The following is a 114786-nucleotide window of genomic DNA, read 5'->3' on the forward strand; positions in this document are numbered from 1 at the left end:
GGCGGCGCCGGGATCGGCGGTGTTGTAGACGGCCGAGCCGGCGACGAAACAATCGATGCCCGCCGCGGCGGCCTGTTCGATGGTGTCGGTATTGATGCCGCCGTCGATTTCCACGACGAGCCGCAACTCGCCCGCGTCGACGAGATTACGGACGATCCGCGCCTTCTCCAGCACGCTCGGGATGAACGACTGCCCGCCGAAGCCGGGTTCCACGCTCATCACGAGCAAGGTGTCGAATTCCTTCAGGATTTCCAGGTACGGCTCGATCGGGGTGTTCGGCTTCACCGAGAGCCCGGCCTTGGCGCCGGCGGCACGGATATCGCGGGCCACCGCGATCGGATCGTCGGTCGCCTCGGCGTGGAAGGTGACGTTGTAGGCGCCCGCCTCGGCGTAGCCCGGCGCCCAGCGACCCGGGTCGTCGATCATCAGGTGGCAGTCGAACGGGATGTCGGTCGCCTTGAGCAGGCTCTGCACGACCGGCAGGCCGAGTGTGAGGTTCGGCACGAAATGGCCGTCCATCACGTCGACGTGGAGCCAGTCGGATCCTTCGACAGCGGCGGCCTCGGCGGCCAAATTCGCGAAGTCCGCAGACAGGATGGACGGGGCGATCATCGGCACGGCCGGGCGGGTGAACGTCGGTGTGGACACAGCGCGCAAGTGTAGCGACCAAATGGTGATTGCCCTGCCGGGATGTGGGTAGCCTCCATAGGGTGACCAATTTTTCGGCGGAACAAGGGCTGTTCAGCGCCCCGGTGGAGATTCGCGTAGCAGCATCGCTGACCCAGCTGCCGATCCTGCGCGGGCTGGCCGAAACCCTGGTCCTACTCAGCGATTTCACCCTCGACGAGGTCGCCGACGTGCGCCTGGCCGTGGACGAGGTCTGCTCGACCCTCATCGCGATCGCCGCGCCCGATTCGGCGCTCACCTGCGAATTCGTCGTCGGTGACACCGAACTGCTGGTGCGCGTCGACGGTGTGGCCGCGGCCGAGGGCATGCCCGACCAGCGCAGTTTCGGCTGGCACGTGCTGCGCACGCTCAGCGACGAGGTGAGCGCCGACCAGCAGGGCTTCGACGCGGCCGTGTCCGGCTATCCGACGACGGTCCGATTCCGTCGGGTCCGGGGGAAGGCGTAGTGCACGGCGAGGACACCACCGAAGACCACAAGCCCGACCAGGAAACCCGCGCCGACACCACCACCGAACCGGAGAACCCCGCCGAGGACACCGTCGACGACACCGAGACCGAGGAGCCGGTCTCGGGCTACGACGACGTCAGCGCCCTGTTCGAGCGGCTCGCGGCGACCGCGCCCGGCAGCGTCGAGCACGCCGTGGCGCGCGACGCGCTGATCAACCGCTGCATCCCGCTGGCCGATCACATCGCCAGGAAGTTCAGCGGCCGCGGCGAACCGTTCGACGATCTGTCGCAGGTGGCGCGCGTCGGCCTGGTGCACGCGGTGGACCGGTTCGACCTGAGCCGTGGCTCGAACTTCCTGTCGTTCGCGGTGCCGACGATCATGGGCGAGGTCCGGCGCTACTTCCGCGACAACACCTGGGCGATGCGAGTTCCGCGGCGGGTCAAGGAGACTCACCTACGCATCGGGGCCGCGGTCGACCAGCTCTCGCAACGGCTGGGCCGCTCCCCCACCGCGAAGGAGATCGCGGCCGAGCTCGACGTCGACCCCGACGAGGTCACCCAGGCCGTCATCGCGGGCAACGCGTATCAGCCCACCTCGATCGATGCCGCCTCGGTCGGTCGCGACAGCGACGCGTCCCTGCTCGACACCCTGGGCGAGGAGGAGTCGCAGTTCGACCGGGTCGAGGAGTACATCGCGGTGCGCCCGCTGCTGGCGGGGCTGCCCGAACGCGAACGCCGCATTCTGACGATGCGCTTCTTCGAATCGATGACCCAGACCCAGATCGCCGCCCAGCTGGGGATCTCCCAGATGCACGTCTCGCGCATCCTCGCGAAAACCCTTGCCCGCCTGCGCGAACTGTCCGAACGGGACTGAGTTCCCCGTCGCGCCGGGACAACGACGTCCCCTACGCGCCCTGTCGCTCGCGCCGCATCCGGGCCGGCGCCCGCCACCACCAGGCACTGTCGATGAGTTCGGCGAGCTGTTCGGGGTCGACCGCCGTGAGGTCGATCAGGATGAACGGATGCCCGTCGTAGTGCGGTGTCGTGTAGAACACCGGGTCACCGGAGGCCAGCAGCGCTTCCTTCTCGGCCGGTTCGCACAGCAGCGCCAGGCCGCCCTCGGCTTCGACCCGCAGGCGCGCGAAGCCCTTGCCGCCGACTTTCAGTCCCGGAGTGCGCCACCAGGTGCCTTCCTCCACACCCGGTAGCTCCGTCGCCACCGCCACCACTTGTTCCCACGTCATCGCCATGCACCGATTCTGCGCCCGATGCGGGGCGCGACGATTGGACGAATGTCGCGTGTCGTCGACGGCCGAACTCGGACACGGGAACCAACGCGTGGCCGGCGTCGTTGTCGCCGGCCACGGATGGGTCAGTCGAGCGGCTTGCGCAGGGCCGCCAGGAACATGGCGTCGGTGCCGTGGCGGTGCGGCCAGAGCTGTGCCGACGGTCCGTCGCCGAGATCGGTGACGCCGGGCAGGTACGCGCGGGTGTCCAGTTGCTCGGCACCGGAGCGGCGCACGAAATCGCCCACGACGCCGACGGTTTCGGACAGGTGCGGCGAGCAGGTGGAGTACACGACCACACCGCCGGGACGCAGCAGGTCCCAGGCGGCGGCGAGCAATTCGCGCTGCAGGGTCACCAGTTCCGGCACGTCGGCCGGGGTGCGCCGCCAGCGGGCCTCCGGGCGGCGGCGCAGCGCGCCGAGACCGGTGCACGGCGCGTCGACGAGGATGCGGTCGTACCCGGGGGTCAGACCGCTGTCGCGACCGTCGGCCACGTGCACCGTGACCGGCAGGCCGCGGGTCGACTTGCGGACCAGTTCGGCCCGGTGCTCGGCCGGTTCGACGGCGTCGACGGTGAACAGGTCGATCGCGGCCAGCGCGCCGAGCAGGGCCGCCTTGCCCCCCGGGCCCGCGCACAGGTCGAGCCAGCGCCCCTGATCGGGGCCGTCCAGCGGTGCCCTGGTCAGGGCGAGGGCGACCAGCTGACTGCCCTCGTCCTGCACGGCTGCGATGCCGTCGCGGACCGGTTCCAGCTGACCGGGGTCGCCGCCGTCGAGGTACACCGCGTACGGCGACCAGCGACCCTCCTCGCCGCCGGTGACCAGCGCGAGCTCCTCGGCGGTGATTTCCCCCGGCCGCGCGACCAGGTGCACGACCGGGCGCTCGTCGTCGGCGGCCAGCAGCGCGGCCAGCTCGCCCGCCTGCGCGCCGAGCGCGTCGGCGAAGGACTGGGCGATCCAGGTGGGATGGGCGTATTCGAAGGCGAGTCCGCCGACCGGATCGGCGGGCGCCAGCTCGGCCACCCACTCCTCGGCCGTCTTCTCCCCCGCCCGGCGCAGCACCGCGTTGACGAAACCGGCACGGCCCTGGCCGAATTCGGCACGGGCCAGGTCGACGGAGGTGTCGACGGCGGCATGCGCGCCCGTGCGGGTGCGCAGCAGCTGGTAGACGCCGAGGCGCAGGATGTCGAGGATCGGTCCGTCGATCTCGGCGACCGGACGGCCCGCGCACGCCGCGATCACCGCGTCGAGCTGCCCCTGCGACCGGCTCGCGCCATAGGTGAGTTCGGTCGCGAACGCGGCATCGCGTCCGCTGATCTTGCGCTCGCGCAGCAGCTTCGGCAGCACGAGGTTGGCGTAGGCGTCGCGATCGCGCACCGCCCGCAGCACATCGAGGGCCACTTCGCGCGCCGGATCGACGGGTTCGCCGCGCCGCTTGCGCGGGCTCGGCACACTGGGATCCGGCCGATCCTCGCGCCTACGCTCCCCACCGCGCCCGGCCTGGCTACCACCGCGCTCACTCGCCGGCCGTTTGCCACCGCGGCCGGAATCGCCCGACCGCGAACCACCGTCGCGCCCCGCTCCACCACGCGAATCTCCCGAGCCACCACGTGAGTCTCCGACGCGGGCACCACGATCCGCGGCAGCTCGGCCACCGGCCGCACCACCCCGACTCTGCGGACCGCCCGACCGCTCGTCACGCCCGCGCCGATCGCCGGCAGTGCCACCACCGGCCCGCGCACCCGAGCCACCACGCTCACCAGCGTCGGTGCGCCGGTCGTCGCCACGACTCCGACCGCCGAAGCCACCACCACGCGAATCGCTCGGCCCACGACCACGGTCGTCCCGCCGCCAGTCGCTCGCGCCACCACCCGCACGCCGGTCACCGGTGGTGCCGCGGTCGTCCGACCAGCTCGAACCGCCCGCACGCTGCGTGCTGGCGCCGCCGGCGCGGACGGTGCCGCCGCCCTTGGCCGCGCGGGCCGCCCAGCCGCCGTCGACGTCCTTGCCCGTGACCTTCTTCTCGTCACGTGGCGTCGTGCCGCGTGCGTCGGCTTCGCGGCGACGCCGGCGATCGGAGGCGCTCATCCGATCACCTGGCCCGGTGCCAGGCGCGCGCCGCGGGCCCAGTCGAGCGCGTTCATCATCTTCTTGCCGGGTGGCTGGACCTGACCGAGCCGGACCGCTGTGGTCGACGTGCCGACGAAGACGCCGGACTTGCGCACCTCGATCTCGCTCTCGGGCAAGGTTTCCTCCACCATCTCGACCGGGCCGAGCTTGAGGCGCAGTCCGTTCATCTCGGTCCACGCGCCGGGCGCCGGGGTGACGGCGCGAATCCGGCGGTGGATGGCCAGTGCGGGCTCGTCGAACCGGATCCGGCCCGCCTCCACGGTCACCTTCGGGGCGTACGACACGCCGTCGGCGGATTGCGGAATCGCTTGCAGCGTCCCGTCTTCCACGCCGTCCATGGTCTTCTCCAGCAGGACGGCACCCGCCTCGGCGAGCCGGCCGAGCAGTTCGCCCGCGGTGTCGGTGACGTTGATCTTCTCGGTCATCACGCCGTACACCGGGCCGGTGTCGAGTCCGGCCTCGATGAGGAAGGTCGACGCGCCGGTCATGTCGTCACCGGCGTCGATCGCCGCCTGCACCGGCGCGGCTCCACGCCAGGCGGGCAGCAGCGAGAAGTGCAGGTTGATCCAGCCGTGCGCGGGAATGTCGAGCACCTGCTGGGGCAGCAGCGCACCGTAGGCGACCACCGGGCAGCAGTCCGGCGCGAGCTCGGTCAGCGCCGCGACGAACTCCGGCTCGGACGGCTTGCGGGGTGTGAGGACCGGGATGCCGTGCTCGTCGGCGAGCTGACCCACCGGCGAGCGCAGCAGCTTGCGGCCGCGACCGGCGACGGCGTCGGGCCGGGTGACCACGGCGACCACCTCGTGCCGTTCGCTCTCGATCAGCCGCCGCAGCGACGGCACGGCGGGTTCGGGGGTGCCGGCGAAGACGACGCGCATCAGCGGCCACCGCCGACACCGCTGGACTCGCGCACGGTCACCCCGTTGCGGAACCAGTCGGACTCGCGGATGGTGCGCATCGCGTCCTTGCGGTCGGCGGGCTCGAGCTTGCTGACGAACAGCACGCCGTCGAGATGGTCGGTCTCGTGCTGCACGCAGCGCGCGAGCAGTCCCTCGGCCTCGAATTCCACCGGCGCACCGCCACTGTCGACACCGGTGACCGCGACCCGCAGGGCCCGGCGCACGTCGTAGCGCACGCCGGGAATCGACAGGCAGCCCTCCGGCCCGACCTGCTCGTCGTCGCCGATCGCCGACCACACCGGGTTCACCACGTGGCCAGCGGCGTCGCCGGTGTCGTAGACGAACACCCGCAGCCCGACGCCGATCTGCGGCGCTGCCATCCCGACCCCGCCGTCGTCGTGCATGGTCTCGGTGAGATCGGCGATGAGCTGACCGAGTTCGGCACCGAACTCGGTGACCGCATCCGCACGGGAACGCAGAATCGGATCGCCGAACAGGCGAACGGGCTGAATGGTCACGCGGCGGCTCCCGGCTGGACGAAGTGCGGTCGTCCTATTCTAGTGACCGCCGCCGGTGCTCCCGTCCGGCGTGGTCGTCAGGAGTTCCCGGCGATGATCACCTGCGGGATGCCGGTGCCGAACGCGACCGGAGCGCACACCGGAGCCGGCGCGTGCGCCGGATCGAGCACCTGGAGCAGCAGTTGCTGCACGAACGGGTCGTAGACCATGTGGAAGTGACCGGTCAGGTCGTCGGCGCACAGATCCTGCAGGACGAGATTCTCCGCGCCCGCGCCGTGCAGCGCGATGTTGTCGAAGGGCTGGATCATCTCGTCCACGCGGCTGCCGACGGTGACGTAGCGGACCCCGGGCACGGTGTCGCCGCCCGCGTTGAGCTCGACCATGAGCGGTTCGCCCTGCGCCTGCTGGACCGCCGCCGTCGAGGTGACCTTGGCGAAGACGTCCATCATGCCGGGCACTGCCTGTCCCACCGGGACCAGGCCGTACATCACGCCGCCGTAGCTGGGTGAGGCGAGGCCAACCCAGGTGCCGACCTTCGCCGCGCCACCGAGCTTGTTGACGTAGAAGCGGCTGACCGTGGCGCCCTGGGAGAAGCCGACCAGGTCGACCTTCGTCGCCCCGGTCGCGGCCAGCACGTCGTCGACGAACGCCCCCACCTGCGCGAAGCTGACCCGCATGTCCTCGGTGCCGTAGGTGTCGGCGCCCGGAGCGCCGCCGTAGTTCAGGGCGAACACGCACATGCCCGCGTCGACGAGCTGCGGACCGATACCCGCCCAATCGGAGTACGCGCTCGAGTCGGTACCGTGCACGAGGACCACCGGACGCGGATGCCCGGCGGTCGGCTTACAGCCGAAGTCGTTGAGCCCCTGCGGAACAGCGGACGGATGGTCGTCGATGTAACGTGCGGCGGCGAGGTGATCGCTCTGCCGTGGACCCGGTTCGGTCGGGACGACGGCGGGCCGGTAGCCCGCGGGCTCCGCGGCGGCGAGCGGCGCCGCGTATCCGCTCAGCGCGGCCGCCAGGACCAAGCCGAGCGCGCCCGCGCGTCGCTTTTGTGCAGTTCCCCAAACCCACAACCGATTCCGCTGTTCCATATCCCAAACAAGTACTCCACTCGTTCGGGTTTCGCATCCTCAAAACCGGGTAATCTTTGCCCCTAATTTTTGGGGACACCACGGCGTCACTTCTCGTCGGTTACGTCGCCCGCGGGCGCGATGTCGTCCTCGGCGAGGATTCGGTACAGCGCCCGCCGGGTCTCGGTGAGCACCTCGGCCGCCTTGGCCGCCTGCTCCGCCGTCCCGACCTGGGCGACCTGACCGACCGCGCCCATGACCTGGCCGACCAGGCCGCGCAGATCCAGCGCCTGGGCGCCGACATCCTGCTTGACCTCGGCCCACGGGTCACCGAGTTCCTCGGTGTTGGCCTCGACGTAGGCCTTGCCCTCGTCGGTGAGCTGGGCGGTCTTGCGACCGGCCACCTTCTCGATGAGCACCAGTCCCTCGTCCTCGAGCTGGGCCAGGGCCGGGTAGATGGACCCCGGGCTCGGACGCCAGATGTCGTCGCTGCGCTCGCGGATCTGCTGGATCAGCTCGTAGCCGTGCATGGGCCGCTCGGCGAGCAGCAGCAGCACCGCGGCACGCACGTCACCGCGCCTGCCCCGGCCGCCGCGGCCGCGTCCACGACCGAAGCCGGGTCCGAAACCCGGGCCGAACCCGGGACCGAAGCCCGGTCCGAAATCGGGACCGTGCCCGTGTCGCCCACCCCGGCGGAACTGCCGCCGATCGGGACCGAATTCCGCATGGCCGGGTCCACGACCGCGACCGAAGTGTCCGAATTCTCGATTCTCTGCGTTGTGCATGACAGCCTCCTCAGGCTCTCTCGTTGTTCTTGACACTATCGACGATATATCGACAATGCATCGAACGCAAGGGGTATTCTGAATTCACCATGACGGAGCCGCGCCGGCCGATGCGCCTGGCCGAACTGGTCGCCTCGCTGTCGCTGGCCACCGATCTCGGCTTGGGCCAGCCACAGGAGCACGTCCTGCGTCAGACCGTGCTGGCCACCCGGCTCGCGGCGGCCGCGGGCCTGTCCGACGCCGATCGCGCTGCCGCGTACTACATTTCGCTGCTGGCCTGGGTCGGCTGCGTCGCCGACTCCCCCGAGATGGCGCGCTGGTTCGGCGACGACCTGCGGATCAGGGCCGACAGCTACCAGATCGACAAGACCGGGCTGCCGATGCTCACCTTCCTGCTCGGCCACCTCGCCACGACCGGCTCCCCGCTCCACCGGATCTCGGTGACCAGCCGGTTCCTCGCCGGCGGCGTGCGCGACAGCATGGACTCCCTGCTCACCCACTGCCGGACCGCCGCCGACATCGCCGAGCGCCTGGACCTGCCCGCCGCGGTCCGCACCGCGCTGCCGCAGGCCTTCGAACGCTGGGACGGCCACGGCGTGCCCGCCGGCCTGCGCGGCGACGGGATCATCCCGGTGATGCGGGTGGTCCACATCGCCGACGACGCCGAGGTGCACGCGCGGATGGGCGGCGTCGAGGCCGCCGTGCGGATGTTGCGCTCGCGCAGCGGCACCGAGTTCGATCCGGAGCTGGTCGAGCTGTGCGTTCGCGACGACGGCGCGCTGCTCGACGGACTGGACCGGGTCGACGCCTGGCAGCACGTCATCGACGGCTGCGCCGCGCTCGACCGCCCCGTTCCCGAGGCCGAACTCACCGAGGTGCTCACGGTGTTCGCCGACTACGCCGACGCGAAAGCCACCTGGTTCCTCGGCCATTCCCGCGCCGTGGCCGAGCTGGCCGAGGCGGCGGCCCGCGAATACGGCCTGCCCGCCGAGCAGGCGACGACGCTGCGCCGGGCCGGGCTGGTGTGCCGGCTCGGCACCATCGGCGTCTCCACCGGCATCTGGAACAAGCCGGGCCCACTGACCCCGAGCGAACGCGAACGCGTGCGGATGGTGCCCTACCTCACCGAACGCATCCTGGCCCGCAGCCCGCACCTCGCGCAGCTCGCGGGACCGGCATCGATGGTCTACGAGCGGATGGACGGTTCCGGCTATCCGCGCGGGCTCACCGGCTCGATGCTGCCGCCGGCCGCGCGCCTGCTGGCCGCCGCGCAGATGGCGCGTGCCCTCGCCGAGGACCGCCCGCATCGCCCGGCCGCCGACCCCGACGACCGGGCGCGCGTCCTGCGCGCCGAGGTGACCGCGGGCCGGCTCGACGGCGACGCCGTGGCGGCGGTGCTGGCCGCCGCCGACGGTCGCAGGCCGCGCAAGCGCGCCCAGGTCGCCGGGCTCACCGCGCGCGAACTCGATGTGCTCGCGCTGCTGGTGCGCGGCCGGTCCACCCGCGAGATCGCGCAGGCCCTCGGCATCAGCCCGCGCACCGCGGGCAGCCACGTCGAGCACATCTACACCAAGATCGGGGTGCACAGCCGGGGGTCGGCGGCGGTGTTCGCGATGCGCCACGGTCTGCTGCCGGACGAGGATCAGCCCGCGAAGATCGGGTGATCACCCGATGTCCGGCCGCCGCGCACGGGGCGACACTTCCGGTATGACTACCTCCACCACTCCCCGGCAGACGACCGACTCCCCGGTCGCCGACACATTTCTCGCCGCGCTCATCCGGCGCGACTTCACCGCCATGACCGCCTGCCTCGCCCCCGAGGTGCGCCTGCGCGGGCTCATCCCACCCGGCCCGTTCGACGCGGTGGGCGCGGGCCCGACCATGGACCGGTTCCGCGGCTGGTTCGGCGGCCCGGACGATTTCACCGTCGTCGACGCCGGTCACGAACGGCGTGGCGACAAGCTCGCGCTGCACTGGCTGGTCCGGATGCGACCCACGCACGATCCCGGCGCGGCCCGGATCGCCGAGCAACGCGTCTTCCTGACGACCGAGCGGGACCGGATCACCACGATCGATCTGCTGTGTTCGGGGTGGCAGCCCGCCGGGTGAGCTCAGCCCTGCCCGGCCAGCTCGTCGATCCAGCGGGTCAGCCGCGCGCCCTCGGTGACCATCAGTTCGGGGTCGCGGAAGGTGTTGGCGAGCAGGGAGATTCCCTGATAGGACGCGACGAAGGCAATAGCGAGTTCGGCGGCATCGGACCGGCCCAGTTCGGTGAACTGGGCCCGCGCCCAGTCGATGAGCAGGCTCATCAGCCGCGCCGGTTCGCCACCGAAGGCGTCGGGCCGCTTGTCGAGTTCGGCGGCCAGCGAACCGGTCGGGCAGCCGTAGCGCGCGGCGAGGTCGCGCTGGTCCACCCAGCTCGCGACCATCGCCTTCAACCGTTCGGCGGGCCCGGGCAGCGGCTCGATCCCGGCGACGATCTCGGCCAGCACGCTCGCGTGGGTGTCGATCACGGCGTGGACGAACTGATCCTTGGTCTTGAAGTAGTAGTAGACGTTGCCGACCGGCACGTCGGCCGCGGCGGCGATGTCGGCGATGGTCGTCTTCTCGACACCCTGCTCGTAGAAGACTCGCGCGGCCGCCTCGACGAGCCGCTCCCGCTTGCCGATCTTCGGCCGCGCTCCCGCCACTGAGTCAGTCATGCAACTAACTATAGACAACCCCACCGAGCGTTGCTACGGTGAGTTAGTCAGCCAACTAACTCAGGAGTTTTCATGATCGTCGTCACCGGAGCCACCGGCAATATCGGCCGCCAGCTCGTCGGACTGCTCGCCGAGGCGGGCGAGCGGGTCAGGGCCGTCTCCCGCGGCGCCACCCCGGTCGACCTGCCCGCGGGCGTGGAACACGTCGTCGCCGACCTGGGCGACCTCGACAGCCTCTCCCCCGCACTCCAGGGCGCGGACGCCCTGTTCCTGCTGATCACCGGCGAGCAGCTGATGACCGGCCCCGAACCGGCCGACCTGCTGAAGGCCGCGGCCGCCGCCGGTATCCGCCGGGTGGTGTTCGTGTCCTCGCAGGGCGCGGTGACCCGGCCCGACTCCGCGGGATACGCCCGGACCATCGCGTTCGAACGGGCGCTGGCCGAGTCCGACCTGGCCTGGACCGCACTGCGCCCGGGCGCCTTCTTCTCCAACACCTACGCCTGGATCGAGCCGGTGCGCACCGCACGGACCGTCGCCGCGCCGTTCGGGAATGTCGGTCTGCCCGCGGTCGACCCCGGGGACATCGCGGCGGTCGCGGCCGTGGCCCTGCGCGAAGACGGGCACGCCGGGCGCGCCTACACCCTCACCGGCCCGGCCGTGGTGACTCCGCGCGACCAGGCGGCCGCGCTCGCCGTGGCCATCGACGATCCGATCGGCTTCGTCGAACTCACCGCCGAGCAGGCGAAGGAGAACATGCTGCGGTTCATGCCGGCGGCGGTCGCCGACCACACGCTGACCATCCTCGGCACGCCGACCGCGGCGGAGCAGCAGGTCAGCGGTGATATCGAGCGGGTGCTCGGCCGTCCGGCGACCGCCTACGCGGAGTGGGCGCTGGGGCAGCGGGCGATGTTCCGCTGAGCGGAGTCCGCTTCCGACCGCGGCCCGGCTCAGGTCTGGTCGGCCAGACGATCCAGTACCACCGGCAGACCGGGGCCCGCGAGCGCGTCAGCACCGGTGGCGCGGCCCGCCATCACCATGACCAGCGCGATCGTCGGACCGCTGACCAGCGGACCGGTGCCCGTGGCGAAGGGCCCGTCGGTGGCTTCCAGGCGCAGGCCCGCGATGGTGGTCTTGCTGGGCACGGTGAAATCGCGGCTCGCGTAGAAGTCGGCGACGGCCGTGGCGGCCGCCGTCGACGGGGTAGTGGACAGCCCGAGTGGTCGCCGGATGTCCTGGCCGTGCACGACGACCTCGCCGAGCCAGGCGGCGGTGTGCCCGGACGCCGCCGTCGTGCTGGTGACGACCGCCCGGAACCGGGCGAGGGTTTCGGCGGGGGTGGCTCCGCGATGCTCGGCGAGCCGCCGGGCATTGTGCAGATCGAAGTCGAAGCGGGCCCCGAGCACGCTGGCCAGCCAGCGCAGTCGCCCGATACTCGCCGCCGCGGTGAGGTGGGCGACGACCTGCTCGACCGTCCAGTCCCCGCACAGCGATGGCCTGGCCCACTGGTCGTCGTCCAAGAGCGCGAGGTCATCGGCGAGGGCCGCGCGTTCGGTGTGGGTCATCGCCCACAGTTCGTCGCGAGAGGGGGTTGTCGCCACGGGACCTCCAGGGCGCGGTTCGGGGGACGCGCGGGCGCGCGCCGTCGTCAGTGCAGACGACGGCGACCGCGCGAATTCATCGGGCCCGGTGTCAGCCCTCGGCGGTCGCCGGCATCGGTTCGCCACGGTGGGCTGGGATCGACCGGCGCCGGTCGTTGGCCACGGCGGTGATCACGCAGGTGCCGAGCGGGCCTTCGCGGTCGTACATGGTGGCGGTGCTCACCGCGACACCGGCGTTCCCGACGTGGTCGAGGGCCTGCATGCCGAGTTCCGGGCCCACCGGCAGCCGGGACAGGGTGAGGGTCATGTCGGCGTTGATGTAGCCGACGCCGCGCGAACCCCAGTGGCAGACCAGGTTGGTGAGGTCACCGGTGGCGGCGGCCCGCTGGAACGGGGTGAACGGTTGCCCGGCCACCAGCGGGGGCAGGTTCTGCCAGGTGACCTTGCGCTCGGCGTCGCGCGCCGCGCCGAAGTCGGCGATCCAGTCGGCGTCACCGGACTTGAACAGCGGCAGGGCACCCTGCGGATCGTCGCGGCGTTCCGCGGGGGCGGGCAGGGTCCGGGGCGGCTGCCAGACCGTTCCCGGCGGATCCTCGGTGGCGGCCAGGAAGGTCACCGTCGCCCTGGCCCGCGTCTGGTCCCGCTGGACGAGCCAGGAATCGACGACCTTGATGCGGTTACCGGCCCGCACCACCGCGCTGTGCAGTGTGATCGGGTCCCGGGTGACCTGCTGGAACAGGTCGACCGAGAGCCGCGCGGGGACGAAACCCGCACCCGGGCTGTGTTTCTCGGCCTCCAGCGCGAGCAGGCCGCACACCGCGACACCGTGCAGCTGGTTCGGCGACCAGCGGCTGACCGCCAGATCGTTCGCCACGTACGTCCCGTCGCGCGTCGTGAAGAATTCCACCACGATCCTCTCTGCTCGCCCGAGGTCATGGTAGGGCAGGGCGCGGCGGCGTCTGATCCGACAGGTGTCCGCACCGTGTCCGACCGGTCGCGCCCGGCGATCCGGGCGCGCCGATCAGCCGATGTCGACCGGGTCGACCTGGACCCGCAGGGGGTCGTCGGACCGATGGGAGCTGCGGACCGCCTGCGCGGCGGTCAGGGCGCGGGCCAGGGGCGCGCCCGCGGATCGGCCGACCCGCAGCAGCATGCGCTCGACCTCGGCGGGCGAGTCGCCGCCGGAGAACGGCTTGCGCGCGGTCGGCGGCAGCGGGACCGGACCGAGCACCTCGGTGCCGTCGGGCAGCGCCGCCGCGTCGAGGAACTCCGCGATCGAGGCGGACGTGCCGTCGACGGCGGCCAGCCGCACGGCGGGCGGGAACCCCACCTCGGCGCGCGCCTCGAGTTCGGCCGCGGCGTGGTGCACCGGATCCCAGCGGACCAGCGCCTGGACGGTGGGCAGGGCCGGTTCGGCCATCACGATGACCTGCCCGCGCGGGCGGACCAGGGCGGCGGCGCCCATCCACCGCCGCAGCGTGTCCTCGCTCGCGCGCAGGTCGGCCCGGCCGAGCAGGGCCCAGCCGTCGAGCAGCAGCGCCACCCCGTAGCCGCCGCGCACCAGCGGTTCGGCACCGACCGTGGCGACGACCACCTGGGCGCCGGGCTCGACGGTATCGATTACCTCCCCGCCGCCCGAGCCCCGGATCGGCACGCCGGGAAAGGCCCGGCCGAGTTCCTCGGCGGTGCGCGCCGCACCGATCACCATCGCCCGCAGTGCCCGCGCGCCACAGGCCTGACAGCGGAAGGCCGCCTCGGTGATCCCACACCACTTGCACTGCGGGCTCGCCGCCTGACCGTCGGTCGAGTGCGGCAGGGACAGCGGCCCGTTGCAGTGCCGACAGCGGGCGGGCGTCCGGCATTTCGCACAGGCCAGCGAGGGGACGTAGCCGCGCCGGGGCACCTGGACCAGGACCGCGGCGTTCTCCTTGATCGCCGCGCGGGCGGCAGCGAAGGCGACGCCGGGCATCCGGACCGCTCGCGCCAGCGCGTCGCGTTCGAGGGCGAAATCGGTGTCGCCGGGCGCGCTGATCCGCGGCATCACCTCGCGGAGCACCTGACGTTCGGCGAGCAGGTCACGGGCCCAGCCGGATTCGACAACGGCCTGGATCTCGGCGGTGCGGGCGAACCCGGCGGCGACGAATGCCGCGCCGGTCTCGTGGGCCCGCAGCATCGCCACTTCCCGCGCATGCGGGTACGGGGCTCGCGGCTCGGCGTAGGTGTCGTCGCCGTCGTCCCAGATCGCGATCAGCCCGAGGTCGCGCGCGGGCGCGAACACCGCAGCGCGGGTGCCGACCACGATGCGCGCCTGCCCACGCAGCACCGCCAGCCACCGCCGGTACCGCGCCGCCGGCCCCAGCCCCGCCGACAACCCGACCGCCGAATCCCCTACCAGCCGAACACATTCGGCGAGCAACCGATCCAGGTCACGCTGATCGGGCACCATCAGCACCGCGCTGCGCCCACTCGCCACCACCGTCGCGGCGAGTTCGGCCAGCCGCGCCGCCCAGTCCTCCCCGGGCAGCGCCTGCCACGCGGCCCGCGCACCCCGGCGCTGCCGCAACGCCCCGACGAACGCCTCGCCGTGCACATAGCGGCCCCACGCCGAGGTATCGACGCTCGGTTCAGGCACCGCGTCGGTATCTCCACCGTCGGGACCGATCGTGGTCCGCCGCCCCACGGAATCGGCCGCGGCCGTTCGCTGCACGGCCTCAGCCTGCGCACCGAGCGCTGCACCCTCGGAACCGGCCACAGTCGGCCGCCGCACCGCCTCGGCCTGCGCACCAGACGCGACATCCGCGGAATCAACCACGGCCGTCCGCTGCACCGCCTCAGCCTGCGCGCCGAGCGCTGCACCCTCCGAATCGGCCACAGCCGTCCGCTGCACCGCCTCGGCCTGCGCGCCGGACGCTGCATCCTCGGAACGGATCACCGTCGGCCGCTGTATCGCCTCGGCCTGCGCGGCCGCAGCGACATCGCCGGACGCGGGCGCGGCGTCCGCGGGTTCTGTTGCGGCGGTGGACTTCTTGGTTCCGCCGGACTCGGTGCGGGCGTGGCGGGGCGGGATGGCCAGGCGCAGGACGTCGGCGCGGGTGCCCGCGTAGCGGGCGGCGACGGCGGTGGCCAGGCGCAGCACGTCCGGGGTGAGGACGCGCTCCGGGGAGACGACGCGTTCGAGCTTCACCATCTTGCCGGTGTGCTCGCTCCGCGGAAGACGTTCGAGCAGGTATCCGTCGACGAGCCGCCCCGCGAAGCGGACCCGCACCCGCACGCCCGGCTGCGCGATCTCATCCAGTTCCGGGGGGACCAGATAGTCGAAGTCACGGTCCAGGTGCGCAGGCGACAGCAGCGGGAGCACCCGAGCGATCGGGTGTCCCGCTGCTGTCGTCGTCTCGTCCGCTGCCACGCGGGCGGTGGGTCTTACAGGCCGACGGCCGCGCGCAGCTTGTCGGCGCGGTCCGTGTGCTCCCAGGGCAGATCGACATCGGTGCGGCCGAAGTGTCCGTAGGCCGCGGTCGGCGCGTAGATCGGGCGCAGCAGGTCCAGATCGCGGATGATCGCGCCCGGACGCAGGTCGAAGACCTCGGAGATGGCCGCCGAGATGCGGGCCGGGTCGACCTTCTCGGTGCCGAAGGTCTCGACGAACAGGCCGACCGGGGCCGACTTGCCGATCGCGTACGCGACCTGCACCTCGACGCGCTCGGCGAGCTCGGCGGCCACGACGTTCTTGGCGACCCAGCGCATGGCGTAGGCGGCCGAACGGTCGACCTTCGACGGGTCCTTGCCGGAGAACGCGCCGCCACCGTGGCGGGCCATGCCGCCGTAGGTGTCGACGATGATCTTGCGGCCGGTCAGGCCCGCGTCGCCCATCGGGCCACCGAGCACGAACTTGCCGGTCGGGTTGACCAGCAGGCGGATGTCGGAGGTGTCCAGGGTCGGCAGGTTCAGATCGCCGATGACGGCGTCGACGACCTTCGTCCGGATATCGGGGGCCAGCAGGTTGTCCAGGTCGATATCGGCCGCGTGCTGGGTCGAGATGACCACGGTGTCGAGCCGGACCGGCTTGTCACCGTCGTATTCGATGGTGACCTGGGTCTTGCCGTCGGGACGCAGGTACGGCAGCACGCCGGACTTGCGGACCTCGGTGAGCTTGCGCGAGAGCCGGTGCGCGAGCGCGATCGGCAGCGGCATCAGCTCGGGGGTGTCGGTGGTGGCGTAGCCGAACATCAGGCCCTGGTCACCGGCGCCCTGACGCTCGATCTCGTCGTCGGACCCGTCGACGCGCGCCTCGTGCGAGGTGTCGACACCCTGCGCGATATCGGGCGACTGGGCACCGATCGCGATGTTCACACCGCAGGAGTTGCCGTCGAAACCCTTTGCGGAGGAGTCGTATCCGATCTCGAGGACCTTTTCCCGGACGATCCGCGGGATGTCGGCGTAGGCGGAGGTGGTGACCTCGCCCGCGACATGGACCTGACCAGTGGTCACCAGAGTCTCCACCGCGACCCGGCTGCGCGGGTCAGCCGCGAGCAGCGCGTCGAGGATGGAATCGCTGATCGCGTCACAGATCTTGTCCGGATGCCCCTCCGTCACGGACTCACTGGTGAATAGCCGACTACCTGTCGTACGCACAGTTATTCCCTCTCCCTCAACGGGTTACTCGTGTCGGCTTGTGACGGTAACTTCTCGGTGCTACCGCACAACCCTTCTTCTCAGACTATTCCAAACCACCGACGAGGTGGCGCAGTGCACACAGACTGTCCCGGACTGTTCACCGAAGCGGCGAAGGCGCCCACGGACGGTGTCCGTACGCAGTACACTGCGCGACGATCATTGCAGCGCAACAGATCTCGCGAAGCTTTCGGCGACCGTACCCGGTCAGCGCAGCAGCGGGACGAGCGCGTCGAGCACCCGGCTGGCCAGCAGCGCCTTGGAGCCGTGATCGAGGGCCTGTTCGGTGCCGTCGGCACCGAGCAACCAGCCGTCGTTGGTGTCGACCTCGAACGCCTTGCCCTCCCCGACCGCGTTGACCACGAGCAGATCGCAGCCCTTCCTGGCCAGTTTGGCGCGCGCGTGGGTGAGCACGTCACCGTTGTCGTCGCCGGTCTCGGCGGCGAAGCCGACGATCGCGGTGCCGGCGAGCCTGCCGTCGGTGCGGGCGTCGACCAAGCCGGCGAGGATGTCCTCGTTCTTGGTCAGCGGGATCACGTCGGGCTCGTCAGCGCCCTTCTTGATCTTCGCAGCGGCGACATGGGTCGGACGGAAATCGGCCACCGCGGCCGCCATGATCACCGCGTCCGCGCCGAGCGCGTGCTTGTCGACCGCGGTCTTGAGCTGGTCGGCGGTGGTGATGTGGACCAGGTCCACGGCGGCGGGCGGCGCGAGCTCGATGGTGTTGCCCGCGATCAGCGTCACCTGGGCACCGCGCTGGGCGGCGACCCTGGCCAGGGCGTAGCCCTGCTTGCCCGAGCTGCGGTTGCCGAGGAAACGCACCGGATCGAGCGGTTCCCTGGTGCCACCGGCGGTGATCACCACGCGGCGACCGGTGAGGTCGCGGGGCAGCGCGTCGGGACGTTCGAGCAGCAGCGAGGCCAGACCGAAGATCTCTTCCGGCTCGGGCAGCCTCCCCGGACCGGTGTCGGTGCCGGTGAGCCGGCCCGACGCGGGTTCCATGACATTGGCGCCGTGCGCTCGCAGCGTCGCGACATTGGCCACCGTCGCCGGATGCTCCCACATCTCGGTGTGCATCGCGGGCGCGAACAGCACCGGACATCGAGCCGTCAGCAGGGTGGCGGTGAGCAGATCGTCGGCGCGGCCCTGAGCGGCGCGCGCCATCAGGTCCGCGGTGGCGGGGGCGATGACGACGAGATCGGCCTCCTGGCCGATCCGGACATGCGGCACTTCGGGCACGTCGGCGAACACGCCGGTGTGCACCGGCTGGCCGGACAGTGCCTCGAAGGTCGCCTTACCGACGAACTGCAGGGCCGACTCGGTGGGGATGACCCGCACCTGATGGCCGGTCTCGGTGAACCGGCGAACGAGGGCACACGCCTTGTAGGCGGCGATGCCCCCGCCGACCCCGACGACGATCCGCATGGTCTCTACGCCTCCGGAAAAGAGATTGTCACTCGCCCTCGGTGTGCTCGAGCAGGTCCGAGTGGATTTCACGCATGGCGACCGACAGCGGCTTCTCCTGCAGGCCGGGCTCGACCAGCGGGCCGACGTACTCGAGGATGCCGTCACCGAGCTGGTTGTAGTAATCGTTGATCTGACGCGCGCGCTTGGCGGCGTAGATCACCAGGGCGTACTTGGACGACGTGCGCTCGAGCAGCTCGTCGATCGGCGGGTTGGTGAGGCCGATCGGGGTGTCGTACGCGGGCGCGGCTGCGATGTCCGTACTCACTAGGGGAGGCTCCTGCGGGGTTAGTGGGTCAAGAACTCGAATTTGTGCTAACGAATAACGATACCAACTGCTCGCAGGCGGTCGTCACCTCGCTGTTCACGATGACCGTGTCGAACTCGTCACAGGCCGCCAATTCGACCCGGGCGGTCTCGAGTCTGCGCTCGATCACCTCGGGCGTCTCGGTGCCGCGGGACCGCAGGCGCGAGACCAGTTCTTCCCAGCTCGGCGGCGCGAGAAACACCAGCAGCGCTTCCGGCATCGCCTGCCGGACCGAGCGCGCACCGGCCAGATCGACCTCGAGCAGAACGTGATGTCCGGCCGCCAGTGCGTCCCGCACCGGGGCCGCGGGGGTGCCCGATCGCTGCAACCCCCCGTGGATGTCCGCCCATTCGAGCAGTTCGTCCGCCGCGATCATGGCGTCGAACTCGGCTCGGGAAACGAAACGGTAGTCCCGGCCGTCGACTTCCCCGGGCCGGGGGGCCCGGGTCGTCGCCGACACGCTGAATACCAGTTCGGGCAGGCGTTCCCGCACGCACCGCACGACCGTGGACTTACCCACGGCCGAGGGGCCGACCAGTACAACCAGCCGACCCTTCCGCGTGTGTTCGACCACCTGAATCAGGCGTCGAAGTCGAAGCGAGCCAGCAGCGCCTTGCGCTGACGGTCGCCCAGGCCACGGAGCCGCCGGGTGGGGGCGATCTCCAGCTCGGTCATGATCTCGGCAGCCTTGACCTTGCCCACCTTCGGCAGAGCCTCGAGCAGCGCAGAGACCTTCATCTTGCCGAGAATCTCGTCGGACTCGGCGTCGGTGAGGACCTGCTTCAGGTTGGTACCGCCACGCTTCAGGCGCTCCTTGAGCTCCGCCCGAGCACGGCGAGCGGCAGCCGCCTTCTCCAAAGCAGCGGCGCGCTGCTCGTCAGTCAGCTGGGGAAGGGCCACGGTTCCTCCGTCTCATCGTTCATTGCTAGATCTACCGCCGGTTACCCGGACGGTCTGTGCGACCGTACCCACGACGCCCGCCGATTGCGAACCCGACCCCCAGGTCAGGGCCGGATTACGGATGCCGTATGGGGCGCGCGGGCCCGATGCGGTGACCGGCGATTCTTCCGCCCCGATCGTACCGCCGAATTCAGAAAATGCACCCCCACCTGCGGTTATGCCGATTTGGGCGGTGTTAGCCATTCGGTTGCGCCCGCAGCGATCACGGGCCCCGCAAACCCGGTGGCGCGCGACCAGCGGGTTTCCGGAAAATCCCCGCGTGTCGCTGGATTTCACACCGCGTGTCGTCAAGATCGGGAACGAAATCGATCCAGAACGGCCCCCGTCGCGGTCGCGGTGACCTCGTCGACCCACCCCGGAATCGGCGCCGCCCGCGCGATGTAGTCGCGCACCAGACCGTACGGAATCGCCTTCACCGCGGCCTCCGCGACGGCGGTGGCCTCGGGGTCGGCGGCACCGAATTCGGTGACCACCGCGGCCAGCAGGGCGGCGTTCATGGCGTCGTTGACCGTGGCGATCTCCTGCTGGAGTTCTTCGGGACCGACCGCGAGCAGTTCGTCGCGATGGAACATCTTCATCGCCCTGGCCTCGGTCGGATGATCGCGGCAGTAGCGCACCAGGTAGGTCGCCGCGGCCAGCAGCGGCGACGGCCCGGCCAGCGCGTCGAGCAGCCCCTCGTGGAAGCGCCGGATCGAGCGCAGCCAGAGCCGGGCGAGCAGTTCGTCACGTGAGGCGAATCGCACATAGATCGACCCCGTGTGCACGCCCGCGGCCCGACCGATCGCGGTGATCGCGGGCCGGGTGATCGCCGGATCGGCCAGCAGATCGCGGGCCGCGTCGAGCACCTGGTCGTCGGTGAAGAGCCGGGGTCTTGCCACCGCGTCAGCCTAGTGGCACAGTTTATGAATATGAATTCAAGAACTAGATTCCCCCTGGCCGGGGCGGCCTTGGTGGTCATCGCGACCGTGCACACGATCATGGGCGTCGCGCTGCTCGTGGCCGGTGATCAGGACACCGAGCTGTCGTTCTGGTTCACCCTGTTCGGGGTGCTCGGCATCGGGCTCGGGCTGGCCATGATCGAGCTGGAGCGAGTTCGCGGGTTCGTGCCCGGGTCGGTGCTGCTCGCGTTGGCCGTGACGACCATTGCCGGACTGGTCTACATGCCGCTGTCGGGTTTCGTCACCCTGTTGGTGCCGCTCGGTGTGGGCGCGCTGGGCTGGTGGCGCGGGCGGATTCCCGCCGCGGCCGAGGCCTGACCGCGGCGGGCACGGGCTAGGCGTCGACCGCGCCCGCCCGCAGGTGCCGCAGGATCGCGAGCACGCGCCGGTTGTGCGCTTCGCCAGCGGGCAGGTCCAGCTTCGTGAAGATCGCGTTGATGTGCTTCTCGACGGCGCTGCGGGTGACGAACAGCTGCTGACAGATGGCGGCATTGCTCAGGCCCTGCGCCATGAGCTCGAGCACCGCCCGCTCACGCTCGGTCAGCCGGTGCAGCGGCGAATCGGCGCGATTGCGCAGCAGCAGCTGACGCACCACTTCCGGATCGAAGGCGGTGCCGCCCGCACCGACCCGCTCGACGGCCTCCAGGAACGCGCCGATCGCGGCGACCCGGTCCTTGAGCAGGTAGCCGATGCCGCCGGTGCCGGTCAGGAATTCCGCGGCGTGCCTGCGCTCGACGTACTGCGAGAGCACCAGGACCGCGATGCCGGGCTGCTCCCGGCGGATCTCGAGCGCCGCCCTGATGCCCTCGTCGACGTGGTCGGGCGGCATCCGGACATCGGCGATGACCAGATCGGGCGGCCGAACCCGCACGGCGGCCAGCAACTCGCTCGCGGTGCCGACGGAGTCGACGATCTCGTGGCCCTCGGCCGTCAGCAGCTGGGCCAGGCTCTCGCGCAGCAGCGCGGAATCCTCGGCCAGGGTTATCCGCACGGAACCTCCACGGTGATCGTCGTCGGGCCGCCCGGTGGGCTGTCCACTCGCATCGTGCCGTCCATCGCGGTGACGCGGGTGGCCATCCCCGCCAGCCCATGGCCGGTGGGGTCGGCGCCGCCGATCCCGTCGTCGCGCACCCGCAGGCGCACGACCGGCCCGTCACGCTCGACGGCGACCTCGACGGCCGTGGCCCCGGAGTGCTTGATGGCGTTGGTGATCGCCTCGCTGGCGGAGAAGTAGCAGGCCGATTCGACCGGCCGGGGCGCGCGCTCGGAGAGCGCGTAGTCGAGCCGGGTCGGCAGCGGGGTCCGGTCGGCCAGGGCCTCTAGCGCGGCGTGGAGTCCGTCGCGGGCGAGCATGGCCGGGTAGATGCGCCACGACACCTCGCGCAGCTCGTCGAGGATGTGACCGGTCTCGGTGATCGCCCGCCGCTGCAGTTCGGCCCTGGCGGCACCGTCGGGCTCGCGTTCCACCCGGCCGAGCAGGATGGACAGGGCGACGACGCGCTGCTGCACGCCGTCGTGCAGGTCGCGTTCGATGCGGCGGCGTTCGTCGTCGATGATGCCGACCGCGTCGGCGCGGGTCGTGGTCAGCTGCGCCACCCGCTGGGCCAGCTCACCCTGCCCCGGCCGCACGCTGCGCCGCAGCGCCCACGCGTCGGCGCGCACGACTCCGACCAGTCCCTGCACCCCGAGGAAGCACAGCACCGCGCCGGGCAGCACGACCACCGCCACCGTCGTCCAGGTGATCTGGCCCGGTTCGGTGGCATCGACGATCGGCACCGCCGCGCCGGTGCCTGCGCCGTACACGAGTGCCGCCGCGGACACGACGCCCGCTCCGCAGAGCCCGAGCACCACCGCCCCGAACAGCCCGATCACGGCGCGGGCCGCCAGGTACCCGGCGGCCCGCGCGCCCCGGGGAGCAGCGGTCGGGGGAACACCGAGCAGGTGCGTCACCCGCCATCGCTCGATCGTCGCGACCCGGTCGGTGAGCGGCATCGCGACCGGCGCGGCGAGTGCGGCGAGCAGATCGAGCGGAACGGTCGCGACACCGAGCAGGAACCCCGCGATCGCCGCGGCACTTCGCGACGATCGTGCCGGAGCAGAAACCATCTCCCGATCCTCCCCTGTCACAGCCACTTCGGCGACCGGCGTGCGGTCACGGCCCCTGGCCGCGCAAACAGCGACGGCGCGATGATCCCGGCCCCCGGCCGATCCCGGCGCACCGGATGTGGTGCCGCGGTAGCTGTCGCGGTCATCGTCGGACACCGGCGCGCGGACGCCGGTCACGGAGGCGGCCGACGAGGAACCACGTCACAGCCACGAGCACCGCCGCGATGACCAGTTTCTGCAACACACCCGCGTAGGTCTCCACGACGTGCCAGTTCTCGCCGAGGGCGTACCCCGCGAACACGAAGACCGCGTTCCACAGCAGGCTGCCCGCCGTGGTCAGCACGGTGAAACGCCCGATCGGCATCCGTTCGACACCGGCCGGGATCGAGATCAGGCTGCGGAAGATCGGGATCATCCGGCCGAAGAACACCGCCTTGTCGCCGTGGCGGGCGAACCAGTCTTCGGTGCGGTCCAGGTCGGACAGACGCACCAGTGGGAGCCGGTCGACGATCCGGCGGAGCCGATCGCGGCCGAGGGCGGCGCCGAGTCCGTAGAGGGCGAGCGCGCCGAGAACCGACCCCAGCGTCGTCCACAGCAGCACCTCGGCCAGGCCGAACCGGCCGCGGCTCGCGGTGAATCCCGCCAGCGGCAGGATCACCTCGCTGGGCAGCGGCGGGAAGAGGTTCTCGAGCGCGATCGCGATACCGGCGCCGAGCCCGCCGAGCTGTTCCATCAGCTGGACCGCCCAGCCGGCGATGCCGGTGAGGTCGGTCGAATTCCCTGTCGTCTCCATGCTTTCGACGCTAGGGAGCCGGCCCGCGCCGGTCGGTAGCGTCGATCCCCCGGTCCGGGCGGGACGACCGCAGTCCGGGGGTGGGGTTTTCCGCACCCCGATCGCGGGGCGTACACCCTCGTCGGCGGCGGATCCGCTGCCTAGCGTCGAATATCATGCGACAGAAGCTATTTCGTGCCTGTGTGGTCGTCCTGGGGACCGTTCTGGTGGCCACGACGGTGGCCGCCACCGTCCTCGTGACGGCCCGGTGGCGGGTTGTCGGGGACACGGTCGAGGCGACAGCCCGATGGCACGGCACCGACGTGCTGCTGCGGGTCTCCGACGGAGAGCGACCTCGCGAGTGGCAGCACGGCGGCGACGGGCGGCCCACACCGGACCCGCACAGCCGGTTCCGGATCGGCAGCATCACCAAGACCTTCGTCGCGACCGTGGTGCTGCAGCTGATGGACGAGGGCCGGATTCGCCTCGACGACCCGATCGCGACACACCTGCCCGGCCTGATCCCGAGTGGCGACCGGATCACCGTGCGGCAGTTGATGAATCACACCAGCGGGCTGTACGACTACATGAAGGAGCCCGGACTGTCGACCAACCGGTGGCGCGGCGCCGACCGGTTCCGCGGCTACACACCCCGCGACCTGCTCGCCGTCGCGACCGCGCACGAGCCCTACTTCGCGCCCGGCGCCCGCTTCCGCTACTCCAACACGAACTACGTCGTCCTCGGCCTGCTGATCGAGCGGCTGACCGGGCACCGCTACGGCGACGAGGTCCGCGACCGGATCCTCACCCCGCTGCGGCTCACCGCCACCACGATTCCCGGCGACGATCCCGCCATCCCCGCGCCCGCGCTGACCGCGCACCGCGACATCGACGGTGTCGGCCGCACGGAGGTCACCGAGATGAATCCGTCGCTGGACGGCGCGGCGGGCGAGATGATCTCCACCACCGCCGATCTGGACGCGTTCTTCGCGGCCCTGCTGGGCGGACGGCTGACCAGCCCCGCCGCGCTGGACCGGATGCGTGAAACCGTCCCGATGGGGATGGGGTTCCACTACGGCCTCGGCCTGCAGCGGTTCGACCCGCCGTGCGGCGACCGGTTGTGGGGACACGGCGGCGAGTTGCTCGGCTACGTGTCGTACGCGTTCCGCTCGACAGGGGGACGGTCGCTGACGATGGTGCTCGGCTCGGCGGATTCGTCGGACGCGCTGTCGCTGTTCGCCACGGTCACCGCCACCTACTGCCTCGCCTGACCGCGGTCCGCCGCCACGCGGACCGATCCGCCCCGCCGGATCGCGGGGTGCGGCCCATGGAAACGATCAGGCCGGGGGCAGCTTGTCGCTATCCCCGGCCTGTCGCGTTGTCGTCAGCCCTGCAGGAAGGCGAACTCCTCCTGCAGCCGGGCCGTCTTGTCGCACAGCGCCGTGACCGACGGGCCGGCGCTCAGTACCTCGCGCGACACGTTGGGTACCACCGCGGCCAGGTTCGCCGCGGGGACCAGGGCGCGGATGGAGTCCGCTCCCCCGCCCTGCGCGCCGACACCGGGCATCAGGATGGGGCCGTTGAGGGCCGAGAGGTCCGGCGCCTCGGTGAGCGTCGCGCCGACGACCACGCCGACCGAGCCGAAACCGTGGCCCGCGTTGCGCGCCGCCGCCTCGTCGACCATGGTCTGGGCGATCGTGCGGCCGTCCGCGGCGGTGATCCGCTGGAGTTGCGCCCCTTCGGGATTCGACGTCGCCGCGAGGACGAACACGCCGCGATGATTGTCGTGCGCCAGGCTCAGCGCCGGGTCGAGGGACCCGAATCCGAGGTACGGCGAGACCGTCACGGCGTCGGAGCCCAGCGGGCCGTCACCGAGCCAGGCGTGCGCGTAGGCGTCCATGGTGGACCCGATGTCGCCGCGCTTGGCGTCGGCCAGCACCAGGGTGCCCGAGGCGCGCAGCACCTCGATGGTGCGCTCGAGCACCGCGAGACCGCCGGAACCGTAGGTCTCGAAGAACGCGACCTGCGGCTTCACCAGGGCGACGCGGCCGTCGAAGGCCTCGACGCAGATCTCGGCGAACGCCTCGAGCCCGTCGACGTCCTCGGACAGCCCCCACGCCCGGAGCAGGCCGGGGTGGGGGTCGATGCCGACGCACAGCGGGCCGAATTCCCGCATGGCGTGCTGCAACCGGTGACCGAAGCTGTGCATGTCAGCCCCGCAGCACCGAGTGCAGCTGCTGCAGCGAGCGCACGCCGATGCCGCCGTTGATGCTCGCCTCGATGCCCTGCACCGCCGCGGCCGCGCCCTGCACGGTGGTGATGCACGGGATGTTCGCGCCCACCGCGGCGGTGCGGATCTCGTAGCCGTCCACGCGGGGGCCCGAGTTGCCGTAGGGGGTGTTGAACACGATGTCGATCTCGCCGTCGCGGATCTGCTCGACGATCGAGGCCTCCGGCATGCCGGTCGCCGGGTCGGTGGCTTCCGGGTCGGAGTGCTTGCGCACCTGCTCGCACGGAATGCCGTTGCGGCGCAGGGTTTCCGCGGTGCCCTCGGTGGCGAGGATGCGGAAGCCCAGGTCGTGCAGGCGCTTGATCGGGAACACCATGGCGCGCTTGTCGCGGTTGGCGACGGATACGAACACGGTGCCCTCGGTCGGCAGCGAGCCGTAGGCGGCGGCCTGGCTCTTGGCGAAGGCGGTGCCGAAGTCGGCGTCGATGCCCATGACCTCGCCGGTGGACTTCATCTCCGGCGACAGCAGCGAGTCGACGCCGGAGCCGTCGGCCCGACGGAACCGGTGGAACGGCAGCACGGCTTCCTTCACCGCGACCGGCGCGTCCAGCGGCACGTGGCCGCCGTCGCCCTCGGGCGGCAGCATGCCTTCCTTGCGCAGGTCGGCGATGGACGCGCCGAGCATGACGCGCGCGCACGCCTTGGCCAGCGGCACCGCGGTCGCCTTGGAGACGAACGGCACCGTGCGGCTCGCGCGGGGGTTGGCCTCGAGCACGTAGAGGATGTCGTCCTTGAGCGCGTACTGCACGTTGAGCAGGCCCTTGACGCCGATGCCCTTGGCCAGCGCGATGGTGGAGCGGCGCACGGCCTCGATGTCGCTGCGGCCCAGGGTGATCGGGGGCAGCGCGCAAGCGGAGTCACCGGAGTGGATACCGGCTTCCTCGATGTGCTCCATCACGCCGCCGAGGTAGACCTCCTCGCCGTCGCACAGGGCGTCGACGTCGATCTCGATGGCGTCTTCCAGGAAGCGGTCGACCAGCACCGGGTGCTCGGGGTTGAGCTCGGTGGCGCGGGAGATGTAGCCCTCGAGGGAGGTCTCGTCGTAGACGATCTCCATGCCGCGACCGCCGAGCACGTAGGACGGGCGCACCAGCACCGGGTAGCCGATCTCGGCGGCGATCTTCTTGGCCTGCTCGACCGTGGTGGCGGTGCCGTACTTGGGCGCGGGAAGGCCGGCGGCGACGAGCACATCACCGAACTCGCCGCGGTCCTCGGCCAGGTCGATCGCGGCCGCGGAGGTACCGACGACCGGCACGCCGGCATCGGTGAGCCGCTGCGCCAAGCTGAGCGGGGTCTGGCCGCCGAGCTGCACGATCACACCGGCGACGGTGCCCGACTCGGTTTCCGCGTGGTACACCTCGAGCACGTCCTCGAAGGTGAGCGGCTCGAAGTAGAGGCGATCGGCGGTGTCGTAGTCGGTGGAGACGGTCTCGGGGTTGCAGTTGACCATGACGGTCTCGTAGCCCGCGGCCGAGAGGGTCTGGGCGGCGTGCACACACGAGTAGTCGAACTCGATGCCCTGACCGATGCGGTTCGGGCCCGAGCCCAGGATGATCACCTTGTCGCGCTCACGCTGCGGCGCGACCTCGGACTCCGCACCGGGATCCAGCTCGTAGGAGCTGTAGTGGTACGGCGTCTTGGCCTCGAACTCCGCGGCGCAGGTGTCGACGGTCTTGTAGACCGGGCGCACACCCAGGCGGTGGCGCAGCGAGCGCACCCCGGCCTCGCCCGCGAGCTCGGGCCGCAGGGCGGCGAGCTGACGGTCGGACAGGCCGTAGTGCTTGGCGCGGCGCAGCAGGTCCTCGTCGAGCACCGGCGCGTCGAGGACTTCCTGGCGCAGCGTGACCAGGCCGGCGACCTCGGCGACGAACCACGGATCCACACCGGAGGCCAGCGCGGTCTCCTCGATGCTCGCGCCGAGGCGCAGCGCCCGCTCGACCTGGTAGATGCGGCCTTCGGTGGGCACGCGCAGGTCGGCGAGGATGGCCTCGATCGCCTCGCGCACCGACGCGGGATCGCTCGGGTCCTTCGGCGCCCACTGCCCGTCGTCGAGGGTCCAGAAGCTGGCGGCCTTGGTCTCGAGCGAGCGCAGCACCTTGCCGAGCGCCTCGGAGAAGTTGCGGCCCATCGACATCGCCTCGCCCACCGACTTCATGGTGGTGGTCAGCGTGGCGTCGGCGCCGGGGAACTTCTCGAACGCGAACCGCGGCGCCTTCACGACGACGTAGTCCAGGGTCGGCTCGAAGCAGGCCGGGGTCTCGCCGGTGATGTCGTTGACGATCTCGTCGAGGGTGTAGCCGATGGCCAGCTTGGCGGCGATCTTGGCGATCGGGAAGCCGGTGGCCTTCGAGGCCAGCGCCGAGGAGCGCGAGACGCGCGGGTTCATCTCGATGACGATCAGGCGACCGTCCTTCGGGTCGACCGCGAACTGGATGTTGCAGCCGCCGGTGTCGACGCCGACCTCGCGCAGGATGGCGATGCCGAGATCGCGCATCTTCTGGTACTCGCGGTCGGTGAGCGTCATCGCCGGGGCGACGGTGACCGAGTCACCGGTGTGCACACCCATCGGGTCGACGTTCTCGATCGAGCAGACGATGACCACGTTGTCGCGGCCGTCTCGCATCAGCTCGAGCTCGAATTCCTTCCAGCCGAGAATGGACTCCTCGATCAGGACGTTCGCGGTCGGCGACGCGGCCAGGCCGCCACCGGCGATGCGGTCGAGGTCCTCGTCGTTGTAGGCCATGCCGGAACCGAGGCCACCCATGGTGAACGACGGGCGCACCACGACCGGGAAGCCGAGCTCGCCGACGGTCTCGCGGACCTCGTCCATGGTGTAACAGACCCGGCTGCGGGCACTCTCACCGCCGACCTTGGCGACGATGTCCTTGAACTTCTGCCGGTCCTCACCACGCTGGATGGCCTCGAAGTCGGCGCCGATCAGCTCGACGTTGTACTTCTCCAGCACCCCGCGCTCGTGCAGCGCGACCGCGGTGTTGAGCGCGGTCTGCCCACCGAGGGTGGCCAGGATGGCGTCGGGACGCTCCTTGTCGATGACCTTCTCGACGAACTCCGGGGTGATCGGCTCCACGTAGGTGGAGTCGGCGAACTCGGGGTCGGTCATGATGGTCGCCGGGTTGGAGTTCACCAGCGATACGCGCAGTCCCTCGGACCGCAGCACCCGGCACGCCTGGGTACCGGAGTAGTCGAATTCGCACGCCTGGCCGATCACGATCGGGCCAGAGCCGATCACCAGGATGTGCTTCAGATCCTCGCGGCGAGGCATCAGGCTCCTTCCATGAGACCGGCGAAACGGTCGAACAGGTATGCGGCGTCGTGCGGGCCTGCGGCGGCCTCGGGGTGGTACTGCACCGAGAAGGCGCGACCGTCGATCAGTCGCACACCCTCGACGGTGCCGTCGTTGGCGCAGATGTGGGAGACCTCGGCCTTGCCGAACGGGGTGTCGAACACCTCGCCCTTCTCGCCTTCCAGCGCGAAGCCGTGGTTCTGCGCGGTGATGGAGATGCGGCCAGTGCCCGCTTCGACCACCGGGATGTTGATGCCGCGGTGGCCGAACTTCATCTTGTAGGTGTTGCGGCCCATCGCCCGGCCCAGGATCTGGTTGCCGAAGCAGATACCGAACAGCGGGATCCCGCGCTCGAGCACACCCTGGGTCAGCGCGATCGCGCCGGTCTGGGTGGCCGGGTCGCCGGGGCCGTTCGAGAGGAACACGCCGTTGGGGTTCAGCGCCAGGATGTCGTCGAGGGAGGTGTTCGACGGCACCACGTGGGTGCGCACGCCGCGCTCGGCGAACATCCGCGGGGTGTTGGTCTTGATGCCCAGGTCGACCGCGACGACGGTGAAGCGGTGCTCGCCGACCGGCTCGATCGTGTACATGCCGTCGGTGCTGACCTCTTCGGCGAGGTCGGCGCCCAGCATGGAGGGCTGGCTGTTGACGCGAGCCAGCAGCTCGTCGTCACCGGCCAGGGCGGCGCCGGAGAAGATGCCCGCCTTCATCGAGCCGCGGGTGCGCAGGTGGCGCACGACCGCGCGGGTGTCGATGCCGGCGATGCCGACCACGTTCTGCTTGTCGAGCTGGTCCTGCAGGGTGCCGGTGGCCCGCCAGTTGGAGGAGATCGGCGAGGGGTCGCGCACGGCGTAGCCGGCGACCCAGATCTTGCCGGACTCGTCGTCCTCGTCGTTCCAGCCGGTGTTGCCGATCTGCGGGGCGGTGGCCACCACGATCTGGCGGTCGTAGCTGGGGTCGGTCAGGGTCTCCTGGTAGCCGGTCATCGCGGTGCAGAACACCGCCTCGCCCAGGGTCTGGCCCTCGGCGCCGAAGGCGGTACCGCGGAACACGCGGCCGTCCTCCAGCACGAGGGCTGCCTTCACTTTGCTCATTCGTCGTCTCCCGTCGTCGCCCTGGTCGCATCCGCGGTCCATGCCGGGTACACCGTCTTGTCGTCGCCCCGGAATCCGGTATCGATCTCGGTTCCGGTCGGCAGTGTCCAGCGAATTACCAGCACACCATTCTCTGTCATCACTTTGCCCGCGTGGCCGCGTTCGGTCCGCACGGCGACCACGGATTCCTGCGGAATCCAGATCACCGTCGCCCCGTCGCGTTCGAGCAGGATTCCGCGTTCGAACCGCGTCAGTTCCGCAGTCGCCCGGAATCCCAGGTCACCGACCGCGATCCGGTCCTGCCAGCTGGGCGCGAGGGTGCTGCCCAGGTAGAGGCCGGTGGTCGGTTCCAGTAGTTGCGCGCCCAGCTCGGCGGGCACGGTCGGCAGCTCGCCGATCCGGTCCCGCTGCCGGGTGGCTTTCTTCTGCCAGGCTCGGTACATCAGCCACAGGCACAGGAGGAACAGGGCCAGACACCCCAGTACCCACAGAGTTCTTTCCACGTTCCTGGCCTCCCTAGATCCCGACCGCCTTGCCCTCGCGGGCAGTTACCCGGCCGCGCAGCACGGTGGCTGACACCTGAGCCGGGAACGTCATGTCCTCGAACGGGGTGTTGTTCGAGATGCTCGCCAGTTCGGCGCCGTGCACCGTCCACTCGGCGTCGGGGTCGATCAGCGTGAGGTTGGCCGGTTCACCGACCGCGATCGGGCGGCCGTGGTCGTCGAGGCCGACGATCGCGGCGGGCTTCTCGCTCATCACCCGGGCGACGCCGCGCCAATCGAGCAGGCCCGGCTGGACCATCGTCTGCACGATGATCGACAGCGCCGTCTCCAGCCCCAGCATGCCGGGCCGGGCGGCCGCGAACTCGCAGCACTTGTCCTGCTCGGCGTGCGGGGCGTGGTCGGTGGCGACACAGTCGATGACGCCCTCGGCCAGTGCCTGGCGCAGGGCCGCCACGTCGGCGGACTCGCGCAGCGGCGGGTTCACCTTGTTGACCGCGTCGTAGGTCTCCAGGCGCGAGTCGTCGAGCAGCAGGTGGTGCGGGGTGACCTCGGCGGTGATCGAGATGCCCTGGGACTTGGCCCATTTCACCAGTTCGACGGTGCCCGCGGTGGAGGCGTGGCAGATGTGCACCCGGGCCCCGGCGTCGCGGGCCAGCAGCGCGTCGCGCGCGACGATCGACTCCTCGGCGGCGCGCGGCCAGCCGGCCAGGCCGAGGCGGGCGGCGTTGGGGCCCTCGTGCGCGACGGCGCCCTTGGTCAGCCGCGGCTCCTCCGCGTGCTGGGCGATCAGCACGCCCAGCGAATTCGCGTATTCCAGCGCGCGGCGCATGATCAGCGGGTCGTAGACGCAGTGGCCGTCGTCGGAGAACATCTTGACCTGGCCGATGCCCGCCGCCATGGTGCCCATCTCGGCGAGCTGCTTGCCCTCGAGCCCGACGGTGACCGCGCCGACCGGGAACACGTCGACCAGGCCGACCTCCTGGCCACGCCGCCACACGTGATCGGTGATGACGTGCGAGTCGGCCACCGGGCTGGTGTTGGCCATCGCGAATACCGCGGTGAAGCCACCCAGTGCCGCTGCGGCCGAACCGGTTTCGATGGTCTCGGTGTCTTCACGACCGGGCTCGCGCAGGTGGGTGTGCAGGTCGACGAAGCCGGGCAGCAGGATCTGGCCGTTGCCGTCGATCACCTCCGCGCCCGCCGAAGCCTCGATGCCGGAACCGATCTCGGCGATGACGCTGTCGCGCACCAGCACGTCGACCGGCTCGCCCTCGCCATAGGGCCGGACATTCTTGATCAGAAGCTCGCTCACGCCGCCACCTCCTGGGTGCCGACGAGCAGCCGGAACAACACGGCCATTCGCATGTGCACTCCGTTCGTCACCTGTTGCAGGACCGCCGCTTTCGGCGAATCGGCGACCGCCGAGGCGATCTCCATGCCGCGCAGCATCGGACCGGGGTGCAGCACCACCGCGTCGTCGCCGAGCAGGCCCATCCGCCGTTCGGACAGTCCGTAGTTGATCGAGTACTCGCGGGCCGACGGGAAGAAGCCGCCGTTCATCCGCTCGGCCTGCACGCGCAGCATCATGACCGCGTCGGCGCCGGGCAGTTCCGCGTCCAGCGAGGTCGCGACCCGGCACGGCCAGCTGTCCACGCCCACCGGCAGCAGCGTGCGCGGCGCGACCAGCACCACTTCGGCACCGAGGGTGTTGAGCAGCAAGACATTCGAGCGCGCGACCCGGCTGTGCAGGATGTCGCCGACCAGCACGATCCGCTTGCCGTCGATGTCGCCGAGACGCTGGCGCAGGGTCAGCGCGTCGAGCAGCGCCTGGGTGGGGTGCTGGTGGGTGCCGTCGCCCGCGTTGATGATCGAGGGGGCGGCGCGGTTCTCCTCGCGCGCCCACTGCTCCATCCAGCGCGCGATCTGGTGCGCGGCGCCGGAGGCCGGGTGGCGCACGATCAGCGCGTCGGCGCCCGCCGCGTGCAGGGTGAGCGCGGTGTCGCGCAGGGATTCGCCCTTGGAGACCGAGGAACTCGACGCGCTCACGTTGATCACGTCGGCGCTCATCCACTTGCCCGCGACCTCGAACGACACCCGGGTGCGGGTGGAGTTCTCGTAGAACACCGTCATCACGGTGCGGCCGCGCAGCGTCGGCAGCTTCTTCACCTCGCGGCCGAGCAGAGCCTGTTCGAAGCGCTCGGCTTCGTCGAGGAGTTCGGTGGCGGTGCCGCGATCCAGGTCGGCCACCGTCAACAAATGCTTCACTGCTGCGCCTCCTGGTGCAGGTACACACCGTCGTGTCCGTCGTGCTCGGTCAGCAGGACCGAGATGTCCTCGGCGCGCGAGGTCGGTACGTTCTTGCCGACGTAGTCGGCGCGGATCGGCAGTTCGCGGTGGCCGCGGTCGATGAGCACCGCGAGCTGGACCGCGCGCGGGCGGCCGAGGTCGCGCAGGCCGTCGAGGGCCGAGCGGACGGTGCGGCCGGAGAACAGCACGTCGTCGACGAGGACGACGAGGGCGTTCTCGATCCCGCCGTCGGGCACCGAGGTCCGCTCGAGCGGACGGTGCGGCCGGCTGCGCAGGTCGTCGCGGTAGAGGGTGATGTCGAGCGAGCCGAGCGCGGGCCGCACGCCGGAGAATTCCTCGATCTTGGCGGCGAGCCGGTTGGCCAGTGTGGTGCCGCGGGTCGGGATGCCCATGAGAACCACCCGCGGTGCGTCGGCGTCGCCGGAATCCAGGGCGGTCTTCTCGATGATCTGATGCGCGATGCGCGCGACGGTCCGGTTCACGTCCGACGGCGACAACAGCTCGCGGCCGGCTGCCACCCACTCGGGAGTGTGCCGCTGCGATGTTTCGCCCGCGCCGGTTCTGGCCGCCCGTTCGGGCACAGCCATGCCGACCTCCTTCCCCGCCTCACCGGACGGTCCGTTAAAGGATGCCTAACTCGCGCTCCACCCTATCAGCGTCCCGACCGGCCTTTGACCAGGTAGGCCCACCTGTGAGCGCGACCACGACGCCCCACCCCACCACACCACGTGCGGCCCCGATCACACCCCACCCGAAACCCCTGTGAGCGCTGCGGTTTCACCTCCCACCCGACCCGGCTCCCCCACGAGCACACGTGACGCCATTCACGAACCACCCGACCGGCCACCGTCGCCCGCTCCCCCGACCGGCGGCAGGCCGAACCACCCCGACAGCCGTGAGCACAACCCCGCCAGCCCGGCGTCGTCGACGTGTTCGCGATCGGCCCACGAGTCCACGTCGTGCCAGTCGATGTGCTCGGGCGTCGCCCACGGCCGGACGAACACATGCTGATGGACGTGCGCCACCGAGCGCCCGGCGATCATCGTGAAGACATGGCGGGGTGCGAGCTCGGCATCGAGCGCGCGGGCCGCACTCCACGTCGCGTGCGCGACGGCCCGCGCCTCCCGCCACGTCAGGTGCGCGAGACTCGCCACGTGGCGGCGCGGCTCGACGAACAGATAGCCCGGAACGATCCCCGCGCCCCGACCGAGAACCCGATGACTGACGACCACAACGTCGTCGGCATGGACGATCGGCCCGACCAACGGGCCGCGCCCGCGATGCTTCGCGCAGATCAGACAGTCGTGAGCGTCCGCCGCGTCGTCCGAGAGCCGGGAGGGAGTCATCTCTCCCATAATCCGGGACGGCATGGCGGGGTCCAGGTTTCGCGGCACGGTGATTCCAGGAACGGTCGAGCGCGGAGGCGCTTGTCGGTGTGAGGGGGGCCGACTAGACTGTGACGCGCACCACACCCGTTCGCCCGGATGTGGTGCCGATCTTCAGCGCACAGCGTGGCCCGATCGGAGCGCCGGGTCACGGCGATCTTCTTCGACGGGCTCGTCGACGAGCCGGGTTCGATCGTCGCTCCCCTTCGGCTCGACCGCCCGAGCGGTGCGGACGAGCGATTCCGTGCACCCTTCCGCACGACCATTCGGCAAGGAGATGACGTCATGGCTGTTGCCGTCGAACTAGATTTCCCCGGCGCGACGCTGGAGCAGTACGACCAGGTGCTGGAGAAGATGGGCTTCACCCACGGGGGCACCGGCGGGCCCGGGATGATCTTCCATGTGGTGCGCAAGACCGACGACGGGTTCCATGTCACCGATGTGTGGGAGTCCGCTGCCCAGTTCCAGGAGTTCGCGGAGACCACGATCCGGCCGCTCAGCCAGGAGGTCGGTCTGACCGCGGAGCCGGTCATCACGATCCACGAGGCCCACAACTTCCTGACGCGGGGCTGAGCCGCTCGCCGACCGTGACGCGGGGTCACGGCCGGCGAGCGTGGCCCTGGGCGCACCCGGATTCGCGTCGATCGGCGAGCCGGTTCGGGCCGCTATGTCGCGAGCAAGGCCCGTTCCTCGACGACGATGCGGGTACCGGCACCCAGCAGTTCGGCGGCGGTCAGGCCGAACAGGGCGTGGAAGGTGTCGCTGAAATGGGAGGGGCTGGCGAATCCGGCGGCGGCCGACGCGGTGGTGAGATCGGCGCCGTCGGCCACCGCCCGGCCGACGGCGAGCATCCTGGCCCACACCCGATAGCGGCGGAAGGTGGTGCCCGCCTGGGCGGAGAACAGGTGCAGCAGCCGGGATTTCGACAGATGGACCGCCGCGGCGAGCTGATCGGCGGAGACGTCCGCGGCGGGGTCGGCACACAGCAGGGCGGTCGCGGCGACGATCCGGGGATCGAGGGCGGGGCTCGCGGTTCCGGACGCCAGGTCGAGGAGGTCGAGCGGCGCGGAGTCGGTGGCGGCGAGCCGGATCAGCGCGGATTCGTCCGCGTGGGCGACACCGAAACCCCCGATGTCCTCGCGCATCCGGTGCCGGCAGGCCGCGGCGCGGGGTGAGCCGGGATCGAGGTAGCAGAACAGCATTCGGCCGTCGGCGACGATCCGGTGCGGCGTGCGCGGCGGCACCAGCACGCTGCGGACCGTCGGCGCGCCGATCGCGTCGGCTTCGACCGTGAACGCCGCGTCGAGCCCGACGGCCAGGCAGGCCACCGACCCGGAGTGCCGGTCCAGCCGCAGCGACGGGCCACGGTAGATCGCATGCCCGGCCCACAGCCACACCGTCGCCGGAGGTCGGCACGTTTCCGGAAGTGGTGCTGCGCCCATACCCGCCATGCTTGCACGAACAGTGTCGAAGGAGAGGTGGACGGATGGTCGGGGATATCGTCGGCGCGGCGTTGCTGGTGGGCGTGGGGCTGGTGCATGTACTGCCCGGGGTGGTCGCGGTGGCGCCGCGACGGGTCGCGACGGCCTACGGCACGGAGGTGCCGAACCGGGATCTCGAGTTGTTGCTCCGGCATCGGGCCGTTCTGCTCGCGCTGGTCGGGATCGGGCTGATCGTCGGCGCGTTCGTGCCGTCGGTCCGGGCGGTGACCATCGGGGCCGGAATCCTCAGCACCGCTTCGTTTCTCGTGCTCACCGCGACGATCGGCCCCGGGACGCTCAATCCGCGGACGCTGCGGGTGGCCCGGGTCGATGTGGGCGCGCTCGCCGCACTGGTGGTCGCGGCGCTGGTCTTCGCGGTCACCGGCTGAGCTCGGGCGTCGACCGGATCACGACAGGCGCGCGAACCGAAACCCAGACCTTCGGGGCTATCCGCCAGATCATCACTGTGACAGCTCGTTTCGCGGCGGACTCAGGCCCAGGTGGCCGTCTCGGGATCGACACCGTTGGCCTGGGCATTGGCGTCGATAGCCGCACTCAACCAGCTGGTCAGACCGGGCTCGATGGCGTCGTAGAACGCCGTGTACTCCGGGTCGCCGACGTAGCGGCGGCCCAGGCAGACATGCATCGCGTGCGTGCAGTCGAAGTAGACCGCGATCGACGCGCGATGCCGTTCGGCCAGCGCGCCCGCGCGCGCACTGCCGGGCGCGACACCGGCGCGGAGGGCGTCGGCGAGGTCGGCGTGCAGGGCGGCGGTGTCCTCGGCGATCCGCTGCCAGTCCCGCGCCGAGCGCTCCGCCGCGCGTTCGGCGTACTGGGTCCACTGCGGGGTGTCGCCCCATCGCTCGCGGGCCTGCGCCACCCAGGACGGCTGCCAGTCACCACCGAAGATCGCGACCTGGTCCTGCGGGCTGAGCCGGATGCCCGATTCCCTGGCCTCGATCATCCGGTCCATCGCCTCGGTGGTGCGCCGCAGCCGCCGCAGCCTGGCGTGCAGCGCGTCGCGTTGCTTGCGCAGGGTGGCCAGCGCGTCGGCGGCAGGCGCGTCCAGTAGCGCGCCGATCTCGTCCAGTGGCACCCCGAGCTCGCGGTAGACGACCACGCGCTGGGCGCGGACCAGATCGGCCGCCGTGTACAGGCGATAGCCGGCGCCGGTGCGGTCGGACGGGTGCACCAGCCCGACCGCGTCCCAGTGGTGCAGGGTGCGCGTCGTGACGCCGAGCAGTTCCGCCGCGACGCCGACGGTGAGCGGTTCGGACACGGCCTCCAGTGTGCCGTGCCCGGCGCCCGTCATCGCTCAGGCGCTTCGATGCCGATCGACCGGAGGTGCGCGGCCGCCGGGCTGTCCGGGTCCAACGGCTGGGCGGCCGTCATGATCACGCGGAGGTTCTCCGGGGTGCGGACCTCGACTTCGACGGAGTTCCACGGCATGACCCGGGGCCCGATCGTGCACCCGGGTGTCACCGCCTCGCACGCGGCGACGATCCCCTCGATCTCACCGAGCACACACGAGAAACTCACCGTGGTGGCCGGCGCGTCGGCCGGGCGCTCCCCCGGCACCAGCAGGACGTCCTGAAAAGCCCAGCGGCGCAGATGCGTCAGCTGCCCCGGCACCGTGAACAGGTCGAAGAACCCGAGCCCACGAACCCAGAAATCCACCGATGCGGCGAGATCCCCGGTCGGCACGGTGACGAACATCGGCATGCCGTAGAGACCGCGGAACGGCTCGGGCGCAACGGCATCCGGTCCGGGAACGGGAACCGGGCTCATCTCGAAAGCGGGAAATGTGTTCATACCGGCATGGTCGACCCTGACGCTACGTGAGGGTCAAACCGCGTGCCGCTCCCGCTACAGCGGGGCGGGTGGCTCCGGGGCGGGCTGGCGGGCGGGGAGCGCGCTGATCGTCAGGGCCAGCATGACCAGGGCGATGCCGGTCAGTTCGAGGGCGGTCGGGCGCTGGGCCAGGGCGATGGCACCGACGACGGTGGCGGTGGCGGGCAGCAGCGCGAGCAACAGCGCGAAGCGAGCCCGGCCGACCGCGGTCAGGACGACCTGGTCCAGCGCGTACGGGACCGCGCTCGACAGCACGCCGACACCGAGACCGAACAGCCAGGTGCGGGGGTCGGCGAAGACCGACGGGCCGATCGCGAGCTGCGGGACCAGGACGAACGGCGCGAGCAGGGCCGCGGCGGCCGCCATGCCGACAGCGAGCGAGTCCAGCCCGTCACCCGCGTCGGCCACCCGCTTACCGACCAGGATGTAGCCCGCCCACAGCACTGCCGACGCGACCGCGAACGCCAGCCCGACCGGCTCGACGTCGAACTGCACCCCGGCCAGCAGCAGCACCCCGGCGGCGACCAGCACGACCGCGAGCACATCCCTGGCCCGGCGCGAGCCGAGCGTGGCCACCGCCACCGGACCGAGGAATTCGATGGCGACGGCGGTGCCCAGCGGAATCCGCGCGATCGCCTCGTAGAACACGATGTTCATCGACACCGTGACGACGCCGAACCCGGCCGCCACGGCGACACCGCGCCGGGTCCACCGCGTGCGCCACGGTCGTCGCCAGGCCAGCAGCGCCAGCCCGGCCGCGGCGGCGCGCAACCACGCCACGGTCGCCGGTTCGGTGGTGTCGAACAGGAACACGCCCAGCGCGGCGCCGAGGTACTGCGAGGTCGCGCCGACGACGAACACCAGCGGCACCGACCAGCCGGGCAGGACGGGGCGGGTCGGCCGCTCGGTCGTCGAGATCGCATCCACTCCAGGAGTAATCCACAGCCGACCGTGGATTTCAACGCGTGACCGACCCCACTGTCACACCGTGGCCGGCCGCGGCGTCTCATGGGGAAGACCGGCACCGAAAGACAGGACCACGCATGAGCGAGGGAACCGACGCCGCCACCGCGGCCTTCGTCACGCACCGCAACCTGCTCTTCACGGTCGCCTACGAGATCCTGGGCTCGGCCGCCGACGCCGAGGACGTGCTGCAGGAGACCTGGTTGCGCTGGGCCGACGTGGATCAGGCCGAGATCCGCGATCCGCGCGCGTATCTCGTCCGGGTCGCGACCCGGCAGGCGCTGACCCGGCTGCGCACCCTCGGCAGGCGCAAGGAGACCTATGTCGGGCCGTGGCTGCCCGAACCGCTGCTCACCGCACCGGATGTCGCCGAGGACGTGGAGCTGGCCGACAGCGTCTCGATGGCGATGATGCTGGTGCTCGAGACGCTCGCCCCGGTCGAACGGGCGGTGTTCGTCCTGCGCGAGGTCTTCGACCTGGCCTACGACGAGATCGCCGCCGCGGTGGACAAGAGCCCGGCCGCGGTGCGCCAGATCGCGCACCGGGCCAGGGCCCATGTCGCCGCGCGCAGGCCGCGCGGTCCGGTGTCCTCCGCGCAGAGCCGCGACGCGCTGGCGGCGTTCGCCCGCGCGGTCGAGACCGGTGACCTGCAGGGACTGCTCGATCTGCTCGCGCCGGAGGTGGTGCTGCTCGCCGACGGCGGCGGTGTGGTCAAGGCGGTCGTGCGCCCGATCGTCGGCGCCGACAAGGTCGCGCGGTTGATGGCGGGCGGCCTGCCCCGGTTCCCCGGTGCGGTGTCGACCGAGCCGACCCAGATCAACGGCGCGCCCGCCCTGATCGTGCGGCGCGACGGCACGGTCGACAGCGTCGTCACCGTCCGCCTCGACGACGGAGCGATCACCGGTGTGTACGTGGTGCGCAATCCCGAGAAGCTGTCGCGGATCGAGCGGGCGACCAGCGTCGCCCGCTGATCCGCGACGGCGTCGTCAGGGCGTGCCGACCCAGGTGTCGAGCGCGGCGCGCAGGGCGGGCGCCGCGGCGTCGGCGGATTCGTCGACGCCCGCGGCCCAGGCGACGTAGGCGTCGGGCCGCAGCAGCAGCGCGTCGGCGGGCCGGTCCGCGGTCTCGGCGGTGACGATCACGATCCGCGGTTCCCGTGCCAGGGCGAGCTCGCGCAGCTCCGCGCGATCGGCGAGGTCGAGCAGGACCGGCCGCGCGGCGTGCAGCAGTTCGGCGACGCTGGTCGGGCCCTGCTCGGTGCGCAGCGCGAGGTCGGGCGCGAACGCGCCGGCCAGCGGGTGCGGGTCGGCGCCGGGAACCGGATAGCGGACGTCACCGGCCGAGATCATGCCCGCCAGCTTGCGCAGCGCGGGCTCGTCGGCGAACAGCTCCTGGAACACCGCGCGCAGCGCGTCGGCGGCCTCGTCCTGGCCACGGCGCAGCGCGGCCTGGGCGCGGGTCTGCTGCAACGCCCGGCCCGCGGCGGCGTACCGCTCGTCGTGGTAGGTGTCGAGCAGACCGGGCGCGGCGGTGCCCTGGACGGTGGCGGCCAGCTTCCACGCCAGGTTGACCGAGTCGAGCATGCCGACATTGAGCGCCGTGCCGGTGGCGGGCAGCAGATGCGCGGCGTCGCCGGCGAGCAGGACCCGGCCGACCCGGTAGCGCTCGGCCCGGCGGGCCTGGAACTGGTAGCGCGACAACCGGACCGGTGCGCCCAGCGGCAGCTCGGCACCGAGGACCCGCTGGGCGCTGGCACCGAGTTCGGCCAGGGTCAGCGGGTCGTCGTTGTCGTATTCGGTGAACTCCTCCTCGGTGGTCTGGAAGAACATCACCCGCTCGTCGGCCCGCACCGGGCCGATCGCGAAGACACCGCGCTCGGTGCGGGTGAAGCCGGGCCGGATCGGCCCGAAGCCGGGCACGTCGATGCCGCCGTCGTCGAGCACGTCCACCGAGTCCGGCAGCGCGACCACACCGAGCCGGTTGACCTCGGGAAAGGTGTTGCCGGGGAACGGGATCGCGGCCAGTTCCCGGATCCGGCTGCGTCCGCCGTCGCACCCGACCACATATTGCGCGCGCACACGGTACGGCCCGTCCGGCCCGGTGACTTCGACGGTCACCGCGTCGTCGTCCTGCGCGAGCGCGATCACCTCGTGCCCGCGGCGGATCTGCGCGCCCAGTTCGACGGCCCGCTCGGCGAGCAGCTCTTCGACCCGCGCCTGCGGAATGCCCATCGCGTCCATCGGCCCGTCGGCCAGCGGACCGAAGTCGACGTGCATGCCGCCGAACGGGAAGATCGGGGCCGGGATCGGGCTGCCGACAGCGGTGAAGCGGTCGAGCAGGCCGCGATAGCGCAGCATGTCCAGGATCCGGCCGCCCAGGCCGCTGGCCTTGTGCGCGGTGCCCGGCTCCGCGCGTCGTTCGAGCACCACGGGGCGCACCCCGGCCAGGGACAGTTCCCCGGCCAGCATCAGCCCGGCAGGTCCGGCGCCGACCACGATCACGTCGGTCTTCATTTCACGCACTCGCGTCACTCCCATTTGTCGCCGGTCCGAATGTCGAGGTGAGATTGTGCAGGAGGACCGGGGTCTTGCCGCAAGCCCCCGGGTCGGCTATACCTTGAAAGGGGCGACGAGCGATTCGGCCTCGCCCGCTCCGGCTTTCGCCGACTCCCCGCCGCCGCTACGGCTCGTCGAGCAGGCGCAGATAGCCGTCGAGCTGGGCCGCACCAGCTAGCAGGTGCCTGCCGCGCGCGGTCAGCCGATCCTGCCAATCCTCGAGAAAGACGCGCAACGCCTCGGTTCCGCCCGCCGCGCGCAGGGACTCGACGAACTGCGCCACCTGGACCAGCCGATAGCCGCCGCGCCGGAGCTGGCGCGCGATCTCGGCATCGCGCACCGCCGCTGCTCCGTAGATTCGATAGCCCGTTCCCACGTCGCGTTCGGGACGCAGGATGCCCGCGTCTTCCCACGTGCGCAGCGTCGCCGGATGCACACCGATCCGGCGCGCGAGCTCACCGACGGTCAACGCGCGACCGGCGATCGGCGCGGGCTCGGCGGTCGACAGGCTCCCGAGGGCGGTGGCGACCTCGGTGCGGGTGGCGCGCTCGTCGAGCAGCGCGACATGGGCGACATCGAGGAGCCGGTACGCGGATTCGCGATCACCGCGATGGACGGCCCGCAGGATCGCGGCCGCCTGCTGATGCCCGTGCCCGCCGCGCAGGGCGAGGAAGGCCCGCAACGCCTGCGCGTGCCGGGGTGTATAGCGCCGGTATCCCGACGCGCTGCGCTCGGCCGCCGGGAGGATGCCCGCCTCGTCGTAATTGCGGATCGCCTGGGCGGACAAGCCGTGTTCCCGGGCCAGATCGATCGGCCGCAAGCTCTGCCTCCTTTGAGACTTTTCTCGACTATCACCAGGAAATATTCGCGAAAGTTTCACCCGAACCTTCAACGATACTGTCGAAGGCATGCCTTCCGACCAAGGAGTGTTCATGCCTACCGTCACCACCCCGCGCGACCTCGGCCGCGAGCTCGACGACGCGGCGAGCCTGGGCCGCGCCGTCGACGACCTGCTCGCCACCCGCGCCGAACCGCCGGTCCTGCTCGCCCTCGGCGAACCCACCCACGGGATCGCGGCATTTCCGTTGCTGCGCAACGAACTCCTGGCCCAGCTGGCCGAGCGGGGGTTCCGATCGATCGCGCTGGAATCCGATGTCTTCGCCGCCTCGATCGTCGACGACTACATCAATGGAGCGGCGACCGATCTCGAGACGGTCCTGGCGACCGGCTTCAGCCACCACTTCGGCGCCGTGCCCGGCAATCGCGAACTCGTCGAATGGCTGCGCGCGTACAACGCCGACCGCGCCCCCGCCGACCGCTTTCGCTTCCATGGCTTCGACGCGCCGACCGAGCAGACCGACGTGCCCAGCCCCCGAGTCGCTCTGACCACGGCCGGCGAGTATCTGCCCGAACCGCTGCGGCCGACGTCGATGCGCGAGCTCGAGGCGCTGCTCGGCGAGGATGCCGACTGGTCGAATCCGGCGGCCGTCTACGACCCGGCCGTCTCGATCGGCGATTCCGAGCGCGCCCGCGCGCTGCGCGTCGTCGCCGACGACATCGCGAGCGCGCTGCGTCGCGCGGCACCGTCGGTGCGGCCCGCCGACCCGGCCGGATACGACCTCGCCCTCGCCTACGCGCGCACCGCGCTCGGCCTGCTGCGCTACCACGCCGCCATGGCCACGCCCGGCCCCGATCGCATCGCGAACCTGCTCAGCGTCCGCGCGGAGATGATGGCCGACAACCTGCTCGCGATCGTCGCCGCCGAGCAGGGACGCGGACCGACCCTGGTCTTCGCGCACAACGTGCACCTGCAACGCGCCGGATCCACCCTCACCATGGGCGGCGAGGACGCGCACTGGTCCGGGGCGGGCGCGCTGGTCGCGCTCACCCTGGGTGAGCGCTACACGTTCGTGGCGACCGACGCGAACCCGGCCAGCGCACCGGGCACCCTCCAGTTCGAACTGGCCGCGGCCACCGCCCGCCGCGCACTGTTCTCCGCGCCCGCCCTGCGCGCCGCGCTCCCGGCGTCGATCCGCGCGGGCGAGCCGATCGTGCCCGGTCACCTCCCGTTCGAGCCGGACGGGCTCGCGGGCGCCGACGCGATCGTGTTCGTCGCCGACACCGACGGCACCCGACACGAATACTGGCACTGATCCGAACATACGTTCGAACCCGCGCTAGACTGTCGACATGTCGCTGCCCCTGCAAGGTTCACTGTTCGACGGTGAGGCGGTTGCGCTGGGTTCGATCGAGCCGATCCGGCGCACCCAGCTCGACGCGACGGCCTGGGTGGACGTCCTGCCCGGCTGGCTGAGCGGCGCGAGCGTGGTGTTCGACCGGCTCGCGGAGCGGGTGCCGTGGCACGCCGAGCGCCGACCCATGTACGACCGGGTCGTCGACGTGCCACGCCTCGTGTCGTTCTTCGGCGAGCACGACCCGCTCCCCGACCGGATCCTCGTCGCCGCCAGGGACGCGCTGAGCGAGCACTACGCCGCCGAACTCGGCGAACCCTTCCGCACCGCGGGGCTGTGCTTCTATCGCGACGGCCGCGACAGCGTGGCCTGGCACGGCGACACGATCGGGCGCGGCGCCACCCACGACACCATGGTCGCGATCGTCTCGGTCGGCGCACCACGCGCCCTGCTGCTGCGCCCACGCGGCGGCGGGGCCAGCGTGCGGTTCACCGCAGGACACGGTGACCTGCTGGTGATGGGCGGCGCCTGCCAGCGCGCCTGGGAGCACGCGGTACCCAAAACCACGCGCCCGGTCGGCCCACGCATCAGCATCCAGTTCCGCCCGCGCAACGTACGCTGACGATCCCGCCGGAACCCGTGCCCGACACGGAGTTCCACGACTCCGCGCAGACCGCCCCGGCCCGGCTACCGCACGATCCCGCGACACGCTCGATCGGGCATACCTCAGCGGTCCGGCTGACTGCCGAGCAGTTCACGCGGCCAGCCGCGGGCACCGTGACCGACTGCGCCGCAGCGGGTCACGGCACGGTCAGCACCGAGTGCACGAGTTCCCGCACGCCCGCGCGCAGCCGGTCGACCTCGCCCGCCCTGGCCATCTGCTGCGCGAGTTCCCCGCCGATGATCGACAGCAACAGCGCGCCCACCGTCTCGGCGTCGATCTCCGGGCGGACCTCGCGCAGCAATGCCGTGATGTGTTCGGCCCAGAAGGCATGGAATTCCGCGCTGCGCGAGTGCGGGGGCATGGCCTTGTAGGCGGCGATGAGTTCGACGTCAGCGGTGACCATCGTCGTCATCGCGTCGAAGAAGGCGAGTAGCCGGTCGGTCGCCGGCGCGCCGGGACCCAGCGGCGGCGGTCCGCCGGCCACCGCCGCCATCAGCTCGGCCGCCCCCTCGGCCACCAGCTCGTACAGCAGGCCGGCCCGGCTGCCGAAGCGATGGAAGATGGTCCCTTTGGCAACACCCGCGGCCGCGGCGACCCGATCCATGGTCACCCCCGCCGCACCGTGTTCGGCCAACAGTGCGGCGGTCGCCTCGAGGATCGCTCGACGGTTGCGCGCGGCGTCGGCGCGTTCGGTGGGGCGTTGGCCTGTCATCGCGTCGCTTCCTCGGCATCGGCCGATCCGTTGACAAGTTGACCGCCGGTCCATATCGTTCGAATATCTGGACCGGCAGTCAACTTATGGAGTTCTGATGCAGGCAATCGTAATGACCGAGACCGGCGCCCCCGAGGTGCTGGTGCCGCGCGCGGTCGACGCACCGCGACCGGGCGACGGGCAGGTCCTCGTCCGCGCCGAGGCGATCCCGGTGCTCTACCCGGAGACCAAGGTGCGGGCGGGCGAGTTTCCCGTCCCCGTCGCACTGCCCGCGGTGTTCGGGTTCCAGGCGGCGGGCACGGTGACCGAGCTCGGCGCCGGCGTGGACCCGGCGCTGCTCGGCACCCGGGTCGTCGCCGCCACCAGCGGCGTCGGCGCCTACGCCGAACTCGTGGTGGCCGAGGCGGATTCGGTGACCGTCATCCCCGACGGCCTGCGCACCGACCTCGCCGCCGCCACCCAGATGCCCGGCTCGGTCGCCTTGGCCCTGGTCGCGACCGCGGCGCTCGCGCCGGGCGAGACCGTCCTGGTCGAAGCGGCCGCCACCGGCGTCGGCAGCGCGCTCACCCAGCTGTGCGCGGCGCGCGGGGTGCGGGTGATCGCCACCGCGGGCGGCGCCGAGAAGGCCCGGCTGGCCCGCGAGCACGGCGCCGCCGAGGTCGTCGACCACACCGCGCCCGCCTGGGCCGATCAGCTCCGCGACCTGCTGGCAGGCGGCACCGTCGACGTCGTCTTCGACTCCATCGGCGGCGATTCCGTGACGCCGCTGCTCGACCTGATCACCCCGCGCACCGGCCGCGTCCTCAGCTACGGCTGGCTCGCGGGAGTCCCCACCCAGCTCACCGCCGTCGACCTGATCCTGCGCGGCCTCACCCTCACCGGCTGCGCGGGCCCCGCCTGGCTCGGCGAGGTGGCCCGCCGACGAGCGGACGCCCTCGACGCCGCCGCGCGGGGACAGCTGACCGTCGGCATCGACTCCGTCCTGCCGCTGACCGGAGCCGCCGACGCCCACCGCAAACTCGAGGAGCGGAGCGCTCTCGGCACGGTCCTGCTGCGGCCGTGATCCCGTCGGCCCGCGGCGATCAGCGACGGGCACCCACGGTTCGAGTCCACGGAATCGGCCTCGGGGGCGGGCGATGAGGAGGGAGCCGGAGCCGGAGATCGGGCACTGGCCGTAGGATTCGGGACATGGGGAGTCGATTGGCGTTGCCTGTCCGTTCGTCGAATGCGCTGACCGCGCGATGGACCGCGACCTTCGCCGACGATGACGCCGTGGTGTCGGGCGCGGGCGCGTGGGTACTGCTGGCGCTGCTGGCGGGGGCTGCCCAAGGGGCGGCTCGGGCGGAATTGGCGGCGGCGGTGGAGGTTTCGGCCGAGTCTGCGCATCGGGCCGGGCTGGAGTTGCTGCACGCGCTCGACTCCTCGGCCGACGTGGCGCTGGCGACCGGCGCCTGGGTGCGGCCGGGGATCGCGCTGCGGGACGAGTGGGTCCGCAGCATGCCCGAGGGCTCGGCGGGAACCCTGGTGGATCAGGCCGCGCTCGATGCCTGGGCGAGCGAGCGCACCGGCGGATTGATCGAGACGTTCCCGGTCACCGTCGACGCCTCGACGGTGTTCGCGCTGGCCACCGCGCTGGTCGCCCGGACCCGCTGGGTGACGCCGTTTCAGCTGATCCGCTGGACACCGGAATCCGGACCGTGGCAGGGACATCAGGGACCGGGGTTGTACCGCACCGGGCACGCCGACGGCAGCGTCTCGGTCCTCGGCACCGACGTGACCAGGGTGATCGTCACCGGCACCGGTGATCTCGACGTGCACCTGCTGATCGGTGCCGACGGGCCACGGCAGGCGCTGGCCGCCGGGCTGGCCGCGCTCGACGGCGCGATACCCGATGCGGTCGCGCCCACCCCCGACACGACAGCCCCGTGCCTGACGGTGCTGCGGCGCAAGATCTTCGGCGCGGCCGGTGACCGTGTCCAGGTGCAGCTCCCGCCGTTCGAGGTTCGCGGCGCGCACGACCTCACCCGCCATGCCGCCCTGTTCGGCCTCGGCGCCGCGGGCAACGCGGAGTCCGGGCACTTCCCCGGGATCTCCGACACTCCGCTGGCGGTGAGCGCCGCCGGGCAGCACGTGATGGCCCGATTCGACGCCGAGGGGTTCGAGGCCGCCGCTGTCACCGCCGTCGCGATGCGCTTGGGCAGCGTCCCCCAGGAGCAGTGGTCGACGATCACCTCCGTACGCATCGACCGGCCGTTCGGCTTCCTGGCCGTACACCGGCCCACGGGAACGGCCGTTGTCGCAGGTCAGGTGACCCGCCCGCCACTGGAATGGGCGACCTCGTCCCCGTCCCGCCACACCCCGGGCGGCGCCCGGTGAGAGCGGTAATCGTCATTGCCGATTCTGTTGCTCGACAACAGGATTCGGTTTCGATGTCGCGGACGGAGGTCGTATCCTGGTAGGGGTCCGCAATCGGTTGCTCAGGGGGTCGTGGTGATCGTCGTTGTCGCGGACGAAACCGAACTCGAAGGCGCAGAAGAGGTCGTCGCGGCGGCGATCCGGGAATGGGCCGCGTCCGAGGTAGGGGGCGTGGCGATCTTCCGCTGCCATGTGCCGGAGAGCCGGGGCGGATCGGTCGAGGTCGACGCGCTGGTGTGTACGCCGCAGGGAGCCACCGTGGTGGAGGTGAAGGGGTTCACCGCGCGCCAGGACGGTGTGCTCGCCACCCCGCCCAACGGCCCCTGGACGGTCGACGGCGCGGAGGCCGCGCTCTATCACGCAGTGCGGGTGCCCAATCCGTTCGTCCAGGTGCGCAGGCAGGTCTTCGCCGCCAAGAACCTGCTGCAGCAGTCCGGGATCTTCGGCTGGGTGAACGCCGTGGTCGCGCTGGTCCCCCAGCCCGGCGCGCAGATCACCCTCGAGGAGGCCCGCATCGCCGACGGGTACCGGGCGGTGCTGGTCGAACGCGACGATTCCTCGTCTCTGCGCGACTACTTCCACGCCGAGACCGGGCGCACGGTCCGGCTCAATGTCAACGATGTGCGCCGCGTCTTCGCGGCCCTGAATCTCAGCCACCTGCTGCCGTCCCGGGTCGCGTTGGCCGACCAGGGTTTTCCGGCGCGGCTGGAACCGTCGACCTCGACCAGGGCCGCACCGGCCGCCGCCGGACTCGGGCAGGCCGAGGAGGGCGAGACCGCCCCCGGCCGTGGCGCCTCCCGGGTGGGCACCCGAGTGGCGCAGGCGAGCACACCCGGGTTCCTCGCCGCGATCGATCGGCTCACGCATCGGTCACGGACCTCCGCCGACACCGAGGAATCAGGTCCGGCGGCGCGGGAATCCGCCGACCAGGCGCCGAGCACCGTCTCCGCGACCTCGGACGACACTGCGGGGCACAGCGAGGAGTCGAACGGTGCTGTCGCGCCGTTGGCGGGATTGGTGAGTATGGCTGCCACAGAAGACGACTCGCAGACTGCGTTGACGCCGAGAACCGAGGTCTCGGCGGAGCTTCCCGACGACACCGCGGGTGAGCCCGAGCAGGCCGCGGAGTCAGCCGCGTCCCCCGGAGCCGATCTCGCCGAGCACGCGGCAGATGCCACCCCTGCCCCCGACACGGAACCCGTGCGAGCGACACCGTCCGCACCCGGCTCCGGTACCGAGACCGCACCTCCGGACGCTGTCGAGAACACGGAGGAGCGGCACCCTGTGGCGGCTGAGCCGACGCGGTCGCCTGCCCACGAGACCGGAGCGGCCGACCCCACACCGGATGACATCGACGCCCACGATCCGGAAAACCCCCTGACACCAGTGGCTTCCCCCACCGTCGGCACGCTGCCCGAGCGTACCGACGCCACCACGGAGGAGCCCACCGACGACGAGGTCGTGACCGAAGTCCACGGACCGGACGGCTCCGCGGACCAACCGGACACCGGGGTCGAGGTTTCCGGCAGCGCGGAAGACGGATCTGCTCCGTCACCCGACGAAACGGCCATTGCCCCTGCGGAGCCGGACGAATCCGTCACCGGTACGGACGTCACCGCAGCGACACCCGTCTCCGGCGAGGATGCGGGAGAGGCTGTGTCGCTGGTGAAGTCGACCGATGACCGGTCCGCCGAGTCTCCCCTGGATTCGCCGAGTGTCGCCGCGAGCAACTTCGCCGCACCGGGCGATGACTCGGACGCCGAGGTCCCGCACGAAGTCGAGCCGACAATGGCCGATGACGATGACTGGCCCGAGGACGAGGGTCCGGACGATCCGGCATACCTGGCACCCGGATACGCCGCCGCTGCCGGTACCGCCGCCACCGCCTGGTCGGCGTCATCGGGCAGCCCCGATTCCGCCCACCACGGCGGCGCCGAGCGATTCGACGACACCGACCACTGGAGCGACTGGGTCGATCAGGATCGGACCCCGGCCCGCCCGGCCGCCACGAACCGGTCGCAGGAGCGGGTCTCGAGCAGGTCCGGCGGGCCGTCGCTGCTCGAGCGGTGGCGCAACACGCCGGTGCGCGAGCGTCGCCCGCGCGAGCGACGCAGGCTGCGGATCGGGCCCGGCATCGGACTGCTGTTGTTCATCGCCCTGTTCGGGGCGGGCTTCTTCGCCATCACCGCCGTGCAGGCGAGCCGGTTCGAGATGGCGGACTACGACCGGATGTGCGACGACCGCAAGCCGTTCCCGAACGCCGCGGAGTACCAGCGCGACGGCGCGCGGCCGACCTATCTGTCAGGCGACCTGGCCACCATGGTCGCGACGAACAGCTCGCCCGCCTGGCATCCGACCGACCCGGCCACGGTCCAGCTCATCGCCTGCATGCGCCAGACCAGCCTGGGCGACCTGGTCCAGACCTGCCAACTCCCCGCGGCGCCGGGCTCCCCCATCGGCCGCACGGTCAATCTGTTCCGGGCGACCTACGAGATCACCGTCTACGAACTGCGCACCGGGCGGGAGGCCGGACGCGCGATCATGGTCGGCGAACGCTACTCGGCCGACCCCGCCAACACCGACCCCGATCGGTGCCGCGCTGTCGCCGACGCCCCCGATGTCCTCGGCCGCAGACTGGGCCAGCCCTCGACCGCGCAGGTCACCGGGTTTCTCGCGCCCCTGGTGCACGCCGACCGCTGAACCGGCTTGACCTCGAGCGCACTCGAGGTAGCAAGATCACCGATGTGCCCCGCGCACACCCGACACCGCGCCACCCAGCGTCGGTCGCGCCTCCGCCGGTTTCCCGTACACCCACCGGCGGAGGCCGTCGGGATCCGGCTCAGGCCACCGCCGCCTGCGTCGCGGGCTGGTCGCTGTCGGATTCCTGTGCCCTGGTCAGCTTGGCCTGCGCGCGCCGCAGATCCTCGGCGATGATCTGCAGGGCGGGCGGCGCGGCGAGCCCACGCGCGCGGATCAGGTCACCCACGGTGACGAGCCGGCTCAGCGACGCCGCGACATAGCCCTGCAGGACGGCGATGCGGTCGGCGGGCACCGACTGGATCGACTTGCTCACCAGCGATTCCAAGTCGCGTTGCGCTTTGAGGGTGTCGGAGGTGAGCACCGCGAACAGCCCCCACAGATCGTCGATCGGTTCGCCGGCGACCTGCGCGCGCAGCGCCTCGTAGGTCTCGTTGCGCCGCGCCGAGGCCTCCCTGACATCGCGCAGCGCGTCGGTGAGGTGCGACCTGGTCGCCTCCGGAATGCGGTACACCTGCGTGGTTTCGGTGGTACCGATCCGGTCGGCGACCCGGTTGACGATGGCGAGCGCGTCGTCGAGGTCGGTCAGCGCCACCCGCAGCAGCGGCGCCGTCGCGTGGAAGCGCGGCTCCATCGCCTGCAGATCGTAGAACTCGTTGATCCGCTTGCTCGCCACCGCGATATCGCGGCTGAGCAGCGCGACGTTCTCGTGCAACCCCATCGCGTGCAGCCGCTGATCGACCGCGGAATCCAGGGCGGCCAGCACATTCGGATCCCGCGGTTCGTGGATGTGGTGCACCGCCGAGGCGATCCCCGACCGGGAGAACGCCTTGGTGAAGAAGATCGTACTGATCGACAGCGAGAGGCCGAGCACGAAATCCGGCTGCACCTTGAAGATCTCGCGCACACTGCCCCGCGCCATGATCAGGATCGCGAAGACGACCGCCAGACCGAGTGCGGCCCAGAGCAATTGCGCCCGGGTCATGTGCCAGCTGCTCAACGATGGATGCTCACTCACGGTCTCCCCCAGCCCGCCGATCCGACGGCGTTCGATGCTGGTTGCATTCTCCTGCACGCCATCGTGATCCGCATCGGAAGTGGCCCGGAAACGGCGACAGCCGCGCATCCCGGCAGGATGCGCGGCTGTCGCCGGAAGGTCTCACGCCGAGACGGCGATCTCCCATTCGTAGATCGTCAGTTCCGACGCTCCGGTGGTGTGCACCGGATCGGCGTGCGCGATAGCCGTTGCGGCGTCCAGGCTTTCGGCCAGGACGACGTAGGCGCCGCCGGTGCCGTCGGTGAACCGGCCACTCTCCTGCAGCTGCCCCTTGGCAAGCAGTTCCTGCAGGAACGCGCGGTGCGGTTCGACCACGGACTGGTCGAACGCGGGGGTGCGCATGACCATGACGAGGTACTTGTTCGTCACGACCGGTCCTCCGGCGCGGGACGCGCGGCCCTGGTGGCGGCCGCGGCGGCGCGCACCTGCGGCGCGACCTGCACGACCTGCCCCAGCACACCGTTCACGAACGACGGCGAGTCGTCGGTGGACAGCTCCTTGGCCAGCTCGACGGCCTCGTCGACCGCGACCACCGGGGGGACGTCGGTGGCGTGGAACAGCTCCCACACCGCGATGCGCAGGATCGCCCGGTCGACGGCGGGCAGGCGCGACAGCGTCCAGTCCTGCAGGTAGCCCTCGATGGTGCCGTCGACCCGGTCCAGGTCGTCGGCGACGCCTTCGACCAGGACCGAGGTGTAGGCGTGCACGGGAGCCACGCTCTGGTCACGAGTCGCCAGGTCGGCGCGTTCGGAGAGCAGGTCGGAGACGTCGACGTCGCGCGCCTCCGCTTCGAACAGCAGGTCCACGGCCCGGCGGCGCGCCTTGTGGCGTGCGCCGAGCTTCTTGAACGAGCCCTTTTTGTCTGCCGGGGAGTCCGTCACGATCAGGCGTTGACGCGGCCGAGGTAGTTGCCGTCGCGCGAGTCGATCTTCAACTTGTCGCCGGTGTTGATGAACAGCGGGACCTGCACCTCGGCGCCGGTTTCCAGGGTGGCGGGCTTGGTGCCACCGGTGGAGCGGTCACCCTGCAGGCCGATGTCGGTGTGCTGCACGACCAGCTCGATGGTGACGGGGAGCTCGACGAACAGCGGCGCGTCCTCGTGCACGGCCACCTGCACGCCCATGTTCTCCAGCAGGAAGCGCGCACCCTGACCGATGGTGGCCTCCGGGATGGAGATCTGGTCGTAGGTGTCACCGTCCATGAAGATGTAATCGGTGCCGTCGTGGTACAGGTAGGTCATGTCGCGACGGTCGACGGTCGCGGTCTCGACCTTGACGCCCGCGTTGAAGGTCTTGTCGACGACCTTGCCGGACACGACGTTCTTCAGCTTGGTCCGCACGAAAGCGGGGCCCTTACCCGGCTTGACGTGCTGGAACTCGACGATCTGCTGGAGCTGACCGTCGATTTTCAGCACAAGGCCGTTCTTGAAGTCGCTGGTGTCCGCCACTGTCCTCGGATCTCCTCGTTCGTTTACTGCGGTCTCTGGGGACCGGCGTCACTCGACGACGGTCAGGTCCTTGCTGGTGAGGGTGAGCAGGTCCGGGCCCGCCTCGCGTACCACGAGCGTGTCCTCGATCCGGACCCCGCCGCGGCCGGGAAGATACACACCAGGTTCGACGGTCACCGCCACGCCAGCAAGTAGTGTACCGGTACTCGTTTTCGCCACTCCGGGCGCTTCGTGGATCTGCAACCCGACCCCGTGCCCGAGGCCGTGCACGAACTGCGGACCGTAGCCCGCCTCCTCGATGACGACCCGGGCGGCGGCGTCGACCTCGGCGGTCCCCGCGCCCGGTTTCAGCGCCTCGCGCCCGGCTCGCTGGGACCGGGCCACCAGTTCGTAGATCTCGCGCTGCCAGTCCTCGGGCCTGCCGAGGACGAGGGTGCGGGTCATGTCGGAGTGGTAGCCGTCGACGACCGCGCCGAAGTCGAGTTTGACGAAGTCGCCGGTGGCCAGGACCGCGCCGGTCGGGCGGTGATGCGGCACGGCGGAGTTCACGCCGGTGGCGACGATCGTCTCGAACGAGATCGCTTCGGCGCCGTGCTCGAACATCGCCCACTCCAGGTCGCGGGCGACCTGGCGTTCGGTGCGGCCCGGCCGGATCAGGCCGCGGTCGAGCAGGTCGGCCAGACCCGCGTCGGCGGCCGCGCAGGCCGCGCGCAGCTGGGCGATCTCGTAGTCGTCTTTGACCATGCGCAGCTGCTCGACCAGCCCGTTGGTCGGTACCAGCTGCAGTCCGGTGCGCAATGACTGGAACGAGGTGTGCTCGGCGACGGTGACCACGTGGCTCTCGAAGCCGATCCGGCCCAGCTGCCATTCGCCGGCCAGCTCGATGATCCGCCGCGCGGTGGCCCGGGAGATCTCGGCGCTCAGATCGGGGACCTGCACGGCCACCTGCGCGGAATAGCGGCCGTCGGTGCCGATGACGGTGCGGTCCTCGGCACCGCGCATATCCCAGGAGTGCACCAGGAGCACGGCATTGGAGCCGGTGAACCCGGTCAGGTAGCGGATATTGACCAGATCGGTGACCAGCAGCGCGTCGACGCCGTTCTCCACCAGCAGGCTCCGCAGAGCACCACGCCGTGCCGCGTGATCGGGACGCGGGGTATCAGCACACATGGGTCAACGCTACCGCTCGACGACCGACACGTCGGCACCGAACTCGGCACTTTTCCCGGCGTCGGCGCGTCCACCGCGCGCCCGACTGGACACCTCGTTGTCCACATCGCGCGGAGTTGTCCACATTCGCCGATCGGGCCTCGCCGGGGCGCGCGCCGCCGCGCACGATCGAACGCATGACCACTGCCGCGTTCTGCCTGCTCATCGCCTGGTGCTTGCTGCTGGGTGTCCTCGATATCCATGCCCGCCGGCTCCCCAACGCCCTCACCGGCGTCGGCGCGGCGGCGGTGTTCCTCTACGCGGGGTACACCGGGAACCTGGCGACGGCGCTCATCGGGGCCGCGTTGCTGACCATGCCGTACCTGGTGATCCATCTGCTCTCCCCGGCCGCGCTCGGCGCCGGTGACGTGAAGCTGGCGGTGGGTCTCGGGGCCGCCGCCGCGCTCGCGGGACCGCCCGCGTGGGTGTGGGCGGCGATCGCCGCGCCCGCGCTCACGGCGGCGATCGCGGTGGGCATGCTCGGTGGGCACCGGCTGCGCGCGGCACTGGGTCACGGCACGGGCGGGTCCCGGTCGCGGCGACCGGTGCCGCACGGTCCGGCCATGTGCCTGGCCACCGTCACCGCGATGGCGCTGGCATGACCGGCAGCGCGACGCGCCGGGCCGATCACACACCTGGCGCCGGTACCCCGATACCGGTCGGGACCGGGTCGGTGCAGCACGATCGGGGCGGTGGCCGCCACCGCGCGGCCCGGCGCGGCGGCGACGTGCCGCTCATCACGTCGGCCCACGTGCCCGACCACGCGCGGCGACATGGGAAGATGGTCGGCGTGTTGCGCTGGATAACTGCCGGAGAATCCCATGGTCCCGCTCTCGTCGCCCTCCTGGAAGGGATGGTCGCCGGAGTCGAGGTGACAACGGACGACGTCTCCGCACAGCTCGCGCGCCGTCGGCTCGGTTACGGGCGCGGCGCCCGGATGAAGTTCGAGGCCGACAAGGTCACCCTGGTCGGCGGCGTGCGCCACGGCCGGACCATGGGTGGTCCGGTCGCGATCGAGGTCGCCAATTCCGAGTGGCCCAAGTGGACCGAGGTGATGTCGGCCGACCCGGTCGACGAGGAGGCGCTCGCCGGGATGGCGCGCAACGCGCCGCTGACCCGTCCGCGGCCCGGTCACGCCGACTACTCCGGCATGCTCAAGTACAACTTCGAGGACGCCCGCCCGGTGCTCGAGCGGGCCAGCGCCCGCGAGACCGCGGCCCGCGTCGCGGCGGGCACGGTCGCCCGCAACTTCCTGCGTCAGGCCTTCGGTGTCGAGGTCATCTCGCACGTGGTGTCGATCGGCACCGCGGCCAACACCACCGGTGTCACCCCCGGTGCGCACGATCTCGACGCCATCGACGCCAGCCCGGTCCGCGCGTTCGACGCCGACGCCGAGGCGGCGATGATCGCCGAGATCGAGGCGGCCAAGAAGGACGGCGACACCCTCGGCGGCGTCGTCGAGGTGATCGTCGACGGTCTGCCGATCGGGCTCGGCTCGTTCATCAGCGGCGAGCAGCGGCTGGACTCGCGGCTGGCCGCCGCCCTCATGGGCATCCAGGCCATCAAGGGTGTCGAGGTGGGCGACGGTTTCGAGACCGCGCGCAGGCGCGGCAGCCAGGCCCACGACGAGATGCGTCCCGGCCCCGACGGTGTGCTGCGCTCGACCAACCGTGCGGGCGGTCTCGAAGGCGGCATGACCAACGGCGAGGCGCTGCGGGTGCGCGCCGCGATGAAGCCGATCTCGACCGTGCCGCGTGCGCTGTCGACCGTCGACATGTCCACCGGCGAGGAAGCCGTCGCCATCCACCAGCGCTCGGATGTGTGCGCGGTGCCCGCGGCCGCCGTGGTCGCGGAGTCGATGGTCGCGCTCGTGCTGGCGCAGGCGGCGCTGGAGAAGTTCGGCGGCGACTCGCTGACCGAGACCCTCGACAACATCACCAGCTACATCAAGCGGATCGGCAACCGCCCGCACGTGCCCGCGGACAGCCGCACGCCGTGACCGGGCAGGGACAGGAGGGGGCCGCGGAGGACAACGACGCGGGTCCCCCATCGACTGTCGGCACGAACGATCGCGCCGACCGAGTAGTCAGCCCCGTCAACGCGACCGGCACCGCTGACACCGCTGGCGCGACCGACGCGACTAGCGCAGCTGGCACTGCTGGCGCGACCAACACTGCCGACACGACTGGCGCTGCTGGCACTGCTGACGCGACCAACACTACTGACACGACCGGCCCCGCTGGCACGACTGGCGCTGCCGACGCGACTGGCGCTGCCGATGCTGCCGACGCGACTGGCGCTGCCGACACGACTGGCGCTGCTGGCGCTGCTGGCGAGACCAGTACCAGCGCCGCCAATCCGAACGGTGACGCCGACACAACCAGCGACCCCGAGGCGTCCCGAACCGCTGAAGCGACCGCTGACGCCGAGCCGGCCGGGACCCCTGGCGTACCCGGTGACGCCGGGCCGACCGAGACCACTGACGTACCCGGTGACGTCGAGCCGGCCGAAACCACTGACGAACTCGGTGACGTCGAGCCGACCGAAACCACTGACGAACTCGGTGACGTCGAGCCGACCGAGACCGCTGGCGCACCCGCTGGCGCCGAGTCGGCTGGGACCACTGGCGAAGCGACCGGGACCGCCGAGCAGACCGGCGCTGCCGATATCGAGGCGGTGGCTGAACCTCGCGCGCGTGTGGTGCTGGTCGGGCCGCCGGGGTCGGGGAAGTCGACGATCGGGCGCAAGCTCGCGCGGGAGCTCGGGGTCGAGCTGTACGACACCGATGCCGGGATCGAGGCCGACACCGGGCGCGGGATTCCGGAGATCTTCGCGACCGACGGCGAGCCGGAGTTCCGCCGGATCGAGGAACTGGTGGTGCGCCGGGCGGTGCTCGAGCACGATGGCGTCGTCTCCCTCGGTGGCGGGTCGGTGCTGTCGGCGCGGACTCGCGAGGTGTTGCGTTCCGCGACCGTGGTCTACCTGGAAATCAGTGTGGCCGAAGGACTTCGGCGTACCGGCTCCAGCAATGCGCGACCGCTGCTCAACGGTACCGATCCCGGTGCCAAGTACCGGGAGCTGATGCGGATCCGGCGCCCGCTCTACCGCGAGGTCGCCACGGTGCGCGTGCGGACCGACGGGCGCAGCCCCGGCCGGGTGGTGCGGATGATCCTCACCAAACTCGGCCTGGAATCGGTGCGCACCGATCTCGACGCCGAGCGAGCCACGGGCGGATCCGGTACCGCCGCTTCGGGTTCGGCCACCAGCAGGCCCGGGATCGGCAGCAACCGGTCCAGGGCGCGACGCCGCGCCAGGGCACGCGCCGCGGCCGCGCGCCGGGCGACCGAGCAGGCCACGATCGACCGGACCGGTTCGGCGGCAACGCGATCCGGCTCCGAGCAGGCACCCGGTGGTGACGCGGGCACGCCGCAAGGCGAGGCGCGCACGACCGGCGCCCGCCGGTCCCGGCGCACCAGGTCCCGGCGCGGCGGGGTTCGCATCCGCTCGGCGGGCGCGAACCGCGAGACCGACGCCAGGTCGACCCGCGCGCCCGGCGGGGAACCCGCGGCCCAGCCCGGTGCGACGTCACCGGATCGCCCGGCGGGCCAGCGCACCGGCACTCCGGCGCCGACCGGGCAGCGGTCCGGAGCGGGCCAGCCCGGCGACGCGGATCGCGCGACCGCCCAGGGCGAGCGCACCCGGCGCAACCGGCCGCGCCGACGCGGCGGCCGGCGCAAGACCAACGACCAGAAAGAATCGGAGCAGCGCACGTGACAGAGCCGACCACCATCCAGGTCCGCACCGCCGACCCGTACCCGGTGATCATCGGACGCGGGCTGCTCGGCGATCTCGTCGAGGCGGTCACCGCGGGCAACGCCGTGCGGACCGTGGCGATCTTCCATCAGCCGCCACTGGCCGAGACCGCCGAGGTCGTGCGGAAAGCGCTGGCCGACACCGGGATCGACGCGCACCGCATCGAGATCCCCGACGCCGAGGACGGCAAGGACCTGGCCGTGGCCGGGTTCTGCTGGGAGGTGCTCGGCCGGATCGGGCTGACCCGCAACGACGCCATCGTGAGCCTCGGCGGTGGCGCGGCCACCGACCTGGCCGGCTTCGTCGCCGCCACCTGGATGCGCGGGGTGCGCATCGTGCACGTGCCGACCACGCTGCTGGCGATGGTCGACGCCGCGGTCGGCGGCAAGACCGGCATCAACACCGAGGCGGGCAAGAACCTCGTCGGCAGCTTCCACGAGCCGAGCGCCGTGCTGGTCGACCTGGCCACCCTGGAGACGGTGCCGCGCAACGAGATCGTCGCGGGCATGGCCGAGATCATCAAGGCCGGTTTCATCGCCGACCCGGTGATCCTGGATCTCATCGAGGCCGACCCGGAGGCCGCGCTCGATCCCACCGGTGACGTGCTGCCGGAGCTGATCCGGCGCGCCATCCAGGTCAAGGCCGATGTCGTGGCGGCCGACCTCAAGGAGTCGAGCCTGCGCGAGATCCTCAACTACGGCCACACGCTGGGCCACGCCGTGGAGCGCCGCGAACGCTACCGGTGGCGCCACGGCGCCGCCGTCTCCGTCGGCCTGGTGTTCGCGGCCGAGCTGGGCAGGCTGGCCGGCCGTCTCGACGACGCCACCGCCGACCGGCACCGCACCATCCTGGAGAGCGTCGGACTACCGGTCAGCTACGACGGTGACGCGCTCCCGCAGCTGATGGACGCCATGCAGACCGACAAGAAGACCCGCTCGGGCGTGCTGCGGTTCGTGGTACTCGACGGGCTGGCCAAGCCGGGCAGGCTCGAGGGTCCGGATCCGTCGCTGCTGGCCGCGGCCTACTCGGCGATCGCGCGTGAGGCCTCCACCGGCGGCCCGATTCTGCTCTGACACGGCACTGTGCCCGGCGAGAGGTCCTCGCCGGGCACAGTATCGGTGGACTCAGACGACCGGCGCGAACTCCGGCTGGGTCTGGGGAGCGGTGGCGGTGGATTCGGGGGTGCGCCGTGCCCGTCGACGACCGAGGGCGACGCCCGCCATCGCCGGCAGGAACACCAGCAGCAGGATGAACGACGCCGCCGAGGTCAGCTCGAACAGCGCACCGGCTTCGCCGAGTTCGATGCCGGGCACCTGATCGAGGACCAGGCATACGGCCCCGCTCGCGAGGCCGGCGACGGCCCCGGCCGCCAGCCAGCGCACGGTGAGATCGGTGGCGGCGCCCGCCTGGCCGTCGCGCATTCCCCAGGCGACCACGACACCCACGATCACGGCGAGGCAGGCCACCCGCCAGATCGTGCCGTAGGTCGGCGCGAACGCCATCGCGACGGCGAGCAGCAACCGTAAGCCGACGACCAGCGCGCCCAGGACAGTGGCTCGTAACACCCAAGCGGTCATGAGCAACACCTTAACCGGAAAAAACTAGAACAGGTATCAATTCCACCGGATCGGGTGATTCCCGGAGGCGCCGGGACGGTTAGTTCGACGGCACCCAGAGGTCGTACCTGCCGCTGCCGTCGGTCCGCGCTTCACAACGCGCCCGATCACTCCACAGCGGCGCGTCCTTCAGACAACTCGCCAGCGAGACGTTGGATGCCGACGCCACGCAGGTGAACCCCCAGGACGGTTGCGGCGAGGCACAACCCCCTTGCGCCGAGGCGGGACCCCCGACAACTATCGCCGAGGCGACAACCGACAGCACCATGACCACGATTCGACCGAACACAGCCAATCCCTCCCCTAGATTGCGTTGGGCACCAGGGTAATACGACGCTCAGGCCGACGGAAGGGTCTCGTCGAGCGCGGCCGCCATCGCAGCGCGCGGTGCGGACTGCCCGGTGAACAGCTCGACCTGACCATAGGCCTGGTTGAGCAGCATCTGCAGACCGCTGACGACGGTGTGCCCGGCCGCGGCCACCGCCGCGGCCAGCGGGGTCGGCCACGGGTTGTAGATCGCGTCGAGCACCACCGGCGCCGCCGCCACCCGGTCCGCGACCGCGGCGGCCGCGTCCGCGGGAATGGTGCTGACCACCGCGCCCGCCGTCGCGCAGACGGTGGCGAGAGCGTCGGCCTCGAAGTCGATCGTGGAAAAAGCCAGACCCAGGCGTTCGGCGAGCTCCAGCGCGTCGCGGGCCCGTCCGGCATCGCGCGCGACCACCGTCACCGATTCCGCGCCGAGTTCCGACAGTGCCAGCAGGGCGGGCCGGGCGGTGCCGCCCGCGCCGAGCACCACGCCCTCGCGCACCCGGTCGACGCCGCCACCGCGCAGCGCGCCGAGCACGCCGTCCACATCGGTGCAGTCGGCCAGCCAGCCCGCCTCGGTGCGCACCAGGGTGTTGGCCGAGCCGACCAGGACCGCCCGGTCGGTGCGCGTGTCGGCGTGGGCGAGCGCGGCCTCCTTGCCCGGCATCGTCACCGAGAGCCCGACCCACTCCGGTCCGAGCCCGTCGACCAGACCCGGCAGCTGCTCGGCCGAGCACTCGACGCGCTCGTAGGACCAGTCCAGCCCGAGCGCCCGGTAGGCGGCCAGATGCAGCTGCGGCGACCGCGAGTGCGCGATCGGCTTGCCGAGCACCGCGGCCTTGCGTGGCTCAGCCACCGTAGGGCTTGGAGCTGTCGAGGATGCCGCTGCGCTGTGCCTGGGCGACCAAGCGCAGGTGTTCGGAGTAGCTCTCGGTGAACAGGGTGGTGCCCTCCTTGTCGACGGTGACGAAGTACAGCCACGCCCCCGGCTCCGGATTCTCCATGGCCCGCAACGCGTCCAGCGACGGGGCCGAGATCGGCGTGACGGGCAGGCCACGCATCGCGTAGGTGTTCCAGGCGGTTTCCCTGGCCCGGTCGGCGTTGGTGGTCGCCACCTCGGTGGTGTCCAGGGTGTAGTTGACCGTCGAGTCGAACTGCAGCATCTGGTCGGCCTTGAGCCGGTTCACGATCACCCTGGCCACTTTGCTCATGTCCTGTGGCTTCGCCTCGCGCTCCACCAGCGACGCGGACACCAAGGTCTGGTACGGCGTCAGGCCCGTGGTGGCGCCGGACTGCAGCAGCCCGGTCGACTCGTAGCGCTCCACGCTCGAGGTCACCAGCTGCCGCAGGATCTGCTGCGGGGTCCCGCTGGGATCGAAATCCCAGGTGCCCGCCGCGATCAGGCCCTCCAGCTGCCGGGACCGGTCCGGGGATTCCCGCACGCCCTTCATGGCCCAGTCGGGCACGCCGAGGGCGGCCAGGTCGGTGCTCGCGCCCGCCGCGTCGAGCTGCTCGTAGGTGACGCACTTCTGCTCGGCGCCGATGCAGCTGGCCTGGGCGACCTTGCGGTAGATGCCGTCGTAGCGGCCACCGGTGTTCGCGTCGTGCTTGTCGTGCAGCAGCCGTCCCTCGGAGACGGTGACGTTGCCGACGCGCGACTTCCCGCCCACCAGTGTGGAGACGGCGGTGGCCGCCGGGCTGTTCACCCCGATCGCGTAGTACCCGGGCTGCACGTTGTTCATCCCCGAATTGCGCACGGCCGCTTCGTAGAAGGCCTCCCGGCTGGCGACCACTCCGCGCTCGTGCATGGCGCCGGCGATCTGCGACGCGGTGTCACCGGGATGCACCTGGACCACGACGAGGGCACCGGGCGGACCGGCGAAGTCCTCGGCCGGGGCGAACCGGCTCATCAGCTTGTAGCCGGCGAAACCGGCCGCGGAGACGATGAGCACGGCCAGCAGGGCGCCGACCACCCAGAGGTTGCGGCGGCGCCGTTTGCGCTCGGCGGCCTTGCGCGAGGCGATCCGCGACCGCTTGCGGCCCGACGCCGCCTTGCCGCGGCCCCCTGGCTGCTTGTCGCGACCGGACGGCGGCTTCACGCGGCCACGATCGGACTCGGGCCGTCCACCCGCGGCGCGGCCCGCCGGGGCGGCCCGCTGACCGACCCGGCGCGGCGGAGCCACCGGCTCGGGTTCGGGCTCGTCGTCGTAGTGCTCGTCCTCGTAGCGCGGGATGACGTTGGTGTCGTCATCGTCGTCCCAGCCCGCGGGACCGGCCTGCTGCGGCTCCTCGCGCGCCTCCCGGGCGTCCAGACCCCAGTCGTCGCGGCGGGGATAGCGCCGATCAGCTTCCCGCGCCCGGTAGCGTTCCTCGGCCCTGGCCCATCGGTCGGTCATGCATCGTCTCCGACCACGCTCGCGTCTGCTGCGTCCTTCAACACCGAACTCCGCTCGTCCAACCATCCTTGCAGAATCGACACGGCTGCCGCCTGATCGATCACCTGCCGCTGGCCACGTGCGCGAACTCCGCTGTCGCGCAGCGCACGTGCAGCAGACACCGTAGTCAAACGTTCGTCGGAAAGGCGTATCGGAATCGGGTCGATCACCCGGCGCAACTCCCGGGCAAACCGACGCGCGATCCCCGCCGCCGTGCCGTTTTCACCGCGCAGGGTACGCGGCAGCCCGATGATCACCTCGACGGCTTCGTACTCCCGCACAATGTCGGCAATTCTCGCGATGTCGGCGGGCGGACCCGCCGCGCGCCCGCCGGACTTCGACGGCTTGGCGCGCGGCACGGTCTCCACCGGAGTGGCGAGGATTCCGTCGGGGTCGCTCGAGGCGACCCCGATCCGGACGCTGCCGACGTCGATCGCGATCCGGCGGCCCCGGCCGGGGTCGGTGGCCGGATCCGGTCGGTCGGCCGGTTCCTGGTCGGCTGGACCTGCGGTCGGTGGCATCAGCCGGCGAGTTCGGCCACCCGGGCACGGACCGCGGCCAGACCGGCCGGGATACCCGACGGATCCGAACCGGAGCCCTGCGCCATCTCCGGCTTGCCGCCACCGCGACCGGCGATGCTCGGGCCGAAGCTGGCCACCAGGTCACCCGCCTTGAAGCCGAGATCCTGGGCGGCCTTGTTGACCGACACCACGAACGGCGCCTTGCCGTCGGTGTTGCCGAGCAGCACGACCACCGCGGCGTCGCTGCCGAAGCGGCCGCGGATATCGGTGGCCAGGGTGCGCAGATCGCCCGCGGCGACGCCCTCGGGCGCGGCGGCCGCGACCAGAAGGACCGAGCCGATCCGCTCGGCCTGCTCGACGAACGTGCCCGCCGAGGACAGCACCGCGGCGATCTTGGTGCGCTCGAGTTCCTTCTCGGCCACCTTGAGCCGCTCCACGAGCTGCTCGACGCGACCGGGCACCTCGTCCGACGGCACCTTCAGCGAGGACGCGACACCGGCCAGCAGCGCGCGCTCCTTGGCCAGGTACTTGTAGGAGTCCAGGCCGACGAACGCCTCGACGCGGCGCACGCCGGAACCGACCGAGGACTCACCGAGCACGGTGATCGGGCCGATCTGCGAGGAGTGCTCGACGTGCGTGCCACCGCACAGCTCCATCGAGAACGGGCCGCCGATCTCCACGACGCGCACCTCGTCGCCGTAGTTCTCGCCGAAGAGGGCCATCGCGCCCATCTCCTTGGCCTTGGGCAGGTCGGTGACGAAGGTGTTCACCGGGAAGTCGGCGCCGACCGCGTCGTTGGAGACGGCCTCGATGTCGGCCTTCTGCTGCTCCGACAGCGCGCCCTGCCAGTTGAAGTCGAACCGCAGGTAGCCGGGCTTGTTCAGCGAACCGGCCTGCACCGCGTTGGGGCCGAGCACCTGGCGCAGCGCGGCGTGCACCATGTGCGTGCCGGAGTGGCCCTGGGTGGCGCCCCGGCGCCAGGCCGGATCGGCCTGCGCGAGCACGACATCGCCCTCGGTGATCTGGCCCTGCTCGACGGTGGCCTTGTGCACCCACAGCTTCTTGGCGATCTTCTGCACGTCGTTGATGCGCAGCTTCAGGCCCGAGGCGGTGATGGTGCCACGGTCGGCGATCTGACCGCCGGACTCGGCGTACATCGGGCTGCGGTCGAGGATGACCTCGACATCGGACCCGGCCTGCGCGGCGGGCACCCGCACGCCGTCGGCGATCAGGGCCAGCACGTTCGCCTCGGAGGTGAGCTCGTCGAAGCCGGTGAACTCGGTGGCGCCGCGGTCGACGAGTTCCTTGTAGACGGTCAGGTCGGCGTGCGCGTGCTTGCGGGCCTGGGCGTCGTCCTTGGCGCGCTTGCGCTGCTCGGCCATGAGCGAGCGGAAGCCCTCCTCGTCCACCGACAGGCCCGCCTCGGCGGCCATCTCGAGGGTGAGGTCGATCGGGAAGCCGTAGGTGTCGTGCAGCGCGAAGGCGTCCGACCCGGTGATCTGCTTGCCGCCCTTGGACTTCACCGCGGTCGCGGCGTTGTCGAAGAGGGTCTCGCCGGTGTTGAGGGTCTTCAGGAAGGCCGTCTCCTCGCCCACCGCGACGGTCTCGATCCGGCCGAAGTCGGTGGCCAGCTCCGGGTAGGAGGGCGACATCAGGTCGGAGACGACCTTCATCAGCTCGCCCATCACCGGCTTCTCGGCGCCGAGCAGGCGGGCCGAGCGCACGATGCGGCGCAGCAGGCGGCGCAGCACGTAGCCGCGGCCGTCGTTGCCGGGGTTCACTCCGTCGGCGATGAGCATCGCGGCGGTGCGAGCGTGGTCGGCGATGACGCGGAAGCGCACGTCGTCGGTGTGCTCGACGCCGTAGGAGCGGCCGGTGAGCTGCTCGGCCTTGTCGATGATCGGGCGCATCAGATCGGTCTCGTAGACGTTGTCCACGCCCTGGAGCAGGAACGCCACCCGCTCGACGCCCATGCCGGTGTCGATGTTCTGCTTGGGCAGCGGGCCGAGGATCTCGAAGTTGTCCTTGCCGATCCCGGCGCCGCGCTCGTTCTGCATGAACACGAGATTCCAGATCTCGATGTAGCGGTCCTCGTCGGCCTCGGGGCCGCCCTCGACGCCGTACTCGGGGCCGCGGTCGTAGTAGATCTCCGAGCACGGGCCACACGGGCCGGGGATGCCCATCGACCAGTAGTTGTCGGCCATGCCGCGACGCTGGATGCGGTCGGCGGGCACGCCCATCTCGAGCCACATCCGCTCGGCCTCGTCGTCGTCGAGGTAGACGGTGACCCACAGGCGCTCGGGGTCGAAGCCGTAACCGCCGTCGGCGACGCTGCTGGTGAGCAGCGTCCAGGCCAGGGTGATGGCCTCGCGCTTGAAGTAGTCGCCGAAGCTGAAGTTGCCCGCCATCTGGAAGAAGGTGTTGTGGCGGGTGGTGATGCCGACGTTCTCGATGTCGAGGGTGCGCACGCACTTCTGCACGCTGGTCGCGGTGGCGTACGGCGGGGTCTGCTGACCGAGGAAGTACGGCACGAACTGGACCATGCCTGCGTTGACGAACAGCAGGTTGGGGTCGGCCAGGATCAGCGAGGCACTGGGCACCTCGGTGTGTCCGGCACGGACGAAATGGTCCAGGAAACGCCGTCTAATCTCGTGGGTCTGCACAGCTGTCCAGCTTACCGCCTGCATTCCGCGGGTTTTGCGCCGGAGTCGGTGGTCTCGGCGACAATCCGGACGTGACCAAGACCGAGCGGCTCTACGCCCTCGCCGAAGAGCTGCGCGCCTACAGTCCGCGGCCGCGCACCGCACGTCAGCTGGCCGCCCGCTTCGAGGTGTCGATCCGCACGATCGAACGCGATCTGGCCGCACTGCAACAGTCCGGGCTGCCGATCCGGACGGTGCCCGGCCGCGCGGGCGGCTACGCCCTCGACCGGCACCGCACCCTGGCGCCGGTCAGCCTGACCGCGGCGGAGGCGACCGCGCTGGCCGTCGCACTGCCCCGGCTGGCGGGCACCCCGTTCGCGGCGGCCGCGCTGTCGGCGGTGCACAAGGTGGTGGCGGTGCTGCCCGAGCAGGACCGGCTGCGGGCGGCGGCGCTGGTCGACCGGGTGCGGTTCTTCCCGGTCGCGCCCGCGCCCGCCCTCGCCCCCGCGATGCTGGACGCCGTGGTCGGCCGACGGGTGCTGCGGCTCGACTACCTGGACCGTCTCGGGGTTCCCACCGAACGCGACGTCGAGCCGCTGGCCTTCGTGGCGGGCAGCGAGCACTGGTTCCTCTACGCCTGGTGCCGGATGCGCTCGGGGCTGCGCGGATTCCGGCTCGATCGGGTGGTGCGCGCGCGGATGCTCGACGACACGGCGCCCGACCGGGGCATCGACCTGTCGACCGTTCCAACCAGCGACGGACGGCTGATCGATGTGATGTCGATCACCGACACACCGTTGTCGCGGACGGACTGAAGTCTGGGGACACAGGCCGCCGCCGGGGCGGCCCTTCGCCAGGGAGCAGGCCATGACCACCACCGCATCGACCACCGCAGACCAGCTCGCCGCCCGCTGGACCGAGCTCTGGAACACCGACCCCGCCATTGCGCACGAGGTGCTCACCGACGACTTCCGGATTCGATTCGCCGCCCCCACCCGGGAATTCACCGACGCCCTGCGCGGCCCCACCGACCTGGCCGACTTCGTCACCGGGTTCCGGGCGCAGCGGCCGGACGTGCGCTTCGTGGTCGACTCGGCCGCGAGTGCGGAACTCGATGCCGAGGGCTCCGGGACCTTCGCGGTCCGGTGGCATTCCGAACGGTCGGGGAACCCCGAGCACGGCGGTATCGATCTGATGGAGGCCGTCGCGGGCAGGTTGCACCGGATCTGGTCGGTCGGCGGGACGGCACTGTTCGCCGTCGACTGAGTCGGCGACGCACGCTGGACCGCCACTGGCCCGCTCTTCGCGGTCGGACTAGCTCCCGCGGACGATGCGGCGCAGCTTGGTGACCCGCGGACCGACTTCGCGCTCGAAGCCGTGATCGGTCGGCTCGTAGTAGTCGGTGCCGACCAGATCGTCGGGCGGGTACTGCTGCGCGAGCACACCGTCACGGGCGTCGTGCGGGAACTTGTAGCCCTGCGCGTTGCCGAGCGCGGCGGCCCCGGCGTAGTGGCCGTCGCGCAGATGCGGGGGCACCGCACCCGCTTTGCCCGCGGCGATATCGGCCATGGCCGCGCCCAGCGCCGAGGTCACCGCGCCGGACTTCGGCGCGGTGGCCAGATGGATGGTGGCCTGGGCCAGGGCCAGTTTCGCCTCGGGCAGGCCGACCAGTTGCACCACCTGGGCGGCGGCCGTGGCGGTCTGCAGGGCCATCGGATCGGCCATCCCGATGTCCTCGCTGGCGTGGATCATCAGGCGGCGGGCGATGAAACGGGGGTCCTCGCCCGCGGTGAGCATGCGCGCCAGGTAGTGCAGGGCGGCATCGACATCGGAGCCGCGGATGGACTTGATGAAGGCGCTGATCACGTCGTAGTGCTGATCGCCCGCGCGGTCGTAGCGGACGGCGGCCTTGTCGACGCTGGCCTCCACCAGCGCCACGTCGACGACGCCGTCGAGCGACGATTCGGCCGAGGCCTCCAGCGCGGTCAGCGCGCGGCGCGCGTCGCCGCCCGCGATCCGGACGAGGTGCTCGAGCGCGTCCTCGGCGACGGTGTACTGCCCGTCGAGCCCGCGCGGGTCGGCGATCGCGCGGTCGAGGACCTGGCGGATGTCGTCGGGGGTGAGCGACTGCAACTGCAGCACCAGCGACCGCGACAGCAGCGGCGACACCACCGAGAACGACGGGTTCTCGGTGGTCGCGCCGACGAGCAGCACGATCCGGTTCTCGACCGCGGCCAGCAGCGCGTCCTGCTGGGTCTTGGAGAAGCGGTGCACCTCGTCGATGAACAGGACGGTCTGTTCGCCCACCGTCAGCCTGCGCCGCGCCACGTCGATGACGGCGCGGACCTCTTTGACGCCCGCGGACAGCGCCGACAGCGCCTCGAAGCGGCGACCGGTGGCCTGGGACAACAGCGAGGCCAGGGTGGTCTTGCCGGTGCCCGGCGGGCCGTAGAGCAGGACCGAGGCCGCGCCGGAGCCCTCGACCAGGCGGCGCAGCGGTGAGCCCGGCCCGAGCAGGTGCTGCTGGCCGATCACCTCGTCGAGCGACAACGGCCGCATCCGGACCGCCAGTGGCGCACCGGAGTCGCGCCGGATCACCGCGTCGAGACCGTGCTCGGGCGCGGCGGGTTCTCCGGGCACGTCGAACAGGCTCTCGCTCACGTCTGGCAGGGTACCGAGGCGGTCGGACAGGTCCGCGGCGGCGGAGGCGACCCGACGCGGAATTGAACGATTGACCAACTTTACGAACAGGACTTGCGCGTCACCCCGTCGGTGGGATGAGATCGCTCCTCGTGGTCGAAAACAACGGCGTCATCACCTCCGCGACAGGGCAGTTCGCCCGGCGCACCCTGTTCAAAGGCGGGACGGCGGCGGCCGCGGTGGTGGTACTGAGTACCGCGACGGCGCACGCGGCGGGCGCGGTGTTCCGCCACGGCGTCGCCTCCGGCGACCCGCTGCCCGGCGCGGTGATCCTGTGGACCCGGGTCAGCGTCGCCGAGGACGCGGTCCCCGGCTCCGGCCTCGGCGCCCCCGCGACCGTCCGTTGGGAGATCTCCGCGCACGAGTCCTTCGCCGGTCTCGCCGCCTCGGGCACCGTGACCGCGACCGCCGACGCCGACCACACCGTCAAGGTCGACGCGACCGGCCTGGCACCGGCCACCGACTACTACTACCGCTTCACCGCCCTCGGCGAGACCTCGCCGGTCGGCCGCACCCGCACCGCGCCCGCGGCCGACAGCGAGGTCGACCGCCTGCGCCTCGGCCTGGTCTCCTGCTCCAACTGGGAAGCAGGCTGGTTCGGGTCCTACCGGCACCTGGCCGCCCGCACCGACCTCGACGCGGTCGTGCACCTGGGTGACTACATCTACGAGTACGCGCGCGGCAAGTACACCGGCCGCAACGGCGCGGTGCGCGCCCACGATCCGGTGAACGAGATCGTCAGCCTGGCCGACTACCGGACCCGGCACGGCCAGTACAAGACCGACCCCGATCTGCTGGCGCTGCACGCGTCGGTGCCGTTCATCTGCACCTGGGACGACCACGAGTCGGCCGACAACTCCTGGCGCGAGGGCTCGGAGAACCACGATCCCGCCGTGCACGGTCCGTGGAGCGCCCGCCGGGCCGCCTCCGCGCAGGCCTACCTGGAGTGGATGCCGGTGCGCGCCGCCCGTACCGGCACCGAGGTGCAGATCTATCGCCGGCTGCGGTTCGGCACCCTGGCCGAGCTGTCGATGCTGGATCTGCGCAGCTACCGCGACCACGAGGCGGGCCCCGGCGCCGGCTGGCGGCAGGCCGACGACCCGGCCCGCACCATCACCGGCCGCGCCCAGATGGACTGGCTGACCGCGGGTCTGAGCTCCTCACCCGCGCAATGGAAGCTGATCGGCAACTCGGTGATGATCGCGCCGCTGGTGTTCCCGCCGCTCGAACCCGCCACCACCCAGGCGATCACCGAGGCGATCGGCGTGCCGCAGGGCGGCCTGACCGTCAACGGCGACCAGTGGGACGGCTACACCGCCGACCGGCGCACCCTGTTCCGCACCATCGCCGACAACACCGTGGGCGACGTCGTGTTCCTCACCGGCGACATCCACACCTCCTGGGCCGCGGACCTGCCGCTCGACGCCGCGAACTACCCGGGCGGGCCGACCGTGGGCGCGGAGTTCGTCGTCCCCTCGGTCACCTCGTCCAGCGTCGGCGACATGCTGAAGGTGCCGAACCGGACCGTCTCGGTGCCCGCCGAGGAGGCCATCAAGGCGGCCAACCATCACCTGCGCTACACCGAGCTCGACTCGCACGGCTTCGGCGTGCTCGAGGTGACCCCGACGCAGACGCAGATGGACTGGTTCTACGTCCTCGATGTCACCGACCCCGCGACCGGGCTGCGGCACGGCGCCTCGTTCGCGGTGCCCGCGGGCGGGCGGCTGGAACCCCGGGCCACTCCGGTGCACTGACCCGGAAATCGGCGCAGAATTCTTCGGACAGGCTGTCGATCGCGGCCTCGGTCGCTCGTCGGGTGAGTACGGCTACCCGACGAGCGGGCAGCCCGGATCCGAAGGAGCACCGTCATGAGCCAGTACCTGGTCCTGATCTACGGCGACGAAGCCACCTACGCCGCCATGTCCCCCGCCGAACTCGGTGACATGCTGACCGCGCACCGCGCCTTCCAGCAGCTCGCCGGCGACGCCAACCTCGGCGGCAACGCGCTGCAGCCCACCGTCACCGCCACCTCGATCCGCCACGACGCCGGCGGCGAGGTCGTCATCACCGACGGCCCCTTCGCCGAGGCGAAGGAAGCGCTCGGCGGCTACTACCTGATCGAGGCGCCGGATCTGGACGCCGCCATCGCGATCGCCGCGCAGGTGCCCGCGCCGACCGGTGGTGTCGAAGTGCGCCCGCTCCAGGTCTTCCCGCAGCCGTGACCACGACGGCGGCCGCGGCCGTCGAGCAGGCGCACCGTCGCGAGTGGGCCTTCGTGCTCGCCGCGACGGTGCGGCTGGTCCGTGATTTCGACCTGGCCGAGGAATGTGTCCAGGACGCCTACGCGACGGCCCTGACCGCCTGGGCGAGCGACGGCGTTCCGGCCAGGCCCGGCGCCTGGCTGACCACGGTCGCCCGGCGCCGCGGCCTCGACCTGCTGCGCCGCGAGGGCACCTTCCGCCGGGCACTGCCCGAGCTGGTCGTCGACGAACCGGCCGACGACACCGCCGACCTCGCCCTGGCCGCCCTCGACGACGCCATGATCCCCGACGACCGGCTCCGGCTGATCAGCACCTGCTGCCACCCGGCGCTCGCGCCGCAGGCCCAGATCGCGTTGACGCTGCGGCTGGTCTGCGGCGTCACCACCGCCGAGGTGGCGCGCGCGTTCCTGGTCAGCGAGTCGACCATGGCCGCGCGGATCACCAGGGCCAAGAAGAAGATCGCCGTCGCGGGCATCCCGTACCGGGTGCCGTCGGTGCGGGAGCTGCCCCAGCGCCTCGACGCGATCTGCGCGGTCATCCACCTGCTGTTCACCACCGGCCACACCGCGCCTGCGGGCGACCGCCTGGTGCGTGCCGATCTCGTCGAACGCGCACTGCAACTCGCGCGGATGATGCGCGCGCTGGTCCCCGACGACCCGTCGGTCACCGGGCTGCTGGCGCTGATCCTGCTCACCGACGCCCGCCGCGCCGCCCGGGTCGACGCGGCGGGCGAGCTGCGCACACTCGAATACCAGGACCGCGCCCGCTGGGATCGCGCGGCGATCACCGAGGGCATCGCGCTGGTGAAACAGGCACTGCCGCACGTGGATCGGTACACGGTGCAGGCCGCGATCGCCGCCGTGCACGACGAAGCACCCAGCTGGGCCGAGACCGACTGGGCCGAGATCATCGGCCTGTACCGGCTGTTGCTGCGGGTGTGGCCGTCACCGGTCGCCCGGCTCAACTACGCGATCGCCGTCGGCCTCGGCGGCGACCCGGAGCGGGCACTCGCGCTGCTGGGACCGCTCGGCGCGGAGCCCGCCCTGGCGACCTACGGCTACCTCGACGCGGCGCGAGCGGCCTTCCTGGCCGAGGTGGGCCGGGTCGACGAGGCGGTCGCCGCCTACGAAGCCGCGCTGCTGCTCACCGACAACACAGTCGAGCGCACGCACCTCCGTGGCAAGCTGGCCGCACTGATCACCTGAGTGAAGTCGCGGGCCCCGGCGGTGCGCCGCGACCGGAGCGCGCCCAAGGCCACCGCGCAGCCGACGGCTGACGCCGCGGGTGACCGCGCGCGGATCAGGCGCCCTCGGCCGCCAGCGCGCGCTTCCACTCGCGGAAACCTTCCTCGGTGCGGCCGCGCCGCCAGTACCCCGAGATCGACAGCCATTTCGGCGCCACCCCGCGCTCCTTGCGCAGGTAGGGACGCAACTGCCGCATGACGGACTCCGCCTCGCCGTGCACGAACGCCTGGACCTGGCCGGGCAGCCATTCGGCCGCGCGCACCGCCGCCACCAGCGGCGCGTGCTCCCCGGCGAGGTCGTCGGGGATCCGGTCCGAGGACACGCCGCGGTGCACCCAGTGCAGGCGCAGGTCGGCGGGCGAGGTGAGCGCGATCTCGTCCTCCGGGCCGCCCACCTCGACGAACACCTGCGCCGGCGCGCCCGCGGGCAGCGCCTCGAGCGCGGCGGCGATGGCGGGCAACGCCGACTCGTCGCCGGCGAACAGGTACCACTCGGCCGCCGGATCGGGCGCGAACGCACCGCCGGGGCCGTTCAGCCGGAACCGCGCGCCCGGCTCGACCGAGCGCGCCCACGGACCCGCGATGCCCTCGTCGCCGTGCACCACGAAGTCGATGCTGATCTCGTTGCGCGCGGGATCGAAGGATCGCACGGTGTAGGTGCGCAGCACCGGCTGGCTCTCCGGGCCCAGCGTCGCACGCACGGTGTCGAGATCGAACGGCTCCGGGTACTCGACCCCGGGCGGCGGGAAGATCAGCTTCACGTAGGCGTCGGTGAAGACGTTCGGGGTGAATCCGTCGGCGGTGCCGACGACCCGCACCAGGTGCGGGGTCAACCACTGCTTGCGGACGACGGTGACGGTAACCGGTTTCGGCACTGCTGCTCCCAACTCCTCGGACCCTCGCCGACGGTACTCCCGTCGGCGAGGGAAGTGGGGAGCCTGCGCCGCGCGGCTACTCCGACCAGCGCTCTTCCAGCATCGCCGACACCTGCTCGGCGAAATCGCCGACCGCGTCGTCGCCGGTGACCCGCGCGTCCTCGGCCAGCGCCGACCAGCGATTGATCAGCGCCTCCGAACGCGGCACGGACAGGCCGTGTTCGCGCGCGGTGGCGATGCGGGTGTGATCGGCGGGCAGGAACCAGTACGTCGACAGCCACACCCAGATCAGCCGGGCCTCGAGGATCCGCTCGGCGAGCACGGTGTCGTCGGCCAGCGACGGCCACACACCGACCACGGCCGAGCGCCAGGCCTCGACCATCTCCCTGGCACGGCTGCGCGAGAGCTCGAAATCGCACAGGCACCCCGGGAACGAGACCAGCGCGTAGGCGATGTCGAGGGTGGCGTCGCGGAAGCCGCCCCACTCGTAGTCGAGGAAGCGGGCGCCCTCGTCGTTCATGATCACGTTGTCGGGGCACAGATCCGACGGGCTGAACGCGCGGTAGCGGCCACCGGTGAACAGGCGATTGCCGTGCACGATCCGCTCGGCGATCTCCCCCGGCACCTCGATGCCCAGTTCGGTCTCGAGCAGACCCGGCACATCGGCGATCGCGGCGTGGGCCTGCTGGGCGATCCCGTCGACGCGATGCACCGAGTCGACCCGGCGCATCAGCGCGACGAAGTCGGGCTCGCGACCCACGGTCGCGGCGTGCATCCGGCCCAGTGCCTGCGCGAACGCCATCAGCGCGTTGCGGGTGCCCGGCTCGGCGCGGGTCTGCAGCACCGAGGTGAGCAGCGCGTTGTCGCCCAGATCGGAGAGCACCAGCAGCCGGTCGGGCACGCTGTGCGCGATCAGGTAGGCGCCGGGGCGCTGTTCGCGGCTGAGCGCGGTGGTGAACTGGTAGGACACCGCCTCGCGCAGGAATGCCGCGTCGATGCTGGCGACTCCGGGCGCCAAGCCACCGGTGCGGCGGTCCTGTGCGGAACCGCGCACCTGCTTCACGATCAGCGTGCGCGGCAACGAAAATGCGTTCTCCGCAACACGCACGCGTAGGACTGTCGTCCTACCACTGCCGCTGAGCTCCATCGGATCGCTCAGCTTCACCGGAGCACCCATTCGCTTTGTGAGCAACTGTTGTGCTGCGGACACGACGTCGGCGGCGCGTTCGGCCAATAGTGCGGTCATCGCCTCTCAAGCTACTCGTACCTGGTCACTTCTAGCGAGCGGTTACACAACCTTTCCGCGTCGCTCGGCGTGTTGGCACCGTGGTTGCGCGAGTGTCACTGTTCGCTTGACACACCCGACTGTCGTCGGGTTTTCTCATCGTCAACTGCAGTGCGCCACACCGCAAACCGGTTGAGTCGAAAGGTCTACCACAGTGACCGACACGCCGTACGCCGCATCGAGCGATTCACCCGGTGGGCCACCGGTTCCCGGAGGTGGCGGACAGTTCGCCGATGGCACGGGCAGGCACGAGGCGCCGGGGCGGGCCGGTGCGGCGGGCCCCGGGCCGAGCAGGCACGGAATGGCCGGTGGCGCAGGCTATCCGCAATTCGAGGGTCCCGGCGCCGCGCAGTACGGCGAGGAGCCGCTCGAGCCTGCACCGCCGATTGCCGGACCGCCCCCCAGCGCACCGCAGTACGGGCCGGCGGGCACCGGACCCGGTTACCCCGCCCCCCAGGCGAAACCCGACAATCCCGGGTATGCCACCGCACCCGCACCCGGCGTGTCGGCCACCGGCGGCGGGCAGACGCCGGGTTACTACCATTCGGGAGCACAGGCCCTCGATGTCGGCCGCTCGCTGAGCTACGGCTGGGACCGTTTCCGCGCCAATCCCGGGCCGTGGCTCGGGGTCACCGCGGTGGGCGTGCTCATCTATCTCGCCTTCCTCGCGATCGTCCAGATCTTCGAGCCGACATCGCTGTTCACCGTGCTGTTCCTGTTCCTGGTGGTCCTGGTCGCGCTGTGGCTGCTGCAGGCGGTGATGATCCGTGGCGCGCTGTACGAAACGGACGGATATCCACCGGCTTTCGGATCGTTCTTCCGATTCGTGAACGCGGGCAATGTCTTGTTGACGGCCCTGCTGGCCTTCGCCGCCACCCTGCTCGCCGCGTCGCTGTGCCTGTTGCCCGGCCTGATCGTCGGATTCCTGTGCATGTTCTCCCTGCACTTCGTGATCGATCAGGACTACGGTCCGCTGGAAGCGATCAAGGCGAGCGCGCAGCTGGTGCTGGCCAATCTGTGGGCCGCGCTGCTGCTGGCCCTCACGGTCACCCTGGTGACCGTCGTCGGCGCGGCGGCGTGCGGGCTCGGCCTGTTCATCGCCGGCCCGGTCTGCGCGATCGCGGTGACCTACGCGTACCGCATGCTCACCGCGGGACCGGTCGCCAGGATCTGAGCCGGGAGCTCAGTGCCGCAGCGGGGTGCTCATCCCGATGGCCCGTTTGAATCGTTCGAACGGGCCGGGATCGTCCCCCGCGCGCGGCCGCAACTCGAGCACCAGCACACCGGCGACGACGATGCCCACCAGATTCACCGCGAGCTGACCGGCCGACTCGAACGCGCGATGCCACTGCCCGATGGTGGCGGCCACCACCGCGTACCCGGCGGCGGGCACCGTGGTGACCGAGATGAACACCCCGATCAGCGCCGCCGACTTGGCCGTCACCAGCGACAGCATGCCCGCCGCGCCGGCGAGCACGGCCACGACCAGGGAGAACGGCCCGACCTCGTAGATGAAGTCCACGTCGTGCGCGTCGATGACCCCCTCGGTGGTCACCCAGCCCAGCCGCTCCCACAGCAGGGTCGCGAACAGCGTGATCACCATCGCCACCGGGAAGGCCACGGCCAGCGCGATGACCGAGCGCCGGGCCAGCCGCCAGTTGCGGCGCACCAGGGCCACCGACAGCGCGGCCAGCGGCCCGAACTCCGGACCCACCACCATTGCGCCGACGATGGTGACCGGCGAGTTGGTCGCCACACCGATGGAGGCCAGCAGGCAGGCGATGGTCAGGAACGCGACGAAGGTCGCGTTGAGCGAGGACTCCTCGTGCGTTTCCTTGAGCAGTTGCTCCCAGACCACGGCATCGCTCGGATCGCCGGGCGCGGCGCGCACCGCCCGGTCGGCCGCGTCGGACAGCACTGCTTCGACGGGACCGAGCGTGATGCCGCCGGTCTGCTCGATCCCGAGTGCCTTGACGTCGGCGAGGACCTTGTTGGCGGCCTCGCGCGCCACGTCGGCCTGCACGAGATCACCGTGCGGGTCGACGGCGATCCCGCGCGCGACCGTCAGATGGGTGACGCCCGCGTCGGCTTCCAGCGCCCGCACGAGCGCGTCGGTCTGCTCGGGCGGACTGATCACTCGCAGATGCAGCACCGGTGGCCCTTCTGATCAATGCCGCCACGACGGCGGGGAACTGACCAGAAGGTACCGGGCTACCCTCGGTGACCGCTATTTCTCGGAGGCAACGGCTTTCGGCGCGTCGGCGGCGGCCTTGGCCTCGCCCTTGACCTCCGGCTTGGCGTCGATGCCCGCCTCCTTGCGCTGCTGCGCGGTGATCGGCGCGGGCGCGTCGGTGAGCGGGTCGACGCCGCCACCGGTCTTCGGGAAGGCGATCACCTCGCGGATCGAGTCCTCACCGGCCAGCAGCGCGGTGATGCGATCCCAGCCGAAGGCGATACCGCCGTGCGGCGGGGCGCCGTAGGCGAAGGCGTCGAGCAGGAAGCCGAACTTCTCCTGCGCCTCGTCGTGGCCGATGCCCATCACCTTGAACACGCGTTCCTGCACGTCGCGGCGGTGGATACGGATGGAACCGCCACCGATCTCGTTGCCGTTGCAGACGATGTCGTAGGCGTAGGCCAGCGCCGCGCCCGGGTCGGTGTCGAAGGTATCGATCGACTCCGGCTTGGGCGAGGTGAAGGCGTGGTGCACGGCGGTCCAGGCCGAGTAGCCCAGGGCCACGTCACCGCTGGCGGTGGCGTCGGCGGTCGGCTCGAACATCGGCGCGTCGACGATCCAGACGAAGGCCCAGGCGTTCGGGTCGATGAGGTCGCACTTGCGGGCGATCTCGCCGCGCGCGGCGCCCAGCAGCGCCCGGCTCGACTTGGTGGTGCCCGCCGCGAAGAACACGCAGTCGCCCGGCTCGGCGCCGACCTGCTTGGCCAGCCCGTCGCGCTCGGCGTCGGTCAGGTTCTTGGCGACCGGGCCGCCCAGGGTGCCGTCTTCGTTGATCAGGATGTAGGCCAGCCCCTTGGCGCCGCGCTGCTTGGCCCACTCCTGCCAGGCGTCGAGCTGACGCCGCGGCTGGCTCGCGCCGCCGGGCATCACGACCGCGCCGACGTACTCGGACTGGAACACCCGGAACGGGGTGTCCTTGAAGTAGTCGGTGAGCTCGGTGATCTCGACCCCGAAGCGCAGGTCCGGCTTGTCCGAGCCGAAGCGGCGCATCGCCTCGGCGTAGGTCATGTGCGGGATCGGGGTGGTGATGTCGTGGCCGACCAGCTTCCACAGCGCGACCAGGATGTCCTCGGCCAGCAGGATCACGTCCTCCTGGCGCACGAAGCTCATCTCGATGTCGAGCTGGGTGAACTCGGGCTGACGGTCGGCGCGGAAGTCCTCGTCGCGGTAGCAGCGCGCGATCTGGAAGTAGCGCTCGATGCCGCCGACCATGAGCAGCTGCTTGAACAGCTGCGGGCTCTGCGGCAGGGCGTAGAAGCTGCCCGGCTGCAGGCGCGCGGGCACCAGGAAGTCGCGGGCGCCCTCGGGCGTCGAGCGGGTCAGCGTGGGGGTCTCCACCTCGATGAACTCGTGGCTGGCCAGCACCTCGCGGGCGGCGGCGTTGACCTTGGAGCGCAGCCGGATGGCGTGCCCGGGGCCCTCGCGGCGCAGGTCGAGGTAGCGGTACTTGAGGCGGGCCTCGTCGCCGGGCGTCTCGTCGAGCTGGAACGGCAGCGGCGCGCTCTCGTTGAGCACGACCAGCTCCTTGGCGTCGACCTCGATCTGCCCGGTCGGCAGCTCCGGGTTCTCGTTGCCGTCGGGGCGCTGCTCCACCACACCGGTGACCTGCACGCAGTATTCCGCGCGGAGCTTGTGGGCCTGCTCGGCCGCCTCGCCCTCGCGGAAGACCACCTGCGAGACACCCGAGGCGTCGCGCAGATCGATGAAGGTCACACCACCGTGGTCACGACGCCGGGCCACCCAGCCGGTGAGGGTGACGGTCTGACCGGCGTGCTCGCTTCGCAGCGAACCAGCCAAGTGGGTGCGCAGCACGGTATTCCTTTCGACAGACTTCGTACGGACTCCCCGCCATCGTAGTGAGACACGATCCCCGAGAGGAAACCGATATCTCGGTCGCCGTGTCAAGCTTGTGACGCGTGCCCGCCGGCCGTGGGTCTTCCGGCGGTGAATCGTGCTGCAGGACAGCTGGAACACCGAGCGAAGGCGAGTACCGCGATGACCTTCAACGAAGGTATGGAGATCGATCCCGGCCGGGCCTCGTCCGGTGGCGGCCCCGGCATGGGCGGCAAGCTCGCCATCGGCGGCGGCGCGGGCGGTCTCATCCTGCTGGTGATCACGCTGCTCCTGGGCGGCGACCCCGGCTCGGTGCTCGGCAACTTCACCGGCGCGCAGGACACCCAGCAGAGCCAGCCGGGCACCGCGGGCACCCCGTCACACTGCAAGACCGGCGCCGACGCGAACAAGTACGTCGACTGCCGGGTGGTCGCGACCGCGCAGAGCCTGGACGGGGTCTGGTCGCAGGAGCTGCCCAGGCAGACCGGCAAGCGCTACATCGAGCCGAAGCTGGTGCTGTTCTCCGGCGCGGTGTCGACCGGCTGCGGCAACGCCACCAGCGACGTCGGCCCGTTCTACTGCCCGGCCGATCAGACCGCCTACTTCGACACCGCCTTCTTCCAGGAGCTCACCGACCGCTTCGGCGCCAGCGCGGGACCGCTGGCCCAGGAGTACGTGGTGGCCCACGAGGTCGGTCACCACATCCAGAACCAGCTCGGCGACATCGGCCGTGCTCAGCGCGACCCGCAGGGCGCCCAGTCCGGCGCGGTCCGCACCGAGCTGCAGGCCGACTGCTACGCCGGGATCTGGGCCCACTACGCGGACAAGCAGCCCGCGCCGGGCAGCAGCCAGCCGTTCCTGAAGCCGCTGTCGGACAACGACATCCGCGACGCGCTCTCGGCGGCCAACGCCGTCGGCGACGACCGGATCCAGCGCGCGGCCGGGCGCGGCGTCAACCCGGAGTCGTGGACGCACGGATCGTCCGAGCAGCGCCAGAAGTGGTTCCTCACCGGGTACAAGACCGGATCGGTCAAGTCGTGCGACACCTATTCCGCCGGTGACCTCAACAACCCGACCGGGCTACGCTGACCCCGAACGAGATACCGCCACATCGTCTTTCGAGGGGAAATATGCGCCTGACCATGACCGGACTGCTCGTCTGCGCGCTCGCACTGCCCGGTGCGAGCGCCGTCGCCCAGGCCGAGCCGGCGCCGCTACCGCTGGTCAGCGTGACCTCGATTCCGGACGGCTGGTCCCAGCGCACCGATCTGCGGCCGGTGCTGCAGGTCTTCGCCGACGGGAAGGCCGTGCACTCGCCCGACGCGGTGAGCAAGGACCGCAAGCCCGAGACCGCCGCCAAGCGGGTCGACGGCACCGTGCCCGAGGACGTGCTCGCGGCGGCGCGCGAGGAGATCACCGCGCTGCGCGAGGTCGATTTCGGGATCCCGGCCGGTGAGGGCAAGGGCACGACGATCATCGATCTGATGCCGGCCGACGTCGAGGGCGAGACCCACCTCGTCGTCTACTCCCCCGATTCGTCCGACGGCCTCAACGACGAGCAGAAGGCCGCACGCAAGCGCTTCACCGACCTGTCCAAGAAGCTGATCGACGCCTTCAAGGAAAAGCGCTGAGCTGAGACCGAACGACAGTGCCCCCGGCCGAAGCCGGGGGCACTGTCGTTCGTCGCCGGGGATCCGGTGGCTAGAACCGGTCCTCGTCGGCGTCGCGTTCGTCCTCGTGCACCGCGCCGATGACCTCGGGCGTGGATTCGCCGAGCGGACCGGTGAGGTCGTCGTTGCCGGTGCGGCTCTGGTAGGGCTGCACGGTACGACCGTGTTCCTCGTCGTTGTTGCCCTTGCCGCCCGCACCCGCGGCACCGCCGCCACCCATGAAGCCGGAACCGCTGGTGCCGGCGGTGGAGGTGGTGCCGAGGCCGGTGGAGCCGAGGGCGGTGGACATGACCCGACCGGCGGGCATGGCCGACCCCGGCACGGCGGTGGTCGCCTTGGGCGTGCCCGCGCTCGGGGTGCCGCCGGTGCTACCACTCGAACCGCCTCGCGCGGTGCCGAGGGCGCCGAGCGCGCCACCGGTGCTGCCACCGGAACCGCCGGTGCTCAGGCCGGCGGTGGTGGTCGAGCCCGGCGTGGTGGTGGTGCTGCCCGGCGTGGTGCTCGCGGCGGTGGTCGAGTCGTCGGAGGTGCCCGACAGCGCGTCCTCGGCCTGGGTCAGCAGCGGCTCGGCGATGTTCTCCGAGGCCGCCGACAGCACTTCCTCCGGCGAGGGCAGGCCGCTCTGGGCGACCAGGTTCTGCACCACGCCGTTGAGCTGTCCGGTGTAGCCGGCCAGCTCACCACGGGTGGTGTTGACGACCGTGACCGCCGAGCCGAGATGCTCGGTGGCCAGACCGATGAGGGTGGCCTGCGTCGGCGGCAGCATGATCGTCGGCGCGAGCGCGGTCGCCTGGGCGGCGAAGGTGGTGGCGATCGCCGACAGCTGCGCGTTGCCCGACTGGACCACTGCGGCGGCCTGTTCGGTCAGCGCGGAGATGTCGAAGCCGCGCTGGCTGGTCTCCTGCCCCTCGGTCTGCGCCTGCTGGCTGGCGGTGGTCGCCGCGTCGGAGGCCTCGCCCTCCCACAGCTGCTGCACGGTCTTCAGACCGCCCTGGGCGACGCTCATCGCCGATTCGATCAGCGAGGAGGAGTTGCTCAGCAGGGTGGTCGGGTCGAGCGAGCCGAAGACACCGGTGCCGAAACTGCTCAGCAGCTGCAGGATCGGCTCGAACAGCGAGTCGATGCCCGGCAGCGCGGGAATGGACACGCCGTTGAGCAGCGCGGAGACCGGATCCTCGGTGAGCGTGGTCGACGCCGCCGAGGCGGTGGAGTTCGTCGTGCTCGCGGTGCCGCCGGTGGCGGCGCTGGTGAGCGCGCTCTTGGCCTGGTCGAACGCGGTCTGCGCGGTGGCCAGCGCGGGCCCGGCGACCTGGTTGACGGCACTCTGCGCGCCGCTCAGCGCGGCGGAGGCGTCGGTCGAGATGCCGGACAGGATGTCCTGCGCGTCGACGGTGCCGCCGGTGCCGAGGCCGGACAGGCCGGAGAGCCCGGCCGGGGAGACCGCGGTGTTCTGCGCGTCGTCGGTGATCTTCTGCGCGAGAGTGAAGACGGGTTCCTCGACGGCCTCGAAGTCCTCGGGCAGCTGCACCAGCGGTACATCGAGGATCGCCTGGGCGGCGGCGCTGTAGTCGACCGGGACGGCGCCCAGCGCGGACTGCGTCGCGGCGTCGGCGGTGGCCAGCGCGGTGTCCGGAGTGATGACGCCCGCGTCGTCGGTGCTCAGCGGCCTCATGCCAGGCCCCCCATCCCCGCGGCCTGGCGGGCCAGATCCACGGCCAGCGAGACGTCCTCGGTGTTGTAGGTCACCGAGGACTTGAAGGCCGCGTCGGACAGCTTGGAGAACTTGGCCGACAGATCGTTGATGTCCTTGGCCTGCAGGGCCTGTGCGGCGGCGAACATCGCCAGATAATCGGCGCCGATGAGCCCGAACACCGGCGTCATCGCCGCCACGTTGCCCGCCGCGTCGGTGATGCCCGCCGCCGCGATGTCCCCCGCCACGGTCGCGTTCGTCGTCGCGAAAGCGGCGACGGCATCGGTATCGACCGAGAGATCGGTCATGCGAATCCCCCCAACTCGTCGTGAAAATCCTGCTCTGCGAGCGCGATCGGCGGCCGCGGAACTCCCTACGCGCCCGCGCGAAGGCGCAGTGTGCGCCAAATATAACCGAACACCCCGACCTCGTTCGAGCCGTGTCGGCTCCGATCCACCCGATCCGCTTTCAAAACTAGAACATGTTCTATATCCTCGGCGGAATGAAGGTCGCAGTGACCGGCGCAGCCGGCTACCTCGGTACCAACCTGATCCCGCAGCTCCTCGAGCGTGGCCACGAAGTGGTGGCCATCGATCGTGCTGCGCCGACCACGTCCGATCCGGCCGTCACCTGGGTGTCCGGTGACGTGCTCGATCCGGCGTCGATGCGCGGCGCCCTCGACGGCGCCGAGGTGGTCTACCACCTGGTCGCGCTGATCACGCTGGCCGAGAAGAACGACCTCGCCTGGCGGGTCAACACCGAGGGCGTGCGGGTCACCGCGGAGGCGGCGCTCGAGGCCGGCGTCCGGCGGTTCGTGCACACCAGCTCGATCCACGCCTTCGACCAGTACCGCGCGGGTGGGCACATCGACGAGACCACCCTGCGCTCCACCGATCCGGGCCTGCCCGTCTACGACCGGTCCAAGTGGGCGGGCGAGCAGGCGCTGCGTCCGGTCATCGAACGCGGCCTCGACGCGGTGATCGTGAACCCGACCGGCGTCTACGGCCCCGCCGACAACCCGAAGAACCTGTCCCGGCTCAACCGCACCGCCGCGGAGGCGATGCGCGGCCGGATGCCGGTGATGATCGGCGGCGGTTTCGATCTGGTCGACGTGCGCGATGTGGCGCAGGGCCTGATCCTGGCGGGCGAGAAGGGCCGCACCGGCGAGAACTACCTGCTCGGCGGGTACATGACCCAGCTGATCGACCTGTGCCGGATGGCCGCGGCGCGCTCCGGCGCCAAGGGCCCGCGGTTCGCGATTCCGGCCAAGGCGCTCGGCGCCGTGCTGCCGGTGGTCGAGCCGATCAGCAAGCGCCTCGGCTCCGACATCCTGTCCAAGGCGGCGCTCGGCGCGATCCTGTCGGCCCCGATCGTCGATCACGGCAAGGCCGAACGCGAGCTGGGCTACCACCCCCGCCCGACCGAGGAGACCGTCGCCGACCTGGTCGACTTCCTGCGCGCACCGCGCACCGCGTAGTCCGCGTGCCGGTCACCCCGGCGCCGTCACGGCCGCGCGGAGGATCTCCGCGGTGGCCTGCTGTCCGGCGGCGTTGGGGTGTACCGGGGTGGCGTTCGCCTGCGCGGGCAGCACGGGTTCGACCCAGCGGGACGCGGGGTCCCGGCAGGCGTCGTGCCCGATGGCCGAGGTGTAGATGTCGACGTAGATCGCGCCGTTGGCCTCGGCCTGGCGCCGCAGCGCGGCATTGAGTTCTTGTTCGATGCCCCGCGCGTAGTCGACGTCGCCCGTGCTCAGCGGCATCTGCGGGTAGCAGTGCCCCGCTTCCGGCAGCACCGCCGGATAGCCGACGACATAGACCCGCGCGTGCGGTGCCAGCTCCCGGATCCGCCCGATCGCCGCGCCCATCGCGGGCTCGCCCGCCGCGATGTCGTCGCTGAATCGCGAACCCTGGCTGTCGCGACACGGCGCCCCGACGGCACCGACGTTCCCCGCGTTGAGCGCCGAGCAGGTGAGCACCATGGTCTGGAACAGATTGCGGTCGTTGCCGCCCGCCTGATAGCTGACCACCCGCGTCCGCGCCGACAGCGCGTCGAATTGCGGTGGCTGATCGGCGTATTGGGCCGTGGTCATGTGCGCGGTCGCCGCCGAGGCGCAGCTGACATCGGTGAGTTCCCATCCGGTCGCCGCCGCCAGCCGGTGCGGATAGTTCTGCGCGGATCGCGTGCACAGCGGCGGACTCCCCGGCACGGGATCGAGCAGACCCGGCGCGGCGGTATAGGAGTCGCCGAGGGCGACATAGCTCACCGCGGGTGCCGAGCCGGCACCCGGAAACAGCAGGCCGAGCACGAGCTGAGCGACGACCGCACCGACCAACGGTCCTTCCATCGACCACTTCTCACCGAGTCACCCACATCGCGGATCGCGGGGCCACACGGTCCGCCACCTGCGATTTTACGCCGGTGTGGACCAGCGGGCTGGCCGCTGCCGCCCGGCCCGAACCGGCCAGGCTTGACACCACCTCGAACACATGTTCGACTCAGGGCATGCGGTGGCAAGCGCAGGCACTCGATGCCGAGGACGGCGCCCTGCCCGGACTGACCCGGGCGGGGCTGGTGCGCACCGTCCGGACGCCCGAGTTCGACGGCATCACCTTCCACGAGGTGCTGTGCAAGAGCGCGCTGAACAAGATGCCGGAGAGTTCGACGCTGCCGTTCCGCTGGACGATCAACCCGATGCGTGGGTGTTCGCACGCCTGCCGCTACTGCTTCGCCCGGGGCAGTCACGAATACCTCGGACTGGACGCGGGCGAGGACTTCGATTCGCAGATCGTGGTGAAGACGAATGTGGCGGCGGTGCTGCGCAAGGAGCTGACCCGGCGGTCGTGGCAGCGCGAACCGGTGGCGCTGGGCACCAATACCGATCCGTACCAGCGGGCCGAGGGCCGCTACCGGCTGATGCCGGGCATCATCGGCGCCCTCGCCGATTCCGGGACGCCGTTCTCCATCCTCACCAAGGGGCCGCTGCTGCGCCGGGACCTGCCGCTGCTCACCGCGGCGTCGCGACGGGTGGCGGTCAGCGTGGCGGTCTCGATCGCGATCCTCGACCAGGACCTGCACCGCAGCCTGGAGCCGGGCACCCCGGCACCCCGCGCACGCCTGGATCTGGTCCGTGCGCTGGCCGACGCGGGCTTCGCCGTGCATGTCATGGTGGCGCCGGTCATCCCGTGCCTGACCGACAGCCGCGCCCACCTCGACGCCCTGTTCGCCGCGATCGCCGACGCGGGCGCCGACAGCGCCACGGCCTTCGCCATGCACCTGCGCGGCAGCACGCGCGGCTGGTTCCTCGGCTGGCTGGCCACCGAACATCCGGCGCTGGTGCGCCGCTACCGTCAGCTCTACGGTCGCGGCGGCTCTGTCACGCCCGCCTACAGCTCCTGGCTGCGCGAGCGGGTCGACCCGCTGCTGGCCGCCTACGATCTGCGCCGACCACAGGGCCGGACCGTGCCGGCAGGACCGGCGCCGGTGCCGCCGAGCGAACAGCTCGCGCTGTTCGGGTGAGGCCCGCCGTCAGTCCGCCTTGGCGAAGCCGAGATCGATGACCGCGTCGCGTTCGGCGATCAACTCGGCGACACCCGCGTCGATCTTGGCCCGCGCGTAGTCGTCGAGATCGAGATCGTCGACGATGCGGTACCGCCCACCGGCGCAGGTGACCGGGAACGAGCACACGAGGCCCGCCGGGACGCCGTAGGAGCCGTCGGAGGGCACCGCCATGGAGGTCCAGTCGTCGGCGGGGGTGCCGAGAACCCAGTCGTGGATGTGGTCGATGGCGGCACTGGCCGCGCTGGCGGCCGAGGACGCGCCGCGCGCCTTGATGATCGCGGTGCCGCGCTGCTGCACGGTCGGCACGAACACCTCGCGCACCCACTCCGGCTCGACCAGTTCCGGTGCGGGTTTGCCCGCGACGGTGGCGTGCGTCAGGTCGGGGAACTGGGTCGCGGAGTGATTGCCCCACACCGCCATCCGGGTGATGTCGGCCGCCGGGGCGCCGGTGCGCGCGGCCAGCTGGGCGATCGCGCGATTGTGGTCGAGGCGGGTCAGCGCGGTGAAGCGGTCGGCGGGCACGTCGGGGGCGTTGCGCATGGCGATGTAGGCGTTGGTGTTCGCGGGATTCCCGACGACCAGCACCCGCACGTCCGAGGCCGCGACCGCGTTGATCGCGGCGCCCTGACCGGTGAAGATCGGGCCGTTCGCGGCGAGCAGGTCGCCGCGTTCCATCCCGGGGCCGCGCGGTCGCGCGCCGACCAGCAGCGCCACGCTCGCGCCGTCGAATCCGGCCGAGGGATCGTCGGTGATCTCGATCGAGGACAGCAGCGGGAACGCGCCGTCCTCGAGCTCCATCGCGACACCCTCCAGCGCGCGCACCGCGGCGGGCACCTCGAGCAGCCGCAACCGCACCGGGGTGTCGTGCCCGAGCATCGCCCCCGCGGCGATCCGGAACAGCAGTCCGTAGGCGATCTGGCCCGCGCCACCGGTGACGCTGACGGTGACCGGCGTTCTGCTGGCTGGGTTGCTCACGACCGACTCCTCGCGCTGGACGACTCTGGCGCCTCCCACGCTAATCAGTCAGGAGTCCCCGCACGGGGATCCGTGAGGCAGAACACCACGCGGCTCAGACGAGCTCGGCGACCTCGGCGTCGGTCAGCACCACGGGCGACACCGCGTCCTTGGCCCGGACCAGCCGCACGCCGCGATACAGCGGCCGCTCCCCCAGCCCGGCATCGCGCGCCTCGGCCCGCAACTGCTGCACCAGGACCTCCGACACGGCCACGGCGGCGGCGAGCTCGCTGGCGGCCAGCGCGTCGGCGAGCTTGCGCAGGCCGAGCAGATGCAGTTCGCGGCCGCTGCCGGAATCGGTGTACATCGCCAGCGGCACCACCTGTATCTCGGCGCCCACGGTCACCTTCAGCACGATCCGGCTGAGCCTGCCCGGGTAGACCAGCAGCTGCACACCGGTCGCGCCCGCGAGGTCGATCCGCCGCGTACCGAAGAGCCGGTGCGCGTGGATCTCGGTGCCGCTCAACCACATCCGTCTGCGCCGGAACGCGAACACATAGCCGATGGTCGGCACCGCGACGACCAGTCCGAGGACGATCGCGAACGGCCAGCTCAACCAGATCGCGGACAGCAGCGTCACGCCGACGCCGACACCGATCGCGGCCAGCGCGAGCCTGCGCAGCATGGGCGCGAACATCTCGGGCGCGACCAGGTCGATGCCGACCGGTTCCGTCGCCGCCCGCCCGGACTCCCCGTCCACGATGTCCCTCTCCACCCGGTCCGGCCGGTCCGGTCCGAGGCGCGGTCAGACTACCGCGCCCCGGACCGCCGGGCTCAGTGGCCGAGCGCGGTGCGCAGCACGCCGACGACCTCGCCCAGCGGCACCTGCCGCTGCTCGCCGGTCGCCATCTCCTTGACCCCGATCGAGTTCTCCTCGAGATCGCGATCGCCCAGCACCAGGGTGAATGTCGCGCCGGAGCGGTCGGCGCCCTTCATCGCGCCCTTCATCCCGCGCCCGCCGTAGGCCAGGTCGACGCTGATCCCCGCGCCGCGCAGCGCGCCGGCCAGCGCGACCAGCCGCGCCTTGGCGGCGTCACCGAGCGCGATGCCGTAGACCTGGCAGCGCGCCGGGTCGGCCGCGGTCTTGCCCTCGGCCGCCAGGGCCAGCACGGTCCGGTCGACGCCGATCCCGAAGCCGATGCCCGAGAGCGGCTGCCCGCCCAGCTCGGCCATCAGCCCGTCGTAGCGACCGCCGCCGCCGATGCCGGACTGCGCGCCCAGCTGGTCGTGCACGAATTCGAAGGTCGTCTTGGTGTAGTAGTCCAGGCCGCGGACCATGCGCGGGTTCACCACGTACGGCACGCCCAGCGCGTCGAGGTGGGCGAGCACCTGCTCGAAGTGGGTCTTCGCCGACTCGGAGAGGTGATCGATCATCAACGGCGCGTTCGCGGTCAGTTCGCGCACCTCGGGCCGCTTGTCGTCGAGGACGCGCAGCGGGTTGATCTGGGCGCGGCGGCGGGTCTCCTCGTCGAGCGGCAGCCCGAGCAGGAACTCCTGCAGCAGTTCCCGGTACTGCGGGCGGCAGGTCTCGTCGCCCAGCGAGGTGATCTCGAGGCGGAACCCGTCCAGGCCGAGGCCGCGGAAGCCGGCGTCGGCGATCGCGATGACCTCCGCGTCCAGCGCGGGATCGTCGACACCGATCGCCTCGATGCCCACCTGCTGCAGCTGCCGGTACCGGCCGGCCTGCGGGCGTTCGTAGCGGAAGAACGGACCGGCGTAGCAGAGCTTGAGCGGCAGCTGACCGCTCTTGTCCAGGCCGTGCTGGATCACCGCGCGCATCACGCCGGCGGTGCCTTCGGGGCGCAGGGTGAAGCTCTCGCCGTTGCGGTCGGCGAAGGTCCACATCTCCTTGCTGACCACGTCGGTCGACTCACCGACACCACGCGCGAACAGGGCGGTCTGTTCGAATACCGGCAGCTCGATGTGCCCGTACCCGGCGAGTCGGGCGGCGTGGATCAAGCCGTCGCGCACGGCGACGAACTCGGCCGAGCCGGGCGGCACGTAATCCGGGACCCCCTTCGGGGCGGTGAAGCTGCTGGTCTTGGTCACGATCATCCAGTTTTCCCCACAGGCGCCCCTCGAGTCCAACCGGTTACCCTCTAGACGAATCCGACAACACGGGAGGAACGCGGTAGTGCCGAGCAACGAACAGCGACGGGCGGCGGCCAAGCGCAAGCTGGAGCGCCAGCTGGAACGACGGGCCGAGCAGGAGAAGAAGCGCAAGCGCCTGGTGATCGCGGGCTCGGTACTCGGTGTGATCGTGGTCGCCGCCGCGGTGACCGGCGTGTACTTCCTCACCAAGGGCGGTGACGAGGCGGATTCCTCGGCCACCGCGAGCACCTCCGCCACCAGCAAGCGGGAGCTGCCCCCCGCCGCCGACGCGCCCGCGGTCGCCGCCAAGCCGGCCACCGTCACCTGCGCCTACCCGGTCGGCGCCGAGCCCGCGAGCAAGCCGGTGGCGCCGCCGAGCACCACCACGGTCGCCTCCGGCCCCGACGCGCCGAAGACCAAGGTGTCCATCGACTCCACCCAGGGCCCGATCGGCCTCGAGCTCGACAGTGCCGAATCGCCGTGCACCGTCAACAGTTTCGTGAGCCTGGCGCAGCAGGGCTACTTCGACAAGACCAGCTGCCACCGCATCTCGGCCGAGGAGGGCTTCGAGATGCTGCAGTGCGGCGACCCGACCGCCAGCGGCATGGGCGGGCCCGGCTACAGCTTCGCCAACGAGTACCCGACCGATCAGTTCCCGACGACCGATCCGGACAACGATCCCGCGCTCAACAGCCCGATCAAGTACAAGCGTGGCGTGATCGCGATGGCCAACTCGGGCCTGACACCCGAGGGCACCAACGGCAGCCAGTTCTTCCTGGTCTACGGCGACACCATCCTGCCGCCGAAGTACACGATCTTCGGCACCATCGACGAGGCAGGCCTGAAGACGCTGGAGAAGGTCGGCGCCGCGGGCGACGACGGCTCCATGTCGGCCGGTGGCGGCAAGCCGAAGATGCCGATCAGCTTCACCACCGTCAAGGTGGGCTGACACCCCCTCGCCCCACCCGAAACGGGCCGGACGCCACCGCGGCGTCCGGCCCGTTTCCGGTTTTCCGGCCCCGACACCGCCAGAAGATCATCAGAGGCAAGGCAATCCTATTGTTCATCCGGCCGGCCGCCTCGACCGCCGTATTTTCTCCCTCGCCACTCCATGTCCACCGAAACTTCTCGACACCTCCCTTGCGTGGCTCCGCCAGACATACAGTCGTGTCCTTCGCGCGGTAGGCTCAGTTGTCCACTTCCACAGCGGCATCGGGGAGCAGTCATGGCGGAACTCGACGACATCGGCAGCGAAACGGCGTCCATGATGCGCACCATGCTGCAGATGGCCACCCTGGTCGCCCTCAAGTCGCGGGAGCACGGCCAGAAAGAGGCCGAGGCCCGCGCCAAGGCGGTCGAGGCGAAGATGAAGGAAGCCCGCGAGCTGCAGGTCCGCGAGGCCCGTGATCTGAAGGCCAAGGACCCGCGCAATATCGAACTCGTGCAGATGATGTCGGTCGGCTCGAAGTCGGCCCAGCCGCGGGGGCTCACGCTGGAGAAGGACCCGTCCTCCCCGTTCGCGGCGAGTGCCACCGCGGCAGGCGGGAACGCACCCCAGGTGGGCTACGACACCGTCGAACGGCGCGCGGCCATCGCCGCCCATCTCGAACGGGCTGGCGTCGCACCGGAATTGACCGAAGTTCGGATGCTGGTCGAGATGGGGCAGGGTATCTCGCCGGAGGAAGCGATCCGCCGGACGAACGCCGGCGCCCGGCGCTCCGGAATCGAACGCGGGATCGACCCGCGCGGTCTCGAACGCGGCCGCTGACCCACGACCGCGAGCACCGCGTCGTCGGGGGCGACCGTAGCGCCCCCGACGATCAGCGTGGCTAGAACGGCTTGGTCTTGTCCATCGTCCGGTTCACGTCGGGATCGGTGAACTGCGCCCGGTCCGCGCCGACCTGATCCTCCAGCGGAAGCCGGTCGAGCATTCCCTTGTGGCCGTTGCGAACACTGCAGTACTTGAACGGCCCACGTGGATCGAACAACTTCGCCATATGCGGGTCGGCGTGGTCGAGGAACCAGACACTGATGCCGGGACCGCCCTCCAGCCGGAAGTGCTCCCAGGCCTGCCACAGCGCGTGCAGCCGGACCGCGGCCTCGGGGTGGCGCCACCATTCCGTGCACCACACCGTGTCGCTGATATCGGTGACCTGCCTGCTGTACACCCTGCTGAGGTAGTCGTTCACGAAGTCGAACACGTTGGGATACCCGTTCACGATGTCCCGAGCACCCGAATTCTGGTCGCTCACAGGGGCTTGACCTCCTCGACGTCGCCGTACTGCTCCGGCGGAGTGGAATTCGACAGCACCGGCGTTCCGATCAGATCGTCGATGCGGGTCTTGCGGGTCGGATCGTTGTACTCGATCGACTGCTTGACCGCCTCGGCGTACTCCCCCTCCCACCAGGGCACGGTCCGGACCAGCACGGCGGGCTGACCCGAGGTGAACACCACCGCGCGACCGCGCGGCAACGTCGCCAGGCCCTGCGCGGTGAAGGTCACCGACGAACTGAGCGAGCGCGAGTAGCTCTTGCTGCTGCCCGACTGCGACATCGACTGCGAGATGGAGTCGTACTCGCCGATCGCCTCGGATCGGTCACGCAGGAACGCCATGTCATCGACACCGCTGCCGAGCACCTTGATGTTGGCCGCCGACCACAGCGCGCTCATCCCGGCGTCACCCCAGCAGCGCGCGCCCTGCGCCCAGGACTGCAGCACGGTCATCACGACGATGCCGCGCGAGCCGAAGTGGCTGTACTGCTTGGGCAGATCCTTCCAGCGCACCACATTGGCCGCCTCGTCGAGCACCGCCAGCAGCGGGATCGGCAGCCGACCGCCGGACGACAGCGAGGCCTTGCGCATGGCCACATCGATGACGGCCTCGGTCAGCGCGCTGACCAGTGGCGCGGCCGACCCGCGGCCCTCCAGCGACAGGCAGTACAGCGTGCCGTTGCGCTCGATGAACTCGAGCTCGTCGAACTGCAGCCGGTCGCCGTTGCCACGGGTGATCCACGGGTGCACATTCGACATCTGCAGGCAGCGCACCATCTTCTTGGCCGTGCCGAAGATGCCGCTCTTGGTGCGCTGTTCGGCGTTGTACTGCATCGCCAGGCCGGAGGCGGTGAAGTCGTGTCCGGCGCCGCGCAGATGCTCGATCGGCTCACTGTTCTGCGGGTTGGTCACCCATTCCCACACCTGGGTGATCGGCTTGCCCGCGATCGCGGCGGCCAGGAACAACCCGGCGAGCAGGTCCTCGGCCTCGGGATCGAAGAAGCTGTCGGTGTTGTCGGCGCCGCCGCTCTCGGCGTCGGCGAAGTGGCCCGCCAGCCGGGCCGCCCGCATCTCGCAGCCCTCCTTGCGGTGGTCGACCCAGGCCAGCGGATCCCAGAACCACACCGGCCGTTCGCCTGCCACGCCCTGCGGGTCGAACACGAAGGTCGCGCTGCCCTTGGCCTCGCGCACATTCCGGGTCGCGTCGACCACGTCGCGCTTGTTCGAGGTGGTCAGCACCGGGCCGATGGCCGACAGGATCGCCGGGATCACCCGCGAGGTGGACTTGCCCTGGCGTGGGCCCCAGATGTCGAGATGCAGGTCCTCGTAGGAGCCGTAGAGCGGCGACCCGTCGGCGACGGCCACACCGATCGGCACACCGGGCGCGTCGTTGCTGCCCAGCCGCACACCGAGATCGACCGCCTTCTGCCGCACCCCCGCCTCGGTGATCGAGGCGATGGCACTGCCACTGCCCATGTGGTCGGCCTTGTCGTCGATCGACAGCCTGCCCTTGACCGCGCGCTTCTTCATCTGCTTGCGGACCACCACGTAGGCGATGGCCGCGGCGATCACCAGCAGCACGATCACCGTGGACGCGCGCGGCCAGTGCAGTTTGCCGCGCGCGAGATCGGCGACCACCGCGATCGGGTTGGCCGGAATGTTCTGCGGCACCACCGACAGCGCGTTGCCCAGGTGCAGCGCGACGGCGAGGGTGATCAGCGTCGCAAAGCCGAACACGATCAGGATCAGCGTCGTGTCGGGTCCGACCGCGGCCGGATCCGTCACCTTCTTCTTCGCCACGTGTGCCTCCTTGTGGACCTTGTCGGATGGTGGTGGGTGCTCAGCGGAACGCGTCGAGGCGCCAGCCTTGCGGCGTCTGCACCACGGTCGCGATGACCGTGCCCGGTGGGAGGGCCTCGGACCGCCCGTTCGGGTAGACGACCGTCTGCTCGATGCCGATCTTGTACTGCGCCACCGCGGGATCCGCGCTCGCCGGCGCCTGCTCCCCGGAGGCGAAGGCGAATGCCTCGACGTGCGCCTTCGCCTTCGCCCAGTCCGCCCACTGCAGCGACGGTTTCGGCGTGTCGGTGGTTCCCGTCGAACTGTCCAGCATACGTATCATGCTGGGACCCAGCCATTTTCGCGCGCGTTGCAGGGAATCGCCCGGTTGCTCGGTGGCCGGGTTCCAGGTGTAGATCTCCCGCAGGGCCACGACCGCGACCCCGTCGGCCGTGGTCGGGTCGACCGTGGCCGCGGCGTCGAGCAGCCGGGTGGTCGAGGTCGCCGAGTCCGGGCGCGCGGCATCGGGATCGCCGCCGCAAGCGGCGACCGGGAGCAGGACCGCCACGAGCATCACCGCCGGAATTGTGCGGATTCGTGTTCTCTCCCACCAGGTTATCCCCGGTGTCGAGGGACGTGTGGTCACAACACCCTCCTCGCCCGCGCGTCGCCCGGCACCGCCACCTCGGTGACGCCACCGCCGCCACCGCTGCTCGACGGCGGCACCGCCTGGATCACCTGACCGTCGCCCGCGTAGATCCCCACCTTCGACGGCCCCTTCGGCCCGAAACCGCTGAACACCAGGTCACCGGCGGACACCTTCGAGATCGGCACCTCACGGCCCGACTCCCACTGCTGTTCGGCGGTGCCCGGCAAGGTGATCGCGCCCGAGGACGCCGCGAACACCGCGGCGGCGGTCAGGCCCGGCGCGTCGAAACCGCCACTGCTCGGGCCCTGGACGCCACCGCCACCCCAGACGTACGGCATGCCCAGCCAGTCGTGCGCGGCCTCGACGATCTGTGCCCCGCCACCGCCCGGTTCGGGCGTGAACCGGCCCTGCGCGCCGGGCGCGCGGTACTGCGGCTCCATCGACAGAATGTTGGTGACGTACGGCCGGGTCTCGGAGTAGTGCGCCGCATACTGATTGGGCATCCCGCCCGAGGCGAGCACCGCGCCCTCACCGGCGTTGTACCCGGCCAGGGTGAGCGCGGGCAGGTCACCGGAGACCTTGCCCGCGGCCATCCAGCCCGCGATCTTGTGCGCGATCGCGCACATGTAGCGAGCCTGGCCGATGATCGCGTCGCCGTCGTCCCAGACGCTGGCCGTGCCGTTGCCGTCGGCATCGATGACATACGGCTTGCCGTCGTCGGGATTGATGCTGACCGCGGTGCCGGGCAGGAACTGCGCCAGGCCCTGCGCACCGGCGGGCGAGGTGAGCCCGCGCCGGAACCCCGACTCCTGCTTGGCCTGCGCGGCCAGCAGCGAGGACGAGATCTCCGGGCACACCGTGCCCGCCCTGCGGTACCAGATCTCCAGCTCCGCGGGCACCTTCCCGTCGGCGAGCGCGCCACCGGCGCTGCCGAAGCCGCGCACGCAGTTCGCGTCGGTCGAGAAGGCCCGCGCGCCACCGACATCCGGGGTCGGCGCGCCGTCGAGCCACGGCATCGGATCGATCTGACGGCCGCCGGTGAAGCGGCCACCGGGGACGATCTCGAAATGCAGGTGCGGGCCGCTGGATTCGCCGGCCGAGCCGACCATCCCGATCGGCTGTCCCGCGGTCACGGTCTCCCCCGTGCGCACCTTCACGCCGCGGTCCCACATGTGGCCGTAGACGGCGGAGAAGGCGCGGCCGTTGGTGTCGACCGAGTCGACGACGATCCAGTTGCCGAAACCCGACGCGGGACCGGCGGCCACGACCCGGCCGTCGGACACCGAGTAGATCGTGGTCCCGTCGGCGGCGGCCATGTCGATGCCCTTGTGATCGCCGCCGCGCGAACCGAACACATCGGAGATGGTGAAGGTGCCGACCTCGAGCGGCAGCGTCCGGCGCAGCGGACCGACGCCGGCGGCCAGCGACGGCGTGCCGGTGACGGCCGGATTCGACGTGGCGGTCGGCGTGGTGGACCCGGCGGCCCGGGAATCGCCGGTCGCCGCACCGCCCAGCGGCGGCAGGGTCGGCGCCGCCGAACCGCTCAGCACGCCGGTGGTCTCGCAGGTCTCGTCCGAGGAGGGCAGCACGATGACCAGCACGAGCGCGATCAGCCCGATGACCGAGCCCAGCGCCGACATCAGCATCGTGCGGGCATTCACCGGCCGCCTCCTGGCGTTCCGCGCCGGGCGCCGGGATCCGGGTCCGCCGCGGCGGTGATCACGTGCGGCGCCGGGTTTCGTTGAGCGTGTCGGCGAGCGTGCGGTTCATCTCGGCCGCGGCGGCGAGCTGCTGTTGCAGCAGCGCCACCTTGCGGCGCAGCGCGGTCGCGTCCATCCGCTCCAGGCTCGGGCCCTCGGCCGCGCGCACCCAGTTGCGCACCGAATTGGCGTGCACACCGATCTGTTCGGCGACGACCCGGCACGCCTCGGATTCGCTGCGCAGCTTGTCGGTCAGCGCGACGACCTGGGCGACCGCGGCGTCGCGCACCTCGGGCGAGACCCGGCGGTAGGACCGGTGCGGCATCATTGCGCGCCCCCGTCCGCCGACGGGTCGGGCGCTCCGCGCGGATTGTCGCCGAACTCGCTGAACCGCTGGTTCGTGTCGTGGATTCCGCTTTCCTTCTCCGACACCGTGAACTCCATGTGGAAGGGGATGCCGGGGCGGCGATCCTCACCGATTTTGAGCAGGAACTTGCCGGTACCGGGCGGCGACGGCCGTTGCTGACCGGGTTTGAGCGCCTCCCCCGTGAGGGCCTGGGGCGCCGACCAGCCGGTGACCATCTCCTGCTCGGCGGCGGTGAACGGCACCGTCGAGTCGAGCCTGCTGATCTCCTCGGCGGGCAGGGCGCCGAAGATCTTGGCGCGCGCGCGTTCCAGGAAGCCGATCGCCTTGGCGATGGCGGCGTCGGAACCGAGCGCCTGCAGGTCCTTGATGGTGTGGCTGATCATGATCAGCGCGGTGGCCAGGCCGCGCTGCAGGCGGGTCAGTTCGTCGACCCGGTCGACCATGAAGTCGCCGAGGCCGAGCACCTGCCACAGCTCGTCCATCACCACCTGGAAATAGCGCTGCGGACCGAGTTTCGCGTCGGCCAGCACGTGCGCGGCCTCGACCGAGGCGAAGCCGTCGGCCCAGCAGGCCAGCATCACCGCGGCTTTGAGCTTCTTGTCGCCGGTGGGGATGTGCGAGACGTCGATGCACACCGCGACGGCGCCGGTGTCGATCGGCACGGTGGTCTGGCCGTTGAAGATCGCGCCGAACGGGCCCTGGGTGAGCGCGCGCAGCGAACGCCGCAGGTTCTTGATCGCGTTCTGGTACTCGTCCTCGTTGTCGGCGCCGGCGTCGAGCATGAGTTCCGCGCCGCCGCCGACGATCACCTCGAGCAGGTTCTCCATGATCGGCGGCTTGTCGGGGGCGTAGCCGCTGCCCGGCTGGTAGAGGATGCGCAGCGCGGTCGCGATCAGCGTCTCCTCGAAGTCGGCCACCCGCGCGCCGCGGACCAGTTCCACCAGGCCCGCGATGAGCGTCACCTGGCGGGCCCGCAGGTCCTGCAGCACCTGGCGTTGCAGCGCGGGGAACTCCCCGAGCCGGGGCACCACCGAGCCGAGCACACCCGCCGCGAGCGGGTTCAGCTTGCCGTGGCCGTAGCCGAGGTCGATCACCTGACCGCCGACGAGCTCGACCATCTTGCGGTAGTCGGGCTTCACGTCGGCCAGGATCAGCGGGGTGATGCCCTGGGCGATACCGCCCAGCACGATCCGGCGCACCAGCGAGGACTTGCCGAAACCGTTGAGGCCGAGCACGAACAGGCTCGGCGCGGTGATGAAGCTGCCGCGCATGAACCAGTTCATCGGGTCGAAGCAGACCGGCGCGCCGGTGTGCAGGTGCGAGCCGAGCGGGGTGCCGATCAGCGGCGCGCCGGCGCCCACCGACCACGGCCACAGACCGGCGACCTGGGCGGTGGTGGCCCGGTACTCGACCGGCCGGCCGACGACGTTCATCTTGCCGCCGCCGGGACCCGAGTAGCCGCGATCGGTCAATTCCGCGGTGGTGCGGTCGAATCCGTCGTTGACGACCGCCTCGGTGCGCGCCTGCGCGTTGTTGCGGCGCAGGTCGTCGGTGTGGATGCGGAAGGTCGCCCAGGCCGCGCGCAGTCCCGACTGCTCGCGGGCGATCATCTCGTAGCGGGCGCGAGTGGCGTCGTCGAGCAGCGAGGGCCCGGACTGGCCGCGCCGGTCGGACCGGTTGCGCGACTTGGCCGCGCGGCCGGTGCCCATCGCCCGGTCGGCGGCGTCGTCGGGCCGGTCGGCCCGCACCGGGCGCGGCGCCTTGGTGAAGGCGCTCGGCTCGGCCGGACGTGGCTTGCGGCGCGGATCCATCGCGCGTTCGTGGTCCAGCCGCGGCCCGTGGTCCTCGGCGCGCAGGCCACGGTCGATCCTGGCCTTGGCGGCGCGGTCGATATCGGGACGCGGACCGCGCGGTCGGCGCTCCCCCGTCGCTGGTCGCTCGCCACGGCCCGCGCGCGGCTCGTCCCGGCGGGCGCGCTGGTCGTCCTCGCGCGGCCTGCGGTTCTCGCCGGTGCGCGGCCTGCGGTGGTCGTCGTCCGCGCGCGACCTGCGGTGGTCCTCGTCGTGCTGCGCGCGCTCGGCGGCGGGCCGACGCGGCTCGTCCGCGCGGGAGCGGCCGCCCGGTTCCCCGGTGCGGGGCCTGCCCTCGCGCGGACGGCGCTCGCGCTCGGCGTGCTCGTCGGCCACGGAGCTACCGCGCGCCGACTCCCGTTCGGCGCGTTCGGTGCGCTCCTCCAGGCCGAGCACCTCGTCGCTCACGCGCGACGCGCTCCCGGCCGGTCGTGGTTCGCGCTCCCCGCGGATCCGGGGCGGCCGATGAACGGGCCGTAGCGCGATGTCGTCGAAGTCGCGTCCCATGATCGCCTCACCCCGCCAATGCCTTCGGAATGGTCGCGTGCTCGGGCAGGATGACGCCGCAACCGAGGGAGGCCGCGAACGCCGCGGCCTGGTAGCGGTAGCAACGCCGGATCTTGAGCCGGGCCTGCGTCGAGAGGTCGCGGGTGATGGCCTCGATGCGCGGCAGGTCGCCGCGCAGCGGCTCGGTGATCGTCACCAGCGCGCCGAAGCGGGTCACACCGTGCCCGCGGGCCTGTTCCTCGCGAGCCTGCTGGGTCGCGCCGACCCGCAGTGTCGCGGCGGCCGAGACGACACCGCGTTCGCTCTGCTGCGCCACGAGCGCGTTCTTGAAGTCGTCGTCGACGATCTCGGCGGCGTCGGCGGCCGAGTGCGGCCGGTAGACGATCGCGATGCGCTTGCGCGGCACTTCGGGATTCGGCGCGAGCAGTCGCTGCAGCACCCGCTCGTCGACCGCGCCCTCCGGCGCCGCGTCCATCTCCCAGGTGACCGAGCGGCCACCGTCGTGGATCAGGTGATCCCACTTCTCGTCGTGCGAGACCGGACCCGCGTCGTCCCAGCCCAGGCCGTGCCCGCCGGGATCGGCGGCGGCGACCTCGAGATCGGCCTGCGCGGCCGGGTCGTAGCTGCGGCGGATGAAGGAGATGACCTCCTCCGCCGACATCGGCTGCGCCCGCACGCCCGCCTCGGCCAGCGCCGCGCAGATGCCGGGCAGCCTGCGCCCGATCTCCACGGCCTCCTCGGCCGGGTTCTTGCGCCGCTCGGCGGTGGTGGCCTTGAAGGTGATCGCCACGCGCGGCAGCAATTGCACCCGCTCCTGCGGCAATTCGGTGGCCAGCTCGTACATCACCTGCTGGGCCAGGTCCGGCGCCTCCGGGCGGGTGATCGTGGAGACCTCGTTGAGCAGCCGGTTGCCGGTCTCGGGCACGGTGTCGATCACCGGCACCACCGCGACGATGTCGCTGGTCTGGCCGACCGAGGCGAGGAAGGTGCCCCACGCGGCGACCCAGCGGTCGATCACCGGCTGGTCGACCGCCTCGTGGCCCTGCGGCCAGGCCCGCAGCACCACGGTGTACTGCGCGAAGGCGGGCAGGTGGATCATCCCGAAGTGGTAACCGCCCGCGTCGATGCCCTCGTAGAGCTTCGACGGCGCGAGCAGCCCCGGCAGCTTGGTGACGCCGCCGGGGATCCGGGAGAACCGGCCGCCGCGGTACACGTGCTCGCCGTTGCGGCGCGAGCGCATCCAGTTGAACATCATCAATCCCGTCTCGTAGCCCGAACGGCCCCCCGTCCGCCACACCAGGGGCACCATCACCAGCGCGCCGAGGCCGCCGACGACGAAACCCCATTTGAACCCACCGACCATGGCGCTGATCAGGGCGGTGATCACCACGACGAAACCGATCACGGTCTCTTCCCAGCGCAGGCCGAAAAGGCCCGCGCTGCGCGGCTTCTGCCACAGCCCGTACGAGCGCCGCTCGTAGGTGTCGGTCGAGGTGGTGGTCATCGCGGGATCGTGCTCCTGCCGAGGTCGGGTGAACGATTCGCCCAGCGGTCACCGGCGAGGTCGCCCGCCGCCTGATCGGCGCGGGCCGCGCTGCCCGCCGCGGCGCGCGCGGCGACGACGTTGCGGGCCGCGCCCGAGGGTACCGAGCCCGAACTGGGTGCCGCCTGCGCCGAACCACCGCCGCGCGGTGGCGGCGTCGGGGCCGGGCCGCGCGGCGCGCCGCCGCCCGCACCACCGGCACCGCCGGGCCGCGGGCCCGAGCCGCCGCTGCCGAAGTAGCCTGCCGAACCGGGCGCCGCCGCGGGCCGCGAGGCGACCGCCTTGGTGCCGATCGCACCGAGCGCCATCGCGCCGACCGCGGTACCACCGGCCACCATCAGACCCGAACCGCCGGTGCCGACCGTCGCGACCGCGGGCGCCACCAGGCGCATCAGCGCGGGCAGCACGAACGCGACGCTGCACAGCAGCACCAGCGCGACCAGCATCCGCTGTGCCTGTTCACCTTCCGGCAGCCCGCCCGAGGTGGTGGTCTCGTCGACGTGTCCCGCGGTGGTGAACGCGATCATGTACACGATCGCCGCCACCGGCTTGAACAGCATGAACGCGATGATCCAGCCGACCAGCTTCTGATACGACTGCTTGCCCGTCCCGGTCGCCGACGCGGCCGCGGCCAGCGGCAGCACGCCGGCGGCGACCACCAGCAGACCCTGCCGCACGATGGCCAGCACGATCTGGGCGAGCGCGCCGAGCAGGCCGACGATCGCGATGATCAGCACCAGACCGGGCGAGAACGCCTGCAACTTGGACGTCTTCACCATCAGCTCGGCCATGTTCTTGGCATTGCCGCCGGTGGCGTCCTGGATGATCCACTCCGAGAACTTGTCCGAGGCCCGGGTGCCCGCGACGATCACCGCGCCGAGCATCCACGAGCTGAACACGACCCGGGCGAACAACCGGAACGATTCGGCGGCCTCGCTCACCGCTGCCCCGCGTCTGGCCTCGGCCAATCGCCCGCCGGTGATGATCACCGACGCGATCAGCAACAGCATCTGGATCTGATAGGTGTAGTCGTTGATCTTGGTGAACAGGGCGCCGGAGTCGCTCACCGCCTCGTTGGGCACCTTCATCCAGAAGGTCAGCGCCAGGATCAGGGCCTCGCCGAGACCCTTCATCAGGGAGTCGACCACCTTGCCGAAGGTGGAGTCCCACGCCTTGTCCTTGACCGCGGTGGCCGCGTCGCCCGGATGCGAGGCGGCGTTGCCCGCCTTGCACACCGCCGAGGCCGCGTCGCCCAGGGAGATCCCGGGAATGGCGACACCGTCGAGCGTGTCGTGCAGTTCGTTGCACGCCTGGTCGAAGCCGTAGGTCTGGCCGTAGGCCACGGTCGGCGTCGCGATCATCACGGTGAAGATCACCGCGACGATTGTGAGTATTCGCCTCAGCATTGTTGGCACCCCTCGATGGTCCGCAGGGAATCGATCCGGGCTGTGCTGCTGTACACCGATGCTCACCATTTCGTCCACCCCGCCAGCGATTCCACGTATTCCGTCTGGGTGTTGGTCGTCGACGACGGCTTGAGCCGCCAGTCGCCCGCGTCCCACACCACGATCATCCGCATGGCGGCATACAACTGCTTTCCGTCGATCACCGGCCCGCGCGAGGCGAGCCGCACGATCGCCATGTCGTCGGCGTAGTCATCGATCTTGAACGCGTCCGACGCCACGAAATAGCGGGTCACCTTCTCCGGCTGCTGCTTCGGCAGCCGGTCGCTCGACAGCGCCGAGTCGTAGGCGGCCAGCTGCGCGGTGCTGACCCGCACCTGTGTCACGTACAGCGAACGGTCGGCGGGCCTGGCGTTGAGCCGGTAGGTGATCTGCGCGGCGGCCAGCGCGGCGCCCTGCGGGGTGCGCGCGTAGCCGACGGCCAGACCGTCCTCGATCCGGGCCGGGCCGTCGGAGGTGGAGAACGGCACCGACGCGCCGTAGACCCGTTGCCAGCCGTGCGGTTTGGTCGTGCCCTCGGGCGCGGCGGTCAGCCAGTCCGAATCCACCGGCGAGCGCTGGATCGACTCGTCCTGTGCCAGCGGCTGTCCCGCCGGATTGTTCGGCACGTCCACCCGCCTGCCGAACAGGTCGACCTCGGGATCGGCGAACCCCGTTCCGCCCGCGGCCTGCGCGGGCGGGGGCGCGGCGTCCTCCTCGGCGCCACCACTGCTGGTGAAGTACACGACCGCGCCGACGACCAGGATCAGGGCGAGCAGCGCACCCGAGGCGATCATGCCGAAAGAAGCGCGGTCGCGCGCGCCCGGCTCCTTCACGCTCACTGTGGTGCCTCCAATGCCACGATGTCGGTGGGTAGTTCATCGATCGCGTCGACGGGTCGGTCGGTGGATTGTGGATCGGGTAACTGCAGTCGCCAGTCTCCGCCGTACCAGCCCACCGTGGTGTGGTTCACGGCGCGTGATCTGTCCGAATATTCGGTGTAGACATCGACTCGGGACTGTTCGTCACGGTATTCGGTAATTTTGTAGCCCAACAATCTCGGCGCGTACTCGGGCGCGGCGGGCCCGGTGATCGACAACTGCACCCGGTTGATCGCCCACTCGTCGCGGGCCGGTCCCGGCACCAGTTCCTGATTCACCACGGTGGCCCACTGGTTGTCGGGCGCCACCGACAACCGGATGGTGTGCGTCAGTGCCGCCAGCCCGGCGCCGCGCGGGGAGTGCTCGAAACCCGTTGCGGCGCCCTGGGTCACCGAGGCGGGGCCCTGGTCGGACTGGGGCAGGGCGATGCCCTGGTAGTCCTGCCAGCGCACCCCGGTCGGAGCGGCGGACAGATCGGGGCCGGTATCGCCGCCGCGGCCGCAGCCCACCGCCGCGGCCAGCAACGCGATACCGACCGCGACCGGCCGTGTCATGGTGCTCCCCCTCACGCCGGCAGGAACGCCAGCGCGATCGCGGACGCGGTACTGGCCACCGCGGCACCGAGCAGGCTCATCAGGACACCGTGCGAGGCGTCGTTGACCGCCAGGTCGGAGCGGAAGGCGATCCACAGCCGGCCTGCCGACAGGATCATCCAGGCCAGGCACGACAGCAGGACGAACCAGAGCAGCCAGTTGAGCAGCTGCATCATGGGCGCCAGCACGTCGGCCGGGATCTGCTTGTAGGCGAACACGGTGATCACGTACCGATGACCGCGTTCATGATGGTGCCCGCGCTGGTCGCGACGACGCCGCCGATCATGGCGCCCGCCACCATCTTCGGCGACTCGAGGCCACCACCGGTCCAGCGCTCCCAGGCGAACTTGCCGCCGGCGTAGGTGATACCGCAGATGCCCGACAGCAGCACGAACCAGGTGAGATACCGCACCAGCTGCAGGATCTTCTCCGAACCGGGGGGAGCTTCCGGGGTCGGATTACCCACCTGGGCCAGGACGGTGCCGTACGTGTCCTGCACGGCGAGGAGGATCATGCTCATCGGGTGCCTTTCTCCCACTGTAAAGGTGTTGTGCCACAAACACTTCGACGCCGACACACGTTTGTACACCACCGGCGGCCGGCTTGCCCGGCGATCATGATCGACCCTCCCCCGGTGCGGGATCGTCGATGCTCGCGCGGATCGCGGCGACCAGATCGGTACCGAGCTCACCGATCTCGGCCGGTACCTCGTCGAGCGGATCGACCCGGCGCTTCCTGGGCGCGATCTCGTCTCCGGGCGACCACACCGGCAGCGCCTCGGACTCGACGAGCGTCCATTCCTCGATCCACGGCACCTGCCAGACGTGCCCGGCCAGCGAGCCGACCACGTCCCGGTAGCGCCGGATCTCCGGCGGTACCCGGCCGGGGCGGGCCGCGACCGTGATCAGGCCGAGGACCAGCGCCGGACCGGCCAGCAACGCGTGGTGCTGGCGCAGCAGGTCGTGCGCGCGGGTGAGACCGGAGATGGTCTCGCGCGCGACGAGGACGACGTAGGGGGATTCGCGCTCGTACACCCCGGGCCACTTGCCGCGCGCATCGGCGGCGGGCGCGAGGACGTGCGCGAGGGTGGTGGCACCGGAGCCACCGTGGACGCCGAGCAACCACACCAGGGGCGCGCGACCGACTCCGGGCACCGGCCGCTCCCAGATCTGCGCGCGCAGCGATTCGGGTGGTGCGACGACACCGACACCGGTGGGCGCCGGTTCACGACGACGACGAAGATTCATAGCGGCCGTCATGATGCCACCCCGGCGAGCAACCGCCCATAGGCCGCACGCGTCGGCTCGGCCAGCTCGCTGTGCCGAACCAGCTCACCGCGGGCCAGATGCGGGTCGTACGGTATCTCGACGACCTCGCGGACCCAGCCGGACAGATGCTCGCGCAAATGCTCGGCTACGCGGGAGTCGTCGTGCGAATACTGATGGGAGACAACGATCGTCGTATCGGCCACCACCCCGGCGCCGTCGTCGCCGTAGTGGTCGTCGAGCCATTCCAGCGTCACCCGCAGGCGGTTGGCGGCGTCGACGCGGGCCGGAATGGTCAGGACCAGCGCGATGTCGGCGTCGTCGAGCAGCGGGCGCAGTTGCCGACCGGCAATCGGGCTGCCGCCGTCGTAGACCGCGGTGTAGCCGCCGGTGTCCAAAGCCCTGGCGACAGTGAGATATGTCGCGCGCCTGCGCAGCGGCGTCGCGTCGCGCCAGAGCAGTCCGAAGCCGGAGGTGGAGCGGGACAGGCAGTCCTCGATCGGCGCCGGTTCGTCGTCGCCGCGGCCGTAGACCCACGACTGCAGGTTCACCGGGTGCAGGTGTTTGTCGGCGCCGCGCAGCGCGAGATCGCTACCGGCGGCGGTCGCGTCGACCGCCACCGGCGCCGCCGCCTCGGTGACCAATTCCGCGGCCAGCCCCAGCGTCGTCGTCGTGGTGCCCGCGCCGCCGCAGCCGCCGACGACGAGGATCGGCCTGCGGGTGCCCTCGGAACGCTCGCCCGACCTGCGCCGCAACCGCACCACCGGAGCCGGATCACGCGCCGCGTCACCCGACGGCTCCCCCGCGGGGGCGTCGTCGAGCCATCGGCTCCAGTCGTCTGTCATCGCCTCTGCTCCTTACCCTGCCGCGATGCCCGTGATGAGCGTGCGATCGCCGACCAGCGCTGTGCGCACCGACTGCTTGGTGTAGGTGGCCGGCGCGCCCGCGGGCCGGAACTCGGTGACCTCCACCGTGAACCGGTCGGCGGCGACGGTGGTGATCCGCACGCAGTGGGTGGTCCCCACCGGGATGGAATCGATACCGCGCTGGATCACGGCGGCCGGCGAGACATCGGCGTCGGGGGTCACGACCGCACGGGCCTGCTCCCCCGATCGGTTCACGTAGTAGGCGTACTGGAAGGCGAGCACGGCATCGGGACCGGAGCCGGTGCCACCGGCCTCGGCGCTGCGCACGACGGCGCCGGTGTTCTCGGTCGGGCACTGGCCTACCGTCTCGGCGGTCAGGTTGCCCGCCGTGAAGTGCAGCGGCGGCGCGGCGTGCTTGGCGGTGTCGCCGCCGCGGCCGAACAGCAGGAAGAACACGCCGGTGGCGGCGAGGACGAGCACCAGGACCGACACGGCGAGCACGATCCAGGTCCGGTTGCGGTTGCGGCCGCGCAGCGAGCCGGAGGGCTCGAGCACCCGGGCCTCGTCGTACTCGTCGTCGGCGGCGTCCGTCCACGGGAACTGGACCAGTTCGGCGTCGTACTCGTCGTCGGGGCCCGGCGCGGGCCCGGCGACCCAGTCCGACCAGCCGCCGGTGAATTCGCTGCGCCGCGCGGCCAGTTCGGCCGGCGGTGCGGGTGGGGGCTCCGGGGCGACGTCGACCGGGTACGGGCGCGCTTGGTGGACCGGGCGGTCGTGGTCACCCGCGACGCCGTAGTAGTCGTCGCGGTCCTCGTCCCCCGGCGTCCGGCTCGGCTCCGCCGCCACCGCGGGGGGCGGCACGGGCCCGGTGAGCTCGGCTGCCGGTGCGGCGGACGGGGCGCGCTCGGGGCGCTGCGAATATCGGGCGGGACCGTCGTCCTCGCCCGCCGCCGGGTCGGCGGTGTCCTGGCGCGCGGGGTCGGCTGCCTCGGTCTCCGGTTCGAGCGCCGAGTACCAGCGCGACAGTTCGTTGTACGACTTCAACATTCACCCCTTTCCGCGGCGCCGGGCACAAGGATTCGCATTGCAGACCTCTCGGTGATCAGTTCACAGAGAACGGACGGGTGGTGGGAGCGGTGGTTCCGGGTAACGCGGCAGGCGGAGTCGTCGCGCCGCCGGATGAGGCGCCATCGGCTCCTGTCCCGAACGGAAATTGTCCCCCACCGGAAGGTTTGGGTGTCGTAGACGCGCCGGTCGGGCTGGTGAAGATTCCGGCACCGCGTTTGTCCGATCCACCGACCGGCACCGCACCCTGTCCGGAGGCGCCCGCCGCGTCCCGCGCGACCGCGGCGAACCAGTCCGCGACGTACTGGGTCGGGGTCGCGCCCTGCGCGCCGACGCCCATGCGCGAGTACGCGTCGTGGCGCTGGGTGGTGTTCCAGTAGCGCACCCAGGTGGTCACGTCGAGCAGCTCGGCGTTGTCGGTGATGTTCTGCTGCACGGCCGTGTACGCCTCGCTGACCAGGCGGACCCCGGTGGTCGGTGGTACCAGCTGCGGCACGGCGCCGACGAGCTTGGTGCCGAGCAGGGTCAGCCCGACCAGCGGATTGGACAGTGTCGCGGTGGCCAATTCGGCGATGCTCGCCGGGTTGAGCACGGTCTTCACCACGGTGGTGACGGCGTTGAGCCCGATCATGCCGACCTTCAGCAGCGCCTGGTAGGCGGCGTTCACGTCGAGCTGACCGCGCGGGTCGGAGGCGTCGGCGATGCGCTGGGAGATCGACTTCTTCGGCGAGAGCGAGACATCGGCCAGCGTGCTGCCGGAGATGTCCTCGTTCACCACGGTCGTCGCGGTCTTGATGGAGGTGTAGGCCAGCGCCTGGGCGATGGAGACCAGCGAGCCGATCGGGTCGCCGCCGGACAGCTTCACCTGGCTGACGAGATTGGTCACCGCCCGCAGCAGCGGGGCGCCCTGCGGCGCGTCGCAGGCGAGATCACCTGTCGCGCAGAAGCTCGCGACCCGGCCGGTGAGCTTGCCGAAGTCGGCGGGCTGGGTGTCGCTGGAACCGAGCCCGCCGCCGGGCGCGGGAGCCTGGCGGACCGCGGCGACGTCGTCGAGCGCGGCGCCGGAGGTCCCGGGCGCGGTGGTCGGCGTCGTCCGGTCGGGGGCGCCCGGGAACACCGGGGCATTGGCGCCGCGGGTCGGGTCGGCGAACAGCGCGACCGCCGCGACCTTGTCGGCCGCCACCGTGCCGGTGCCCGCGCCCACTTCCTGGGCGAACAGCGAGGCCACGTGGGCGCCTTGCGAATACCCGACCACCGCGATCCGCGAGTCCGGGCAGCGCTGCACGACCTGGGTGGCCATCGACCGCAGCCGCTCGAGGCCGCCGTCGACCGACTGGGTGTAGGGCACCACCCCACCGGGTACCGCGCCGCCGAATCCGGCCTCGTACGGCACATACGCGCGATCGACCAGCCCCGGCTCAGCAGCCTTGGCGAACATCGGCCGGAAGACGGTCGACAGCATGCCGGTATCGGTACTCGGCGCGGCGTCCGGCGACGATTCTCCTGTGCCCTGGATCCCCAAGGCGTACAGTGCCGGACACGCCGAGATCGACACCTGGGTGGACGGGGCACCGGGCGCGGCCTCGTCCGCGGTGGCCACGCCTGCCGATACCGTCACCGAAGCGACGGTGAACGCGATGATCGTCCCCGTGAGTCGTGTCGTGCACCGAGCCATATCGATCCGCATCACAGTCCGTTTCGGCTGACCAGTGGAGCGTTGAAACGCAGTAAACCGTAACAGATTCCGGGACCCCGAACCCCTGCCCAAAATGGCCCTTTCGCTGCCCCCGGCAAACCCCGTTGTCCCAGCAATCTTCTGGCGATCCACCAGCTATGTCCGGGCAGACAGCGGCCCGGGCACCCTCGCGAACGAGAGTGCCCGGGCCGGGGTTCGGGTCAGGCCGCGGAGGTCACCCGGTAGACGTCGTAGACGCCTTCCACATTGCGCACGACATTGAGCAGGTGGCCCAGATGCTTCGGGTCACCCATCTCGAAGGTGAACTTGCTGATCGCGACCCGGTCGCCGTGGGTGGCCACCGAGGCGGACAGGATGTTGACCTTCTCGTCGGCCAGCACCTTGGTGACGTCCGACAGCAGCCGGGTGCGGTCGAGCGCCTCGATCTGGATGGCGACGAGGAACACCGACGACGGCGACGGCGCCCACTCGACCTCGATGATGCGTTCCGACTGTTCCTGCAACGATCCGGCATTGGTGCAATCGGTCCGGTGCACGCTCACCGCGCCACCACGGGTCACGAAGCCCATGATCTCGTCGCCCGGCACCGGCGTGCAGCACTTGGCCAGCTTCGCCACCGTGCCCGGCGCGCCGGGGATGAGCACACCCGCGTCGCCGGTGACCCGCTGACGGGCGGGCGTCGTCGACGGTGTCGACCGCTCGGCCAGCTCGTTCTCGACGTCACCGATGCCGCCGAGCTGGGCCATCAGCCGCTGCACCACGTGGTGCGCGGAGACCTGGTGCTCGCCGACGGCGGTGTAGAGCGCGGAGATGTCGGAGTAGTGCAGCTCGTGCGCGACCGCGGTCATCGCGTCCACGCTCATCAACCGCTGCAGCGGCAGCCCGACCCGGCGGACCTCCTTGGAGATCTGTTCCTTGCCGCTGTCGAGGGCCTCCTCGCGACGTTCCTTGGCAAACCATTGGCGAATCTTGGCCTTCGCGCGTGGCGAGACGACGAAGTTCTGCCAGTCCCGGCTCGGGCCCGCGTTCTGCGCCTTGGAGGTGAACACCTCCACGACCTCGCCGTTCTCCAGCTGCCGTTCCAGCGCGACCAGGCGCCCGTTGACCCTGGCGCCGATGCACTTGTGCCCGACCTCGGTGTGCACGGCGTAGGCGAAGTCGACCGGGGTCGACTTCTGCGGCAGCGTGATCACGTCGCCCTTGGGGGTGAACACGAAGATCTCCGGCGACTTCAGGTCGAAGCGCAGCGATTCGAGGAACTCGGCGGGGTCGGCGGCCTCCCGCTGCCAGTCGAGCAGCTGGCGCATCCACGCCATGTCGTCGACCTCGGCCGCGTCACCGGAGTGCTTGCCCTTGGTCTCCTTGTACCGCCAGTGCGCCGCGATGCCGAATTCGGCGGTGCGGTGCATGTCCTGGGTCCGGATCTGCACCTCCAGCGGCTTGCCGTCGGGACCGACCACCGTCGTGTGCAGCGACTGGTACACGCCGTAGCGCGGCTGGGCGATGTAGTCCTTGAACCGGCCCGCCATCGGCTGCCACAGCGAGTGCACGACGCCGACCGCGGCATAGCAGTCGCGGACCTCGTCGCACAGGATGCGCATGCCGACCAGGTCGTGGATGTCGTCGAAGTCCTTACCCTTGACGATCATCTTCTGATAGATGGACCAGTAGTGCTTGGGCCTGCCCTCGACGACGGCGTTGATCCGCGAGGCGGCCAGCGTGTTGACGATCTCGGCGCGCACCTTCGCCAGGTAGGTGTCACGCGAGGGCGCGCGGTCGGCGACCAAGCGCACGATCTCGTCGTACTTCTTGGGGTGCAGGATCGCGAACGCGAGGTCCTCGAGCTCCCATTTGACGGTGGCCATACCGAGGCGGTGCGCCAGCGGCGCGATCACCTCGAGGGTCTCCTTGGCCTTCTTGGCCTGCTTCTCCGGCGGCAGGAAGCGCATGGTGCGCATGTTGTGCAGCCGGTCGGCGACCTTGATCACCAGCACGCGCGGGTCGCGCGCCATGGCGATGATCATCTTGCGGATGGTCTCGGCCTCGGCGGCCGCGCCCAGGTTGACCTTGTCGAGCTTGGTGACGCCGTCGACGAGGTGGGCGACTTCCTGCCCGAACTCCTCCTTGAGCTGTTCGAGCGAGTAGCCGGTGTCCTCGACGGTGTCGTGCAGCAGCGCCGCGACCAGCGTCGTGGTGTCCATGCCGAGTTCGGCGAGGATGTTGGCGACCGCCAGCGGGTGGGTGATGTAGGGGTCACCGGACTTGCGGAACTGCTTGGCGTGCCGCTCGTCGGCGACGTCGAAGGCGCGCTGCAGCAGCGCGAGATTGGCCTTCGGGTACAACTCCCGGTGCACGGTGGCCAGCGGCTCCAGCACCGGCTTGACCGCCGCGATGCCGCGCTGGCCGGTCATCCGGCGCGCGAGCCTGGCCCGCACGCGCCGCGAGGCCGAGCTGGGCACGGAGGCGGTGGGTGACTGTTTGGCCGGTTCGGGGGTCGCCGGGGCACCATCATTCCGCGGGGCGCCGGTGGATTCCTGCCCAACCTTCGCCTCGCCGAGTTGTCGAGTCATGCCACCGCCTCTCACGCTGCATTCGGACCTTGTCGGCCGAGTGCTGCAACCGCCCGGACCACCAACTTTAGTCCCCACACCGACCTGGTGTTCGGTTCCCTGCGGTCACAGGCGTGCGACGGTCGCGACTCGGCCCGAAAACCGTCCTCGACCTGCGGATTGTTCAGCGTTCGTCGACCGGTGGCCGCGAGCTGCGCAGGCTGTGGCCGTCGAGCCGCCCCGGTGGTGCGCCGAGCAGGTCCAGCACGGTCGGGGTGAGGTCGATCAGCGTGTACGCGCTGGTCGCGGTGCCGGGGGCGAAGTCGGCGCCGCGGGCGATGACGAAGTTGGCGGTCTCGTCCGGCGTCTGGCCGCCGTGCCCGCCGGCCGGGCGATGGCCGTGGTCGGTGGTGACCAGGACGGTCCACTGTTCGCGCGGATGGTCCGCGGCCCGGCGGTCGACGGCGGCGACGATCTGCCCGACCAGCGCGTCGACCCGGCGGATCGCCGCGAGATAGGCGCGCGAGGCGCCACCGTGCCGGTGACCCGCCAGGTCTATCTGGTCGAGGTGGGTGACGACCAGATCGGGCCCGGTGCGCTCGATCGTGCGCGCGACCTCGGTGGCGGTGGCGGCATCGGTGGCCGACTCGTCGAGGTCGCCGGCCTCGGGCGCGGTGGTCAGGGCGAGGTCGGCGCGCCGGTCGCCGCTGCGCGCGATGGTCGCGAACTGCTCCCAGGTGCCGATCGAGACGGTGTGCCGGGCGGGGTCGGCGCGTTCGATCCGGGTGAACACGCTGGGGTGGGCCAGGAAGGCACTCGCGTCGAACTCGTTGCCGGTGATGCCGTGCTCGGTATCCCACACACCGGTCAGCGCGCTCGCCCAGGACGGTCCGGAGACGGTGATGTGCCCGGCGATGCTGCCGCGCGAGAGCAGTCCCTGCGCGGCGAGGTGCCGCAGCCGGGGTGCCTGGACGCGATCGGCCTTGTCGAACAGCAGCCCGTCGATCCCGATCACGACGACCTTCGCGACCGGCCCGCCCGGACGGGGGACACCGAACGCGGCCGCCGCGTCGACGGCGGGGACGGGCCGGTCGAAGGCGGTGCCGGAGCCCGCGGCCGAGCACAGCAGCGGGAGGGTCAGCAGGGCGGTGGCCAGCGCGACGAGCACGCGCGCCGGCGCCGACATCTCGCGCATGTCCTCACGATGCGGCAGCGCGGGCGGCCCGGCGAGGGTGGCGCGGCGGTGTTCATCGACGTTTCACCGGTCGCGCGCGTCCCGGTCGCCCCGCTGAACGAGAAGCCAACAGCGCCTTGCCACCTCGCCTAGGCCGACGCGGCCAGTTCCTCGGCGAGGATCGCGACTGTCTCGCGGATCTGGTCGTCGGTGTGACAGGCGGTGACGAAGAACCGCAGGCGCGCGAGATCTTCCGGGACCGCCGGATAGATGATCGGATTGACGTTGATCCCCCGGCGCAACAGCGTGTTCGACAGCCGCATGGTCCGCAGGGAATCGCCGACGATGCACGGGATGATGGGGGTGTCGGCGCTGTCGCCGGTATCGATCCCGGCCGCGCGGGCCAGCTCCAGGAACAGCCGCGCGTTGTGCCGCAACCGGACCAGCGGGGCGGGGTCGGTGCGCAGCTGCCGGATCGCCTCGGCCGAGGCGGCGGCGTTCATCGGTGTCATGCCGACGCTGTAGACGAAGCCGGGCGTCGTGTACTTGAGGAAGCGGATCAGCTCGGCGCTGCCCGCCACGTATCCCCCGCATCCGGCGAGCGCCTTGGACATGGTGCCCGACCACAGTTCGACATCGCCGCGATCGACGCCGAAGTGCTCGCCGATGCCGCCGCCGTGCGCGCCGAGCACGCCGATGCTGTGCGCCTCGTCGATCATCAGCAGTGCCCGGTGCCGCTTCTTGATCTCGATGATCGCGGGCAGGTCGGGGATGTCGCCGTCCTGGCTGTAGACGCCCTCGATGAGGATCAGCACCCGGCGGTAGCGGGGCCGGAGTTCGCCGAGCAGCCGGTCCAGCGCCGCGTGGTCGTTGTGCGGGAAGGGCCGTCGCGTCGCGCCCGACAGCACACACCCCTGCAGGATGCTGTCGTGGGCGAGGCTGTCGTGGATCACCAGGTCGTCGGGTCCGACCAGGTGCCCGATGATGGTGACATTGGTGGAATGGCCGCCGACCAGCGCGATCGCGTCCTCGGTGCCGAGCAGCCGCGCGAGTTCGGCCTCCAGTTCGCGATGCACCGGCTTCTCGCCGGAGAGCACCCGGCTCGCCGAGCAGGAGCTGCCGTACCGGGCGACGGCGTCCTGCACGGCCGCGACGACCGCCGGGTGCCCGGACAGCCCCAGGTAGTTGTAGCTGGAGAAGTTCAGCACCGGGACACCGTCGATCAGCGAGGTGTCGCGGGTGACGCCGTCGTTGATCAGGAAGTACGGGTTGTCCAGGCCCAGCGCCGCCGCCCCGGTCATCCGTTCCTCGATCGCGCGCACCTCCGGGAAGTCGGCGATCCGGTACTCGGGCGCGACCGGCCCCGGCGCCGGTTCGGGCGCGACCGGGGCCGGCGCGGGCGCCGGGGCCGCTCCGGCCACCTGAGCGGTGACGTACCCGACCACGTCACCGACGGTGGTGGCGGCGCTCGGCCACGCCGGGTCGACCTGTAGCCCCGGCAGCTTGCGCATCAGGCCACCGAACAGATCCGACAGCATCATCGAGTCGAATCCGAGTTCGCCGGTGAGGGTTTCGCTGTCGCGCAGCCGCTCGACCGCGAATCCGCTGACCCGCCCGCATTCGGCCAGCACGATGGCGGCGACGGCGTTCGGGTCGACCTCGGGGGTACCGGGGACGGCCGACGGCGGCGCGAGGGTCGCCGTCGCGCCCGGCGCCATCCGCGCGAGCAGCGCGTTCTGTTCGCGGAAGAGCGCGATCATCTGGTCCATGGTGGTGTCCTCGGCCTGCGGGGCGGGTGGGGTGAGGGTGGTCGGTTCGATCCAGAAGCGGTGCTCGGTGGTGAAGTCGTAGACCGGCAGCCGCCGCCGGACCCGCTGGGCGGGCTCGTAGAGGTGGTCCCAGTCGGGGTCGAGGCCGTCGCGGTACAGCGCGGCGACGGTCTCGGCGAGTTCGCGCCCGGTCGCGCCGGGGCCGGGACTCGGCGCCAGGCACCGCGGCAGCAGTTCGGGGCGGGCCCGGCCGATGAGCGGGATCAGCTGACGGCGCGGACCGATCTCGACGACATGGGTGGGGTCGGTGTCGAGCGCGGCCGCCAGCGCGTCGCCGAAAAGGACGGTGGCGCCGATGTGTTCGGTCCAGTAACCGGCATCCATGGTCTCGGTCGGCTCGAGCAGCCTGCCCCGCACGGTCGAGTAGATCGGCAGGGCCGCGACCCGATAGGCGCGGTCCCGGGCGACGGCAGCGAACTCGTCCAGCATCGGTGCCATGAGCGGACTGTGGAAGGCGTGCGACACGGTCAGCGGCTTGGCGACGATCCCCCGTTCCGCGAGGGCGGACCGGTTCCGGTCGAGCGCGGCGGCGGCGCCGGAGAGCACCAGATCGGCGGGCCCGTTGACCGCGGCCACGGCGACCTCGGGCTCCCCCGCGAGCAGATCGGCGACCTGCGCGCGCGTCGCCCTGACCGCGAGCATCGCACCGCCGCCGGGCAATTCCTGCATCAGCCTGCCACGCGCGACGACCAGTCGGCAGGCGTCCTCGAGGTCGAGCACGCCCGCCACCGCGGCGGCGGTGAACTCTCCGATGCTGTGCCCGAGCACCCACGCCGGGCGGACACCGGCGTCGGCGAGTGCCTGGGCCAGTGCGTATTCCATGGCGAAGATCGCCGGTTGCGCGAGTCCGGTGCGATCGATGTCGACGGTGTCGTCGAGCAGCAGCTCCCGCACCGAGGCGCCCAGGTGCGCGGCCATCGCGGCGTCGACGGTCCCCAGCGCGCGCCGGAACGACGGGCTCGCCGCGGCGGCGGCCCCGGCCATCCCGGCGAATTGCGACCCCTGCCCGGTGAACACCCAGCCGACCCGCATCGGACCCGCCACGCCGCTGTCCGCACCGGCGCGCAGCCGGGCGATCGCGTCCGCCGGATCGTCGGCGACGATCGCGAGCCGGTGCCGCCCCGAGGATTTCACCCGATTGCTCGTCCAGCACACCTGTGCGAACCGATCCGGGGGCACGGTGTCCAGCATCGCTGCCAGCCGAAGCGCGTTGCGCTCCAGTCCTTTCGCGTTGTCCGCCGACACGGTGAGCACCCCGCCACCGCGCGCGGGCGCGGACTCCTGCGCCGGCGCGTCGGCCAGCACGAGGTGGGCGTTGGTGCCGCCGATCCCGAAGCCACTGACCCCGGCCAGCGCCGGTCCGGTCAGCGGCATCGGTTCGGCGAGCAGGCGCAGCCCGTGCCGTTCCAGCTGCAATCGCGGGTTCTCCTGCTCGGCGAACCGGGTCGGCGCGACGACACCGTGGTGCAGGCTCAGCGCGACCTTGATCAGCCCCGCGACGCCCGCCGCGCCCTCGGTGTGGCCGAGATTGCCTTTGATGGAACCGATTCCGCAGGGCCGGGCGCGATCCCGCCCGTGCAGCCCGCCCAGCGCCTTGACCTCGATCATGTCGCCGAGGACGGTCCCGGTCCCGTGCGCCTCGATGAAATCGACCGCCCCGGCCGCCACCCCGGCCCGGCGATACGCCTCGGCGATCACGTGCTGCTGGGCCCACCGGTTCGGCGCGCTGATGCCGTTGCTGCGCCCGTCGGAGTTCACCGCGCTGCCCTTGATCACGGCGTAGATCGGCAGTCCCGCGGCCTGCGCGTCGGCCAAGCGGCGCAGCACGAGCACCGCGACCCCCTCGCCGCGGACGATCCCGTCGGCGTTGCCGCTGAACGGTTTACAGCGCGCGTCGGGCGCCGACAGGCCCGCCTGGGTGTAGAACACCCCGACCGCCGGGGTGAGCACCAGGTTCACGCCACCGGCGACGGCCTGATCACACTCGCCGGAAGTCAGTGCGGCGCAGGCGAGATGGACCGCGACCAGCGACGACGAGCACGCGGTGTCGACCGCCAGGCTCGGGCCACGCAGATCGAGCTGGTAGGACAGCCGGTTGGCGGTCATGAAGTAGCCGTTGCCGGAGCCGTGCTGCGGGGTGATCGCCGCGTAGTCCGACATCTGCAGATTGGCCCATTCGTTGGCCATCACCCCGATGTACACGCCGGTGCGCGAACCGGATTGGGCCCGGGGATCGAGGGTCGCGTCCTCGAAGGCGCGCCAGGTCGCCTGCAACAGCAGCCGCTGCTGGGGGTCCATCGTCTCGGCCTCGTGCGGGGTGATCCCGAAGAACTCGTGATCGAACGCGTCGGCGTCGTCGATGAATCCGCCGCTGTGGGTGTTGATGGTGCCCGGCCCGCCCGCCGGATCGTGGAAGTCCTCGGCGTGCCAGCGATTCGCGGGCACCGCTGAGATCGCGTCCCGGCCGTCGAGCAACAGCTGCCACAGCGCCGCCGGATCGGCCGCCTGCGGAAAGCGGCAATCCAGCCCGACGATCGCGATATCGCTCATGCCGCCGCCTCCGGGCGCTGACCGTTCATGCCGCGTAGGCGAACTCGTCGGCGAGATAGCCGGCGATCGCGGCGATGGTCGGATAGTCGAAGACCAGCGTGGGGTCGATCTCGAGGGACCAGCGGTCCTCGATCTCCCCGCACAGCGAGACCGCCGAGACGGAGTCCATGCCGAGCTCGGCCAGCGGGATCGACGGATCCACCTGGTGCGGGGCGCGGTCGGTGTAGTCGGCGACCCGCTCGACGAGCCAGTCCTGGATCGAGGTCGACGGGTGGGCGGTGGTGGTGCGGAACATGGTCGGCTCCTGGCTGGTCGGTGTCGATCAGATGGTCAGCGCGTGGTCGAGCGCCGGTTCGAGGTCCTCGTGCAGTACCCGTTCGAGACTGTGGGTCAGGAACGCCTCGCGCATCGAGCCGCGCTGGATCTTGCCGCTGGTGGTGCGATGCACCGAGCGCGCGGAGCGGGCGGCGACGAGCACGACGTTCGGGGCGGGCACATCGAAGCCGCGGGCCACCGCGATCTTGATCGCGGAGGTCAGCTCGGCGAGCGTGGTGTCACCGAGCAGGTCCGGCCGCACGCCCTGCATCACGACCAGCCGTTCCTTGTCGAGCACGTCCACCGAGACCACCGCGCCCGCGTTGCCCGCCAGCGCGGGGTGCAGTTCCTGCACGCGTTCCTCCACATCGGCCGGGTGGACATTGCGGCCGTTGACGATCAGCAGGTCCTTGAGGCGGCCCGCGACGAACAGGTCGCCGTCGTGGAGCAGGCCGAGATCGCCGGTCCGCAGGAACGGTCCCTCGGTGCCGAGGTGGGCGTCGAAGGTCGCGCGGGTCTCGGCGGGCCGGTTCCAGTACCCGGCGGCGACGCTGTCCCCGCGGACCCAGATCTCCCCGGT

The 114786-nt window shown here is 71.1% G+C and carries 107 protein-coding genes and 1 pseudogene (2 of these 108 only partly in view); 31 read left to right on the top strand and 77 right to left on the bottom strand.

The annotated features are described in order from the left end of the window. Positions 1 to 612, bottom strand: partial view of a ribulose-phosphate 3-epimerase gene (gene rpe / locus AB0L91_RS00280; protein WP_355281522.1) — the 5' portion only. The gene continues 42 nt to the left of window position 1, outside the view; 612 of the gene's 654 nt are visible here — the first part of the coding sequence; it begins with the start codon at positions 610 to 612; its stop codon lies off the left edge, out of view. A gap of 98 nt (positions 613 to 710) precedes the next feature. Between rpe and AB0L91_RS00285 the strand changes: the two genes are divergently transcribed. Continuing rightward, positions 711 to 1133 carry an anti-sigma factor gene (locus tag AB0L91_RS00285; RefSeq protein ID WP_355281324.1) on the top strand — a complete coding sequence of 141 codons (423 nt, stop codon included), beginning with the start codon at positions 711 to 713 and terminating at the stop codon, positions 1131 to 1133. After that, entirely contained in the window at positions 1133 to 2008 is an 876-nt protein-coding gene (locus AB0L91_RS00290) for an RNA polymerase sigma factor SigF (protein ID WP_355281326.1), read from the top strand. Before AB0L91_RS00285 ends, AB0L91_RS00290 begins: the two co-directional genes overlap by 1 nt. A gap of 31 nt (positions 2009 to 2039) precedes the next feature. Here AB0L91_RS00290 and AB0L91_RS00295 read toward each other — a convergent pair whose 3' ends face one another. From AB0L91_RS00295 to AB0L91_RS00320, 6 genes are all read right to left on the bottom strand, one after another. Further along, positions 2040 to 2384, bottom strand: a complete 345-nt coding sequence (locus tag AB0L91_RS00295; protein ID WP_365006726.1) for an MmcQ/YjbR family DNA-binding protein — start codon at positions 2382 to 2384, stop codon at positions 2040 to 2042. A 122-nt stretch (positions 2385 to 2506) separates the two neighbouring features. Beyond that, entirely contained in the window at positions 2507 to 3871 is a 1365-nt protein-coding gene (locus tag AB0L91_RS00300; RefSeq protein WP_365011117.1) for a transcription antitermination factor NusB, read from the bottom strand. 632 nt (positions 3872 to 4503) lie between these two features. Further along, positions 4504 to 5427, bottom strand: coding sequence for a methionyl-tRNA formyltransferase (fmt, locus tag AB0L91_RS00305; protein WP_357345124.1), 924 nt, complete (start codon positions 5425 to 5427; stop codon positions 4504 to 4506). Continuing rightward, positions 5427 to 5966 (bottom strand): peptide deformylase, encoded by a 540-nt coding sequence (def, locus tag AB0L91_RS00310; RefSeq protein WP_365006727.1) that lies wholly within the window; start codon positions 5964 to 5966, stop codon positions 5427 to 5429. The genes fmt and def overlap by 1 nt, the downstream gene beginning before the upstream one ends. A 77-nt stretch (positions 5967 to 6043) precedes the next feature. Further along, complete coding sequence (locus AB0L91_RS00315; RefSeq protein ID WP_365006728.1) at positions 6044 to 6994, bottom strand: alpha/beta fold hydrolase; 951 nt, start codon at positions 6992 to 6994, stop codon at positions 6044 to 6046. Positions 6995 to 7146: 152 nt separating this feature from the next. Beyond that, on the bottom strand, positions 7147 to 7824 hold the full coding sequence (locus tag AB0L91_RS00320) for a PadR family transcriptional regulator (RefSeq protein WP_365006729.1): 678 nt from the start codon (positions 7822 to 7824) through the stop codon (positions 7147 to 7149). Between the two features lie 89 nt (positions 7825 to 7913). On the opposite strand from AB0L91_RS00320, the gene AB0L91_RS00325 reads away from it, so the two are divergent. Then, positions 7914 to 9488: an HD domain-containing phosphohydrolase gene (locus AB0L91_RS00325; RefSeq protein WP_365006730.1), complete on the top strand. Its 1575-nt coding sequence runs from the start codon at positions 7914 to 7916 to the stop codon at positions 9486 to 9488. Between the two features lie 43 nt (positions 9489 to 9531). Next, positions 9532 to 9933, top strand: coding sequence for a nuclear transport factor 2 family protein (locus AB0L91_RS00330; protein WP_357345116.1), 402 nt, complete (start codon positions 9532 to 9534; stop codon positions 9931 to 9933). 2 nt (positions 9934 to 9935) lie between these two features. On the opposite strand, the gene AB0L91_RS00335 is transcribed toward AB0L91_RS00330, so the two are convergent. Then, positions 9936 to 10526, bottom strand: coding sequence for a TetR/AcrR family transcriptional regulator (locus tag AB0L91_RS00335; RefSeq protein ID WP_365006731.1), 591 nt, complete (start codon positions 10524 to 10526; stop codon positions 9936 to 9938). 72 nt (positions 10527 to 10598) lie between these two features. Between AB0L91_RS00335 and AB0L91_RS00340 the strand changes: the two genes are divergently transcribed. Then, the gene (locus AB0L91_RS00340; protein ID WP_365006732.1) at positions 10599 to 11444 is read left to right on the top strand and encodes an NAD(P)H-binding protein; all 846 of its coding nucleotides are present in this window, start codon (positions 10599 to 10601) and stop codon (positions 11442 to 11444) included. 29 nt (positions 11445 to 11473) lie between these two features. Here the strand turns inward: AB0L91_RS00340 and AB0L91_RS00345 are convergent, their stop codons facing one another. The 9 genes from AB0L91_RS00345 to AB0L91_RS00385 form a co-directional block, all read right to left on the bottom strand. Further along, on the bottom strand, positions 11474 to 12088 hold the full coding sequence (locus AB0L91_RS00345) for a maleylpyruvate isomerase family mycothiol-dependent enzyme (RefSeq protein ID WP_365011119.1): 615 nt from the start codon (positions 12086 to 12088) through the stop codon (positions 11474 to 11476). Between the two features lie 127 nt (positions 12089 to 12215). Continuing rightward, the gene (locus tag AB0L91_RS00350; protein ID WP_365006733.1) at positions 12216 to 13031 is read right to left on the bottom strand and encodes an acyl-CoA thioesterase domain-containing protein; all 816 of its coding nucleotides are present in this window, start codon (positions 13029 to 13031) and stop codon (positions 12216 to 12218) included. A 114-nt stretch (positions 13032 to 13145) separates the two neighbouring features. After that, positions 13146 to 15530, bottom strand: a complete 2385-nt coding sequence (locus tag AB0L91_RS00355; protein WP_365006734.1) for a primosomal protein N' — start codon at positions 15528 to 15530, stop codon at positions 13146 to 13148. Positions 15531 to 15544: 14 nt separating this feature from the next. Further along, positions 15545 to 16756 (bottom strand): methionine adenosyltransferase, encoded by a 1212-nt coding sequence (gene metK / locus AB0L91_RS00360; RefSeq protein WP_365006735.1) that lies wholly within the window; start codon positions 16754 to 16756, stop codon positions 15545 to 15547. Positions 16757 to 17002: 246 nt separating this feature from the next. After that, positions 17003 to 18220, bottom strand: a complete 1218-nt coding sequence (gene coaBC / locus AB0L91_RS00365; RefSeq protein ID WP_218721690.1) for a bifunctional phosphopantothenoylcysteine decarboxylase/phosphopantothenate--cysteine ligase CoaBC — start codon at positions 18218 to 18220, stop codon at positions 17003 to 17005. Positions 18221 to 18248: 28 nt separating this feature from the next. Beyond that, entirely contained in the window at positions 18249 to 18527 is a 279-nt protein-coding gene (rpoZ, locus tag AB0L91_RS00370) for a DNA-directed RNA polymerase subunit omega (RefSeq protein WP_110035543.1), read from the bottom strand. A gap of 28 nt (positions 18528 to 18555) precedes the next feature. Beyond that, a complete protein-coding gene (gene gmk, locus AB0L91_RS00375; RefSeq protein ID WP_357345105.1) occupies positions 18556 to 19140 on the bottom strand; it encodes a guanylate kinase in 585 nt (194 codons plus the stop codon). A 5-nt stretch (positions 19141 to 19145) separates the two neighbouring features. Then, positions 19146 to 19466 carry an integration host factor, actinobacterial type gene (mihF, locus tag AB0L91_RS00380; protein WP_043653536.1) on the bottom strand — a complete coding sequence of 107 codons (321 nt, stop codon included), beginning with the start codon at positions 19464 to 19466 and terminating at the stop codon, positions 19146 to 19148. A 347-nt stretch (positions 19467 to 19813) separates the two neighbouring features. Continuing rightward, a complete protein-coding gene (locus AB0L91_RS00385) occupies positions 19814 to 20404 on the bottom strand; it encodes a TetR/AcrR family transcriptional regulator (protein ID WP_365006736.1) in 591 nt (196 codons plus the stop codon). A 30-nt stretch (positions 20405 to 20434) separates the two neighbouring features. Between AB0L91_RS00385 and AB0L91_RS00390 the strand changes: the two genes are divergently transcribed. Further along, positions 20435 to 20782 carry a DUF6463 family protein gene (locus AB0L91_RS00390; RefSeq protein ID WP_365006737.1) on the top strand — a complete coding sequence of 116 codons (348 nt, stop codon included), beginning with the start codon at positions 20435 to 20437 and terminating at the stop codon, positions 20780 to 20782. A gap of 16 nt (positions 20783 to 20798) precedes the next feature. On the opposite strand, the gene AB0L91_RS00395 is transcribed toward AB0L91_RS00390, so the two are convergent. The 3 genes from AB0L91_RS00395 to AB0L91_RS00405 all read right to left on the bottom strand — a co-directional run bounded on the left by AB0L91_RS00395 (position 20799) and on the right by AB0L91_RS00405 (position 23363). Continuing rightward, positions 20799 to 21455: a response regulator transcription factor gene (locus AB0L91_RS00395; protein WP_357345099.1), complete on the bottom strand. Its 657-nt coding sequence runs from the start codon at positions 21453 to 21455 to the stop codon at positions 20799 to 20801. Then, entirely contained in the window at positions 21446 to 22570 is a 1125-nt protein-coding gene (locus tag AB0L91_RS00400; protein ID WP_365006738.1) for an ATP-binding protein, read from the bottom strand. The genes AB0L91_RS00395 and AB0L91_RS00400 overlap by 10 nt, the downstream gene beginning before the upstream one ends. Positions 22571 to 22712: 142 nt before the next feature. Further along, positions 22713 to 23363 (bottom strand): DedA family protein, encoded by a 651-nt coding sequence (locus tag AB0L91_RS00405; protein WP_365006739.1) that lies wholly within the window; start codon positions 23361 to 23363, stop codon positions 22713 to 22715. A 155-nt stretch (positions 23364 to 23518) separates the two neighbouring features. Between AB0L91_RS00405 and AB0L91_RS00410 the strand changes: the two genes are divergently transcribed. Then, positions 23519 to 24613 (top strand): serine hydrolase domain-containing protein, encoded by a 1095-nt coding sequence (locus AB0L91_RS00410; RefSeq protein ID WP_365006740.1) that lies wholly within the window; start codon positions 23519 to 23521, stop codon positions 24611 to 24613. A gap of 113 nt (positions 24614 to 24726) precedes the next feature. Here the strand turns inward: AB0L91_RS00410 and pyrF are convergent, their stop codons facing one another. The 8 genes from pyrF to AB0L91_RS00450 form a co-directional block, all read right to left on the bottom strand. After that, a complete protein-coding gene (gene pyrF, locus AB0L91_RS00415; RefSeq protein ID WP_357345092.1) occupies positions 24727 to 25551 on the bottom strand; it encodes an orotidine-5'-phosphate decarboxylase in 825 nt (274 codons plus the stop codon). 1 nt (position 25552) lies between these two features. Continuing rightward, complete coding sequence (carB, locus tag AB0L91_RS00420; protein ID WP_365006741.1) at positions 25553 to 28915, bottom strand: carbamoyl-phosphate synthase large subunit; 3363 nt, start codon at positions 28913 to 28915, stop codon at positions 25553 to 25555. After that, complete coding sequence (gene carA / locus AB0L91_RS00425; protein ID WP_365006742.1) at positions 28915 to 30030, bottom strand: glutamine-hydrolyzing carbamoyl-phosphate synthase small subunit; 1116 nt, start codon at positions 30028 to 30030, stop codon at positions 28915 to 28917. Before carA ends, carB begins: the two co-directional genes overlap by 1 nt. Next, positions 30027 to 30533, bottom strand: a complete 507-nt coding sequence (locus AB0L91_RS00430; RefSeq protein ID WP_355281367.1) for a transporter — start codon at positions 30531 to 30533, stop codon at positions 30027 to 30029. The genes carA and AB0L91_RS00430 overlap by 4 nt, the downstream gene beginning before the upstream one ends. 13 nt (positions 30534 to 30546) lie before the next feature. After that, positions 30547 to 31845 carry a dihydroorotase gene (locus tag AB0L91_RS00435; RefSeq protein WP_365006743.1) on the bottom strand — a complete coding sequence of 433 codons (1299 nt, stop codon included), beginning with the start codon at positions 31843 to 31845 and terminating at the stop codon, positions 30547 to 30549. Continuing rightward, positions 31842 to 32798, bottom strand: coding sequence for an aspartate carbamoyltransferase catalytic subunit (locus AB0L91_RS00440; RefSeq protein WP_357345084.1), 957 nt, complete (start codon positions 32796 to 32798; stop codon positions 31842 to 31844). Before AB0L91_RS00440 ends, AB0L91_RS00435 begins: the two co-directional genes overlap by 4 nt. Next, positions 32795 to 33427, bottom strand: coding sequence for a bifunctional pyr operon transcriptional regulator/uracil phosphoribosyltransferase PyrR (gene pyrR / locus AB0L91_RS00445; RefSeq protein ID WP_355281373.1), 633 nt, complete (start codon positions 33425 to 33427; stop codon positions 32795 to 32797). The genes AB0L91_RS00440 and pyrR overlap by 4 nt, the downstream gene beginning before the upstream one ends. Before the next feature lie 237 nt (positions 33428 to 33664). Further along, positions 33665 to 34186 carry a hypothetical protein gene (locus tag AB0L91_RS00450; protein WP_365006744.1) on the bottom strand — a complete coding sequence of 174 codons (522 nt, stop codon included), beginning with the start codon at positions 34184 to 34186 and terminating at the stop codon, positions 33665 to 33667. Positions 34187 to 34510: 324 nt separating this feature from the next. Between AB0L91_RS00450 and AB0L91_RS00455 the strand changes: the two genes are divergently transcribed. After that, the gene (locus AB0L91_RS00455) at positions 34511 to 34798 is read left to right on the top strand and encodes a hypothetical protein (RefSeq protein WP_357345082.1); all 288 of its coding nucleotides are present in this window, start codon (positions 34511 to 34513) and stop codon (positions 34796 to 34798) included. 92 nt (positions 34799 to 34890) lie between these two features. Here AB0L91_RS00455 and AB0L91_RS00460 read toward each other — a convergent pair whose 3' ends face one another. Then, positions 34891 to 35667, bottom strand: a complete 777-nt coding sequence (locus AB0L91_RS00460; protein WP_365006745.1) for an AraC family transcriptional regulator — start codon at positions 35665 to 35667, stop codon at positions 34891 to 34893. A gap of 44 nt (positions 35668 to 35711) precedes the next feature. Here AB0L91_RS00460 and AB0L91_RS00465 point away from each other — a divergent pair, with 44 nt between their 5' ends. Next, positions 35712 to 36095, top strand: a complete 384-nt coding sequence (locus AB0L91_RS00465; protein ID WP_365006746.1) for a hypothetical protein — start codon at positions 35712 to 35714, stop codon at positions 36093 to 36095. A 101-nt stretch (positions 36096 to 36196) separates the two neighbouring features. On the opposite strand, the gene AB0L91_RS00470 is transcribed toward AB0L91_RS00465, so the two are convergent. Genes AB0L91_RS00470 through AB0L91_RS00480 form a run of 3 tightly spaced genes read right to left on the bottom strand, consistent with a single transcriptional unit; the run spans position 36197 to position 38484 of the window. Next, complete coding sequence (locus AB0L91_RS00470) at positions 36197 to 36985, bottom strand: MerR family transcriptional regulator (protein WP_357345077.1); 789 nt, start codon at positions 36983 to 36985, stop codon at positions 36197 to 36199. A 29-nt stretch (positions 36986 to 37014) separates the two neighbouring features. Next, on the bottom strand, positions 37015 to 37518 hold the full coding sequence (locus AB0L91_RS00475; protein ID WP_357345075.1) for a VOC family protein: 504 nt from the start codon (positions 37516 to 37518) through the stop codon (positions 37015 to 37017). A gap of 54 nt (positions 37519 to 37572) precedes the next feature. After that, a complete protein-coding gene (locus tag AB0L91_RS00480; RefSeq protein WP_365006747.1) occupies positions 37573 to 38484 on the bottom strand; it encodes an EamA family transporter in 912 nt (303 codons plus the stop codon). 116 nt (positions 38485 to 38600) lie between these two features. On the opposite strand from AB0L91_RS00480, the gene AB0L91_RS00485 reads away from it, so the two are divergent. Then, positions 38601 to 39491 (top strand): RNA polymerase sigma-70 factor, encoded by an 891-nt coding sequence (locus tag AB0L91_RS00485; protein WP_365006748.1) that lies wholly within the window; start codon positions 38601 to 38603, stop codon positions 39489 to 39491. Positions 39492 to 39506: 15 nt separating this feature from the next. Here the strand turns inward: AB0L91_RS00485 and AB0L91_RS00490 are convergent, their stop codons facing one another. Continuing rightward, complete coding sequence (locus AB0L91_RS00490) at positions 39507 to 41033, bottom strand: FAD-dependent monooxygenase (protein ID WP_365011121.1); 1527 nt, start codon at positions 41031 to 41033, stop codon at positions 39507 to 39509. Positions 41034 to 41199: 166 nt separating this feature from the next. After that, a complete protein-coding gene (locus tag AB0L91_RS00495) occupies positions 41200 to 41895 on the bottom strand; it encodes a MerR family transcriptional regulator (RefSeq protein ID WP_365006749.1) in 696 nt (231 codons plus the stop codon). A gap of 112 nt (positions 41896 to 42007) precedes the next feature. Here AB0L91_RS00495 and AB0L91_RS00500 point away from each other — a divergent pair, with 112 nt between their 5' ends. Next, complete coding sequence (locus AB0L91_RS00500; RefSeq protein ID WP_365006750.1) at positions 42008 to 43228, top strand: erythromycin esterase family protein; 1221 nt, start codon at positions 42008 to 42010, stop codon at positions 43226 to 43228. Positions 43229 to 43265: 37 nt separating this feature from the next. After that, positions 43266 to 43889: an alpha-ketoglutarate-dependent dioxygenase AlkB gene (locus AB0L91_RS00505; RefSeq protein ID WP_365006751.1), complete on the top strand. Its 624-nt coding sequence runs from the start codon at positions 43266 to 43268 to the stop codon at positions 43887 to 43889. A 178-nt stretch (positions 43890 to 44067) separates the two neighbouring features. Here AB0L91_RS00505 and AB0L91_RS00510 read toward each other — a convergent pair whose 3' ends face one another. Beyond that, on the bottom strand, positions 44068 to 44643 hold the full coding sequence (locus tag AB0L91_RS00510) for a TetR/AcrR family transcriptional regulator (RefSeq protein ID WP_365006752.1): 576 nt from the start codon (positions 44641 to 44643) through the stop codon (positions 44068 to 44070). 97 nt (positions 44644 to 44740) lie between these two features. Here AB0L91_RS00510 and AB0L91_RS00515 point away from each other — a divergent pair, with 97 nt between their 5' ends. From AB0L91_RS00515 to AB0L91_RS00525, 3 genes are all read left to right on the top strand, one after another. Next, positions 44741 to 45706 carry a zinc-binding dehydrogenase gene (locus AB0L91_RS00515; RefSeq protein WP_365006753.1) on the top strand — a complete coding sequence of 322 codons (966 nt, stop codon included), beginning with the start codon at positions 44741 to 44743 and terminating at the stop codon, positions 45704 to 45706. Between the two features lie 125 nt (positions 45707 to 45831). Next, positions 45832 to 47019, top strand: a complete 1188-nt coding sequence (locus AB0L91_RS00520; protein WP_365006754.1) for a serpin family protein — start codon at positions 45832 to 45834, stop codon at positions 47017 to 47019. A 114-nt stretch (positions 47020 to 47133) separates the two neighbouring features. Further along, on the top strand, positions 47134 to 49758 hold the full coding sequence (locus AB0L91_RS00525; RefSeq protein ID WP_365006755.1) for an NERD domain-containing protein: 2625 nt from the start codon (positions 47134 to 47136) through the stop codon (positions 49756 to 49758). A gap of 139 nt (positions 49759 to 49897) precedes the next feature. On the opposite strand, the gene AB0L91_RS00530 is transcribed toward AB0L91_RS00525, so the two are convergent. The 5 genes from AB0L91_RS00530 to AB0L91_RS00550 all read right to left on the bottom strand — a co-directional run bounded on the left by AB0L91_RS00530 (position 49898) and on the right by AB0L91_RS00550 (position 53489). Next, positions 49898 to 50815 (bottom strand): hypothetical protein, encoded by a 918-nt coding sequence (locus AB0L91_RS00530; protein ID WP_365006756.1) that lies wholly within the window; start codon positions 50813 to 50815, stop codon positions 49898 to 49900. 159 nt (positions 50816 to 50974) lie between these two features. Continuing rightward, the gene (locus AB0L91_RS00535) at positions 50975 to 51241 is read right to left on the bottom strand and encodes a YciI family protein (protein ID WP_357345053.1); all 267 of its coding nucleotides are present in this window, start codon (positions 51239 to 51241) and stop codon (positions 50975 to 50977) included. Beyond that, the gene (nusB, locus tag AB0L91_RS00540) at positions 51238 to 51753 is read right to left on the bottom strand and encodes a transcription antitermination factor NusB (RefSeq protein ID WP_355281420.1); all 516 of its coding nucleotides are present in this window, start codon (positions 51751 to 51753) and stop codon (positions 51238 to 51240) included. Before nusB ends, AB0L91_RS00535 begins: the two co-directional genes overlap by 4 nt. A gap of 2 nt (positions 51754 to 51755) precedes the next feature. Continuing rightward, positions 51756 to 52319, bottom strand: a complete 564-nt coding sequence (efp, locus tag AB0L91_RS00545; RefSeq protein ID WP_355281422.1) for an elongation factor P — start codon at positions 52317 to 52319, stop codon at positions 51756 to 51758. Between the two features lie 48 nt (positions 52320 to 52367). Further along, positions 52368 to 53489, bottom strand: a complete 1122-nt coding sequence (locus AB0L91_RS00550; protein ID WP_365006757.1) for an aminopeptidase P family protein — start codon at positions 53487 to 53489, stop codon at positions 52368 to 52370. Positions 53490 to 53665: 176 nt separating this feature from the next. Between AB0L91_RS00550 and AB0L91_RS00555 the strand changes: the two genes are divergently transcribed. From AB0L91_RS00555 to aroB, 4 genes and pseudogenes are all read left to right on the top strand, one after another. After that, complete coding sequence (locus tag AB0L91_RS00555) at positions 53666 to 54130, top strand: A24 family peptidase (RefSeq protein WP_365006758.1); 465 nt, start codon at positions 53666 to 53668, stop codon at positions 54128 to 54130. Positions 54131 to 54318: 188 nt separating this feature from the next. Next, positions 54319 to 55527 carry a chorismate synthase gene (gene aroC / locus AB0L91_RS00560; protein ID WP_365011123.1) on the top strand — a complete coding sequence of 403 codons (1209 nt, stop codon included), beginning with the start codon at positions 54319 to 54321 and terminating at the stop codon, positions 55525 to 55527. 677 nt (positions 55528 to 56204) lie between these two features. Continuing rightward, positions 56205 to 56711 (top strand): annotated as a pseudogene (locus tag AB0L91_RS00565) (shikimate kinase); the annotation flags it as partial. Between the two features lie 587 nt (positions 56712 to 57298). Further along, positions 57299 to 58414, top strand: a complete 1116-nt coding sequence (gene aroB / locus AB0L91_RS00570; protein WP_218717161.1) for a 3-dehydroquinate synthase — start codon at positions 57299 to 57301, stop codon at positions 58412 to 58414. 51 nt (positions 58415 to 58465) lie between these two features. Here the strand turns inward: aroB and AB0L91_RS00575 are convergent, their stop codons facing one another. The 5 genes from AB0L91_RS00575 to alaS form a co-directional block, all read right to left on the bottom strand. Next, on the bottom strand, positions 58466 to 58918 hold the full coding sequence (locus tag AB0L91_RS00575) for a B-4DMT family transporter (protein WP_355281430.1): 453 nt from the start codon (positions 58916 to 58918) through the stop codon (positions 58466 to 58468). Positions 58919 to 59294: 376 nt separating this feature from the next. Then, entirely contained in the window at positions 59295 to 60119 is an 825-nt protein-coding gene (locus AB0L91_RS00580) for a shikimate dehydrogenase (protein WP_365006759.1), read from the bottom strand. Continuing rightward, complete coding sequence (gene mltG, locus AB0L91_RS00585; RefSeq protein WP_365006760.1) at positions 60112 to 61659, bottom strand: endolytic transglycosylase MltG; 1548 nt, start codon at positions 61657 to 61659, stop codon at positions 60112 to 60114. The genes AB0L91_RS00580 and mltG overlap by 8 nt, the downstream gene beginning before the upstream one ends. Further along, the gene (gene ruvX, locus AB0L91_RS00590; protein ID WP_355281438.1) at positions 61656 to 62219 is read right to left on the bottom strand and encodes a Holliday junction resolvase RuvX; all 564 of its coding nucleotides are present in this window, start codon (positions 62217 to 62219) and stop codon (positions 61656 to 61658) included. The genes mltG and ruvX overlap by 4 nt, the downstream gene beginning before the upstream one ends. Next, complete coding sequence (gene alaS / locus AB0L91_RS00595) at positions 62219 to 64882, bottom strand: alanine--tRNA ligase (protein ID WP_355281441.1); 2664 nt, start codon at positions 64880 to 64882, stop codon at positions 62219 to 62221. The genes ruvX and alaS overlap by 1 nt, the downstream gene beginning before the upstream one ends. Before the next feature lie 71 nt (positions 64883 to 64953). Between alaS and AB0L91_RS00600 the strand changes: the two genes are divergently transcribed. After that, positions 64954 to 65676, top strand: a complete 723-nt coding sequence (locus AB0L91_RS00600) for a WYL domain-containing protein (RefSeq protein WP_365006761.1) — start codon at positions 64954 to 64956, stop codon at positions 65674 to 65676. 52 nt (positions 65677 to 65728) lie between these two features. Beyond that, a complete protein-coding gene (locus AB0L91_RS00605) occupies positions 65729 to 66127 on the top strand; it encodes a nuclear transport factor 2 family protein (protein ID WP_365006762.1) in 399 nt (132 codons plus the stop codon). A gap of 48 nt (positions 66128 to 66175) precedes the next feature. Here the strand turns inward: AB0L91_RS00605 and AB0L91_RS00610 are convergent, their stop codons facing one another. Next, complete coding sequence (locus tag AB0L91_RS00610; protein ID WP_357345039.1) at positions 66176 to 67522, bottom strand: replication-associated recombination protein A; 1347 nt, start codon at positions 67520 to 67522, stop codon at positions 66176 to 66178. A 116-nt stretch (positions 67523 to 67638) separates the two neighbouring features. Between AB0L91_RS00610 and AB0L91_RS00615 the strand changes: the two genes are divergently transcribed. From AB0L91_RS00615 to AB0L91_RS00625, 3 genes are all read left to right on the top strand, one after another. Further along, positions 67639 to 69315 carry an alkaline phosphatase D family protein gene (locus AB0L91_RS00615; protein ID WP_365006763.1) on the top strand — a complete coding sequence of 559 codons (1677 nt, stop codon included), beginning with the start codon at positions 67639 to 67641 and terminating at the stop codon, positions 69313 to 69315. 114 nt (positions 69316 to 69429) lie between these two features. After that, positions 69430 to 69783 carry a YciI family protein gene (locus AB0L91_RS00620; RefSeq protein ID WP_355281451.1) on the top strand — a complete coding sequence of 118 codons (354 nt, stop codon included), beginning with the start codon at positions 69430 to 69432 and terminating at the stop codon, positions 69781 to 69783. Continuing rightward, positions 69780 to 71027 (top strand): sigma-70 family RNA polymerase sigma factor, encoded by a 1248-nt coding sequence (locus AB0L91_RS00625; RefSeq protein WP_365006764.1) that lies wholly within the window; start codon positions 69780 to 69782, stop codon positions 71025 to 71027. The genes AB0L91_RS00620 and AB0L91_RS00625 overlap by 4 nt, the downstream gene beginning before the upstream one ends. A gap of 94 nt (positions 71028 to 71121) precedes the next feature. Here AB0L91_RS00625 and AB0L91_RS00630 read toward each other — a convergent pair whose 3' ends face one another. Together AB0L91_RS00630 and AB0L91_RS00635 are read right to left on the bottom strand one after the other, a co-directional pair. After that, on the bottom strand, positions 71122 to 71940 hold the full coding sequence (locus AB0L91_RS00630) for a siderophore-interacting protein (RefSeq protein ID WP_365006765.1): 819 nt from the start codon (positions 71938 to 71940) through the stop codon (positions 71122 to 71124). Between the two features lie 76 nt (positions 71941 to 72016). After that, entirely contained in the window at positions 72017 to 73186 is a 1170-nt protein-coding gene (locus AB0L91_RS00635) for a kinase (protein ID WP_355281459.1), read from the bottom strand. Positions 73187 to 73379: 193 nt separating this feature from the next. On the opposite strand from AB0L91_RS00635, the gene AB0L91_RS00640 reads away from it, so the two are divergent. Further along, positions 73380 to 74399 carry a hypothetical protein gene (locus tag AB0L91_RS00640; RefSeq protein ID WP_365006766.1) on the top strand — a complete coding sequence of 340 codons (1020 nt, stop codon included), beginning with the start codon at positions 73380 to 73382 and terminating at the stop codon, positions 74397 to 74399. Between the two features lie 9 nt (positions 74400 to 74408). On the opposite strand, the gene AB0L91_RS00645 is transcribed toward AB0L91_RS00640, so the two are convergent. Both AB0L91_RS00645 and aspS read right to left on the bottom strand, forming a co-directional pair. Further along, complete coding sequence (locus tag AB0L91_RS00645; RefSeq protein WP_365006767.1) at positions 74409 to 75377, bottom strand: DUF389 domain-containing protein; 969 nt, start codon at positions 75375 to 75377, stop codon at positions 74409 to 74411. 75 nt (positions 75378 to 75452) lie between these two features. After that, complete coding sequence (gene aspS / locus AB0L91_RS00650) at positions 75453 to 77270, bottom strand: aspartate--tRNA ligase (RefSeq protein WP_355281468.1); 1818 nt, start codon at positions 77268 to 77270, stop codon at positions 75453 to 75455. Positions 77271 to 77453: 183 nt separating this feature from the next. On the opposite strand from aspS, the gene AB0L91_RS00655 reads away from it, so the two are divergent. After that, complete coding sequence (locus AB0L91_RS00655) at positions 77454 to 78380, top strand: neutral zinc metallopeptidase (protein WP_355281471.1); 927 nt, start codon at positions 77454 to 77456, stop codon at positions 78378 to 78380. A gap of 53 nt (positions 78381 to 78433) precedes the next feature. Next, positions 78434 to 78922, top strand: coding sequence for a hypothetical protein (locus AB0L91_RS00660; RefSeq protein WP_357345026.1), 489 nt, complete (start codon positions 78434 to 78436; stop codon positions 78920 to 78922). Positions 78923 to 78992: 70 nt separating this feature from the next. On the opposite strand, the gene AB0L91_RS00665 is transcribed toward AB0L91_RS00660, so the two are convergent. Beyond that, complete coding sequence (locus AB0L91_RS00665) at positions 78993 to 80633, bottom strand: hypothetical protein (RefSeq protein WP_365006768.1); 1641 nt, start codon at positions 80631 to 80633, stop codon at positions 78993 to 78995. Next, positions 80630 to 80959 (bottom strand): type VII secretion target, encoded by a 330-nt coding sequence (locus AB0L91_RS00670; protein WP_355281479.1) that lies wholly within the window; start codon positions 80957 to 80959, stop codon positions 80630 to 80632. Before AB0L91_RS00670 ends, AB0L91_RS00665 begins: the two co-directional genes overlap by 4 nt. 194 nt (positions 80960 to 81153) lie before the next feature. On the opposite strand from AB0L91_RS00670, the gene AB0L91_RS00675 reads away from it, so the two are divergent. Next, a complete protein-coding gene (locus AB0L91_RS00675) occupies positions 81154 to 82128 on the top strand; it encodes an NAD-dependent epimerase/dehydratase family protein (protein WP_357345020.1) in 975 nt (324 codons plus the stop codon). A gap of 12 nt (positions 82129 to 82140) precedes the next feature. Here AB0L91_RS00675 and AB0L91_RS00680 read toward each other — a convergent pair whose 3' ends face one another. Further along, positions 82141 to 82995, bottom strand: a complete 855-nt coding sequence (locus AB0L91_RS00680) for an SGNH/GDSL hydrolase family protein (protein ID WP_365006769.1) — start codon at positions 82993 to 82995, stop codon at positions 82141 to 82143. Positions 82996 to 83153: 158 nt separating this feature from the next. Between AB0L91_RS00680 and AB0L91_RS00685 the strand changes: the two genes are divergently transcribed. Then, positions 83154 to 84167: an Rv2578c family radical SAM protein gene (locus tag AB0L91_RS00685; RefSeq protein WP_365006770.1), complete on the top strand. Its 1014-nt coding sequence runs from the start codon at positions 83154 to 83156 to the stop codon at positions 84165 to 84167. A gap of 9 nt (positions 84168 to 84176) precedes the next feature. Here AB0L91_RS00685 and AB0L91_RS00690 read toward each other — a convergent pair whose 3' ends face one another. The 3 genes from AB0L91_RS00690 to hisS form a co-directional block, all read right to left on the bottom strand. Further along, positions 84177 to 85184, bottom strand: a complete 1008-nt coding sequence (locus AB0L91_RS00690; protein WP_365006771.1) for a malate dehydrogenase — start codon at positions 85182 to 85184, stop codon at positions 84177 to 84179. A 94-nt stretch (positions 85185 to 85278) separates the two neighbouring features. Next, entirely contained in the window at positions 85279 to 85923 is a 645-nt protein-coding gene (locus AB0L91_RS00695; RefSeq protein ID WP_357345012.1) for a hypothetical protein, read from the bottom strand. A gap of 74 nt (positions 85924 to 85997) precedes the next feature. Beyond that, on the bottom strand, positions 85998 to 87272 hold the full coding sequence (hisS, locus tag AB0L91_RS00700; protein ID WP_355281538.1) for a histidine--tRNA ligase: 1275 nt from the start codon (positions 87270 to 87272) through the stop codon (positions 85998 to 86000). Between the two features lie 85 nt (positions 87273 to 87357). Between hisS and AB0L91_RS00705 the strand changes: the two genes are divergently transcribed. Together AB0L91_RS00705 and AB0L91_RS00710 are read left to right on the top strand one after the other, a co-directional pair. Beyond that, positions 87358 to 88263: a peptidylprolyl isomerase gene (locus AB0L91_RS00705; RefSeq protein WP_355281496.1), complete on the top strand. Its 906-nt coding sequence runs from the start codon at positions 87358 to 87360 to the stop codon at positions 88261 to 88263. Positions 88264 to 88539: 276 nt separating this feature from the next. Continuing rightward, on the top strand, positions 88540 to 89082 hold the full coding sequence (locus tag AB0L91_RS00710) for a hypothetical protein (protein ID WP_355281498.1): 543 nt from the start codon (positions 88540 to 88542) through the stop codon (positions 89080 to 89082). Positions 89083 to 89143: 61 nt separating this feature from the next. Here AB0L91_RS00710 and AB0L91_RS00715 read toward each other — a convergent pair whose 3' ends face one another. The 21 genes from AB0L91_RS00715 to AB0L91_RS00815 all read right to left on the bottom strand — a co-directional run. Continuing rightward, positions 89144 to 89566, bottom strand: a complete 423-nt coding sequence (locus AB0L91_RS00715; RefSeq protein ID WP_355281501.1) for a DUF4913 domain-containing protein — start codon at positions 89564 to 89566, stop codon at positions 89144 to 89146. Next, positions 89563 to 91386 (bottom strand): TraM recognition domain-containing protein, encoded by a 1824-nt coding sequence (locus tag AB0L91_RS00720; RefSeq protein ID WP_357345006.1) that lies wholly within the window; start codon positions 91384 to 91386, stop codon positions 89563 to 89565. The genes AB0L91_RS00715 and AB0L91_RS00720 overlap by 4 nt, the downstream gene beginning before the upstream one ends. A gap of 40 nt (positions 91387 to 91426) precedes the next feature. Continuing rightward, positions 91427 to 91939, bottom strand: coding sequence for a hypothetical protein (locus AB0L91_RS00725; RefSeq protein ID WP_365011126.1), 513 nt, complete (start codon positions 91937 to 91939; stop codon positions 91427 to 91429). 68 nt (positions 91940 to 92007) lie between these two features. After that, entirely contained in the window at positions 92008 to 93675 is a 1668-nt protein-coding gene (locus AB0L91_RS00730) for a peptidoglycan DD-metalloendopeptidase family protein (protein ID WP_357345004.1), read from the bottom strand. 58 nt (positions 93676 to 93733) lie between these two features. After that, positions 93734 to 94042: a transposase gene (locus tag AB0L91_RS00735; RefSeq protein WP_218717193.1), complete on the bottom strand. Its 309-nt coding sequence runs from the start codon at positions 94040 to 94042 to the stop codon at positions 93734 to 93736. Next, positions 94039 to 96438 carry a hypothetical protein gene (locus tag AB0L91_RS00740; RefSeq protein WP_365006772.1) on the bottom strand — a complete coding sequence of 800 codons (2400 nt, stop codon included), beginning with the start codon at positions 96436 to 96438 and terminating at the stop codon, positions 94039 to 94041. Before AB0L91_RS00740 ends, AB0L91_RS00735 begins: the two co-directional genes overlap by 4 nt. A gap of 7 nt (positions 96439 to 96445) precedes the next feature. Then, positions 96446 to 97942, bottom strand: coding sequence for an SCO6880 family protein (locus AB0L91_RS00745; protein WP_357345000.1), 1497 nt, complete (start codon positions 97940 to 97942; stop codon positions 96446 to 96448). Then, entirely contained in the window at positions 97939 to 99357 is a 1419-nt protein-coding gene (locus AB0L91_RS00750) for a hypothetical protein (protein WP_365006773.1), read from the bottom strand. Before AB0L91_RS00750 ends, AB0L91_RS00745 begins: the two co-directional genes overlap by 4 nt. Positions 99358 to 99449: 92 nt before the next feature. Continuing rightward, entirely contained in the window at positions 99450 to 100265 is an 816-nt protein-coding gene (locus AB0L91_RS00755; RefSeq protein ID WP_355277211.1) for a hypothetical protein, read from the bottom strand. Then, positions 100262 to 100858, bottom strand: a complete 597-nt coding sequence (locus AB0L91_RS00760; RefSeq protein ID WP_355277214.1) for a hypothetical protein — start codon at positions 100856 to 100858, stop codon at positions 100262 to 100264. Before AB0L91_RS00760 ends, AB0L91_RS00755 begins: the two co-directional genes overlap by 4 nt. Before the next feature lie 11 nt (positions 100859 to 100869). Then, positions 100870 to 101124, bottom strand: a complete 255-nt coding sequence (locus AB0L91_RS00765) for a hypothetical protein (RefSeq protein WP_218716423.1) — start codon at positions 101122 to 101124, stop codon at positions 100870 to 100872. Further along, positions 101121 to 101417 (bottom strand): hypothetical protein, encoded by a 297-nt coding sequence (locus AB0L91_RS00770; RefSeq protein ID WP_022566424.1) that lies wholly within the window; start codon positions 101415 to 101417, stop codon positions 101121 to 101123. Before AB0L91_RS00770 ends, AB0L91_RS00765 begins: the two co-directional genes overlap by 4 nt. Positions 101418 to 101511: 94 nt before the next feature. Beyond that, on the bottom strand, positions 101512 to 102156 hold the full coding sequence (locus AB0L91_RS00775) for a hypothetical protein (RefSeq protein ID WP_355277218.1): 645 nt from the start codon (positions 102154 to 102156) through the stop codon (positions 101512 to 101514). Next, a complete protein-coding gene (locus tag AB0L91_RS00780) occupies positions 102153 to 103007 on the bottom strand; it encodes a hypothetical protein (protein WP_355277221.1) in 855 nt (284 codons plus the stop codon). Before AB0L91_RS00780 ends, AB0L91_RS00775 begins: the two co-directional genes overlap by 4 nt. A gap of 12 nt (positions 103008 to 103019) precedes the next feature. Then, on the bottom strand, positions 103020 to 104075 hold the full coding sequence (locus AB0L91_RS00785) for a hypothetical protein (protein WP_365006774.1): 1056 nt from the start codon (positions 104073 to 104075) through the stop codon (positions 103020 to 103022). Between the two features lie 55 nt (positions 104076 to 104130). Beyond that, a complete protein-coding gene (locus tag AB0L91_RS00790; protein ID WP_355277226.1) occupies positions 104131 to 105711 on the bottom strand; it encodes a cutinase family protein in 1581 nt (526 codons plus the stop codon). Between the two features lie 278 nt (positions 105712 to 105989). Next, on the bottom strand, positions 105990 to 108359 hold the full coding sequence (locus tag AB0L91_RS00795) for a RelA/SpoT family protein (protein WP_357344987.1): 2370 nt from the start codon (positions 108357 to 108359) through the stop codon (positions 105990 to 105992). Positions 108360 to 108522: 163 nt separating this feature from the next. Beyond that, positions 108523 to 109533, bottom strand: coding sequence for an alkaline phosphatase family protein (locus AB0L91_RS00800; RefSeq protein WP_365006775.1), 1011 nt, complete (start codon positions 109531 to 109533; stop codon positions 108523 to 108525). 128 nt (positions 109534 to 109661) lie between these two features. Continuing rightward, positions 109662 to 113891, bottom strand: a complete 4230-nt coding sequence (locus AB0L91_RS00805) for an aminotransferase class I/II-fold pyridoxal phosphate-dependent enzyme (protein ID WP_365006776.1) — start codon at positions 113889 to 113891, stop codon at positions 109662 to 109664. Between the two features lie 25 nt (positions 113892 to 113916). Continuing rightward, positions 113917 to 114186, bottom strand: coding sequence for an acyl carrier protein (locus AB0L91_RS00810; RefSeq protein ID WP_355277235.1), 270 nt, complete (start codon positions 114184 to 114186; stop codon positions 113917 to 113919). Between the two features lie 27 nt (positions 114187 to 114213). After that, positions 114214 to 114786 carry the 3' portion of a fatty acyl-AMP ligase gene (locus AB0L91_RS00815; RefSeq protein ID WP_365006777.1) on the bottom strand. It continues 1104 nt past the right edge of the window, so 573 of the gene's 1677 nt are visible here — the last part of the coding sequence; its start codon lies off the right edge, out of view — the gene reads right to left on this strand; the stop codon is at positions 114214 to 114216.

It is taken from the genome of Nocardia sp. NPDC051833 (genome assembly GCF_040681225.1).
GTDB lineage: Bacteria > Actinomycetota > Actinomycetes > Mycobacteriales > Mycobacteriaceae > Nocardia.

Coding starts and splice junctions, on each gene's coding strand:
- carB (WP_365006741.1), bottom strand. CDS start 28,915: ATGCCTCGCCGCGAGGATCTGAAGCACATCCTGGTGATCGGCTCTGGC.
- AB0L91_RS00550 (WP_365006757.1), bottom strand. CDS start 53,489: ATGTGTGCTGATACCCCGCGTCCCGATCACGCGGCACGGCGTGGTGCT.
- AB0L91_RS00685 (WP_365006770.1), top strand. CDS start 83,154: ATGCGGTGGCAAGCGCAGGCACTCGATGCCGAGGACGGCGCCCTGCCC.
- AB0L91_RS00450 (WP_365006744.1), bottom strand. CDS start 34,186: ATGACTCCCTCCCGGCTCTCGGACGACGCGGCGGACGCTCACGACTGT.
- AB0L91_RS00575 (WP_355281430.1), bottom strand. CDS start 58,918: ATGACCGCTTGGGTGTTACGAGCCACTGTCCTGGGCGCGCTGGTCGTC.
- pyrR (WP_355281373.1), bottom strand. CDS start 33,427: ATGGCTGTGCCCGAACGGGCGGCCAGAACCGGCGCGGGCGAAACATCG.
- AB0L91_RS00335 (WP_365006731.1), bottom strand. CDS start 10,526: ATGACTGACTCAGTGGCGGGAGCGCGGCCGAAGATCGGCAAGCGGGAG.
- AB0L91_RS00455 (WP_357345082.1), top strand. CDS start 34,511: ATGGCTGTTGCCGTCGAACTAGATTTCCCCGGCGCGACGCTGGAGCAG.
- AB0L91_RS00340 (WP_365006732.1), top strand. CDS start 10,599: ATGATCGTCGTCACCGGAGCCACCGGCAATATCGGCCGCCAGCTCGTC.
- AB0L91_RS00345 (WP_365011119.1), bottom strand. CDS start 12,088: ATGACCCACACCGAACGCGCGGCCCTCGCCGATGACCTCGCGCTCTTG.
- ruvX (WP_355281438.1), bottom strand. CDS start 62,219: ATGCCACCGACCGCAGGTCCAGCCGACCAGGAACCGGCCGACCGACCG.
- AB0L91_RS00390 (WP_365006737.1), top strand. CDS start 20,435: ATGAATTCAAGAACTAGATTCCCCCTGGCCGGGGCGGCCTTGGTGGTC.
- fmt (WP_357345124.1), bottom strand. CDS start 5,427: ATGCGCGTCGTCTTCGCCGGCACCCCCGAACCCGCCGTGCCGTCGCTG.
- AB0L91_RS00410 (WP_365006740.1), top strand. CDS start 23,519: ATGCGACAGAAGCTATTTCGTGCCTGTGTGGTCGTCCTGGGGACCGTT.
- AB0L91_RS00665 (WP_365006768.1), bottom strand. CDS start 80,633: ATGAGGCCGCTGAGCACCGACGACGCGGGCGTCATCACTCCGGACACC.
- AB0L91_RS00475 (WP_357345075.1), bottom strand. CDS start 37,518: ATGAACACATTTCCCGCTTTCGAGATGAGCCCGGTTCCCGTTCCCGGA.
- AB0L91_RS00555 (WP_365006758.1), top strand. CDS start 53,666: ATGACCACTGCCGCGTTCTGCCTGCTCATCGCCTGGTGCTTGCTGCTG.
- AB0L91_RS00760 (WP_355277214.1), bottom strand. CDS start 100,858: ATGACACGGCCGGTCGCGGTCGGTATCGCGTTGCTGGCCGCGGCGGTG.
- AB0L91_RS00785 (WP_365006774.1), bottom strand. CDS start 104,075: ATGTTGAAGTCGTACAACGAACTGTCGCGCTGGTACTCGGCGCTCGAA.
- AB0L91_RS00505 (WP_365006751.1), top strand. CDS start 43,266: ATGTCGCTGCCCCTGCAAGGTTCACTGTTCGACGGTGAGGCGGTTGCG.
- carA (WP_365006742.1), bottom strand. CDS start 30,030: ATGAGCAAAGTGAAGGCAGCCCTCGTGCTGGAGGACGGCCGCGTGTTC.
- AB0L91_RS00770 (WP_022566424.1), bottom strand. CDS start 101,417: ATGAGCATGATCCTCCTCGCCGTGCAGGACACGTACGGCACCGTCCTG.
- AB0L91_RS00775 (WP_355277218.1), bottom strand. CDS start 102,156: ATGACGGCCGCTATGAATCTTCGTCGTCGTCGTGAACCGGCGCCCACC.
- AB0L91_RS00465 (WP_365006746.1), top strand. CDS start 35,712: ATGGTCGGGGATATCGTCGGCGCGGCGTTGCTGGTGGGCGTGGGGCTG.
- AB0L91_RS00620 (WP_355281451.1), top strand. CDS start 69,430: ATGAGCCAGTACCTGGTCCTGATCTACGGCGACGAAGCCACCTACGCC.
- AB0L91_RS00725 (WP_365011126.1), bottom strand. CDS start 91,939: ATGCTCGTGGCGGTCCTGCTCCCGGTCGCCGCTTGCGGCGGCGATCCC.
- AB0L91_RS00710 (WP_355281498.1), top strand. CDS start 88,540: ATGGCGGAACTCGACGACATCGGCAGCGAAACGGCGTCCATGATGCGC.
- AB0L91_RS00320 (WP_365006729.1), bottom strand. CDS start 7,824: ATGCACAACGCAGAGAATCGAGAATTCGGACACTTCGGTCGCGGTCGT.
- coaBC (WP_218721690.1), bottom strand. CDS start 18,220: ATGCGGATCGTCGTCGGGGTCGGCGGGGGCATCGCCGCCTACAAGGCG.
- AB0L91_RS00795 (WP_357344987.1), bottom strand. CDS start 108,359: ATGACTCGACAACTCGGCGAGGCGAAGGTTGGGCAGGAATCCACCGGC.
- AB0L91_RS00735 (WP_218717193.1), bottom strand. CDS start 94,042: ATGATGCCGCACCGGTCCTACCGCCGGGTCTCGCCCGAGGTGCGCGAC.
- AB0L91_RS00460 (WP_365006745.1), bottom strand. CDS start 35,667: ATGGGCGCAGCACCACTTCCGGAAACGTGCCGACCTCCGGCGACGGTG.
- AB0L91_RS00325 (WP_365006730.1), top strand. CDS start 7,914: ATGACGGAGCCGCGCCGGCCGATGCGCCTGGCCGAACTGGTCGCCTCG.
- AB0L91_RS00800 (WP_365006775.1), bottom strand. CDS start 109,533: ATGCGCGAGATGTCGGCGCCGGCGCGCGTGCTCGTCGCGCTGGCCACC.
- AB0L91_RS00810 (WP_355277235.1), bottom strand. CDS start 114,186: ATGTTCCGCACCACCACCGCCCACCCGTCGACCTCGATCCAGGACTGG.
- AB0L91_RS00655 (WP_355281471.1), top strand. CDS start 77,454: ATGACCTTCAACGAAGGTATGGAGATCGATCCCGGCCGGGCCTCGTCC.
- AB0L91_RS00500 (WP_365006750.1), top strand. CDS start 42,008: ATGCCTACCGTCACCACCCCGCGCGACCTCGGCCGCGAGCTCGACGAC.
- AB0L91_RS00485 (WP_365006748.1), top strand. CDS start 38,601: ATGAGCGAGGGAACCGACGCCGCCACCGCGGCCTTCGTCACGCACCGC.
- AB0L91_RS00805 (WP_365006776.1), bottom strand. CDS start 113,891: ATGAGCGATATCGCGATCGTCGGGCTGGATTGCCGCTTTCCGCAGGCG.
- AB0L91_RS00400 (WP_365006738.1), bottom strand. CDS start 22,570: ATGGTTTCTGCTCCGGCACGATCGTCGCGAAGTGCCGCGGCGATCGCG.
- mltG (WP_365006760.1), bottom strand. CDS start 61,659: ATGACCGACCGATGGGCCAGGGCCGAGGAACGCTACCGGGCGCGGGAA.
- pyrF (WP_357345092.1), bottom strand. CDS start 25,551: ATGCACAGCTTCGGTCACCGGTTGCAGCACGCCATGCGGGAATTCGGC.
- AB0L91_RS00745 (WP_357345000.1), bottom strand. CDS start 97,942: ATGACCACCACCTCGACCGACACCTACGAGCGGCGCTCGTACGGGCTG.
- AB0L91_RS00780 (WP_355277221.1), bottom strand. CDS start 103,007: ATGACAGACGACTGGAGCCGATGGCTCGACGACGCCCCCGCGGGGGAG.
- AB0L91_RS00405 (WP_365006739.1), bottom strand. CDS start 23,363: ATGGAGACGACAGGGAATTCGACCGACCTCACCGGCATCGCCGGCTGG.
- AB0L91_RS00675 (WP_357345020.1), top strand. CDS start 81,154: ATGAAGGTCGCAGTGACCGGCGCAGCCGGCTACCTCGGTACCAACCTG.
- AB0L91_RS00490 (WP_365011121.1), bottom strand. CDS start 41,033: ATGAAGACCGACGTGATCGTGGTCGGCGCCGGACCTGCCGGGCTGATG.
- AB0L91_RS00660 (WP_357345026.1), top strand. CDS start 78,434: ATGACCGGACTGCTCGTCTGCGCGCTCGCACTGCCCGGTGCGAGCGCC.
- AB0L91_RS00680 (WP_365006769.1), bottom strand. CDS start 82,995: ATGGAAGGACCGTTGGTCGGTGCGGTCGTCGCTCAGCTCGTGCTCGGC.
- AB0L91_RS00520 (WP_365006754.1), top strand. CDS start 45,832: ATGGGGAGTCGATTGGCGTTGCCTGTCCGTTCGTCGAATGCGCTGACC.
- AB0L91_RS00515 (WP_365006753.1), top strand. CDS start 44,741: ATGCAGGCAATCGTAATGACCGAGACCGGCGCCCCCGAGGTGCTGGTG.
- AB0L91_RS00605 (WP_365006762.1), top strand. CDS start 65,729: ATGACCACCACCGCATCGACCACCGCAGACCAGCTCGCCGCCCGCTGG.
- AB0L91_RS00740 (WP_365006772.1), bottom strand. CDS start 96,438: ATGGGACGCGACTTCGACGACATCGCGCTACGGCCCGTTCATCGGCCG.
- AB0L91_RS00330 (WP_357345116.1), top strand. CDS start 9,532: ATGACTACCTCCACCACTCCCCGGCAGACGACCGACTCCCCGGTCGCC.
- AB0L91_RS00510 (WP_365006752.1), bottom strand. CDS start 44,643: ATGACAGGCCAACGCCCCACCGAACGCGCCGACGCCGCGCGCAACCGT.
- AB0L91_RS00670 (WP_355281479.1), bottom strand. CDS start 80,959: ATGACCGATCTCTCGGTCGATACCGATGCCGTCGCCGCTTTCGCGACG.
- AB0L91_RS00615 (WP_365006763.1), top strand. CDS start 67,639: ATGAGATCGCTCCTCGTGGTCGAAAACAACGGCGTCATCACCTCCGCG.
- AB0L91_RS00635 (WP_355281459.1), bottom strand. CDS start 73,186: ATGACCGCACTATTGGCCGAACGCGCCGCCGACGTCGTGTCCGCAGCA.
- AB0L91_RS00295 (WP_365006726.1), bottom strand. CDS start 2,384: ATGGCGATGACGTGGGAACAAGTGGTGGCGGTGGCGACGGAGCTACCG.